This is a genomic window from Muricaecibacterium torontonense (assembly GCF_004793925.1).
Lineage (GTDB): Bacteria > Actinomycetota > Coriobacteriia > Coriobacteriales > Atopobiaceae > Leptogranulimonas > Leptogranulimonas caecicola.
In genome coordinates this window covers 115,344-230,686 of sequence record NZ_SRYE01000004.1, presented here as the reverse complement: position 1 = coordinate 230,686, position 115,343 = coordinate 115,344, and the positions used below count along the sequence as shown (strand labels likewise).

Below are 115,343 nucleotides of genomic sequence, written 5' to 3'. Positions count from 1 at the left end.
CCGCCATGGCTGCAAAGTCGAGGGTTTCTCGGTAGCTTTAAAAAATGCACGACCTTTTAGACGGGCCTTTTGCCTTACAGGCGAAGGGCCCGTTTGGGGTAGGATGGACAGACGCAAAGGCTGCCCCGCAAGAGGGGTTTAAAAGATGTCGTGGGATGCTGCGGCTAAGGAGGGACTATGCTCGGCGTTGAGGAGCAGATGAAAGTCATCGAGTCTGGCGCGATGCAGATCGTGCCGCAAGAAGAGCTCAAGAAGAAGCTGGCCAAGGGCACGCCGCTCAATATCAAGCTGGGCGTGGATCCTACCAGCCCCGACCTTCACCTGGGCCATGCAGTGCCCCTGCGCAAGATGCGTCAGTTCCAGGATTTGGGCCATAACGTCACCCTCATCATCGGCAACGGTACGGCGCTCATCGGCGACCCCTCCGGACGCGATTCCACCCGCCCGCCTCTTACAGAGGAGCAGGTGGAGGCCAATGCCAAGACCTACGTCGAGCAGGCTATGAAGATCTTGGATCCTGAGAAGACCACCATCGTGCACAACGGCGACTGGATCAAGCCGCTCACCCTCCAGGACATGCTAGGCCTTATGTCCCAGTTCACCGTGGCGCGCATCTTGGAGCGCGAGGACTTCTCCAACCGTTACCAAAACCATCTGCCCATCGCCCTGCACGAGTTCATCTACCCGGTCCTTCAAGCCTACGACTCGGTGATGATCAGCGCCGATCTGGAGATGGGCGGCAACGACCAGATTTTCAACCTTCTAGCCGGCCGCGACCTCATGGAGAAGCGCGGCATGGAGCCCCAGGTAGCCCTTACTATGCCGCTTTTGGAGGGCACTGACGGCCACAAGAAGATGTCCAAGTCCTACGGCAACTACGTGGGCCTCACCGATGAGCCTGCAGACATGTACGGCAAGATCATGTCCATCCCCGACGAGCTTCTGGGCCGCTATTACCGCCTGGCGTCCACCTTCCCGGTTGAGAAGGTGGACGCCATCGACGCCTCTTTGGCCGACGGCACCGCAGACCCTTATGCCTTGAAGCGCCAGCTGGCTGCCAATATCGTGGAGCTCTACCACGGCGCGCAGGCAGCGTCAGATGCCGCTGCGGCCTTCGACGCCCTCTTCAAAGAGCATCAGCGCCCCCACGCCCCTGAAGTGGCCTGTGAGCTCATCGTCAACGACGAGGGCAAAGTCTACCTGCCTGCGCTACTGGCCCAAGTAGGCCTTGCCAAGAGTGCAGGGGAGGGGCGTCGCCTCATCGACGGCGGCGGCGTGCGCCTGAACGACGAGCCTTTGGCCCCAAAGACCTACAACCTTGACCCCTCCCAGGTGGAAGGCGCCTTTATCCAGGTGGGAAAGCGCAGGGCGGTCCAGCTTGTCTAAGGCATCCGCTTCTCAGACATCTTCTCCCCAGGCGCCTGTGGATGCCGAGGAACCCGTACCCTTGCCGCAGGATCTCGTCTGCGAGCTGCTCGCTCCAGCCGGAGGTCCTGCGGCCTTTAGGGCGGCTTTGGCAGGCGGGGCTGATGCCGTCTACTGCGGGCTTGGTAACGACTTCAACGCTCGCCGTGGGGCAGACAACTTTGATGACGCCTCCTTTCAGAAGGCATGCCAAGAGGCTCATGTGGCAGGGGCTCGCGTCTTTGTGACCATGAACGTGCTTGTGACAGACGATGAAATGCCAGCGGCTCTGGCGCTGGCCGCCCGTGCGGTGCGGCTGGGCGCCGATGCCCTCATCATTCAGGACTGGGGGTTGGCGGCCGAGGTGGGCAGGCGTTTCCCCCAGGCAGAAGTCCATGTGTCCACCCAAGCAAACATCCAAGATCCCCGAGGGATCCAGTGGTGCGCTGCCCATGGCTATGAGCGGGTGACGCTCTCTCGCGAACTCTCCCTAGAAGAGATTGCGGCCTGCTGCGCCACCGGTGTAGAGTGCGAAGTCTTTGGCCATGGCGCTCTATGTTTTTGCTATTCGGGCCTCTGCTCTATGAGTGCTTTGAGGGGCTCTCGCTCGGCCAACCGAGGCCTTTGTGCCCAACCCTGCCGACTGCCCCATGAGCTCTACAGTGCCCAAGGCAAAAGGCTGGGGCCGGTGGCCTGGGAGCGCGGTCTTTGTCCCAAAGACGCCTTAAGTCTGGATCATCTGGGCGAGCTGGTCTTAATGGGCGTGGGCTCACTCAAGGTCGAGGGACGCATGAAAGCGCCCGACTATGTGCTTGCGGTGGTAAGCGCCTATAGGTCTGCGCTGGACCACGTAGCCCGCGTGCGTTCTCGCGAATTGGATCCAGAAGTGCGCGACTCGTTGTTCCGTCAGCTCAAGCGCGCCTTTAATCGTGACTTCACCGATGGCTATCTTATGGGGATATCCGACAACTCCCTCATGAGCTACGAGCGGTCCAACAACAGGGGAGAGTTGGTAGGCCATGTGGTGCGTGCCCAGGGCCATGAAGCCGCCATCTATACTCAGGCTCCTTTGGGCAAGGGCGATCTGCTGGAACTTCGCCCCAAGGACCATCCTGAGACCTTCCTCACCACTAATGCGCCTCGGGACGTGGAGGCAGATAGCCAGGTGGTGTGCGGCGTCAAGCGCCCGGTACCTGCGGGCACTCCCGTGCGCCTGTTGCGCAGCCAAGAAGCCATCGTGGCGGCCGAGCGCCTGCAGTCCGCTCCCTATTCATCCAAGCGTCCAGTGTCCATGCACATTATTTGCAAGCTGGGTCAGCCGCTCTCCATCCAGCTCTGCGCGTTGCCCAGGCGAGACGCCTCGGCGGTAGCGGTGAGTGTCCAGGGCCCTGTGGTCGAGGCCGCACGCACCAAAGCGGTCACCGCCCAAGACCTCCAAGAGCACGCAGGTCGCCTAGGTCAGAGCCCCTTTGTGGCCGCTTCGATCACTGTAGATATTGATGAAGGCTGCGGTTTGGGCTTCTCGACAGTCCATAGGCTCAGGAGCCAGGCTGCCGACGCTCTCGAGGAGGCCATCTGCGCCCCCTATGAGAAGCGGGTGGGCGAGGTGGCGGCGCCTCCCAGCTGGAGGCAGTGGTGCGAGCAGGTGGCTTCCTGGCGCCAAGATGCAGGACTCACTGCAGGAAAGCCAGGCCCCAAGGGCGAAGCCGCGCTGCGCCAGGCCGCTCAAGAGGCCCAGGTCTGCTGCGTGGTCTCCACTCCGGAAGGCGCCCAGGCTGCGCTGGCAGCCGGCGCAACCCGTCTCTATGCGCCGGCCGACGCCCTGGCTCAGGGGGGATTTCCCCAAGAAACCATCCCTTGGCTGGATGAGGTGTGCCGCCTCAAGGATCACGGGCGCCTGGACCGCTGGGTGGTGCCAGAGGCGCCCTGCGCGGTGGGTTCCATGAGCGAGTTCGCTTTGGCGCAGCAACGCGGGGCCGCTCCCGAGATCCGGCCCTGCATAGGGGTGTCCAACCGCTCTTGTGTCACCGCGCTTGAAGAGGCGGGCGCTTCTGGTTTTTGGCTCTCTCACGAGCTCACCGTCGCCCAGATGGCGCCGGTATGCGCGGCCACTTCGCTTCCCTGCGGGCTGGTGGTTTACGGTCAGGAGAGAGCGATGACCTCGGAGCATTGCGTGCTCCAGATGGCCGATGCCTGCTCGGGCCATTGCGACACCTGTGGCCTTCGCGCTCAGAAGCTCTACCTCAAGAACATCGATGGCCGCGCGCTGCCGGTCACCACCGACCTTCAGGGCCGCTCCCGCATCTATTGGGATCAGCCGCTGGATGCGGTCCCCAAGCTGCGCGAGCTTTTAGGCGCAGGGCTCACCCGCTTTATGGTGGACGCCACTCTTTTGGATGCCGAGAAAACCGCGGCGTCGGTGTCTCGCCTTCGTGAGGCCTTGGAGGCGGTGGCAACCGGCGAACCTCTGCCTGCCCCAGAAGCCGGGTCTGTGCGAGGGCACCTGTTTTCCCCGGTGGAGTAGGGGTTGCTGCTGCAATGCCGCTGTTGGCTTGAAGCCCTTTTTCTGCCGGCCGTGAATAAGAGGTGGCGATGGAAGGGCTTCTCGGCAGCTTTTGAGAGTTGCCGAGACCCTGTGGGTATGGTGAGGGTAGGTGAGTTTGCATGGGTTCATGGTGCATACTTGCCAAAGGCAGCTTTCAGGCTGCGTCCTAACATACGGTCGCTCTTGGAGTTTCGAGAGCTGGAAAGGAGCCACTCATGGCTGTGGATGAAGAGCTGTTGGAGCGTGTGCTCGACGCGGTGCGCCCGAGCCTTCAGGCAGACGGCGGCGACTGCGAGTTGGTGGCCGTCGATGACGATGGCGTGGTTTCGCTGGAGCTTACCGGCGCCTGCGCTGGGTGCGCACTCTCTAACATGACCCTGTCGATGGGCATCGAGCGTGTGCTTAAAGAGCATGTGCCTGGCGTGACTGCGGTCCGTGCAGTCTAGGCGCCCGCGCACTTTCGCGGCGCGTAAGGGACGTCTTGTGAAAAGTCACGTATTGGCAGGTTGTTAGAGGAGGCGGCGTGCTCTCACGCACCGATCCCAAGCGCGCGCCGTTGTCGGTGAAGCGCAATATGATGTGGAACAGCGTTGGCTCCTTTGGCAACCTGCTCTGTGCCTGGCTCATCACGGTGTTCGTGATGCGGCTTTCGGCTACCTACGACGCTCCAGGCGTCTATTCTTACGTGGTGTCTGTCTATGCGATCTTCTCGTCTTTGGTGGACTACCGCCTCTACATGTATCAAATTGGCGATCTTCACGGCGAGAACAGCCTGGGCGAGTATTTTGCGCTGCGACTCATCACCTCGGGGATCGCTCTGGTGCTCATCGCTGTTTACTCGCTGGCTACCAGCGCCCCAGACCTTTTGATCCCCATCATTTTCTATTCGCTCTACAAGATCGCGGGCACCATCCTAGATTGTTTTCACGCCTTGGAGCAGCGAGAAAAGCGCATGGACTACATTGGCATCTCCTACGCCATCCAAGGCGTGGTGTCGCTGGCGGCCTTTGTGGCGGTCTTTGCTGCTACCCAAAACCTCTCGCTTACCCTGTTCGCCATGTTTGTGGTCACGGTAATAGTGGGCATCGTCTACGACTTGCCTCGGGTGCGCTACTTCGAGGAGTTCAAACCTCGGATTAGCACCGCTAAAGCCAGAGAGCTTCTGGTGCGTTGCGCCCCGGCGGTGTTGGCGTTTATGGCTATCTCGGGTGCCACCTCGATCCCTCGCCAGTACCTCATGAACGCTCAAGGTGAAGCTGCGCTTGGCGTGTATGGAACCATGGTAGCGCCGGTGGCTATCGTGCAAACCGGTGCAGGCTTTGTGTACAACCCGCTTCTGACCTACTTCAAAGAGATCTATGAGCGCCGCGATCGCCGCTCCTTCATAAAGCTCATGGGACTCACCCTGGTAGCCATCGTGGTCATTGGCATCCTATGTCTCATTGGCGTGCAGCTTTTGGGCGCGTTTCTCTACGGGCTCATCTATGGCGATCGCATTTTGGAATACCTCTATCTGCTGCCGCCTATGGTAATCGCTGCGTTGGCCATTGCCTATATGGGCTTTCTCAACAGCCTTGAAACTGTGTTCTACGATTTCAAGTCCACCTTTGTGGGCGGCGTGGTGGCTCTGGCAGCGGCTCTGGTCACCATGGTGCCCCTGGTGAACGTCTTTGGGCTCAATGGCGTCACCTACTGTTCCATCATCTCATCGCTGGCTTCCACCTTAGTGATGCTGGGTTTCTTAGCCCACGAGCTCAAAGGGCACTTTGCCTCCGGCGACAGCCTGACTCACTTGGAGGCGGCCCCTTCAGAGGCGCCGTCAGAGCCAGAGGCTCCTTTGCACACCAAGGATTGCAGTTCCAAGGAGGATTGCGGCTCCAAAGCAGTCAAATACTCCAAAGAGTGCGAAGAGCCTATTGAGAGGTAGGGCTTAAGGAGGGCAGCGGTTTCTCGGTAAGGTAGGCTTAAGAGGTTAGCTAGGCGAGGATGCAAGGAAAGGTGGAGTCATGGTCCTCTCGGATCGAGACATCAAGCGCGAGATGGAGCAGGGACGCATCGTGGTCGAGCCACTCCAGATCAAAGATGTGCAGCCGGCTTCTGTGGATGTGCGCTTAGGATCCAACTTTCGCATCTTTCGCAATTCCATTCATACCTATATCGACCCGCTCACAGAGCAGCCAGACCTCACCGAGGAGGTAGTGGTTCCTGAGGGCGAGGCCTTCATCTTGCATCCAGGCCAGTTTGCGCTGGGCACCACTTTAGAGCGCATCGCCCTGCCAGACGACATCTTGGGAAAGCTTGAGGGCAAGTCTACACTGGGCCGTCTGGGTCTCATGATCCACTCCACCGCAGGCTATGTGGATCCCGGCTGGGACGGCGAGCTCACGCTTGAGCTTTCCAATGTGGCTACGCTGCCCATCATGCTTCATCCAGGCATGCGCATAGGCCAGCTCTCCTTTGAGCGCATGAGCTCCCCGGTGGAGCGCCCCTATGGCTCGGCGCAGTTAGGAAGCCATTACCAAGGGCAAAAGGGAGCCACGGCTTCTCACGTGCTTACTGACTAACAGGCCGCCCAGATTTAGGCCACTACTACACATAATGTTTGGCTGCCCTCGCCCTTTTGTGGCGAGGGCAGCTATGTTTAGAGAAGTCGGAGCTCTTCGCGAGCTCGGCGAACCAGTTCTAAAGGTCATGAAACCTAAAGACACCCTTGCATGGGCTGAGACAAATAGCGCGAGTCGTGATAGAGTCTTTTGTCTGTAGCTAAACTGAACTATATGTATTTGAATAACTAGGTATTCAAAGCAAAAAAATACCTAGGTTTAGAGGAACCCATTACACGATTACCGAGGTAAACTCTGGGTGCCCCAGGTGTGAAGGAGTTTGAAGGATGATGTGCTCTGCCCGCAAGCGCGTTCTGGTGGCATTGGCGGTGGTATGGGGGCTTTGCTGCTGTTTTTCTGTGCCGTCTCGAGTGTGGGCATCTCCAGCCATCACGTCGTCTGTCAACTCCACGGCGCGAGTCCACGTGCTCTCCTTTGGCTTCACCGACGCCATCTTGCTGGAGAGCGACGGTCGCTTTGGTCTGGTGGATGCCGGAGAGGACAACGACTACCCGTCTGGCGAAGATCCTCGCTATCCGTTGCGCGAGGGCATCACCCGTGGGGGAGGGGTGACCGACAAGCTCTTTGCCTACATGAAGGCCATGGGTGTCACCAGCGAGAACTTCGAGTTCCTTGTGTGCACCCATCCCCACAGCGACCACATTGGCGGCGCCGACGAGGTTATCGAGGAGTTCAAGCCTCAGCGCGTCTACCTCCTGCCCTATAAGGATTCCTATATCTTCGAGCCCTCCCGTCTCTGGGACAACCAGTATGTCTACGACCGCACGGTAGCCGCAGCGCTGGCAAATGGCGCCACGCTCATCCAAGGCTTCGACACCTCTGCCCCCGTGGATCCCGGCCGTCTGGAAGAGGCTCCAGAAGATCCCGCTCCCACTGATCCTGCAAATCCTCAGGACCCTGCAGGTCCCGAGAAACCTGCACAACCCGATACCCCGGATCCTTCTCAGCAGCCCACCGATACCCCAGAAACTCCTGCAGCCTCTGAGCCTTCTGTTACCGAGAAGAGCGTCTTCGCTCCTGTAGCGGGCGACCCTGTGGCGTTGGACGCCCAAGAGATGGTAGAGGCCGTGGCTCCTCAGGCGGCTCCGGAGACCGTGCAAGAAGATGAGGCGGCAGGCGCCTCCAAGCCTCAGGTCATTTCCCCCGCCCCGGAAGGCGCGAAGGGATCCTATGTGGGCAATCCCCAGTTCAAGCTGGGTTCTATGGATGTCTCTATTTATAATTACGATACTGACTACTTCACCCATCCCAAGTACGATGCCAATGAGTTCTCGCTGGGCGTCTTGGTCGAGGCCAACTCCCATAAGGCCTTTTTGGCAGGAGACATTGGATACCTGGATGGCGATGAGGACCGCCTGGCCAAAGAGCTGGGCAAGGTAGACTTGCTCAAGCTGGGACATCATGGTCTGGTGGGCTCTAACTCCCGCCGCTACCTTAACTCCCTGTCGCCTCGCACCCTGGTGATGACCTCGGAGCTCTCTTCTGGGGTGCCGTCTCAAGATGTGCTGGACTACACCAAAGACTCCGAGGCGCGCCTCATCGATGCGGTGCATCAGGCAGAGCTCAACCGAGCTGCCACAGTTGCGGATTTCTCCTACGGCAAGATATCCTACAACGTTCCCGAGACCGAGGAAGTCCGCTATCTCTGGCGCGAGAACTCCCCGCACTATATACGCTTTGAGGACGGCTACCTCAAAAAGGCCACCGAGTGGAATCAGGCTCGCTGGGGTGATTGGTATCACTTCAACCGCTCTCCCTACGCCCAGGAAGGCACTTGGTATCGCGAAGGAACTTACTTTTTCTACCTCATGCCTGACGGCGCCATGGCCAAGGACGGCGTGGTGACCGTGGAGGGCAAGACCTATCTCTTTGATGACGAGGGTCATATGATGAGCCTGCCTCAAGGCTGGTCCTTTGTAGAAGGGGCTTGGCACTATGGCATGAGCAACGGCACGGTAAAGACCGGCTGGCTCAACGAGCATGGCACCTGGTACTACCTGGATCCCAAAACCGGCGCCATGGCCCAAGGCTGGGCGCAAGTAGACAGCACCTGGTACTACTTTGCACCAGGCTCCGGCGCCATGAGGACCGGGTGGCTTGACCTAGGAGGTTCCTGGTATTACCTGCAAGGCTCCGGCGCCATGGCCCAAGGCTGGCTGTTTGATCGGGGCAGCTGGTATTATCTTGCCCCCGGCTCGGGCGCCATGGCTCGTGGTTGGGCGCAGGCAGACAACGCGTGGTACTACCTCTCTGGGTCAGGCGCCATGGCCACCGGGTGGATTCAAGTGGGCGGCACCTGGTACTACCTCACAGGATCTGGGGCTATGGCCACGGGCTGGATCCAGCTGGGTGCAACCTGGTACTATCTCGCCCCCGAATCAGGTGCCATGGTCACAGGCAGCCATGTTATCGACGGCACCCAGTACAGTTTTAACGGTTCTGGGGCGTGGGTGGCCTAAATGGCGGTCCTGCTCAAAATGAGCCTCTAAATCCACTACGCTACTCAGGCAGCTCGCTTTCTTGGGTTGCCTGAGTCTCTCTATTGACCTGCCTTTTGCAATAAGGAGCGCCATGCTAAACGAGATCTACCACTCCTTAGACCCGGTGGCCTTCACCATCGGCCCTCTGGCCGTGCGCTGGTATGGGCTGGCTTACTTGGCCGCATTTCTGCTGGGAGGCTTGCTGGTGGGCAAGATCTCCCGCCACTGGAAGCTGGGTTTGTCGGCAGACGACATCATGACAGTGGTGGTAGGCATCGCCTTGGGAGCGGTCATTGGCGGAAGGCTTGGCTACTGCCTCTTCTATGGCGACGGCTACTACCTGGCCCATCCCCTAAAGATTCTGGCCACCTATGAGGGCGGAATGAGCTTTCATGGAGGCTTGGTGGGCGCTATTATCGGCGGCTGCATCGCGGCGAGGCCAGTGCATGTGTCGGCGTTGACCTTCTGCGATCTGGGTGTCATCGTGACCCCCATCGGCCTCTTCTTTGGGCGTTTGGCCAACTTTGTGAACGGCGAGCTCTGGGGAAAGCCCACCGATCTTCCCTGGGGCGTGGTATTCGAAGCCGACGGAGTGGCTCGCCATCCCTCCCAGCTCTACGAGGCGCTCCTCGAGGGCGTGGTGATGTTCGTGGTTCTTTACAGCCTGTCGCGAAAGCTACCGCCTAGGCCTCAGGGCACCTTCACAGGCTTGTTCTTGCTTCTCTATGGCGTCTTTCGCATCCTCATCGAGTTTGTGCGCGTCCCCGACGCCCAGCTGGGCTACCTCTTTGGCCCCATCACCATGGGCCAGGTGCTCTCGCTGCCTCTGGTGATCATCGGCGCCCTTATCCTCTATTGGGCTCACAAAACCCAGCGCCCTCAGGTCGGCCACACCTATATGGTGACTGCCGGGGTGGACCGGGAGCTGCCTCACGAGCCCGCCGACGACATCGATGTGCCTCCGGTAGCAGGCCCCGCTTCTCGTCCAGAGGATTCTCCCAAGGCTCCAGATGCCTCCGCTGCCGAGAAACCCTCCCATCGCCGCCGGGGGCAACCCTAAGGGCTGCGAGCATCACGCATATCGATGTCCCTTGCTGTCTGGGGATATTGCGTGGCGGGCAACAGATGCCAAGGTGGAGGGTACAGGTGACTCTGTAACAGAGCGGGCTGTTCTGCTACGCGCAGGGCGGCCCTCTTTTTTAGGAGGCGCCATGCACCATCGAGGTATCTGTCATAAGAGTCTGGGAGAAGCAAGGCTTTTACTGGTGGCAATGGCGGTGGTTCTCGGCTTGGGGCTCATGCCTGTCAAGGCGACAGCCCAGCAAGCCTCTGACCAAGCCATAGCAGAGACCTCGCAAGCTCAGGATCGCCTGATGACGGCAGCCCCGGTAAATCCGCTGGATTGTTTCAATGTGACAGCCACGGTCTCTCTTTCGGGCGGCTCTTTAGAGGCAGGGGAGTTCACCTTCAGGCTCACAGACTCTGCCGGATCGGCGATGCAGGTTGCCAATCAGCACAGCGATCTTACCGGTAAAAATAATTATGTGAACTTTGAGATCCCCTATGGGCAGGTGGGCACGCGCACCTACAGGCTCACCCAAGAGAACAATCCTCGCTATCGCTGCGATACCACGGTGTACGAGGTCACGGTCACTGTGACCCAGGATATGCTGGGCAACAAAGGCGCCAGCGTGACCTATAGCACGGGCGGCAAGACCGTGTCTCAGGCTGCTTTTTCTAACGGCCCGCTGCCTCCTCCTTCGGGCCAATGGGTTCATGAGGGCGGCGTCACCCGGTATCGCACCCCTCAGGGCACCTATGCATCTGGTTGGTACACCATCGACGGCCAGACCTATTACTTTGATACTTCGGGCGACCATGGGCGCAGGACAGGCTGGTTGCAGCAGGGTGGCACTTGGTACTTCTTGAGCCCTGCAGACGGTCATAGGGAGACCGGCTGGATTAAAGAGGGCGGCGCCTGGTATTACCTCAACCCTTCCACCGGCGCCATGGCCACCGGTTGGGCGTGGGTCAACGGCGCGTGGTACTACCTCAAAGGCTCGGGCGCCATGGCTGCCGGTTGGGTATTCACGGGCAGCCAGTGGTACTTCCTGCGCTCTACGGGAGCCATGGCCACAGGTTGGATTTGGACAGGTGGCGCCTGGTATTATCTGGCGCCTGGAGACGGCCATATGTATCGGGGATGGGGCTTCATCAATGGCAGCTGGTACTTTTGCGATCGCTCCAGCGGCGCCATGAAGGCCGGCTGGATTTGGGACGGGGCCTGGTATTACCTCTACAGCTCCGGCGCCATGGCTCATAACACCACTATTGGAGGCTATAGGCTCGATTCCAGCGGAGCCTGGGTCTAATCTAGCTATCCTTTAGGGCCTTTTTATCTTTGCGAGGCGTTAAGGGTGTGGATTTCTGGAGGCCCAGAGTCACCGTGTATCATTAGGCCCTGTGAGGGGCTCGTTCCAAGGCGGGCCTGTCGTATCTAAAGAAAGCACAGTGTTTATGGATGCAGCCCAGGCTCATCAAGCTTTAGTAGAAGAACTAGCCCGCAGGACCCATACCAAAGCCGCAGATTGGTACTTGGTATTCAAAGCGCGCTATGGCTTAGAGGAGATCTTTCAAGCTGTTAAAGCCGTCCATGGCTCGGGAGCTGTGGCTACCCAGCTGTTTACCTGCTGCACTGCGGTGGCGCCCATCGTGGCGGCCGGGCTCACCCCTGTCTATGGCGACATAGAGGCGGCAACCTTGGCGCTGGATCCTTCCAGGCTTCCTCAGCCTGCCATGCCTTTGCGGGCGGTGGTGCTCCAGCACACCTTTGGCATCATCGACGACCGCTCCTCTGCCAAGTTGGCCGAGCGGGCCCATGAGGCGGGTGCGCTGCTGGTGGAAGACAGCGCTCACTGCGCCTGTCGCATGGCTCTGGATGAGGATGGCTGTCCGGTGGCAGATGTCTCGGTGCACTCCTTTGGTGCCGAGAAGATGCTGCGCACCTCTTTTGGTGGGGCCGTCTGGATCAATCCGCGCTCGCCTTTCAAAGAGGTGCTTGAGCCTCTGGCAGCGTCCCTGTCTCAATTGCCGCCCCTCGCGCCAAAGCTGGAAAAAGCCACTCGCCGCTACCTCAATCAAAACCGAGTGCTCAACCGTTTGCCGCGATCGCTGGCACGCTCGCTCAGGGCTTCTTGGGCGGCTTCTGGCGCCCTTGAGCCGGCGGTGGCCGCTGCAGAGCAGGAAGGAGAGCTGCCTCATCGTCCTATGGCGCCCAGCCCTTGGATCTGCGAGCGTGTGCTCTCTGAGCTCTCGCGCCTCCATGAGAATTGGCAGTCCCGCGAAGCGGTGGTGGCCCGTTATTGCGAGCTTTTTGAGGCTCAGGTGGACTATCCCGCCGGCCAAGGGGCAACCCCGGCACAGCCGTTGCTGCGTTTTGGACTCATTGCTCCTTCTACCAGCGCTTCTGAGGCAGCCATCGCAGCGGTGCGCTCCTTGGGATACTTGGCAGAAGACTGGTATCGCCCTTCGCTTTATCCCGGGGCGCTTGATCCTTTGGCCTTCTGCGTGCCTCAAGATCCCAGCACGTTGCCGGTGTGTGACGCGGTGACCGCAGGTACCATCGCCCTTCCTACCGAGCTTCCCCTAGAAGCGCTGGAGAGCGTGGCCCAGACAGTCAAGGAAGCCCTTAAAAACTAGGGACGCCTTGGGGGATGGGTTTCTCGGCACGGCCTGAGCCCGTCAGCTTCCGTAAACGACGGCAGCGCGCCAAGAGCAAAGCCCGCTGCCTTTGGTAAGGATAAGGATTTTCATGGTGTATCCAGGCATGATCTCAGAGCAAGAGCTCGCTCAAAAGCTGCAGCCGGTGTGTTTGGGCGGCGATATCTTGGGCTATTCCTATGTGCGGTCGTTTCATGAGCGCTATGGAGTCAACCCCATCATCCTGTCTGGGGTCAATGTGCAGGTGACCTCGGCGTCGCGCTTCTGCGACTATCGCATCCTGGAGGACATGGGCAACGAAGACGTGCTTATGGGGGCCCTGCGCGAGCTGGGAGAAGAGCTGGCTTCCCGGGGCAAGGTGGGCCTTGTGCTGGGCTCTGCCGACTGGCATGCCCGCCTTTTGGCCCATCACAAAGACGAGCTTTCCCAGTGGTATTACGTGCCCTATATCGACGCTTCTTTGATGGACGAGATATGCCAAAAAGACCGCTTTTATGCCATCTGCGAAGATCTGGGCATCGCCTATCCCAAAACCTGGACGGTCTCTGTGGCAGAGGCCCAGGCACTTGATCCTGCTACTTTGCCGTTTCCGCTCATCGTGAAGCCGGCTCACTCGGCCTCCTATGACCAGCTGGTCTTTGAGGGCAAAGAAAAGGTCTATACCGTTGAGGATCCCGGTCAGCTGACCCGGGTGCTGGGCATCTTGGCCGCCTCTCCCTATGAGGGCCATCTGGTGCTCCAAGACTTCATCCCCGGAGGCGATGACGCCATCCGCTCGCTCACAGTGTTTGCGAATGCCCAGGGTCAAGCGCGCGTGATCTCGGGAGGCCGTGTGGTGCTCCAAGATCATTCTCCCATTCTCATCGGCAACCCTTGCTGCATCTTGAGCGAGCGCGTTCCCCAGGTGATCGAGGATGCCGCGCGCTTCTTGGCCCACGTGGGCTACCACGGCATGGCGAACTTCGACATCAAATACGATCAGCGCGACGGTAGCTACAAGTTCTTCGAGGTCAACACTCGTCCCGGTCGCAACAGTTATTACATGACGCTGGGCGGGGTATGCTTTGTGGAGCCCATCGTCCAAGACTTTGTACTGGGCCAGGAGGTGCCCTATCGCGAGGCTTTCGATCCCTTTCTTTATACGGTGATCCCGCCTTCGGTGGTCTCGCATCACGTCGCCAACGAAGCCCTGCGCGAGGAGGCTCTCGCCTGTTTTAAGAAGGGTATTGCCGGCTATCCCTACGACTACAAGCCCGACACCTTGAAGCACAAGCTTTTGGCGCGCCTGCTATTGCTCAACCAAAACCGCAAATTCGACCGCTACCTGGGCAAGGATGGAAAAGCGTGAGGCACCGCGCACCTTGGCTGTCCCTCTCCAAAGGCTGCCGAGAAACCCGCTCCATGGCTACCAAGGCTTTTGAAGATCTCGGGCAGTCTCTGCGCTGATTTGCTAGAGATGCGCTTCAGGCATTTGGCTCTGCTTGGCCTGATGGCTATTATATTGATCCATACGGATTTGCAGGGTGTCTTCAGAAATCAGCGGATAGCTTCGCGGCCCCTGTACTCTATTCGCCATATCACGCCCCAGGGAGGGTCGATGACTTTTAGCAAACGCCTCGCTGCGCTGGCCTTCGCAATCGCGCTCGCTTGCCTCTGCATAGCGGCGCTTCCTCAACCGGCGCAGGCAGAGACCTCGGCAGAGCTTCAGGCTCAGCTGGATGCCGCCAAGTCCAAGCGCGACGAGCTCTATCAGCAGGCAGACGAGATCTCCTCTCAGCTCAACGACACCCGCACCCAGCTGGACGAGGTCAACGGGCAGATCGACGAGACCCAGGCCAAGATCGACGATGTCCAAAAGGACATCTCTGCCAAAGAGGCCGAGCTCAAAGAGCGCCAGGCCACACTGGCTACGACCATCAGCCAAAACTACAAGACGGGCGGTGTTTCCTGGCTCTCCCTCATCATGGAAGCCACCACCTTCGATGACTTTGTCTCGCGTGTGTATTACGCCGATAAGATCAGCCAATCCCAGGCAGACGTCATCGAGGAGACCAACCGCCTGCGCGAGGAGCTGGCCGCCAAGAAGGCCGAGCTCGACCATGAGCAGGAGCAGCTGCAACAGCAAAAGTCCGAGTCTGAGACGCTCTTGGCCCAACAGGAGAGCCAGCAGGCAGACCTCAACGCCAAGATATCCGAGGCTGACTCCTATGTGAACAGCCTAGATCAGCAGGTCAAAGACAAGATGGCCGAAGAGGCCGAGGCTGCCCGTGTCGCCGCAGAAGAGGCTGCTCGCCAGGCTGCCGCAGAGGCTGCAGCCAACAACGGCAATTATTACCGTCCCTCTTCTGGTGGCTCGGTAGGCTCCGGCGGTGGCTCGGGTACCGGCTCTGGCGGCCTCACCCAAAGCCAGCGCAATACCATACTTTCTGCTGCGTACTCTCTGGTAGGCAAGGTCAACTACGTCTGGGGCGGCGAAAACCCCTCCACGGGCCTCGACTGCTCCGGCTTCACCCGTTGGTGCTATGCCCAGGCAGGCATTAGCTTGCCCCACAGCTCCTCTTCCCAGCGCGCCTTGGTAGCCAGCCACACTGGCCTCAAATCGGTAGGCAACCTCATCCCTGGCGATATTTTGTGCTGGGGCGGCCACGTGGGCATCTATGCTGGCGGCAACACAGTCATCGACTGCAACTGGCCGCCCGACGGCGTGCGCATCGCCACCATCTGGAACACCGCTTCCAGCCCCTTCTACGGCGGCGGTTGCCCAGTCTAAGGGATGCGCCTAAGAAACCTGTCCCTCCCATTGAGGAAGGGTTTCTCGGCAGCTTGATACTGTTATAGATTTGCAACTAAAAAAGCTCCCTGCCAGGCAGGGAGCTTTTTTATATGTTGGGGTGAGATTTTACATGTTGGGGTGAGGGTGGGCGCTTTGGGTGCCTACTAAGTAGTTTTTTGGGGTGAAAGCGACCTATTTACTAAGTAGATCTACATAGTAGGCTGTAAAACCCCAGGTAAATATTCTCGCCTACTAAGTAGGTCTACTTAGTAGGCGAAGGAGACGAGAGAGGCGAGGGGGACTTACTTAGTAGGCGATGGGGACAAGTAGGGAATTACCCCCGGAGACCTTAGGCCTCTTTGCCGTCCCTCAAATGCTTGACGGCCACCAGACCTTTGTAGAAGAGGTCTTTCACGGGCAGATCGCGGTCGGGGGCTACGGCCACGGTCTCGTTGGAGAACTTGGTCTTGAACTTGTTGAGGTCGAGTAAGGTGGGGGAGAAGTCGGATCCGATGCCCATGAGGTCGCGGCTGGTGCAACCCAGCTTACCTAGGGCCACAGAGCTCTCGTAGACCTCCTGGTCGGGCACGCCGCGCATGGGTCCGCGGCGGCTGGCGGCATAGTAGCGGGTGGCCAGGTTGCCCTGGATGGTGTCGATGGACCAGCTGATGAGGTCGCCGTCGATGCGCGAAGCAAAGAGGCGAGCATGATCGGGTCCCAGGATCTCCAGCATGTTCTGGTAATCGGCCAGGGGCGCGGGGGTGAACCCGTCGCGCTCGCCGGTCTCCTCCATGATCTTGTAGTACTCGGAGAAGTCCTGAGTAGCCTGGGCGGTTTCATCTATGACCTGGGCTCCGGTCTCGCGCAGCGCCTTGCGCACGTCGCGGCGGCCGCGGGCCTTGAAGCGAGCGAGGATCTCATCCTCGTCGCCGTCGGCTAGATCGATGAACACCGTGGTGTCATAGGGGCGGGTGGAGAGCACCGGGCGGCTCTGTGGGATGTCGTGCAGGATGCCCATGCGGATGAAGGCCACCTTGGAATCCTTTTTGCGTACCAGGCTGCGAAGCAGCTGGGCTACCTGCTCTTCCTGCTCCTCGCCGGGTCCAGACACATAGACGGGTCCATGGTGGGCGCGCAGATAGTGGTAGCCGTGGGTTTTGTAATCCATAAAAGAGACCAAGGCCATGGGGGCTTCGTCATCATAAATAATGTAAGAGCCCCAATAGGCGCGGTCGGGGATGGTGCTCTCGTACTCCATCCATACTGCGGTTTGCTCGATGGGGAGCACAAGACCCAAGGACTCAGCTTCCTGGTCCAGCTGGGCTGCGCTCACCTCAGTGGCATGTAACATTTGGTACCTCTCCTCCGGGTCGAGGCCGACCCATGTATTCTTGAAGGCAACCATCTATCATATCGGGCCTTCGCGCCATACTTGCGAAGACCCGCCGTCTGTGAAGTCTCTGTGCAACGAAAGAGTCCTATGGATCCTACCCAGCAAAACCCGGCTTCCCATGCCTCTGGGCCCCGCGAGCCTCAGGGCGTCCACGACAGTGCCAGCAAAAGCGATTCTCTGCAGGTGGCCACGCCTGGCTCCTCTCATCAGCCCCCCTCGCTGGCAGAGCAGGTGGCCCAAGTACCCAGAGATCCCGGTTGCTACCTATGGAAAGACGCCTGGGGCCATGTGCTCTACGTAGGCAAAGCCAAAGATTTGCGGGCACGTATGCGTCAATACATCAACGGCGAGGATGAGCGCCCTCGCATCCGCCTGATGATGCGCGAGGTGTCCAGCTTCGACTATCTGGTGGTGGGCAGCGAGCATGAGGCCTTGGTGTTAGAGATCAACCTCATCCAGCAGCACAAGCCTCCCTATAACGTGGCCCTGAAGGACGATAAAAGCTACCCCTTCATCGCCATTACCGAGTCCGACGCCTTCCCGGCCATCAAGTACACCCGCGAGCGCCATCGCAAAGGGACCCGCTACTTTGGCCCCTACACCGATTCGAAGGCGGCTCGCGAGACCATAGATATCGTGCGCAAGCTGTGTCCGCTTTGCTCGGCCAATTGTGCCGAATGGAAAAAGGTCAAGCGCATGCTGGCCTCCCATGACAACAACGTGGACGAGGTGCGCGAGCTTTTGGCAGCAAAAGGTCGACAGTGTTTTGACGCTCATGTGGGGCGCGGCCCTGGCGTGTGCATCGGCGCCGTGAGCCCTGAGGAGTACGCAGAAAACGTAGGGGTGGTCACTGAGTTTCTCTCGGGCCACCGCACTCACTTGGCTTCCACCATCACCCAGGAGATGGAGGGGGCGGCTGCCAACCTGGATTTCGAAAAGGCCGGGCGCTACAAGCGGCGTCTGGACACCCTATCCCATCTGGACACCAAGCAGCAGGTCTACTTTGCCAAGGACGTGGATGCCGACGTGGTGGGCATTTGGCGCGAGGAGACCATCGCCGGCGCATGCATCTTCTCTGTCCGAGAAGGACGCATGGTGAGAAGCTGCGAGTTTATCTTGGACCGGGGCATGGACGTGGATGAGGACGAGATCGTGCGCTCCTTTTTGCAGCGCTACTACGCCCAGACCGACGACGTGCCCGGATTGGTGGATGTGCCCGCCCTGCCCGATGACCCTGAGGCCCAGGAGACTTGGCTCTCGGGCCTTAAAGGGAGCCGGGTGCACCTACGGGTGCCTCAGCGAGGGGAGCATAAGCGCATCCTGGAGATGGCCTCCCGCAATGCCCGCCACGCCCTCATGCGCTATGAGATGCGCACAGGGTACGAGGATGATCGCGCCAACCGCGCGCTGTTGGAGCTGGAGAGCGCGCTGGCGCTGCCGGAACCCCCGCTGCGCATCGAATGTTTCGACATCTCCACCATCCACGGGTCCCATACGGTGGCTTCTATGGTGGTCTTCACCAACGGTCGGCCCGATAAGAGCCAGTACCGCCGCTTCAAGATCAAGACGCCCCTCACTGAGGCCAACGACGTGCTCTCCATGGCCGAGGTGCTGGGTCGCCGCTATGCTCCTGAGCGCATGGCCGATGCGCGTTTTGGCGCCAGGCCCGACCTGCTCATCTTGGACGGCGGCAAACCTCAGCTCAATGCGGCCAAGCGCCAGTTGGAATCGCTGGGGCTCGACATCCCCATGGCCGGCCTTGCCAAGTCAGACGAGGAGCTCTTTGTGGCCTGGGATGACGCCCCAGTGGTGCTTCCTTCAGGATCGCCCTCGCTTTACCTGGTGAAGCGGGTGCGTGACGAGGCCCACCGCTTCGCCATCACCTATCACCGGGAGCTGCGGGACAAAGCCATGACGGCCTCAATCTTGGATGAGATCGAAGGCGTGGGACCAAAGCGCAAGAAAGCATTGCTCAAAGCCTTTGGCTCCATGAAGCAGTTGCGCCAAGCCACAGAGGAGCAGATCGCCGCCACCCCCGGCATCCCAGAGGCGGTGGCCCGCGGCATCTACGGGGCCCTGAGGGCGTGGGATGAGGAGCTGGGCCGCACCCGTTCCAACGCAGAGCTTTTAGATACTGCCTCTGATAAGGCCCGTTAAGGGTGAGAGTCCCTATACTTGAGGGATGGGTTTCTCGGCAACTTGTGCGCGGCAGGCATAGGTGTCTGGCAGGGCGTCGGGCGTGAAGGGGAGAGAAATCGTAAGCTTGAAGCATCGGCGAGAGAGGTCATAGTGGCAGACCAAGCACCCTCGGCTTCCTCTGAGGACAAGAACCTAGAGAATCCCCTGGTAAATCAGGCGGCAGCACCGGTGGAGACTCCCGATGTGGTGATTATTACCGGCATGAGCGGCGCGGGGCGCACGGAGGCCATGCACACCTTCGAGGACCTGGGCTATTACGTTATTGACAACCTGCCTCCCTCCATGCTGCTGCAGTTGGCGCGCATCGTAGGTATCGATACCGGCGTAGGCCGCCATCTGGCCGTGGTCTGCGACCTTCGAAGCCAGGGGCTCTTTGACGAGCTCAAAGATGGCATTCAAGAGCTGCACGACCATGAGATATCTACCAAGCTCATCTTTTTGGACGCCTCTGACGAGGTCCTGCGGCGCCGCTATGCCCTTTCGCGCCGGCGCAACCCCATCGCCATGGAGGGTGAGTCAAACGTCGAGGCTATCGCCCGCGAGCGCCATCAGCTAGAAAACGTGCGCCACGGGGCCGATGTCACTATCGACACCTCCTCGTTGCGCCCCATCGAGCTTCGCCGCCGCCTCCAAGGCATCTTCTCTGAGCTGGAAGAGCAGCAGCTTATGGATGTGCGCGTCTTCTCCTTTGGCTTCAAGTACGGGATGCCCCAAGAGGCAGACCTCATGATCGACGTGCGCTTTTTGCCAAACCCCTACTGGGACCCCCAGATGCGCGCCCTCACAGGAGAGGATGAAAAGGTTCGAGACTTTGTGTTGGGGCACGCGCAGACCAAGGCGTTCTTCTCGGCTTGGACCCACTTGCTCGATGCCGTGATGCCCGGCTATGTGGCCGAAGGCAAAAGCTCTCTGTCCATTGCGATAGGGTGTTCGGGCGGACAGCACCGCTCGGTGGCTTTGGCGGCTGCCACGGCCCGCTACCTGGAGGACGAGGGCTATCGGGTGAGCCTCTTCCATCGCGACCTGCCCCGGGCGCAAAGGGGCTGACATGTCGTTCACTGCCGAGGTCAAAGACGAGCTCTCCCGCATAGAAGACCCTTCGCGCTCCTGCCGCGTCGCCGAGCTCTCGGCCCTGATGCGAGTCTGCGGCACCCTGTCCTTCCACGGATCGGGCACCCACTCCTTGCGCGTCACCACCGAGACCGGAGCCGTGGCCCGCACGGTGATCCGGCTGGCCCATTCGGTCTTCGACCTGGACACCTCGCTCACGGTGCGCCGCTCGGTGCTACACAAAACCCGGAACTACCTCATCGAGGTCCCCGATCAGCCCAAGCTGGAGGGCGCTCTGGTAGAGCTGGGCATTTTGGTTCCCGGCCAAGGATTGGTCTCAGGCATCCCGCCCTTTGTGGTGCCCCAGGCTGCCGATAAGGCCGCCTTCCTTCGTGGGGCGTTCATGGCTGGCGGGTTTATCGCTGATCCCCGGGGAGACTTTCATCTGGAGATGGCGGTCTCAGGGGAGGGGCTTGCCCAAGGGCTCATCGATCTGTGTGCCGTCTGCGGGGTCACAGCGAGGCTCAACCGCCGCCGCGGCGCTTTTGCCATCTATCTTAAGAGCTTCGACGACATCGCCCGCTTCCTCTTGGTGGTTGGCGCTGCCCGCACTGCCCGGGCGGTGGGCAACGTGCGCCATTTGAAGTCGGTGAAGAACACGGTAAATCGTTCGGTCAATGCCGAGATGGCCAATGCTCGACGCGCCTCGGGTGCGGCTGCAGAGCAGCTGGCCCTCATCGACCGCATCGAGGCAGGACCTGGCTTGGATACTCTTCCGCCCGCACTGGCCGCTTTCTGCAAGCTGCGTCGGGCCTATCCAAATCTGCCCTTAGCAGATTTGGGCCGCAAAGCCTACCCGCCACTTTCAAAATCTGCGCTCTATCATCGTGTGGTCAGGCTTGAGGCCATCGATAAAGAGTGGGCGGCCTCTCACACCAGTCTCTCTCAATGATGAATAATGCAAGCTCACCGGCTGAAAATTGTTGTGATTTAAGAGAAAATCCACGTCTGCTGCGGATGGGTTTCTCGGTTTGGCTATTTATCGATATGCATAAAAGCTGCGAGGCGAATCACCAGGTAGAGGTTGCGATGGCGCCGGGTTGTCTATCTTTTCATGGTCAAATACGCCATCTGCCTGCAGATTTAGCGAATGGATAAGGTTTTCAGCCGAGAAGCTCCCTCTAAGCGTTACTATGCGAGCAGTGGTAATTGATGGCCTGACTTGCGCGCATGGAGAGCCCGTGCGGGGGGAGGGCCGATGAAAGGAGAAATCCATGGCAGTAAAGGTTGCGCTCAACGGTTTCGGTCGTATTGGCCGTCTCGTGTTCCGCCAGATGTTTGGCCATGAGGGTACCGAGATCGTCGCAATCAACGACCTTACCAGCCCCGATATGCTCGCTTACCTTCTCAAGTATGACTCCACCCAGGGCAACTACGCCCGCAATCACCAGGTAGAGGCTGGCGAGGACTCCATCACCGTCGATGGCACCACCATCAAGATCTACAAAGAGCCCGATGCCAACAACCTCCCCTGGGGCGACCTCGACGTAGACGTCGTGCTCGAGTGCACCGGCTTCTACACCTCCAAGGAGAAGGCTCAGGCCCACATCAACGCTGGCGCCAAGAAGGTCGTCATCTCCGCTCCCGCCGGCAACGACCTGCCCACTATCGTCTACAACGTCAACCAGGACATCCTGACGGCTGACGACAACATCATCTCCGCCGCCTCCTGCACCACCAACTGCCTGGCCCCCATGGCCAAGGGCCTCAACGACTTCGCCCCCATCGTGGCTGGCATCATGACCACCATCCACGCTTACACCGGCGACCAGATGATCCTCGACGGCCCCCAGCGCAAGGGCAACAAGCGTCGCAGCCGCGCTGCCGCTGTCAACATCGTCCCCAACTCCACCGGTGCCGCCAAGGCCATCGGCCTGGTGCTCCCCGAGCTCAACGGCAAGCTCATCGGTGCCGCTCAGCGCGTACCCGTGCCCACCGGCTCCATCACCAACCTCTATGCCGTGGTCGACAAGAAGGTCACCGTGGACGAGGTCAACGCTGCTATGAAGGCTTACGCTGAGACCATTCCCGAGACCTATGCCTACAACGAGGATGACATCGTCTCCACCGACATCGTGGGCGAGACCCACGGCTCCATCTTCGACGCCACTCAGACCATGGTTCAGGATCTGGGCGACGGCCGCAGCCTGGTGCAGGTCACCTCTTGGTACGACAACGAGAACTCCTACGCCTCTCAGATGGTCCGCACCATCAAGTACTTCGAGAAGTTCGTCGACTAGTTTTCGCTGCGCTTCTTCGCTGCGGTTTTTCGCCGCGTAGCGTTCATTGAGGGCGCGGATAAGGCCAAGCCCTATCCGCGCCTTTTCATTTGTTCTTTAGTTTGTCCTTATCTACGAGGAGGTTCTCTATGGCTTTCACCAAGAAGACCGTCAAGGACATCGACGTCGATGGCAAGCGCGTGCTTATGCGCGTCGACTTCAATGTGCCTTTGGATGGCACCACCGTCACCGACGACACCCGCATCAAGGCCGCCATCCCCACCATCCAATACCTGGTGGACCACGGCGCCAAGGTTGTGCTCATGAGCCACCTGGGCCGCCCCAAGGGCGACGGCCCCGAGCCCGAGCTCTCTTTGAAGCCCGCTGCCGATAAGCTTGCTGAGCTCACCGGCTTGGACGTCACCTTTGTGCCCGACACCTACGGCCAGGAGGCCGAGGATGCCGTGGCTGCCATGGAGCCCGGCCAGGTAGTGGTTCTCGAGAACGTGCGCTTTGACAAGCGCGAGAAGAAGAACGACCCCGAGATCGCCAAGCAGCTCTCCAAGCTGGGCGACATCTTTGTGCTGGACGCCTTTGGCACCGCTCATCGCGCTCAGGGCTCGGTCGTGGGCCCGGCCGAGTATCTGCCCGCCGTGGCCGGCTTCCTGCTGGAGAAAGAGGTGGACACCCTCACCTCTATCTTCGCCGATCCCGATCGCCCCTTCGTGGCTATCGTAGGCGGCTCCAAGGTCTCCTCCAAGATCGGCGTCCTAGATCACCTGCTGGACTCTGTGGACACTCTTATCATTGGCGGCGGCATGGCCTACACCTTCTTCCTGGCCAAGGGCTACACCGTGGGCACCTCCCTCCAGGAGCCCGACTGGGTGGATCGCGCCAAGGAGATGATGGAGAAGGCCGAGAAGAACGGCGTCAAGCTGCTTCTCCCTGTGGACAATGTCGTGGCTGATCACTTTGGCCCCGATGCCGTAGGCGTGGTCGTCAAGTCCAACGAGATCCCTGACGACATGATGGGCATGGACATTGGCCCTGAGACCGCCAAGCTCTATGCCGATGCCATCGCCGGCGCCAAGACCGTCTTCTGGAACGGCCCCATGGGCGTCTTCGAGTTCGACCAGTTCTCCGACGGCACCAAGGCTGTGGCTGAGGCTGTGGCAGACAACGAGGACTGCACCTCGATCATCGGCGGCGGCGACTCTGTGGCCGCAGTGAACAAATTTGACCTGGCAGACAAGATGAGCTGGATTTCCACCGGCGGCGGCGCCTCTATGGAGCTCGTCGAAGGCAAGGATCTCCCCGGAGTGGAGGCGCTGCTCGATGCCTAACAACCGCATGCCCCTCATCGCGGGCAACTGGAAGATGAACAAGAACTATACCGAGGGCGTCACTCTGGCGCAGGACCTGTCCAATGCCTTGGGTAACGGCGTCGACGGCGTCGAGGTGGTCGTATGCCCTCCCTTCACCGACCTCAAGGGCGTGGCCGGCGTCATCGACTTTGATCACGCTCCCTTTGGCCTGGGTGCCCAGAACGTCTATTGGGAGGCCTCCGGCGCCTATACCGGCGAGATCTCCTGCGACATGCTCACCTCGGTGGGGTGCACCTACTGTATCGTGGGCCACTCCGAGCGTCGCGATTACTTTGGCGAGACCGATGAGGACATCAACCGCAAGGTGAAGGCTCTTCTGGCTGCTGGTCTCAAACCCATCTCCTGCTGCGGCGAGTCCCTGGAGGTTCGTGAAGCCGGCAAGCAGGTGGAGTTCGTGGTGAGCCAGATCAAGGCCGATCTGGCTGGCGTCGAGCTAGCTACCGGCGACGAGCTTGTCATCGCCTATGAGCCCATCTGGGCTATCGGCACCGGAAAGACCGCCACTCCCGATGATGCTCAGGAAGTCTGCGGAGCAATCCGCGAGACCTTGGTAGAGCTTTTAGGCGAAGACGTCGCCAACAAGGTGCGCGTGCTTTACGGCGGGTCCGCCAAGCCCGGCAACATCGCCGGCTTCATGGCCTGCCCCGACGTGGACGGCGCTTTGGTTGGCGGCGCCTCTTTGGTGGCTGCTGATTTCGCTCAAATGGTAGAGAGGGCTATCTAGGAATGACCAAACTCAAGTCCAAAAAGCCCGCGCTTCTCGTCATCATGGACGGCTTTGGTCTCGCTCCCACCGGCCCGGAGAACGCGGTAAGCCAGGCCAAGCTGCCCTACATTCAGTCGCTTCTGGCCACCTACCCCCACACCACGCTGGGCGCTTCCGGCGAGGATGTGGGCCTGCCTGACGGCCAGATGGGCAACTCCGAGGTAGGTCACTTGAACATTGGCGCCGGCCGCATCGTGTTCCAGGAGCTCTCCCGCATCAACAATGCGGTGCGCGACGGCTCCATCGAGCAGAATCCGGCGCTAGCCGACGCTATGGATGCTGTCATAGCCAAAGACTCCGTGCTTCACGTCATGGGCCTGGTGTCTGACGGTGGCGTGCACTCCTCCATGGAACACGCTGAGGCCATCATCTCCATGGCAGCCAAGCGCGGCGTCAAGCGCGTGCGCGTGGACGCCTTCACCGACGGCCGCGACGTGGATCCTCAGTCCGGCGCCGGCTTCATGGAAGACCTCCAGGCCTTCTGCGCCAAGGTCTCTAAAGAGACCGGGGCAGACGTCAAGATCGCCACGGTCTCCGGCCGCTATTGGGGCATGGACCGCGACAATCGCTGGGAGCGCGAGGAGAAGGCCTACAACGCCATCGTCTGCGCCGAGGGAGTGCCCGTGGCTTCCGCAGCCGAGGGCCTGCGCGCCTTCTACGCCGAAGACCCTCGTGGCGACGAGTTCGCCACCCCAATGATCGTCGAGGGCGCCGCTTTGGGTACCAATGACGGCGATGCCTTCATCTTCTTCAACTTCCGTCCCGATCGCGCCCGCGAGATGACCCGCGCGCTCACCGATCCCAACTTCGACGGCTTCACTCGTCAAAAGTGGCCCAAGCTCTCCTGCTTTGTGACCATGACCGAGTATGATCCCGAGTTTGACGTCGAGATCGCCTTCCCCAAGACCGTGCCTGCCCACGTGCTCGCCGACGTCATCGCCGACGAGGGCTTGAAGCAGCTCCACACGGCTGAGACCGAGAAGTACGCCCACGTAACCTTCTTCTTGAACGGCGGCGTGGAGGCCGAGAAGGAGGGGGAGACCCGCGTGCTCATCCCTTCGCCCAAGGTGGCTACTTACGACCTCAAGCCCGAGATGAGCGAGCCGGAAGTTACCGAGAAGCTCGCCTCTGCCATCCGCGACGACGCCGCTGACGTCTACATCGTCAACTACGCCAACTGCGACATGGTAGGTCACACTGGCGTGGTGCAGGCTGCCGTCAAGGCCTGCGAGGCAGTGGATGACGGCCTTTCTCGCGTCGTCCCTGAGATTCTGGCCAAAGGCGGCTTCGCGCTGATCACTGCCGACCATGGCAATGCAGACCACATGTACGACGTGGCCTCTTCCGGTGAACGCAAGCCCTTCACTGCTCATACCACCAACCGCGTGCCCTTCATTGTGGTTGACCCCGATGCCCAGCTCAAGGGCATCGAGGACGGCCGCCTCTCCGACATCGCGCCCACCATGCTCGCCATGATGGGCATCGATCGTCCTGAGGAAATGACCGGTCGCGTGCTCGTAGAGGAGTAGCCATCAGGGGAGCGCTGCAGCCCTTGGCTGCAGGGTTTCTCGGCAAGGGGTGTTCCTAAGATCTTTGAAGCCCACCAAAGGCAACTGTTGACCTTTGGTGGGCTTCTCTGTGAGAAAGACGCGTCGCAGACTTGCTATATGGATGTGCCCGTAACTTCTGTGGTAAGGTTGTTCGATGTGGTTCTAGCCAACCTATTGTTCGGGGCGCACCTTTAAGGCCCCGCATGTACCTTAAAGGAGTATCTGTGAGCCCGCTCAATATCTTTTTGTCTGTGGTTTGGGGCATCTCTGCGGTAGCCTCCATCATTCTGGTGCTTATGCATTCTGGCAAAGGGACTGGCGTCTCTGATATGATCGCCAGCTCCATGTACAACTCCAATGCAGGCTCCGGCGTGTGGGAGAAAAACCTTGATCGCCTCACCGTCATCTCGGTGTGCGTCTTTGTGGCTACGCTCTTTATCTTTATGCTCACCTTCCCCCAGGGAACCCTAGGTTAAGCAGAGCCTGCCTAGGCGTTTTTACGCCATTAAAATTTGTTGCATCCCAGGTCGACGCCCGTATCTTCGTCAGTTGAAGGTATGGGCGTCGATATGTGTTGATGGTGGAAGAATCTTCGTCTTTTGCCCAAATCTATGCATCGGGAAGGTCAAGAGGACCAAACATGGGCATGAACCTTACGAAATACTAGGCTGCTCGGTTTTTGATGAATCGAGACTGTGGGTGCTATGAGGGCGAGCTTCCTGATGCGAGCGCTCTTGGGGATTCACAGGCCAAAGCCAGCCACAGCAACACTCAAGGGAGATCCTATGAACGGCAATCCTCAGACCCCCTCTCTCACGCGCAAGGCTTTTCTGGGAAGCTCTGCGTTGGCGGCAGGGGTTCTGGCGCTGAGCGGCTGCAAGAAGAGCGGCGGCGCGGCTTCCGGGGACGGAACCTCAATCAGCTACTTCATCACCAACCCACCTTCAATCGACCCTTACAACGCACAAGACGTGGCCGGTTGCTTGGTGGCGCGCCAGCTTTTTGACCCTCTGTGCACCTATAACTTCAAGACTTCCGAGGTGGAGCCTTGCGCTGCCGAGAGCTGGACGGTCAACGACGAAGGCACGGTGTTCACCTTCACCATCCGCCAGGGCAACACCTTCCACAACGGCGAGACTGTGGACGCTGCTGCTTTCCAGCGTGGCTGGAACCGTCTGTGCAATCCCACTACGACCGAGTCGCCTTCGGTAGTGAGCTACTACCTCAAGCTGGTCAAGGGCTATGACGAGGTAGTCAACGGGCAGGCTCAGGAGCTCTCGGGTGTGAGCTGCCCGGATGAGTACACCTTCCAGGTGGAGCTCTCCCAACCCTTCTTTGACTTCCCCATGATCTGCACCATCGTTCCCACCGCCCCTGTGCCCAAGGTTGCGTTAGACGATTTCCAGAGCTACTTCAAGGCTCCCATTGGCAATGGCGCCTATGAGATGGACGGGCAGTGGGTCGACGGTCAGTACATCAAGCTCAAGGCTTATCCTGACTACAAAAACGGCGAGAAGCCCAAGATTGGCAACCTTAACTTCAACATTCAAAAGGATGTGGAGACTGGCTATAAGGAGTTTTTGGCCGGCAATATCGACATCTGCGACATCCCTACACCTCAGGTAAAGGATGCTCAGGCAGAGTACGGCGTCTCCGAGGACGGCTACACCATCACTCCGGATCACCAATGTCTCGATGGCGAGCAGCCCTCCACCTACTACCTGGTGCTCAACCTCGACGATCCAGTGTTGCAAGATGCGGATGTGCGCCGCGCCATCTCTATGGCCATCGATCGCCAGAGCATCTGCGACACCGTGCTTCAGGGCACTAGGACTCCTGCCGGCAATCTCTGTGCGCCTACCTGTCTGGGTTACGAGGAGAACCAGTGGGCGTATTCCAAATATGACAAGGATGCAGCCGTCGCGCTTTTGGACAAGAACCACCCGGCAGATGCCAATGGCATGCGCGACATCTCTGTCACCCTTTCCTATAACGTGGACGGCTCCCACAAGGAGATCATGGAGACCGTCCAGGCCAACCTCCAGGCCGTGGGCATCAACGTCACTCAAAACACCGTTGAGTGGGCCGCCTACCTGTCTATGCTGGACTCCGGCGATTACCAGATCGGCCGTCAGGGTTGGGTGGCCGAGTATCCTTCTATCGACAACTTCCTCTACTCGCTGTGCTACACCGGCAATGCCGACAACCTCTCCGGCTACTCAAACGAGCAGGTAGATAGCCTCATTGTCCAGGCTCGTGGCACCCAAGACGAGAATGAGCGCCTCTCGCTTTTGGAGCAGGCCAACACCCTTGTGGGCAACGACGTGCCCATGATCCCCCTGTTCTTCTACAAGTTCGCCAAGGTGGGCTCCAGCCGCATCAAGCAAGCCTACCTGTCGCCCATTGAGCAGTCTTCTGCCGCCTCGTGGGAGCTTGAGGGCTAAGGGCGAACCACCCAGTACAAAAGACCTAGGGTCCACTATTTAGATGCCGAGAAAGGCCGCGGCCTTTCTCGGCATCTATTTATGAAGAAGTAATGTAAAAAGGGGAGTAACAGGAGAGGGGTTATGAACCTTCTGTGTGGATGTACTGACCTGCTGAAATATACCTAAAATCTCCACGTTAGTTTTAGCCCTGTTGGTTTCCATCTTGGTAACAAATGGCCAAAAGAGGGCATTCAGGTTGCGTTAAAGGACTATTTCCTAAATACTTCTGTGGAACCACATGTCCCCGAGCGCCTCGGGTCGAGAGGTGGACACGGACACTTCTTGCCTCTGGAGGGTAGGGGGCCGGATCGAAGGCATGATTCGCTCGAGCCGGAGAGGTTCTGGGCGAACAAGCACGACAGACAGAAGGAGAGAGTGTGAGCGAGTTCCTCAAGATCGGTCGCCGCACGTTCCTCAAGGGTTCTGCTGCTGCGTCCGCTCTCATGGCACTGGCCGCCTGCAAGAAGGATGACGGCGCCACCGCCGAGGCAGGCACTGAGGGCGCTACTGCCAAGGTCTACATCAACAACCCCGTGTCCATCGACCCCTACAACTGCCAGGAGTCCGAGGGCACTCAGGTTTGCTATCAGATGTTTGACTGCCTTACCGACTTCGATTACGAGAAGGGCGAGCTCGTACCCGCCGCCGCTGAGTCTTGGACTTCCAATGACGACGGCACCGAGTTCACCTTCACCCTCAAGGAGGGCTGCAAGTTCCACAACGGCGACCCCGTGGATGCCGAGTCTTTCGTACGTGGCTGGACCCGTCTGGTGGATCCCAAGACCAACACTGACAGCCCCTCTGCCGTGACCTACCACATCTCCATGGTGGACGGCTATGACGCACTGGCTGCCGGCGAGACCGACGTCCTCTCTGGCGTCTCCGCGCCCGATGACAAGACCTTCGTGGTCAAGCTCGCCACCCCCTATGCCGACTTCCCCTATGTGGCGAGCCACCCCGCCCTGGCCCCTGTGCCCGCCGTGGCTCTGGAGGATTTCAACGCCTACTTCACCGCTCCTGTGGGCAATGGCCCCTTCATGATGGACGGCAAGTGGGTGGACGGCCAGTACATCAACCTCAAGCGTTTCGAGGACTACAACGGCGACAAGCCTAAGATCGCCGCCATCCAGTTCAACATCCAGAAGGACATGGAGACTGCCTATAAGGAGTTCCAGGCCGGCAACTATGACTTCTGCGACGTTCCCACTGCACAGATCGCCTCCGCCCAGGACACCTATGGCCTGTCTGACGACGGCTACACCATCACCCCTGGCAAGCAGATGCTGCTGGGCGACGAGGCCTCCGTCTACTACCTCACCATCAACAACACCGATCCTCTGCTTAAGGATGTGAACCTGCGCAAGGCCATCTCCCTGGCCATCAACCGTCAGGCCATCTGCGACACCATCTTCTCTGGCACCCGCACCCCTGCTGCTAACATCATTCCCCCGGGAATCGCTGGCTACGAGGACGACGTGTGGGCTGACTCCCACTACGACAAGGATGCCGCAGTGGCCCTGCTGGATCAGTACTATCCCGCAGACGCCGACGGCAAGCGCAACGTCACTTTCCAGCTGTCCTTCAACGGCGACGGCAACCACAAGGACATCATGACCGCCATCCAGGCCGACCTGGCCGAGGTAGGCATCGACGCCACCCTGGATCAGGGCGAGTGGGCCGCCATTCTCGACCGTTACCAGAGCGGCGACTATCAGACCGGTCGTCTGGGTTGGATCGCAGACTATCCCATCATGGACAACTTCCTCTATCCTCTGTTCTTCACCGGCAACGGCGACAACCGCTCCCTCTACAGCAACGCCGAGGTCGACGCTGCTCTTGAGGCTGCCCGCCGGACCGTGGACGACGACGCTCGCATCACCGCCCTTCAAGAGGTCAACAAGAAGATCTCCGAGGATATGCCCGTGGTTCCCATCTTCTTCTACAAGCACACCTATGTGGGCTCCGACAAGGTGAAGAGCGCCTACGTCGATCCTTCCAAGAAGATCCACCTGAAGTCTGCCGATATGTAAGCTGCCTTCCTCAAGGCTTAAAGCTTGCCTAAAGCAGGTTGCAAGGTGATGTGTGGATAAATTCTGCGCAGCCATGCATAGTGAGGTATCGCTTCTATTTGAGGCGGTACCTCGCTTTCTTATGGGAAGAAAGCCCTTTTCGCGCAGCGCTTGTTCGTTGAGGTTCATGCAATCTGAATATACTTTTAAACATGTAATTGCTTCCAATGTGTTTCATATCGCGCTTGCGATGCATCGAATAAGCCTCTTTTGCCACCGGTCTGCCTATACTTGTTACCGTGCGCTAGGTAGCTACTTTTTGACCCTCTCTTTGTGGGCCCGTTCCTTGGTGCACATAGGGCCGCCTGGCCCTTACCTGTTGGCATCGGATACAGGAGACAACGAGCATGCTCAAGTACATCCTCAAGCGCCTCCTGCAGTTCATCCCGGTGTTCTTTGGCGTCACAATGATCTTGTTTGCCATGAAGAACATTGTTCCTGGCGATCCCATCAAGCTCATCGCCGGCGACAAGGCGCTCCCGCCTGAGACAGAACTGCAGCTTCGCATCGCGAATCACCTCATCGAGGTAGACGCAGACGGCAAGCCCATCTATGACGAGGAGGGCAACACCGTCCCCATGCCCATCTGGAAGCAGTACGGCTACTATATCTCCGGCCTGCTTCAGGGCGACTTGGGCAACTCCTATAGCCGCAAGCTTCCGGTGTCCCAGATTTTTGCCGATAAGTACCCCTATACCGCCAAGCTCGCCATTGTGGCCATCATCATCGAGGCGGTGGTGGGCATAGGCGCAGGTATGGTGAGCGCCATCAAGAGGTATTCCTTCTGGGATGTGCTCGTCACCCTCATTACCGCAGTGCTTGTGGCCATGCCTGCTTTCTGGTTAGGTATGTTGCTCCAGCTCTTCTTTGGCATCATTCTCAAGAACGCCACCGGGGGCGCGGTATACATGCCCATCTCTGGCGCTGGCGGCAACTCCGAGTTCCTGCCTTGGGTGCACTATATCTTGCCAGCCATCACGTTGGCAGCAGTATCTACTGCCTATACGGCCCGCATCATGCGCTCCCAACTGTTGGAAGTCATGAACCAAGACTACATCCGCACGGCAAAGGCCAAAGGCCTTTCTCGGCGCGAGATTATTTACCACCATGCACTCAAGAATGCGTTGATCCCTGTAGTCACCTACATAGGACTGGACTTTGGCGCCATGCTCTCGGGCGCCATTCTCACAGAGACGGTATTCAACTGGCCTGGTGTGGGCAATGAGATCTATCGCGCTATCACACAGCGTGACTGGCCCATCGTGATGGGCGGCGTCACCATCATCATCGTGGTGGTGCTACTCATCAACCTTATCGTCGACATCAGCTACGCCTTCCTGGATCCGCGCATCCGCTACGGCGCTCCCAAGGATCAAGGTTAGGAGGTGCCCCATGGAAAAGAAACAGCATGAGAAAGACCTTGAGCGCGAGGCTCAGGAGGAACTCCGCGAAGAGACCGATCGCGCCTATGACATTCATGAAGAGCGTGCGCAGGCTGCTTCCGAGGTAGAGACAGATCAGCAAGACGATGCAGAGCCTGAGCATCATCGCGATTTCCGCGGCGCCTACAATGCGGTGGTCGACGAGGTCGACCATGAGGGAGCTTCCCGTACCCTTTGGAGCGACGCCTTCGCGCGCCTTCGCAAGAACAAGCTTGCCATCATCGGCGCTGTCTGGATTATCTTCGTGGCCTTGGTGGCCATCACTGCCGACCTGTGGGTTCCCCAGACGTTGGGATCCCCCACAGCCATCGATTCTTCCCAAATGGCATCGCTGGCACGCCTCCCGCCCTCCCTTGAGCATCCCTTTGGCACCGATGCTCTGGGTCGCGACGTGCTTTGCCGCGTGATCTACGGCGCGCAGATCTCTCTTACCGTAGGCCTTCTGGCCACTGCGATCTCTACAGTGCTTGGCCTCATCATGGGAGCTTTGGCAGCCTTCTATGGCGGCATTTGGGACACCATCATCATGCGCCTGGCAGACATCTTCTTGGCCTTCCCTTACACCCTCTTTGTCATCGTCATGCTGGCGGTGCTAGGGCAGGGCATCCAGAACGTGTTCATCGCCATCGGCGTGTTGGGCTGGCCTTCCATCGCCCGCGTGTTCCGCTCTGCCATTCTTTCCGTCAAGGAGAACGATTACGTGGACGCCGCCCGTTCCATGGGCGCCTCGGACGCCCGTATCATCATGCGCCACATCTTCCCCAACTCGGTAGCATCCATCGTGGTCTACGCCACAATGAATATCGGCGGCGCCATCCTTACCGAGAGCGCGCTGTCCTTCTTGGGCATGGGCGTGACACCCCCTAATCCTTCCTGGGGTTCCATGATTCAAGACGGTCAGCAGTACCTGGCTACTCAGCCGTGGCTCATGCTTATGCCCGGTATCGCCATCATCACCACCGTGTTGGCTTTTACGCTGCTGGGTGACGGTCTGCGCGATGCGCTGGATGTCAAGATGAAGGATGCCTAAACCATGGCTAAAAGAGATGCTAAGCAAGAGCAGGACCTCAAAAACCAGCCCATTCCCGAGGGCTCTCACCTGCTCGAGGTAGACAACCTCAAAATGTACTTCCACACCCAAGACGGCGTGGTTAAAGCCGTCGACGGCGTTACCTATACGCTGGATCGTGGCGAGACGCTGGGCGTGGTAGGCGAGTCTGGCTCGGGAAAGTCTGTCACCGCCATGACCATCATGGGTCTCATCGACATGCCTCCGGGACGTATCGAGGGCGGCGATGTGCGCTATCGCGGCAAGTCTTTGCTTGAAATGACCGAGCAGCAGATGCAGTCGGTGCGCGGCAACGACATCGCCATGATCTTCCAAGACCCCATGACCTCGCTTAACCCGGTCTATACCATCGGCCGTCAACTGGGTGAGGGCCTGCGCATCCACCGCGGCTATTCCAAGGAGCAGGCGCTCAAGCGCGCCACCGAGCTTCTGGCTATGGTGGGCATTCCCAACGCAGAGCAGCGCGTCAAAGACTATCCGCACCAATTCTCCGGCGGCATGCGTCAGCGCGCCATGATCGCCATGGCGCTGGCATGCGACCCCGACATCCTCATCGCCGACGAGCCCACCACAGCCCTGGACGTGACCATCCAGGCCCAGATCATCGAGCTCATGCAAAAGATGCAAAAGGAGAACGGCAACGCCATCGTCATGATCACCCATGACTTAGGCGTGGTGGCAGACATCGCCGACAAGATCATGGTCATGTATGCCGGCCGCCCAGTGGAGTTTGGCACTGCGGACGAGATCTTCTACAGCCCCATCCATCCCTACACCTGGGGCCTCATGCGCTCGATCCCCGAGCAGGTGACAGATGAGAAAAAGCCCCTCACACCCATCAAGGGAAACCCTCCATCGCTGGTCAACGTGCCCAAGGGCTGCTCCTTCTCTCCTCGCTGCCCCTATGCCACTGAGCTTTGCCACACCCAGGAGCCTCCGCTCTACACGATGCCTTCGGGACACTACGCGCGTTGCCACTACTGCAGCGACCCTGAGTTTGTAAAGAAGAACGCCCCTGTGACCTCTCGCACAGCCGTCGACGTGGCTGATGGCGAGCCCTATCGTGCCGATAAGAACGCCGCTTCGGCACCTGCACAGTTCCCACATCTAGGAAGCGAGGCATAAATCTATGGCTACCTCGCAAGAGCCCCTGCTCCATGTGGAGCATCTCACCAAAGAGTTCCCGGTAGACTCCGGCGTCTTCGCAGGACGCATGGCTAAAAAAGTCTCCGCCGTCGATGACGTGAGCTTTGATATCTTCCCGGGCGAGACCTTTGGTTTGGTAGGCGAGTCTGGTTGCGGCAAGTCCACCACCGGCCGTTGCATCATGCGTCTCACCCACCCTACGGGCGGCCGTGTGGTCTTTGACGGCAAAGACGTCGCCACTATGAAGAAGAAAGAGCTCAAGGCTGTGCGCCATGACCTCCAGTACATCTTTCAGGACCCCTACGCCTCGCTCAACCCTCGTATGACCATCGGCGAGATCGTGAGCGAGCCTCTGGTGATACATGGCGAGATGAACAATACCGAGGAGCGCATGGATTATGTGCGCAAGATCCTCGATATCGTGGGTCTCAACCCTGAGCACATCAACCGCTATCCACACGAGTTCTCTGGCGGCCAGCGCCAGCGTGTGGGTATCGCGCGTGCCTTCGCGCTGCATCCCAAGCTCATCATCTGCGACGAGCCGGTCTCTGCTCTGGATGTGTCCATTCAGGCGCAGGTGTTGAACCTTTTGGGCGAGCTCCAAAAGGAGTATGGCACAGCCTATCTCTTCATTGCCCATGACCTCTCGGTGGTTCAGCATATTTCTGACCGCGTGGCCGTCATGTATCTGGGCAACCTTATGGAGACTTCCGATTGGCGCTCCCTCTACGCAGAACCCTACCATCCCTACACCCAGGCCCTTCTCTCTGCAGTGCCCATCCCTGACCCCGACGTTCAGCGTTCTCGTGAGCGCATCATTCTCGCGGGGGATCCTCCTAGCCCCATCGATCCTCCCTCCGGATGCCGCTTCCACACCCGTTGTCCCATCGCCCAGGAGATCTGCAGCCAGAAGCATCCTGAGATGCGCGAGGTGGCGCCAGGGCACCACTGTGCGTGCTTCTTTGCCAAGCCGTTCCCCATCCAGGGGTCCTCTATCGAGCTCTAAGTTGCGCTATTTCTAGGTCTGAAAGGACGTTCACTCACAAGTGGGCGTCCTTTTTCATGGATGGGCCATTAGAATGCGCCTCTCTGGGGCATAGAAACCCATGTGCAGCCAATGACCGCCTACCGGTTGCAGGCGCATGTGTTCTAGTCTTTTACATTGTGGGGGAGGGGACCGGTGGGTTCTCACGAAAGCACATACACTCAGGCATCTGGCACCCAGGACGCCTCGCTTACCACGCTCGACAAAGGCGTCATAGGCCAGTATTACCGGGTGGTGTCCCTTGAAGATCTGGGGGAGTCTGTAGCTCGACGCCTGGAGTCGGTGGGCATGACGCGGGGCTCGGTGATCTGTGTGCTCAACAACAAGAGCCATGGCACAGACATCATCAGGCTCAGGGAGACCCGTTGGGCCTTGGGCCGCTCCATCACCTCCTGCATCCAGGTGCGCCATCTGGATACGCCTCCTGTGCCCAACCGCGACCTAAGCCCGGAGTCTGTGTCCACAGACCACACTCAGACCGCTGCTCAACGGACCTCTTTGGCAACCGATGGCGAGGAGGCGTCCCGTGGATAAGTTCGAGCGCCACTTCACGTACCAGCCGCTTCCTGCGAAGCCCGGACCTGAGGTAGGGCATCCTGGTATGACGTTGGCATTTGTCGGCAATCCCAATTGCGGAAAAACCACGCTCTTCAACGCCTATACGGGCGCCAAGCTCAAGACCGCCAACTGGCCCGGCGTCACCGTGGAGGGCAAAGAGGGCGCCACCGCCTTCGAGGGCGTAGAGATTCGCCTTATCGATCTGCCAGGAACCTACTCGCTCACCAGCTACACCATGGAAGAAGAGGTTGCCCGTTCCTACGTGCTTTCGGGTGATGCCGACGCCATCATCGACGTGGTGGACGCCAGCTCCCTGGAGCGCTCCCTCTATCTCACGTTGCAGCTTATCGACTTGGGTAAACCCGTGGTGGTAGCCCTCAACATGATGGATGTGGTGCGCAAGCGCGGCATGGAGATCGACGTGCACCGCCTTGCCGAGACCCTGGGCTGCCCCGTCATCCCGGTCTCTGCCCGCAAACGCGAAGGCCTTCAGCCTCTGCTTCACGCCGCCTACCATCACAAGGGCGCTCAGCACGATCCTTTCTGCCACGACCATGTGATAGACGACGGAATGGCCGAGAAACACCTCCACAACGTCATGGTCTACTCCCGTGACTTGGAAGCTAAGATCGACGAGGTGCAGGCTGCCTTTTGCAAGGCCTATCCTGATTGTGAGAATCCTCGCTGGCATGCGGTGAAGCTTCTGGAAGGCGACGTGTCGGTGAAGCGCGACTTCCTGCTGGATCTTCCAGTGTTGGAGCATAGCTATGAGGACGAGTTCATCAGCGAGCGCTATGACTTCATCTCCAGCGTGGTCAACGAGTGCGTATTCAATCGCTCGGCTCGTGCTGAGGCTACCGACAAAGCAGACCGCATCCTTACCAACCGCATCTGGTCTATTCCAGTGTTCTTGCTTATCATGGCTGTCGTCTTTGGCCTCACCTTTGTGGTGGGCGATGCCATCAAAGAGGTGTTCCAAGGTTGGCTGGATGCCTTTAACGGCGGGGTGGGGGACTTGCTCGCCTCCGTCGGAGCCTCGCCTGCGGTGGTGAGTCTGGTATGCGACGGTGCCATATCAGGCGTGGGCACGGTGCTCACCTTCCTGCCTAACATCTTCATTCTCTTCTGTGCTTTGGCGTTTTTGGAAGACTCCGGCTATATGAGCCGCGTGGCCTACGTCATGGACGGCATCATGGGCAGGCTGGGGCTTTCCGGCCGTGCCTTCATCCCCATGATCTTGGGCTTTGGCTGCTCAGTGCCGGCCATCATGAGCTCTAGGACCTTGGAGTCAGTGCGCGACCGCAGGCGCGTCATGCTGGTAACGCCTTTCATGAGCTGCTCGGCGCGCTTGCCCATCTATGTGCTCTTCTCGGGCCTCTTCTTCGATGCCTACGCAGGTCTTGTGGCCTTCTCCATGTACGTGCTGGGAATACTGGTGGCCTTGGCAGTGCTCAAGGTGATGTCTCTGACCGATAAGAGCGAAGAGACTGAAGGCAGCATGCTCCTCATCGAGCTCCCAGAATACAAGCTGCCAGACGCCCATACGGTGTGGATCTATGTATGGGATAAGGTCTGCGATTATGTGGAGCGCGCAGGCACGGTCATTTTTGCAGCTTCGGTCATCATGTGGCTGCTCCTTAACTTTGGTCCCACGGGCTATGTGGGAGAAGATGTGGCCAACTCCTTGGGTGCGACTATTGGCAGGATATTGGTGCCCTTCCTCGCCCCTATTGGCGCTGGTGACTGGCGCCTGGCAGTGGCGCTGCTGGCGGGTATTTCAGCCAAAGAAGTGGTGGTATCCTCGGTTTCGGTGCTCTTTGGAGTGGCGGGCGACGCCGTGGGCAGCCAAGCGCTGCACGCCGCTCTGCTGTCCATTGGCTTTGGGCCGGCAAATGCGCTGGCCTTTATGGCCTTCTGCCTGCTCTACGTACCCTGCATAGCCACCATCGCCACCATTCGCTCAGAGAGCCATTCGCGCAAATACGCCTGGTTTGCGGTGATCTTCCAAGTGGCAGTGGCCTGGGTGATCGCCTTTGTCGTCTACCAGATCGCACGACTGATGATCTAAGAAAGTCTCCGAGTGTGAGTGACCCCTCATAAAGTGCCAACTTTCTTAGATTGTCACTTGCACCCAAGGGCGCCTATGCTATTATTTCTTTCGCACCAAACCTGTCGGAGTGGCGGAATTGGCAGACGCGCTAGCTTGAGGTGCTAGTGACTGACTAAAAGGTCGTGCGGGTTCAAGTCCCGCCTCCGACACCAGGACATTCAACGTGGATCCTTAGGGGTCCACGTTTTTTGTTATTGTGGGACAATCGGCGTCTGTTCCACCTATACTCTGCGCGTCTCACAGCCGCAGTGTGAGGAGGCCTTATGATCCTTGGCAGCAGCATCACCGCCGTCGATAAAGGTGACGGCCGTCTCAAGGCTTTCTCCGGGCTTACCACCGTCATCAAGATATTGTCTTTGGTGGATGACGCCATTGCAGGCTATGACTCCCATGGCAAGATCATCATCGCCAACGGCAACCTGGCTGAGTTGACAGGCCTTTCTCGGCAGCAATTGATCGGTATGGATGTAAGCACGCTCTTTCTGCCGCTTACTGGCGTTCCTAAGACCCACGGGCGCCTGCCGTTTCCTTTAGACGGAGAAGAGACGCCGCTCCTTTGCCGCAAACCCAACCAAAACACCTGGACGCCGGTGCACGTGCGTGCCAAAGAGATGGGCGATGACGGCTCGTTTCTCATGGTAGCAAGGCCGTTTGTGGAAAAGTCTGTGTCGGGAGACGCCGGAGCAGTAGAGCCCGAGCTGGCAGTGCCGCACCTTTCGGCCAGCGACGTGCTGATCGACGCTGCGGTGGTGCCAGGCGAGGATCCGACCCCTTCGGGCATCGCAGTGAGCAACGCCGATCTCTATCAGAGCGCAGACGCCCCCGATGACTCGGTGCCCAATGATGTGGTTCGTGTGATTCAGGAGATTGGACGCGCGGCAGACACCGGCAATACTTCCGGCGTGCATGACATGCTGGTGCGCGAGCTGCGCAGCGCGGTGGATGCCGATGCCGCGGCGCTCTATACGGCCGGTTATGGCGGCTATGTGTTCAAGAGCTTCTCGGGAAAGTTGGGCGGCTCCTCCATGCCCACGTTTGTGGAGGGCAAGAACGCGGTGGTCTCCATCGCCTCTTCCCGCGGGCGCACAGCGAGTTTCGACCGCGTGCGGCAGGATACTGGCGAGATCGCCCTGGTGGATTCTGCCACGGGCAAAACCTATGAGATATCTGGGGCAGAAAACTTCCCCCTTACCTCGTTTTATGTGGTGCCTATCATCTATAACCGCTCCACGGTGGCGGTGGCCGCGGTGGGGTGGACCACTCCCCACGGGTTGGGAGGACACTCGGCAAAAGTACTGGACATCTTGGCAGTCCATCATGCCAACGACCTGCTGACCGCCCAGGCGCTGGCTCTTACCTCGGCAAGCGAGCGGGTGCAGGACGTGGCCCATGAGAACCTCATGCACCTCGAAGAGCTCGAAGACAAAGCCACTTTCCTAGACTATTGCCGCGCCTTCGAGGCCATGGCGCAGGCTATCAACTGCCGCTTTGCCCCGGTCTTCCGCAATTTGCATCAAAACACCAACTTCATCAAGAAGGCTGACGGCTCGTTGGTGGACTTCCCCTTCACCATCAATGATTTGGCAGACGACCGCACTGCCCCCGAGGTATATGTGTGCCCGTTCTCCCACCATAAGGAACTCTCAGACTGGCTTGCGCAAAACCATATCCAGCGCGATGGCTTCGTGGTGGTAGTTCGTCAGCTGCGAGAAGAGCGCAGGGCGTTTTTGGTGCTTTCGGACGTGTCGGACATTCCTCTGGGAAACCTGGAGATCACGCTGTACAAGCGCTTTGTGCAAGACGTCTTTCGCCAAGACCAGCTCCAGCGCCAGCGCATCCAAAACTCCCTCATCGCCCATACGCTGCAGCAGGGCATGGGAAATCATATGCAGCATGTGCAGGGCTTATCGGCGCAGGCCGTGTATAACTCGGCTACCGAGAGCGCCAATGTGGGCGGCGACTTCTACGATCTTCTGCGCCTTGAGAACAACCGTGCCTGCATCATCTTGGGCGATGTGGCAGGCAAAGGCGTGCAGGCAGCCAGCGTGTCGGCGGCAGTGCGCACCGCTTTGGGCACCTATGTGTGGGAGGGTATGGAGCCGGCGCATATGGTACGTTCGCTCAATGACTTCTTCTTGGGATTCTCGCGCCTAGACTCTTTCGCCACCCTCTTTGTGGGCCTGTTGGATGTGAGGTCTGGTAAGCTCACCTACTGCTCGGCAGGGCATCCCCCGGCATTCCTGCTGCATCCCAAGGACAACCAGATGGAGCTCTTAAACGTGCAATCCGGCGTGGTGGGCGCATTCCGCGAGATGGTCTTCAAAGACGGCATCGTGCAGCTTGAGCCTGGAGACGAGCTGGTGCTCTATACCGACGGCGTTACTGAATCCCGCGATCCCTCCGGCGTCTTCTTTGGCGAGACCGGTCTTCGCGAGACATTGGTGCGCGAGATGGACACAGACGTCCATGACATGGCAGACGCCATCATGAACACCCTCTACGACTTTACCGGCGGCCGCCTGGACGACGACGTGGCTATCATGGCCCTGCGCTACAACGGATTGGATGACGCCCCTGAAGACGACTCTTCAGGCCTGGGCACGGAGGGCAAAGGCACGGTGCCTGCCCCAAGCGAAAGCCACCAGAGTGCCCAAACTGGAGCCTCTGAAGGAGAGCAGCTGTGAGTGCCGCAGGCCTGAGCCGAGAAGAGCGCTGCCGCAAAGTGGTGCGAATCCTCTGGATCATCCTTATCCTCAACTGGGCAGTGGCGGCAGCCAAGTTCTTTTACGGCGCCGCTACAGGCTCGCTCTCCATGCGCAACGATGGCATTGCGAGCGCCTTTGACGGCCTGTCCAACATCGTGGGCATCCTGGGCGTCAAGATGGCCTCCCAACCCCCTGACAAGGCCCATCCCTATGGCCACGCCAAGTTCGAGACCTATGCGTCGCTGGCTATCGGGGTCATGTTGGCGGTGGCTGCCTACAACCTCGCCGCCGACGGCATCCAAGCCCTTTTGGGCCACAGGAGCGCAGTGGAGGTTAACGGCGGCTCCTATGTGGTGATGGTGGGGACCCTCGTCATAAATCTGGCGGTCTCCTTTGTGGAGGGGCGCTTTGGCAAGCGTCTTGCCAGCGAGGTGCTTACCGCAGATGCCCTCCATACTCGCTCGGACGCTTTCGTCACCATATCGGTCATCTTGGGCCTTGTGGCAGTGAGCTTGGGATATCCCATGGCTGACTCTTTGGTGGCTGTGATCGTGAGCGTCGCCATCGCCATTTCTGCGGTGGAAGTCTTTCGGGAGGCGGCTCGTACCCTCTCCGACCACGCGGTGTTGGAGGTCGAGCCGCTACGCCAGGCGGCCTGTCAGGTGCCTGGCGTGCGCTCCGTGCACCATATCCGCACCCGCGGCACTGAGGGCGACGTCTTCGTGGACCTCCATCTTCTGGTTGACCCAACCATGACGGTGGCACGCGCCCATCAGATCGCCCAAGAGGTAGAGCAGGCGGTGCAGCAGGGGTTTCCGGAAGTCTCCGATGTCATGGTGCACATCGAGCCCGACAATCCCCAAGAGCGCTCTGAAGGTTTGGCCGACGATCGCGCGCTCGGCGTAGCATCTAAGGACTCCTCCACAGATGACGCGGCCTCTCTTCCTGCCGAGAAGGGCGATCCTTCCTGCCAGTGACTCGCTGCCTTGGGTAGGCGAGTTTCTCGGCAGCGAGAGGAACGTCTATGCCCAGCTGCCGAGAAGGAATAATTTCAGGAAGCTATAAGAAATAATGTGCATTACAGTGAATGTGGGTTCTACAGGCGGGTATCAGAAACCCATATCAACGTTGAATATGCTTTCTCAAAACAACGGTAATAAACGCCAGGTTTTTGGACATATATTCACCGCTGGAATTATATATAAACGCAGGTTAATGGATTAATAGGTTAACAGTGGCCTACTGAATTCTCTCCCTAAAATTGGGGATGCCTGTGTAGAGACATCTCGCGTCTGGCACAGCTACGAAAGGGGAGAGCATGCTTATCGTCTCAGACTGCATGATGGTTCCCGTTCGTTCTGATATCAGTGTGAGGACGGCTCCAGAGCTTAAAGACCATATCGAAGAGCTTATGAACGGCGGCTGCCATCGCATCATCTTGGATATGGACAAAGTTGGCTATATCGATTCGGCAGGCATTGCGCTCATCCTGTCGCTCTCTCGCAAGATGCGCGCTATGGGTGGCCTGTTGACCTTGGTGAACGTCTCAGAGATGGTAAACCATATTTTGAGCGTAGGATGCCTGGTCCCCTTCATTCCTTGTTTGGCGAAACAGTCGTCAAAGGCTGCGGTGCCCGCATTGCCGGTGGGTTCCAAGCCGTCAAAGCGTCTTACGGTTCGCATCGAGCCAGATACCCTCCAAGATGCGCGAGAGCGCTTGCGCGAGTTTTTGGAGGTGCTACCTCTGTCCAGCAGCGAGCTCTATGACATCATCTTGGCTGCCGGCGAGGCTATGGGCAACTGCGTGCTTCATACAGATTCGGGCATCGGCTATCTTACCTGCGCCCTCTATCCTGACCGTTTGGTGATGGAGGCGGTGGACAGCGGGCCTGGGTTCGAGATCGCCCCGGATGTCGACCCCGTGGTGACTCTGGAGCATGGTCGCGGCATCAAGATCATGCGCCTTCTATGCGACGACGTTGAGATCAAGAAAAAGCCTGTGGGCCATGGCACCATCGTGCGGCTGGTAAAGATGCTGCAGCAGGGCGCTGAGCCACTGGAAAAAGGCATGTTTGAGATTCTTTCTGCCTAGAGATTTCTCTCACGCGTATAGAGATGCTGCAGCCTAAAGGGCACAACGCGCGTTGGTAGGTCCTGTGATCCAGCCTCATGCACAGCGTTTCGCTTTATGGGCCCCCGCCACAGGCAAATTGGACGTACACAACAACTTCGACCCCAATGGCAGATGTAAAAGAAAAGCCGGAACTTCAAGGAGTCCCGGCTTGCAACTTATGGTAGCCCGTACCAGATTCGAACTGGTGATCTCCGCCTTGAGAGGGCGGCGTCCTGAACCGCTAGACGAACGGGCCATAACCCAAGAATGGCTGAGCCAGAGAGAATCGAACTCCCATTGACGGAACCAGAATCCGCTGTCCTACCGTTAGACGATGGCTCAAGCTTTTGGGGCCGATTGCTCGGCGCGAGTAGTTACTTTACGTCATGGGGCACGCTCGTGCAAGCCTAAATTGGTCCAATAAGGCAATTTGGTGCAGGTTGTGAAGGCACCTGCACAACCGTCACGGTTTTGTCGTGGGGTCTTAGCAGTTGCCCCTAGGCCTTGGAGCCAAGATGGCCATAATCCTATAACAGCTTGGTATTGGGTGGCGCGGGTTGCAGAAGGGAGGGCTATGGAAGAGCAAGAGAATAGGTCGAGTCACCCTCCTTTGGATGAGGCGAGCTCCGCTGCTTCCAATCTACAGCCCTCTACTGACTCCTCCAACACTCCTGAAGGCCCCTCTCTTGAGGCTCTGGAGCTGTTGGAGCAACCGCTGGAAGACGCCCTAGGCTTCTTTGACATCCCAACATCAGAGGGTACACCCTCCTCCAAGGAGCCTGCCGCTCAGGTTCCTCCAGAGCCCGGCTCTACGGCTCCTTCCTCTTACCCTGTCCCATCCACCCCTGAGCAGCCAACTGCCGATGCAGGGGTTTCTCGGCAGCGAAAAAAACCAGCCAACCTCAAGATAGGGGTTGCGGGAGCCAGGCATCACAGGTCGCAAAAAGCTTCCTCTACCAATGCCTATGCGGCAGCAGCTGGGGCTCGCAAGGCCTCGGGTGCCCAGAAGCCCGCACCTCAGGTGGTGGCGGGTTCAAGGACCAAGGCGTCGGTGTCCAAGAAGACAGCCGGGCCAAAGACCCGCGTGGGGCAAGAGGAGAGCCAGGACCAAAAGAAGGCGCGCAAAGGCGCGCTGTTTATGGTGGGCGTGCTGGCTGCCTACGCGCTTTGGATCTTCATGAGTGGCCAGTTCGACGAGTTCGTGGGTGCGCTCAACGGGGCCGATGCAGGCTGGTTTGTAGCTGGCATGCTGGTCATGAGCTTCAACTTCGTCTTTGGCGCCCTGGCGTTCGTGCTGGCTGCCTATATCGATCCTACGAGTCCTTTGGGCGTGCGCGACTGCATGTCGGTGGAGGCAAACGGCGTGCTCTTTGGCAATCTCACGCCCATGAGCACGGGTACCATGCCGGCGCAGATCTATAGGCTCACCCAGGCGGGCTTGGATGTGGGGGCGGCTTCTGCCACACAGCTCACGCGTTTTGTGATCTACCAGGCTGGCGAGGTAGTAGTAGCTGCAACACTGTTGCTGCTGCGCTTCGACTTCTTCTTGCACACCTATGGAGACATCGTCTTCTTGAATATTGTGGTGTTTATCATTCAGACGCTCCAGGCCGCAGGCCTGCTGGTGGTCTGCCTGTTCCCGCGCTTTGTGACCCGTGTGGGCAACTGGGGCCTAAGGTTTGCCAGCCGCCACGGGTGGTTTAGTGCAGAGCGCGTAAAGCGCTACTCCGACGTGCTCAACAACCAGGTGCGTTCCTTTGGCGGCACCTTCCGCGACTCCTTCAGGCACATGGGCTCGCTGGCCCTTACGCTTCTGGTGACCTTGGGCCAGATGCTCTGCTTTTACGCGGTGCCCTGGTTTGTGCTCCGCGCGTTTGGCGGCGACGCAGATTTTGTCACCTGTCTCGCCGCAGCTTCCATGGTGCAGATGATTGGCAATTCTGTGCCGCTTCCCGGTGGCACCGGTGGCAACGAGGCCGGCTTCGCGCTGTTCTTTGGCCCCATTTTTGGCGCTGCCGCTACTGCGGGCTTCATCGTATGGCGCCTCATCACGTTCTTCATCCCTACGCTGGCTGCCTTCCCGCTTATGGCGTTGAGTTCGTCGCATAACAAGTCAATTTATCAGCGCTGGCAGCATTTTCGCACGCGCAAGGGCAGGCGCGCCCAGGTGTTCGTCTCTCGCAAGAAATAGCTTGCAGTGCGAGGGCTTATAGGCCGCTACGCCTACGCTGGCATGCATGGCGACACATCGGCACACATGGCGGCGCCTATCCAGCGAACCCATCTGTCTATGAGCATGCTCGTGGCCCTCGAACGATGTGTCGTCCCAGGGCCACGAAGGCCTTCGTGTGCAGGCTCTCTACTTAATAGTTAATCATCGAGCCGCTTCACAAGCCTGCGCAGGCGCTGGCGCAGGGTAGGGGCGCTGTCAGGCGTGCGCACGAGCGTGGCGGCTCCGCAAAGGGCGGTGTAGAGGTAGTAGGTCACCAAGCGCCACAGGATATAGCCGGCAGCGGCCGTCGATCCCATCCAAGGGGCAAAAAAGGTGGCGAAGGAGGCTTCGATGCCGCCGGTGCCACCGGGCAAAGGAATGGCGCTGGCCAAGAGCTGCACCATGGACCCTGCGCAGACCACCAGCCAAAAGTCCACCTGAATGTTCAAGGCCTGCAGCACAAACCAAGGGGAGCAAAAGATGCAGAACTGTTGCAGGATGGACACCACAAGCATACCCAGCATGACCCACTTGTGCCTCACTGCAGCCTTAAAGGTGGTGGAGAACTGAGTCACCTGGTTAGAGATGGCCTTCGACCAGCCATCGGCTTTGATCCCCATCCCAAACAGGTCGCGCCTTTTTATCCATCCACACAGTCGCTCGCCCAGTCTGGCCACCCATTGAGGACGCAGGCACATCACAAGCAGTGCCATGGCCTGGATGAGCTTGAATCCAAAGATGGCCACGTTGATCCACACCACGGCCCCGTAGTGGCTGAAGAAGTAGGGCCAGTTGCACAGCAAAAGACCGCCTGCGAGAAGGATCTCCGCTGCTTGGAATAGCAAAAAACGGTTGATCTGCACTGCGGTGGCCGAGCCAAAATCCAGTCCTGCCTCCAGCAGGCGCCAGATCTGCCCGGGCACCGAGCCGGCCATCATTGGCGTGAGGTTGCCAAAGAAGGTGCCGGCTGCCTCCACCGACACCAGGTCCAAAAAGCCCACAGGCGCCTTGCGCGCGATAAGGGTTTCCAGCACAAACGCCAGGGTGCCAAAGAGCAAGTAGAGGCCCATGACTCCTACCATGGCCAGCATCCACACCAGCTTTGCCTGGTCCAGCGCCTCCCTAAAGGATTGGCCCTGTCCCGACGCTTCGATATACGCCAGGCTCACTATCAGCACCGCTGCCATGAACAGGCCGCCAATGACGGCCTTGCGCGTGTTGGAGCGGGCGCGTGCCTTGGAATCTGCGGCGTCTTTGCCGCCAGTGAGCTCGCCTAACGCCTCTAGAGCCTCGCCTTTGGTGGAATAGTCGATGGTATCGAAGGCGTTCAGCGGGGGCTTATTGGCGGCATCCGCCTCCTTGGGTTCCTGCCGAGAAGAGATTGCGCTTGCATCAGGCGCTTGTGCCGCAGGTGCCGCGTTGGAGGTTGAACGTGAAGGGATCGAGGCCATAGATGAGGATGTCCTTTCGTTCAGGCATGACGAAAGGTCTATTCCCCTTTATTCGCTCGGACTCCTCAAAGGGGGTCAGTGATACGCAGCTTATTCAAGAGATCAGTCGCAGGCGCCGCAATCGGCGCAGACTGAGGGGCAGACGGCCAGGCCGCCTTGAGCGGTCTCGCGCAGGCTCACGGGCAGCGAGTTTCCCACCATGACCATGGCTGCAACTGCCTCGTCGAAGGGAACCGGACTCACCACGCCGGAGAGCGAAAGCTGGGCTGCGGTCATGGCATTGGCAACGCCAATGGCGTTGCGGTTTTGGCAGGGGAACTCCACCAACCCTTGCACAGGGTCGCATACCAGGCCCAACAGGTTTCCAAGAGCAATGGCGGCGGCGTTAAGGCACGCTTCGGGGCTTCCATAAAGCATTTGGCAAAGGCCTGCAGCGGCCATGGCAGATGCTGTGCCCACCTCGGCCTGGCAGCCACCCTCGGCGCCGGAGACGCTGCCATTGGCAGTGACGATGGCGCCCACCGCGGAGGCGCACCACAGGGCGCTGGGCAGACGGTCGAAAGACCCCAGGGCGTCGGCGCAGGCAATGAGGGCACCTGGCACCACGCCAGCAGAGCCGGCGGTGGGCGCAGCCACAATGACGCCCATAGCGGCGGAGCGCTCCAATACCGCCATGGCATAGGCGCAGGCGTTGGAGAGGGTGAGCCCCAAAAGAGGCTCTGCCAGCTGCCGGCGATGGCTAAAGACGTCCTTGGCCTGTCCGTGCAAGAAGCCGCCCAAAGAGCGCTGAGGCTCCTTGATGGTAGAGGCTACCTCGGCCTTCATGGCATCCATCACGCGATCCATGGCCTTATCGGCAGTCTCAAGAGATCCCAGCAGCGATCCCTCGCGGCGTCTCATGGCAGCTCCTATGGAGCAGGGCTCGGCGGCGCATAGGGCCAAAAGATCGGCGCCGCAGGAAAAATCTGATTGAATGGCGCCCTTCTCGTTCAAGGGCAGCGCACCGGGGATGGTGATGGAAGTGGCAAAGGACGCCCCGGCGCGTTCGCGAATAGTCTCCACCATGATGTGGTCTAAGGCCTCATCCAGCTCCACAATGGTGTAGGCGTCGCCTCCGCGCTCGTTCCTAAAGGTGCGTATGGTAGCAATATTGATAAAGTCCTCGGATAGGGCGCCGCAGATCTTGGCCAGCACTCCCGGCTTGTCGCGGTGATGGATGAGCAGTGTAGGGTATTCGCCTCCAATGGAGACAGCCACATTGTCCACGGAGGAAATGCGCACCCGCCCGCCTCCCACAGACTCGCCGCGCACGGTGAGGGCGGTGCCGTCTGCCAAGGTCATAGCAATGGAGACAGTGTTGGGATGCAGCGAGACGTCCTCGTCGGCGATGGTGAAGTGCACCTCAAGGCCGGCTTCTTGAGCCAGCTCGAAAGAGTCGCGGATGCGTTCGTCGTCGGTGTCCAAGCCCAGCATGCCGGCCACCAAGGCCCGGTTGGTGCCGTGGCCCAGGTAGGTGCGGGCAAAGGAGTTGTAGAGGGTGAAGTCCACGGCCACCACGGGCGCCGACGCGAGTTCTCGGGCCACGCGCGCCAGGCGCAAGGCGCCGGCGGTATGCGAGCTGGACGGGCCCACCATGATGGGCCCCAAAATCTCAAAGGCGCTGGGCAGCATAGTTGCTCCTAATGGGTGGGCCGCCACCTTGCCAGGCGACGGCCGCACAAAGACGTGAGTATGAGAGCGCAAGGCTCAAGCAACAGGGCATATCGGGCTGGTCGCATCGCCCCTTAGGCTCTACGGATGCCGAGAACCCCGTGGCCTCTAGGCCTCGGAGCTTTCCTGGGCGATGCGGGCCAGAGCGGCGTCGATGCGTGCCAGCACTGAGGCTTTGCCCAAAAGCTCCAGAGTCTCGCCCAAAGGCGGGGAGACCAGAGAGCCGGTGGCGGCGGCGCGCACGGCTCCAAAGAAGGTGCGCTTCTTAAGGTCGGTGGCCTCCTGGGCGGCAGCCAGGGCATTGTCGATGGTGCCGGCGTCAAAGTCGTCCAAAGGCTCCAGGGCGGCGCGGGCCAGCTCCAGAGACTGCTGGCAGCCGTCGGCCAAAAGCCCCTTCTTCAAGGCCTTGGGGTCGATCTTAGGAGTATTGCCGGCATAGAGGAAGCGGGCCAGGTCCACCACCTCGGGTGCCTTCTTGGTGCGGGGCTTGAGCACCGAGGCCAAAAGGCCAAACCACTCAGGACGCGCGTCCACGCAGCCCGGCTGCTCCAAGCCTGCAGCTACCAGCTGGGGCTCGATGACGTCGCGGGCAAAGTCCATGTCGTCTTTGGCCATGAGGTAGTGGCTGTTGATCCAATCCAGCTTGGCCGGGTCAAAGGTGGCCGGGTTTTTGGAGACGTGGTCCAACGAGAACTCGCGGGCCAGCACCTCTCGAGGCACGATGGTGGTGTCGCCGTCCAGCGACCAGCCCAAAAGCGCAAGGTAATTGACGAGAGCCTCAGAATCGTAGCCGGCATCGCGATACTCTTCCACCGAGGTGGCTCCGTGGCGCTTGGAGAGCTTCTTGCCGTCTGCCCCCAAAATCATGGAGATGTGGGCGAACTCGGGCACCGGATAGCCCAGCGCCTCATAGACCATCACCTGGCGCGGGGTGTTCGACAGGTGGTCGTCGCCGCGGATTACATGGGTGATGCCCATGAGCGCATCGTCCACCACGGTGGTGAAGTTGTAGGTGGGGGTGCCATCGCTGCGCACGATGACAAAGTCGTCCAGCTCGCGGGCGTTAAAGGTCACATCCCCATGGACAGCGTCGTGCACCACCACGTCGCCGCGATCCTCGGGCACCTTGATGCGCAGCACGTAGGGCTCTCCAGACTCCATACGAGCGCGAGCCTCAGTGGGATCGATATTCCGGCACCTGCGTTGGTAGCCCTGGAAGGGATCCTTGCGCGCTTGGGCTGCCTTGCGGTCTGCTTCCAGCTGATCCGGCGTACAAAAGCAAGGGTAGGCTTTGCCCTCATCCAACAGCTTTTGGGCGGCCTTGCGATAGATATCCAGGCGCTCAGTCTGTTTGTAGGGAGCGCAGGGGCCGCCCACCTGAGGACCCTCGTCCCAGTCCAAGCCCAGCCAGCGCATGGCGCGCAAGATGATGCCCTCGTTCTCGCTGGTAGAGCGTGTGGGATCAGTGTCGTCGATACGCAGGATAAAGGTGCCGCCGTGAGCCCTGGCAAACGCCCAGTTATAAATGGCAGTACGGGCGCCGCCTACATGAAGCTTGCCGGTAGGGGACGGCGCAAAACGCACGCGCACGGATGTATCGCTCAAAACAACTCCTCACAGGCCAAAACTCAGCCGCTCGTGTAACCGACCAATCCCCAAGATGTGCATCCTAGGGCCTAGCTGCCGTTTCATGGTACACCGCAAGAGGGGCTACCCTTAAGACCTCACAGCTTGTCCGTCTGCAAGATGGCAAACGCTGCCAAGAAACCCTTCGACCCCACCGGCACCTTCGCCATCTCAGGCTACATCACCTTGGTGGATGCCAACTGGTGCTCGATCCAATGGTTGAGGCGCACCAAGGGGCGACGGAGCACCAGGCCCAAGATGAGCGCCGGCGCCAAAAAGCCTAAAAGCCCCAGCAGATGAACCACAAAGTCGTTGCCGTAGATGCCGCCTATGCATCCGCGCATAAGCTGCATGGACTGCACGAAGGGCAAGAACGGATAGACCGCCTGGAAGGGTGCAGGAAGCATCTGCACAGGAAACGACCCGCCGGCTCCGGCGATCTGGATCACCATAAGGATTACCGCCAGCGCTTTGCCCACGTCGCCAAAGGATACGGTGAGCGCATAGGTGATGTTGGTGAATACCAACGACACCAAGATGCAGGTGAGAAACATCAGACCCACGTGTTCGCATTGGATCTGCAGGTAAAAGAGGTCGCCTGCGCAAAGCAGCGCAGCCTGAAGAGTGGCCAGCACCAAGAAAATGCCCAAGCGCCCCAAATAGGCCTGGGTGAGCGTGAGCCCTCCCAGCTGAGCCTCCTCCTTCTTGCTGGGCTCCACTTTGAGCATGACCACCAAAATGATGGCGCCCACCCAAAGGGCCAGCGAGTTGTACATGGGCGCCATGGCGCTGCCATTATTGGCCACAGGAAAGACCGCCACGCGTTTGAGATCCACCGGTGCCGATAAGAACTGCGACAGCTCCTGGGGGTCTTCTGCCAGGATGGCGCGAATCGACTCTACGTCCTGGGAGGCTACTGCAGCCGCCAGCCGTTCTTTCAAGGTAGAGACGTCCTCGGAAGCTCCATTCAAATCGCCGGACACCTTATCCAACGCTTCCTGGATGGACTCCAGGTCCTGGGCGGCAGAATCGCCAGTGACCGCCAAGGCTTGCAAAGTGGAGTCCAAGCCGCCTTTGAGGGCTCCTGCGTCGTCGGCGCTCTGGGTGATGGCCTCAGAGAGCGAGGTCAGCGACGGCGCCACGTCGTCATTGAAGGTGCCCTTGGCGCTGTCCAGGCTGGTTTTGGAGCCTTCCACGAGCCCCTCCAGTTTTGCCTTGGCGTCGGCGGCGCTGGTGGTGCCGTCTTTGAGCTCCTGGGCCATTTGAGAGATCTCTGCGCCCAGCTCTTCCAGGCTTTGAGAGGCTGCCGATAAGGACGCCAGCGCACGCTCGCTGGCTTCCAAGGCCCGGTCCAGGCTGCGTAGCACTGCCCGCTCGGCTGCAGTGAGCTGGTTGTCTTGGTTGTATTCGTCTTCCAGGCGATCGCGGAGCTCTTGGAGCTGGTCGCGCTGAGCGGTAAACCCTCCCAACAGGGCGTCCACTGCCTCTTTCCTCCCGTTCAAGGTGCCCGCAATCGACTCTAAGTCGTTGGCAACCTGAGTGGTAGAAGAGCCCGCTTTGTCAAAGACGCTGTCGATGGAGTCCTTGATGGAATCCAGCGAGTCGCTTCCAGAGGTGAGTGCGTCAGAGACGGTGCTCGAAGCAGAACCAAGCGCATCTTTGAGGCTTCCCACGCCGCTGGAGGCGCCGTTCAAGGCGTCTTGCAAATCAGAGGTGGAGTTTTTCTCGGTACCTACTAAGCCGGCTGAGCCTTCTACCAGGGATTTGGCGGAGGATACCAAGGCTCCGTAGCTCTTCACGTTGGCGGCAGTGCTGGTGAGGGTCTGCTGGGTGTGGTCCAGCGAGGCAACGATGCGGTTGGCCAGCTGGGTCATCTCGTCGGAGCCCAAGTAGGATCCCAAATCGCCCAGCACTGAGGAGCCCACCGAGCTCACCGTCTGGGCAAAGGTGGTGTCAATTTGATTCTTGAGCGCAGAAGAGGCCTTGGAGGTCACCACATTGGCGATGGCGTTTTCCTTCTCGTTCACGTAGAAGTCCAAGGCAGAGGTGTGGGGGTCTGCCGAGAGCATGCCAAGCAGGTCTCTGGAGAAGTTGGGTGGGATGATCACTGCTGCATAATACTGGCCGGAGCGCACGCCTTCCAGCGCGTCCTGTTCGCTGGTGATGAGCCAGCCAATTTGATCGTTTTCCCGCAACGCCGAGGTCACCTTGTCGCCCACATTGATGGAGAGGGGCATCAGGTCGCTGGTATAGCCTTCGTCGGTGTTGGCTACAGCCACTTTGAGGTTTTTGGTGTTGGAGTAAGGGTCCCAGCTTCCGGCGATGTTGAACCATGCATAGAGGGAAGGGACTATGACCAAGCCTAGGCACACGATGCCGGCGATGACGTTCATAGTGCTTCGATGCAGATCCATCTTAAACAGTTGCCAAATCTTGCGCACTACTCATCGCCTCCCTTCGCGTCTCGATCCTTTGACTTGGGTCTCTCTTCGGGCGCGGGCCCTGCCGCCTCATCGGTTTTATGATTGATAAGTGATTCCAGGCGCTCTTTGGCCTTGTCGTGGCTCTCATCCAACTTGCGCATGGCCGAGAAGGGGGCGAAAGGGGCCACCTCATGATTGAGCCGGTCGCTTACCATGGCCATGATCTGGGATTGGGAGAGCTCGGAAAGCCCCATTTTTTGGGCAGCCATGTCGTGGATGTATTCGATGGTCACCAGATAGAGGATGAGCAGCAAAATGGAGACGATCCAGAGGATGAGCACTGCAAACTTGATCTCCTGTGTGGCTATGAACAGAGGAATGAGCAGCACGGTGGAGCAGAGCAGCAGGGCGCGGAAGCCCCAGCGCACCATGGTTTCGTAGTGCGTGTTAAACCAGGCCATGCGCATCTCGAACACCTGGCGGTAGGCGGCAGAATCCAGCGCTGCCTTGAGCAGGGTGGTGAGTCGGAAGTTGGCCTGTGGAGGCTCGGTCTCCTCGCAGGCCATAAGGTCTGTCTCGCGGAGCTTGGCGTCAAAGAGGCGGTTGATGTTGAGCAAATGGCGCCGCAACGCCACGCCAATGATGAGCGAGGGGATCACGTAGAGCAGCAGGATGCAAAGGCTCTCGACGTAATAGCTGCCATAAAAGCCGGCGATGGCCTCGCGCATGGCGTTGTTGCCGTAGGTGAAGGGCAACCAGGGGTAGAGGGCCTGAAAGAAGCCCGGCTGCATCTGAATGGGGTAGAGGCCGGAGGACCCCGGGATTTGCAGGATCAGAATAACCACTGCAAGGGCTTTGCCCACATGCTTTAAGGCCACGGCCAGCGCGTAGATCATATTGACATAGACAAAGGACTCCACCAGTCCCGCAAAGACGAAGGCGACCGGATGGACGCATTGGATGCCAAGCGCGATGTCGCCTATGCACGTAATAAGCGCTTGCAGGATGCCCACCAGGTTAAGGAGCATCCACCTTCCAAAGTAGGCCTGCCATGGCTTGAAATCGCCTACCTGTTCGCGGTCCACTTCAAGCTTGTAGATGGATACCAGCACGAAGCCACCTACAAACAGGGCCACGTCTGTGTAGAAGGGAGTGACGCCAGTGCCGTAGTTGGCTACCGGATAGACCGTCTTCTCATCGATGGTCACAGGAGATGACATAAATGATGAAATCTGATCTGTATTGGCCCCTGTATAGGTTCTCAAAGCTTCCATTACCTGGGAGCTGTCGATGGCAGAAAGATCGGTGGCCAGGTTGTCCAACGATTCTAAGGCATTGTCCAAAGAGGTCTGGGTGCTTCCTAGTGCCGTGGACGCCTGATCCAAGGTGGAGGCCAAGGAGTCGAGAGACACCTGAGCTTGGTCCAAAAGGCTGTCCAGGCTGCCTAGGGTGCCAGCCAATCCATTGCCTGCCGAGGAGAACGAGTCCAAGGCGCTTGTAAGATGGGGGAGAGCCTCATCTGCCAGTGCCTGGCGCGTGGACAACAGGTTGTTGGCAGTCGATTGCACCTCATTGTTGATGGATTGAGCTGCGTCGTTGGTCTCATTGGTGGAGGTTTGGGCTGCATCCAGCGCGGTCTTCACCTTGTCCAGCAGGGCCTGTTGGGCGCTAAGTTGCTGGCCTAGGCGCTGGGACTCGGCTTTAAGGCGACTCTTGAGATCTGCGATGGATCCGGTGTCTGGCAGGGCGGCGACGGCATTGTCCAGCGAGGTCTTTGCGGCGCTCAGCGAGTCCTTGGTGGATTGCAACCGGGTGGCCACCGAGCTTAGCGTGCCGTTGGCAGAGCTTAGCGTGCCGTGTATGGCAGCCGTGTTCGAGGCGGCCTCAGAAGAGATGCCAGAGATGGTGGTGGCGCCATTCACTAGAGAGCTGTCGAGCTTTTGGGCAAGCGCGTTGGTCTTGGTGCGCGTGGTCTCCAACGAGCCTAGGGCGTGCTCTAGATTGGCATGGGCATTCTCGCCTGACGTTTTGAGTTGGGAGGTGGTGGCTTTGGCCTCCACAATGGTGTCTTTGGCCGTTTGGCAGGAGCTTTGGGTATCTTTGAGCAGCTGCGAGATGGAGGCAATCTGATCGCGGGCATCCAACACTTTTTGGCGGGTGGCGTCGGTGCCTGAGGAAGTGCGGTTCTCTAGAGTGAGTCCCTCGGTCTTGGCTGCCTCCACCACGGCGGTGGTCACTGTCTCAACAAACGAATCGTCGATGGAGCTCTCTACTGTGGAGGCCCCGGAGTCGGTGACTTTGGGGGCCACGGCGCTGAGCTTCTCGTTTACGTAGTACTCCAGCTCAGGTCTGGTGATGTTTCCGGTAAGCACTGAGGCGAGGTCTTTTGAGAAGTCCTCCGGAATGACGAGAGCGGCATAGTAGCGGCCGGATTCCACACCCGCTTTAGCCTCATCGGCGTCTACGAAGGTCCAGCCCAACTTGTGGTTGTCCTTGAGCTGGGCTTCCACCTGGGCGCCCACATTGATGGCGGTGGCGCCCTTGTCGGCAAAGTCTACAGATGCCCCAGCATCTTGATTGGCCACCGCCACAGGCATAGTGGAAGTATTGGCATAGGGATCCCAGTTGGCCAAGATGTTTAACCAGGCATAGGCGGCGGGAATGATGGCGACGCCAATGGTGATCACAATGGCCACGGGGTTTTTAAGAATGCGAAGCAGATCCCGCTTGAAGATGGCAAAGACGGTATGCAACAGCGCTCCTTGGACTCGTGAGTTAAGAACCCGGCGTTTTAGGAAGGCGATCACCCCATAGGGGAGAGCGTCCTTTGAGCCGGCACGACATGGTACTCCAAAAACGTTCACAACAATGAACTGGTTAATGCCTAATATGCCCCCGTAAGAACGAGGCGCATAACAGGAGTGCCGCAGTCTCTACTTCTTGTCCCCATTTTCTAAAACCTTGTGTATCAGAAAGAACGCGCGACACCTTACAAGTCTTGTTGGGGTAGAGTCCCCTATGCCGTCAAGAGGTACGACGCGTCTGCGCCGTGCACAGAGCAGAGGGACCGAGCCCTAGGAAGCTCCGGCAACCCGCCTCAAAAGCGAGGTAGGGTGCCACATCTCGGCAAATGCTCGAAGCATTTGGAAGACGGGGGAATTCGCTGATTATTTGAAGGTCCCCTGGGTAGTAACGGGGGGACCTTATTTTTTGCGTCCCCGCAGTCGGTCGTCCTAGGCCGGCTGGTACAGGAGCGCAGCCTAAGTCTTTAAGCTGCAGAAGGAGTAGCAATGGCGAGCAATGTCACCTATTTCACCTCTGAGAGCGTTACAGAGGGCCATCCTGACAAGATTTGCGACCAGGTGTCGGATGCCATCCTCGACGCCATTCTTGCCAAAGAGACCGATCTTCAAAACAAGGGCTATGTGTCTCCTTCGGGCAAGCCGGCAAACGTGGATGATGTGCGTTGCGCCTGCGAGACCTTTGTGACCACCGGTACCGTGCTTGTGGCGGGCGAGATCCGCACCCAGGCCTACGTGGACGTCCAAAAGATCGCCCGCGACGTGATCCGCAACATCGGCTACGACGACCCCAGCTACGGCTTTGATGCAGATACCTGCGGCGTCATCAACATGATCCACGAGCAGTCCCCCGACATCGCCATGGGCGTCGACGAGTCTTTTGCCGCTCAGCGCGGCGAGGCCGAGGAGGACATCGACCGCGTGGGCGCCGGCGACCAGGGCATGATGTTTGGCTATGCCACAGACGAGACCCCGGCCCTCATGCCCATGCCTGCCTATCTGGCCCAAAAGCTGGCTCTGCGCCTGGCAGAGGTGCGCAAGAACGGCACTGTGCCCTATCTGCGCCCCGACGGCAAGACCCAGGTGACTGTCAAATACGAGGACGGCAAGCCTGTGGCGGTGACCGCCATCGTCATCTCCACCCAGCACGATCCTGAGGTGGAGTCCATGGACACCATCCGCAAGGACATGATCGAGCAGGTCATCGAGCCGGTATTCGCCCAAGACAACATCGACTGGCAGGACGCAGAGATCTTTGTGAACCCCACCGGCCGCTTCGTGGTGGGCGGCCCCATGGGCGACACCGGCCTTACCGGCCGCAAGATCATCGTGGATACCTATGGCGGCATGGGCCGTCACGGCGGCGGCGCCTTCTCCGGCAAGGATGCCACCAAGGTGGACCGCTCCGCTGCTTACGCCGCCCGTTGGGTCGCCAAGAACGTGGTGGCCGCCGGCCTTGCCAACCGCTGCGAGGTGGAGCTGGCCTACGCCATTGGCGTCTCTCGCCCCATCTCCGTGCTGGTGGACACCCATCACACCGGCGTCGTGCCCGACAACGTCATCGAGCAGGCCGTCAAAGAGGTCTTCGACCTTCGCCCCGGCGCCATCATTCGCGACCTCAAGCTGCGCCGTCCCATCTTCCAAAAGACTGCCGCCTACGGTCACTTTGGCCGCCAAGACGCAGACTTCACCTGGGAAGACACCAACAAGGTGGAGCAGCTCAAGGACGCCGTCGCAAAGATTGAGGCCGCCCGTCTCGAAGCCTAATCACCTCGCACCTTAGAATCCGTGATTCTGCACGTCTCGCCCACAGATATGGGCTAGTCTTTAGACCCCCAAAGCACTCCGGTGGCTTTGGGGGTCGTTTTGGTTAAGCTGTCAAGTCACGTACCAAGGGCTCTTGGCTATTCTGGAATTCCAAGATGCCGAGAAACCCGTGCCGCCACCTGTATCACTTCAGCTATTGAGCTGGTATCTATAAGATCTGCGACATCCCCTGTGAGAGGAAACGTTTGTGGCCCAGTATGCCTCCATAGTGCTCGACATCCCCACAAGGGCTCTGACCAGCACCTATGACTATCGTGTCCCAGAAGGGCTGGGGTCTCAGGTGCAGGTGGGTTCCACGGTGTTGGTGACGTTTTCTGGCCGTGCAGCGGTGGGCTATGTCACAAACCTGTCAGACCAGGTGAGCCCCGGCGTCAATCCTGGCAAGCTACGCGATATCGAGAGCGTGCTTGCGAGCCCGGCATTCGATCAGACGGCGGCCCAGGTCGCGCTCTGGATGGCTCAGGAGTATGCCGCTCCTCCTTCGGCCTGCCTGCGGCTGCTGCTGCCGCCAGGACAGACGGTGAAGGTGCATAAGAGTCAGGAAGGCGGTCCTTGGGAGCTCATCAATGAGCAGGTGAGCGCCCCTGATGCCCGCTGGGTAAGTTTGACCAATGATGGCAACGATTTCACCCCGCGCAAAAATGCCAGCCGCCAAAGAGAAGTGTTGGCTGCCTTGGCAGAGGGTCCCCAGCGCTTGGCAGACCTTAAAGCTCTGATTCCTGGAGCCGCCAGCGTGGTGACCAACCTGGCCAAGCGCGGCGTGGTGGCTGTAGAAACTCGCACTTATGCTCGCGGTATGGAAACCACTACGCTCTCCAGTGCCAAAGCATCACGACCTGCAGCGCTTACCCAAGGTCAGATGCAGGCCGTCGCAGCCATAGAAGAGGCTCGCCAAAGCGCCAATGGGGACGTGGTGCTGGTAGACGGCGTCACAGGCTCCGGCAAAACCGAGGTCTATCTCCAGGCCATCGAGTCCACCTTAGCCGCAGGCCAGGGGGCCATCGTGCTGGTCCCCGAGATCTCGCTAACCGCCCAAACCGTAGGCCGCTTCCGCAGCCGCTTTGGCGACCGAGTGTCCATCTTGCACTCCCGACTCTCGGTAGGGGAGCGCCGTGATCAGTGGGAGCGCCTGCGCACTGGCGAAGCCCAGGTGGCGGTAGGTGCTCGATCGGCGCTTTTTGCGCCCATCCATAATTTGGGTCTCATTGTGGTGGACGAGGAACACGAGCATTCCTACAAGCAAGATCAAGCCCCTCGTTACCAAGCCCGCGATGTGGCAGCCCAGATGGCCCGTGAGCGTGGAGCAGCCCTCGTTTTGGGCAGCGCCACTCCCTCTATGGAGGCCATCCAGCGTGCCCAAGAAGGCAGCTGGCGTGGCACCCGCTGGACGCGCGTGGCCATGGAAGAACGTCCGGGTACCTCCCAGCTTCCCAGCGTGCGCATCGTTGACATGCGCCGAGAAGGTTCCAAGGGAGACGGCTCTCCCTTCTCACCTACGCTGGCCAAGGCGCTCAAAGAGAACTACCAAGCCAAACGCAAATCGGTGCTGCTGCTCAACCGCCGAGGCTTCGCCAGCTTCCTCATGTGCCAGGACTGCGGCTGCGTACCCGAGTGCCCCCATTGCTCCACAGCGCTTACCTACCATGAGCGCACTCATGAGCTGGTGTGCCACAGCTGCGGGTCCAGCTGGTCCATCAACGCCTATCCCAATCCCTACACCCACTGCCCTTCCTGCGGCAGCCGCTACCTGGCCGCCTATGGTGTGGGCACTCAGCGGGTGGAAGACGAGCTTGCGCAGCTTTTGCCCGGCGCCCCCATCATTCGCATGGATGCCGACACCACCAAAACCAAAGGCGCCCATCAGGCGCTGCTGGAAGAGTTCGACGCAGCAGAGGGCGCCGTGCTCATTGGCACCCAGATGATCGCCAAAGGCCTCGACTTTCCCGAGGTCACTCTGGTGGGCGTCATCAATGCCGACACTACTTTGAAGCTTCCCGACTTCCGCGCCGGCGAGCGCACCTACGACCTATTAGAACAGGTGGCTGGGCGCGCCGGCCGCGGCCAGGAAGCCGGACAGGTGATCGTTCAAACCTACTGGCCTACCCACCCTGCCATTACCTCGGTGGCAAGCCATGACCGCTATGGGTTCCGCTCATGGGAGCTGGCCCAGCGCCAAGAGGCCAGCTATCCGCCCTTCGCCCGCCTAGGAAACATCACGGTTTCTGGCACCAACGGCCGTCATGTACAGCAGGTGGTGCAAGACATCGCTGCTCAGTTACGCCAACGCACGCAAGATCTAGCTGGCTGGCAGATCCTCGGCCCTACCGAATGCGTAAAGGCCAAGGTCAAAGACCGCTACCGATTCCACGTGCTCATCAAAGCTCCTGCCACCGCAACCCTTGGCCCACTGCTGGCCGAGACCTGTGCGGCAGTGAACACCAAAGGTGTTTCTGTAGCTATCGACGTGGACCCCTACGACTTTATGTAGTCAGCCTTGTAGGATTAGCCTCCTCATTGGCATAGAGTGCCATGATGTCCTCGTCGGTACGATTGCCATGAATCTCGATGGCTGCCAGCGCATCATCAAGCGCTTCAAGCTCGCTGGCGCTCAACCTCACTACCGCGGCCCCCAGGTTTTCTTGCAACCTGTCTAGTCTGCGTGCTCCAGGGATTGGCACTACAAAGTCATGGCGGTCGAGCATCCATGCCAGGGCAATCTGGGCCTTTGTTGCGCCCTTCTTAGCCGCCACTTGATCCAGCAGCTCCAGCAACGGCTCATTAGCCTCCATGTTTGCTTTGTTATAGCGCGTGATGCCACGGCGCACATCGTCACCCAAGTATTCAGATTGCTCTTTGGGTGCATACTTACCCGATAAGAACCCTTCGCCCATTGGGGAGAAGGCCACAAAGCCGATGCCCAGCTGCCCACAAAGCGGAATCACTTCACTCTCAAACATGCGCTCCATCATGGAGTATTCACTCTGAACCGCCGTAAGCGGACAGGCTCCATAGGCTAGCTTGATCTCCTCGGGAGTCGACTGCGATTGGCCCCAGCCATGAATCAAGCCTTCATCAGTCAAACGCCCCATGACTTCAGCTACCGCCTCGGGTGAAATAGTGTGATTCATCCGATGCTGATAGTACAAATCGACATAATCTGTCTCCAAGCGCTTCAGCGAAGCCTCCAAATGCTCGCGAATCACGCCATAGAGATCATATTTCACACGACTATCCATCGTAGTCTCTGGAATATGCAGCTTGGTTGCCACCACAACCTCAGACCTAAAGGGTGCCACCGCTTCGCCTACCAGGCGCTCGTTGTGGCCACTGCCGTAGCCCTCGGCAGTATCAAAAAGCTGTAGCCCATAGCATGGGCGCGGCGGATAAGATCCACCGACTCGTCCCAGTCTGGTCCAGGCCCATAACCATGGCTCAATCCCATGCAGCCTAAGCCCACTGCAGAGACTTCAAGAGGACAAGTAGCGCCAACACCTAGCGTGCGAGAAGGAATCTGCACCATAAGAGCCTCCTGTGCCTGAAAGCCGCCTGATTTGGCCCTAGTTTAATCACGCATCAAATATGATCTGCTTCTCATCCAGCACACTCGCAAAAAGCTCCTGTTCACGTAAGGAAATGCTTAACTACTTCGGCCTGCTCACCCTCTGCGGCAGACTTTAAGGCGCTCTTGCCCGTCTATAATCCGTCTCATAGGGATCCACTGCATCAATGACACGATCCGTGAGCGCAAAGGCATTGCAAATATTAAGGAGAGTCGCCAAGCTCACCGATGGATCTCCATTCTCTAAACGAGACAACGTAGACCGAGAAACTCCCGCCATATCAGCAAGTTCATCTGAAGTAATGGTCTGAAGTCTTCGCCAATCGCGTATGGATTGCTCTATGTCTTTAGCTGCTTGGCGAGTTCTAAAGGGAAGAGCTCGTTTCATGATCTACCTAATGTCGCGAATATGATACGGAATCAAGGTAGGTGTATCAAATAAACGACGTAAAAGGCGTGCCCATAAAGTATGGCCGCTAGGTTGGGAAAAGATTATCTCGCTAATAATGGTCGCGTAAAGAGAGGAAAAGCACGCAATCATCCTCAGGCTTATACACCAGACGGTTTTTATGGTCGATTCGCCTAGACCACAAGCCCGATAAGTCTCCTTTTAGTGGCTCCGGTTTTCCTATGCCTTCGAAAGGAGTTCGACATATTTCTTCTACTAATCGATTAATTCTTCGCAATGTGGCTTTATCACCTGCTTGCCAAGAAAGATAATCTTCCCAAGAATCAGTCGTCCAAACTTTGTGGCGTTCTTTCTGACTACTCCTATTCACAGACATTTGAGATATCCATATCATCAATTAAGTCATGAATAAATACATCTCCTGATGCAGCCGAGGCTACTCCTTTGAGTATTTTCTGATGGAGCTCTGGATTCTCGTAGATTCTTAACGTTTCCATGAGGGAGTCGTATTCAGAAGCATTCATTACTACGACATTTGAAGTCGGATCTTGGCTCGTGACAAGTATCTCGCAGGCATCATCACGAGTCTTATCAAGGTATTCCCGCAAATTGCGTCGAAACCCTGAGTAGCTTACACATTCCATATATAACCTCCTATATGTATACTGCTTATATTGTACCAATATATGTACAACATTTCACCTTTATCATGTGAACCTCAATCCAAGTCTATAAAATAGAACAAATGTACGCTATACTAAGTATCACCTCCTCCCCAGGATTGGTTTTCAGGCCAATCCAGCCTCTTAGTGCTCGTAGGGGAGGGCTGTATGGCTTCGCGTTTATTTGGCTATGCTCGTGTTTCTGCTGCAGATCAAAACCTTGATAGGCAGCTCGATACTTTTTCTAAACTGGATCTTGATGAGATAGTCACAGACAAGGCCAGTGGAAAGAACTTCGATCGTCCAGGGTGGCGCTCTCTAATACGGAGACTTAAACCAGGTGATGTGTTGTACGTCGCCAGTATCGATCGTCTTGGTCGCAATTACGATGAAATTCTGAGTGTTTGGCAGGATCTCACCCATGAGCGAGGTGTGGACGTGGTGGTGTTAGACATGCCTTTGCTAGATACACGTAATACCGTTGGTGGTCTCACGGGTAATTTCTTGTCCAATATTGTTTTGCAATTACTTGCATACGTTGCTCAAATGGAGCGAGATAAGATTCGCGAACGCCAAGCCCAAGGCATTGCTGCTGCTCGGGCCCGTGGCAAACATTTGGGGAGGCCTCGAATAGAGCAACCACCCACTTATACATTTGTCAAAAATGCCTTTGACCAAGGGGAGATAACTCGCAAAGAAGCCGCCCAGCAATTAGGAGTGAGTCTTTCTACCTTTGATAGCTGGCGACGCCAAGAAGCTTAATAGGATTAGATGTGGAGGTAGGGTTTCTGCGACCTACCGAAAGGTGTGCCTTTCCAGCGAAGCTAATCAATGTGATAATTCATGTATTCAGCTGCAGTTTGCGTGGCAAGAGGTCTCTAAAAAAGGTGTGGGGAGAGGTATTTAAAAGGCACACCTTTTCAAAGCCTAGGCCTCCTGCCGCGCCTGTTCAAAGGGCGAATAAGTGGGAGAGGGTCAGGTCAAATCGCGCCGGCGCGTGGTGGATCATGGCGAAGTTTTTACCGCGGAGCGCGAGGTAAACGCCATGCTCGACATGGTGAGGCAGGAGACTGAACGCATAGACTCCCGGTTTCTCGAACCGGCGTGCGGTAACGGCAACTTCCTCGCCGAGGTGCTCCGCCGCAAGCTCGCCGTGGCGACCCGGCGGTGCAGGCGCGACGCCGCCGTCTGGGAGCGCGACGCATTCGTCGCCGTTGCGAGCCTCTACGGGGTGGAGCTGCTCGAGGACAACGTCGCGGAGTGCCGCGACCGGCTTCTCGGCATCGTCACCCAAGAGTGGGAGCGTGTCTGCGGACGCTTCGGCAGCCCCGAGTTCCTCGATGCCATCGCCTTCGTGCTGTCGCGCAATATCCAGTGCGGTGACGCACTCACCATGAAGACGGCGCAAGGGGAGCCCATTACTTTCTCCGAGTGGTCCCTCGTCTTCGGCGACAAGGTCAAGCGCCGCGACTACCGGCTTTGCGACCTTCTGGAGAACCAGGAGGAGACGCCGAGCCTGTTCCCATCCACGGGGACGGCGTGGGGTGTCGAGGAGGGGACGAACGTCCGTCTCGCCCCCGTCGTTGCCGAGTTCGCGCCCACCTCGATCTTCGGGGTGGTGGACCATGGCTGACCTCTTCACGGAGACCTACAACCCCGACGTCTTGAGCTGCTTGGCCAACCTGTCAAACGACGAGGTGTTCACTCCTCCCGAGGTGGCCAACCAGGTGCTCGACATGCTGCCGGACGGGATCTGGGAGGACCCGGACGCCACGTTCCTTGACCCCGCGTGCAAGAGCGGCATCTTCCTGCGCGAGATCGCGAAGCGCCTGATCACAGGCCTGGAGGGCAGGATCCCCGACCTCGACGAGCGTTTGGAGCACATCTACAAGAAGCAGCTGTTTGGCATCGCCACCACCGAGCTCTGCAGCCTGCTGTCGCGTCGCAGTCTCTACTGCTCCAAGTACCCCAACTCCAGGTACTCGGTGGTGCGTTTTGACATGGCCGAGGGCAACGTGCGCTACCGCCGCACGCATCACACCTGGAAGAACGGCCGGTGCGTGTGGTGCGGGGCGGCGAAGGTCAACTACGACAGGGACGAGAGCCTCGAGCAGCACGCATACGAGTTCATCCACCCGACGAACCTGGAAGAGATCAAAGACATGAAGTTCGACGTCATCGTTGCGAATCCACCTTATCAACTCTCTGATGGTGGTGCGCAGGCGAGTGCAAGTCCTATATATCAACTATTTGTAGAGAATGCTATAAAATTCAATCCGAAATACATTGCAATGATCATACCGGCAAGATGGTATTCAGGCGGGAAAGGTCTTGGTTCGTTTAGAAATGAAATGCTGACTAGTATGCAACTGGCGGAGCTGCATGATTATCCGATAACTTCTGACTGCTTTCCTGGGGTCAATATTCGAGGCGGTGTTTGCTACTTTCTTTGGGACCGGGATAAGAGTAGTAGTAAAGTTGATGTGTATACTCACCAAAACGGTTCTGTCGAGATGAATGCTCGTGAGTTGGATTATGATTCTAATGGCATCTTTATTCGCTACTACGAGGCGCTGAGCATTCTTAAGAAGGTAAAAGAAGATCCAAACTTTATTAGCATGGAAAAATGGATTTCGCCTCGTAAGCCTTTTGGTCTTGACACTTCATTTGTTAACAGCCAGCACTTTTATAATCGTGAGCGGTCGGATCATGACTGTGTACGATGCTATGGGCGAGGGAAGAAAGTTGGTTATATAGCTCAGGAGCAAGTTGAATCTCATAAAGAGTGGATACCGCTTTGGAAAGTATTTACTCCTAGAGCAAATAATATAGGTACCGAGCTGCCAGACGATAATATGAATGCGTTTGTTGGTGCTCCGGGATCTGTATGTACGGAGTCGTATGTTGTGGTAGGGGCTGGACACATTTCCTCGGAAGAACAGGCAAAGTCATTATCTTGTTATCTAAAGACAAAGTTCGTTAGATTTTTACATAGCCTGGCAAAAGTGAGTCAAGACGCAACGGCGAAGACCTACCGTTTTGTGCCAGTCCCTCATTCTCTGGATGATTCTCTGGATGATGAGATGCTCTTTGATATTTATGGGTTAACTGATTCAGAGCGATATTTTATTGTTAATACAATTAAAGAGATGGTCTAGCCATGCCCGCCGCCAACCTGCTTCCCGGGCGTCCTAGCACCGAGCCGGTCATCTACGCCTACAGCGAGCCCAGCAACCCCGAGCTCTCCGGCCTCCTCAAGGTGGGCTACACCAGCCGCACCGTCGAGGAGCGCATGCACGAGCACTATCCCACGCTCAAGCCCGGCATCAAGCCCTACCACGTGGAGTTCGCGGCTCCGGCCATGCGCGCCGACGGCACCACCTTCATGGACCACGAGGTGCATCGGGTGCTCGTGGACGAGATGAGGATCCGTCGCAAGCGTGACGACGCCGGCAAGCTCACCGAGTGGTTCGCCTGTTCCGTCGGGGACGTCCAGGTGGCCTACAGCGCCGTGCGCGACCGCACCCAGGCGGTCAGGGGACGTCCAAACTCCTTCGCCATGCGCCCAGAGCAGCTCGCGGCCGTCGAGAAGACCGAGAGGTACTTCCGCTTCCTTGACGGCGAGGCCACGGACCGCACCCCCAAGTTCCTCTGGAACGCCAAGATGCGCTTCGGCAAGACCTTCGCGTCGTACCAGCTCGCCCGCCGCATGGGGTTCAAGCGCGTCCTCATCCTCACCTTCAAGCCGGCGGTCAAGGCGGCGTGGGAGGAGGACCTCAAGACGCATGTGGACTTCGAGGGCTGGCAGTTCATCAGCCGCCCCGCACGACCCGGCGACCCCGACATCTCCCGGCAGTACGAGGCTGCCGACAAGGACCGGCCCATCGTGTGCTTCGGATCGTTCCAAGACTTCCTCGGCAAGGGCAGGAACGGGGCCTTCAAGCCCCAGCACGAGTGGGTGCGCACCGAGGACTGGGACCTTGTGATCTTCGACGAGTACCACTTCGGCGCCTGGAATGAGAACGCGAAGGGCCTCTTCTCGCAGGAGGACGATGACGAGCGTGACACGGGCCCACAGGATACCGGCATCGGCAAGGTCAACACCGGCAACGGCATCGACGAGGGCGACCTGCCCATCTTCACCCGCTACTACCTGTTTCTCTCGGGTACGCCCTTCCGCGCCCTCAACTCCGGTGAGTTCATCGAGGAGCAGATCTACAACTGGACCTACTCCGACGAGCAGGCCGCCAAGGAGGCGTGGCCTGCGGAGCATCCCGGGACCCCTAACCCCTACGAGGCGCTGCCCCGCATGGTCATGCTCACCTACCAGATGCCCGAGGACATCCGCCGCGTGGCGCAGGGCGGCGAGTTCAACACCTTCGACCTCAACGTGTTTTTCGAGGCCACGGGGGAGGGTGACTCAGCCAAGTTCGTGCTCAAGGACTCCGTGCAGAAGTGGCTCGACCTTATCCGTGGCGCCCACGGCCCCTCCACTGTGGGCGACCTCAAGCTGGGTTCCGAGCGTCCTGCCATGCCATACTCTGACGCCCGACTGCTCTCCATGCTCAACCACACCCTCTGGTACCTGCCGCGGGTGAGCAGCTGCTACGCCATGCGCAACCTCCTGCGCGAGCGGCAGAACACGTTCTTCCACGATTACACGGTCAACGTTTGCGCCGGCTCCGAGGCCGGCATGGGCGAGGTCGCCCTAGACAAGGTGCGTGCCTCCATGGATGACCCGCTGGAGAGCAAGACGATCACACTCACCTGCGGCAAGCTCACCACCGGCGTGACCGTCAAGCCGTGGGGCGGCATCTTCATGCTCACCAACATGCGGAGCCCGGAGACCTACTTCCAGGCGGCGTTCCGCGTGCAGTCACCGTGGACGGCCGTCGACGACGACGGGCGGGTGCAGGTCATCAAGCGGGAGGCGTACGTCTTCGACTTCGCGTTGGACCGCAGCCTCCGCATGGTGTCCGACTACTCGGTGCGCTTGGATGTGGAGAGCGACGTGGGCCCGGAGCAGAAGGTGGGGGAGTTCATTGACTTCCTGCCGGTCCTCGCCTACGACGGCTCGACCATGCGTGAGGTGAGCGCGGCTGAGATCCTCGACATGGCTATGGCCGGCACCTCGGCCACGCTGCTGGCGCGCCGGTGGGAGAGTGCCCTGCTCGTCAACGTGGACAACGCAACGCTCCAGCGCATCATCGACGACGAGCGGGCCATGGACGCCATCATGGGCATCGAGGGCTTCCGCGCCCTGGGCGACCATGTGCTCGAGACCATCGTCAACAAGAGCGAGGCCGTCAAGAAGGCCAAACGCGACAGCGAGGGCGACCTCACCCCCAAGGATAAGAAGCAGCTCACTCAGGAAGAGAAGGAGGTCCGGAGCAAGCGCAAGCTCGTGCAGGAGAAGCTCATCAAGTTTGCCACGAGGATCCCCGTCTTCATGTACCTCACCGACTACCGCGAACAGACGTTCAAGGACGTCATCAGGCGCTTCGAGTCGGGACTGTTCCAGAAGGTGTGCGGGCTCACGGTGGAGGACTTCGAGCTGCTCGTCTCGCTCGGCGTCTTCAATGACGCCCTCATGAACGACGCCATCTACAAGTTCCGGCGCTATGAGGACGCGAGCCTCGAGTATGCAGGCGTAAACCGGCACGCCGGCGAGCGCGTGGGTCTTTTCGACACGTCGCTATCTGAGATCGACTATCTGCAGGCGGCGCAAGAGGAATCCATGATCACCCCCAGTGGTCGCGAACATCGCATCCATACAGAGGCACCCGAGCCCATTAGTGCTGGTGATGTAGTTGTAGCTACAGTCGGAGAAACCGTAGCTGTGCCCAGGGACTGGATTACCTCGGAATTTGCTTCAGATAATGTCCCCTTCGTTGACCGTCGTGAAAAGGACGGCAACCTTTGGGTATTCGGGGGTGCTGAGCTGCGTCCGCGTATGCAAGGTCTTAAAGACAGAGGAGTAGAGTTCACCTTCTCGGCACGTGGCTCCAAAGCTACAGGCCATCGCCCTGGCTGGTGGCTTAAGGGTTGGCCAGCAGAGGTTGAGCAAAAACCTGCAGCTTCCAAAGTGGACGAAGCTGCGCTCGATGCTCTCGAGCCGGGCGACACAGTGTTCCACCGGGCCTTCGGCTACGGCGAGGTGTGCAAGGTAGATCGCGATCGAGGAAAGATCGTCATATTCCTTGATGGCAAAGAGCGCATGTTCCAATTCCCAGGCGCGTTTTACCAAGGGCTACTCACTTTATGATAGATAATTTAGTTGGATTTGAGCGTTTACTGTTGCAACTTGCTAGTCACACAAAAACATTTAAAATTGAAGTGGTTAACCTTCCTCCCAAGGTGTGTCTAGAAAGACCTTCAGCTGCGGAACTAGATCCTTGTACCTGCAATCCCTCCTTTGACAAGAATGGAGCGCCTATACTTCCTAGCGACTGGGATGACGATGAGGACAACTTTCCTTTCTAATTAATAATTAAAAATAAAAAAGCGATCAAACAGAAACGCCAGCTTCTCCAGCAACTGCTTCGGCGTGACACCGAGCGCTCCTGTCGAAGTGGCGGCGGTGAATATAAGGTCCCTTTTTTAGCGTTCGCCTTTCCAAACGTAGGCAGAGGACTTACCAGCGCCTAGTAGAGCGATTAGGCCGTCTCGTCTGGCCTCCGCGAGCGTTCGTTTGACTGTGATCTCGGAGATATCAGGCAATGCGTTGAGAATGTCCTTTTTTCTAAATGGGGCCTGGCGAGACGCCATGAATGCAATGACTTTCTGGGTCTTTGATGCTGCGGTATCATTCTGCTCTCTGATTTGACGCAAAGCCTCCCGCTGGCACTCGATCACAGTTTCGAGGTGGAAGCAAAGGAATGGCTTGAGATCTGAAATGTTCTCGTGCCAACCCACTGAAGATGCTTGCAGGGCATCGTAGTACTCTTGGCGTCTACGTTCGATGATAGCCTCGATGGGAGAGTAGAGTACGGCGTCGTAGCCGTCTTTGAGGAGTAGGAGTTGGGTCAAAATTCTGCTCATGCGCCCATTACCATCTAAAAATGGATGAATACAGGTGAAATCCAGCACGAAGGCCCCGCAAAGGAGGAGAGGGCTTATGATGCCACTTTGGCGGGTCTCAGACCACGCATGGCAGAGTTCTTTTACGGCATCTGGAGTGCGACTTGCGGATACAGGCTTAAACCTGGTGAACGCCTTTCGATCTGTGGCGACCTCGGCGATGATGTTGTCGCTGTCCTTGAAGTGCCCGCCTAGGGAATCGCCGCTTCTTCGATAAAGGTCACGATGCAACTGAAGGATTAAGTTGTCAGAAACTTCCATGGCGCGATAATTCTCCTGAACGAGAGCAAGGGCATCGCTGTAGCCGGCGATTTCTCGTTCGTCATGAGTATGCGGTGTGACCGTTCCTTCTGCTACGGCGATGCCACGGTCTGGTGTGGTTCGGATTCCCTCGATGGCGTTGGATGCGAGGGTACTTAAGATTCTTGCACCGGATGCCATAGACGGAAGAGAGGTTGGTGCTTCTTCTGAAGAAGTTTTCCAAGCACCACGATTCCGCTCCGCTTCGGTAAGAAGCCGAACGATGGTGGGATCCAGCGCAAGCTCCGGCCAGTGGTACTCATAACGGTGCATGGAGATCCTTTCGGTATCATTGAGCAGAATACGGTATCATAATACAAGAAAATGATACCGTATATCCTTCCGTGATATCACTCCCGGTTGCACGTCCTTCTCGGCAGAGAGAGGGATTGCCATATCTCATGGCTTTTCTTAAGAGAGGGGACGAGGTGGGTAAAATGGAAGGGAGAAAAGTTAGACCACAAGGAGCGTTATGGCTGCTAAAGATTCTATGCTTGATGAGATTGTGCTGATGGGCGACCCCGTCCTCAAAGGGGAGACGGAGCCCATCGAGACCATTGACGACGAGGTCAAAGAGCTGGCCAACCATATGCTGGACGTCATGTATGCAGCAGAGGGCTGCGGGTTGGCAGCGCCGCAAATTGGCAAGTCGGTGTCCATGGTGGTCATCGATTGCGATTGGGGCGATGGCACGGCCAAGAATCCCTACGTGCTTATCAACCCCCAAATCATCGAGGCCGACGGCGAGCCTATGATGGGCTCGGAGGGGTGCCTGTCGTTCCCGGGCATCTCGGTGGATGTGGAGCGTCCCAGCCACGTGGTGGTCCATGCACAGAACCTCGACGGCGATACCATGCGCTACGAGGCCGAGGGCTCGCTCATGGCCCGCTGCCTGCAGCACGAGATCGATCACCTGCACGGCGTCACCATGCTGGACCATCTGGGCCCCATGGCCCGCATGAAGGCAAAAGGCCAGGTAGAGGCCGCTATCAAAGAGGGCGTGCGCCCCGGCGAGACTGACTAGGAGATCCCCATGCGCGTGCTGTTTATGGGCACTCCCAACTTCGCGGTGCCTTCGCTGGAAGCCCTGAACAAAAACTTTGATGTGGTGGCGGCTGTTACTCGACCAGATGCCGTGCGCGGCCGTGGCAAAAAGCTGGTGCCTTCCCCTGTCAAAGTTGCAGCTCAGGAGCGTCAAATTCCGGTGATTGAGACTTCGCGCATCACCCCGGAGGTGCTCCAGCAGCTCAAAGATCTCGCCCCCGACGTCATCTGCGTGGCAGCCTACGGCGCGCTTCTGCCCGACAGTGTTATGGAGATCGCCCCCACAGTGAACGTCCATGGGTCGCTGCTGCCTCGCTGGCGAGGCGCCGCTCCCATCCAACGAGCCATTCTGGCAGGCGACGAGCGCGCGGGCGTCTCCATCATGCAGGTGGTCCATGAGCTGGATGCTGGAGACTACAGCCTTACCGGTTCAGTGGAAATTGCCGATAAACCCGCCCCCATCCTTATGGACGAGCTGGCACAGTTGGGCGCAGACCTGCTGGTGGATGCCCTTAACGCCATGGAAGCCGGAACACTTGAGTGGCAGGCTCAGGATGAGTCGTTGGTGACCTACGCCCAAAAGATCGCCAAGCAGGAGATGGCGCTGGACCCAGCGCTCACTGCCGCAGACAATGCACGCAAGGTGCAGGCATCCATGGATGCGGCGCCTTCTCGCGCGGTGGTGGCCGCCAAAGCCTTGCGGGTCATGAGGGCACGGGTTTCTCGGCAACCGGAGGCGGCCAATATAGCCGCTGGGCAGGTGGCTCTGGTGCATAAAGCACTGCTCTTGGGTTGCAGTGATGGGGCGCTGGAGCTCCTTGAGGTGAAGCCCGACGGCAAGCGCGAGATGGACGCGGCTGCCTGGGCGCGTGGCTTGCATGATGTGAAGAATGCTACCTGGGAGAAGATCTAGCCTATGGCCTCCTGCGCTCCTGCGAGAAAAGTGGCGTTGACGGTGGTGTCCAGGGCGAGGCGGCGGGATGCCTACGCTCGCGAGCTGCTGCGCGTGGCGCCGGAGATGACTCGGCTTTCGCTTAAGTCGCGGGGGCTTGCGTCTCGGTTGGTGCTGGGCACCTGCGCCTGCGTGGGGCAGCTGGACGATGTGCTGGACCGCTATGTGGCAAAGCCTAAGGGTTTGCAGCCTCGGGTGCGGGATGCCTTGCGGCTGGCCTGCTTTGAGCTGCTGCATTTGGACACCGCCACGCAGGTGGCGGTCTCTCAGGGCGTGGAGCTGGTGCGTGACGTGGCGCCTCGGGCAGCGGGGTTGGCCAATGCGGTGCTTCGCCGTGTGGCGGCAGAGGAGCGGCCGCGGGTGCGCGCCGCGAAGGACGCAGTGGAAGCCTGCGTGGCCAATGGGGGAGTCATAAGCGACGAGCTGTTGGCGGCGGCTTCGGGCATGCCGGAGTGGCTGGCCGCCACCATCAAGGCGTCTTGGGGAGACGTGAGAGCGGCTCAGGTGGCCTTGTCCCAGTTGGAGCCCGCTCCGGTGTGGGTGGCCACCAACACGGGAGTCACTACGCCCGAGGCAGCCTTCGCCAAGCTCCAAGAGGCGCAAACGGCGCCGGTGCCCATTGCGCTGCCGGGATCGTTCTTGCTGGAGAAGCCCGCGGCGCTCAATGGCAGCGGGCTTATTGGCAGCGTGAATGTGGTGGTGAGCGATCTGGGCTCGCAAATGGTGAGCCGCATTGGAGCTCCGCAGCCGGGATCCAGCCTGCTTGAGGTGGGTCAAGGCCGCGCCACCAAAACGCTGCTGTTGGAAAATGCGGCGGCTTCGCTGGGCGGCGCTGCCTCTATCGTGGCGGTAGATGTATCAGAGTCTAAAGTGCGTCTGGCCACCGAGCGTGTGAGCCACGGCTGGGAAGCCTCGGTGCTCTCGCTTGCCTACGACGCCACTAAACTGGCAGACTCCGCGTTGCCTCCAGAGCTAGATCGCATCTTTGATACAGTGTTTTGCGATGTGCCTTGCTCGGGCACGGGCACCATGCGCAGGCATCCAGAGATTCCCTGGACGGTCAAGCAAGAAAACTTGGGACCAACAGGGCTGCCTCAACTCCAATGGTCCATCCTCTGTGCCGCCGCCCATCGCGTAAAGGCAGGAGGCACGCTCGTCTACGCCACCTGCTCCATCTGCACTCAGGAAGACCAGGCGGTGCTGGACGCCTTTTTGAATACGCCGCTCGGCAGCCAGTTCGCGGTGGCCAATGTGTGCGATGCTCCCGGTGTGGCAGGGGCGCCCGAGCCCTTCCAAGAGCTGGTGGCCTCCCACACCACCCCTGAGGGTTACTTCTGCAGCATGCCGGCGCTTTTGGGGCCAGACGGCCACTTTGCCGCCAGGCTCATTCGGCGCTCCTAGGCGCTTGCGAGTGCGGGTGTTTGCGGATCCATAAATAGGCGCCGCTGCTAAGAACCGCTTCCTACGTGAGAGGGAGGCGTTTTTTAGCAGCGGCAGGCACGGCGCAGCGTGTGGGAAGCCAGGTTGGCTGGCGCAGCGGGTTAGCTGGCGCAGTGGGAGCAATCGCCGCCGGAGCAGCTGTCGCAATGGCTGGCGCTCTTGGAAGAGGAGTCTCGCTGGTCAGTGTTGTAAAAGCCGCTGCCGGTAAAGGCGATGGCGCTGGGCTCGAAGACGTGCTCGCACACCTCGCCGTCGGCAGGGCACAGGATCTCCGGCTTCTCTCCCATAGGGTGCTCCACCTCGAAGATGAGGCCGCATTTGGGGCAGCGGTAGTCGTAACGTGCCATACCAGTCCTTTCATAAAAGTTCTTAAACCCTCTCAAGATACCCCTTTGAGCTACAGTTCTTAAGAGACGGATGCGCAAGAGAGGGAGTTCTATGGACATTCAAGGAATGATATTTGACATGGACGGCACCTTGTTGGACTCCATGGGCATGTGGCGCACCATCTTTCCTGACTATTTCTCTCGCTATGTCTCCCCAGAGCAGGCCGAGGCCCATATGGCAGAGGCTGAGACCATGAACATGGACACCTCCCTGGCGCTCTTTGTAAAGACCTACTCTGTTCCCGCCACGGTCCAGGAGCTCAAGCGTGGGCTCATCGCCCGAGCTAAAGAAGGCTATGCCGCTCAGAAGCTCTTGCCGGGCGCCAAAGGCTTCTTGGACCAGGTGGCTGCCGCGCACATCCCCATGGCCATCGCATCATGCACAGAGCTTGAACTGGTGAACTATGCCCTGGACTGCTTTGGGCTCACCGGTTACTTTGATGCGGTTTTCTCGGCATCTATGGGCTACCCCTCCAAGAGCTCGCCCGACATCTATCTGGCCGCCGCAGAGGCCCTAGGCACAGATCCCGGCGTCACGTTGGTGGCAGAGGATGCCCTGGTGGCTGCCGCCTCTGCCAAGGGCGCGGGCTTCGAGACGCTGGGGCTCCACTGGCCGTCCAGCCGTTTTAGCCCCCAGGACATGGGCGAGGTCTGCGACGTGGTGCTCACCTGCGGCTGGCCGGGAGTCACTTTCGACGCCCTGCGCTCCCTCTCATGAGCGCTGCGCCCGCTGAGCCTGAAGCCCTCGTTGTCCTGGTAGCGGGCTCGCCGGAGCCCACGGATTTGGCGCGTGTGGCCCAGCTTTGCAGCCAGGCTCGCTACGTCATCGCTGCCGATAAAGGCTACTCCTGGTGTCGTCGCGCACAGGTGGTGCCCCAGCTTTATGTGGGGGACAGCGACTCGGTGGAGCCGGCCGATTTGGCTGCCTTGGAATCCAGCGGCGTAGCCCGGGTGGACCTCTCCTGGCACAAGGACATGACAGACTTGGAAGTGGCCTTTGAGCAAGGCGAGGCCTGGGCTGTCCAGAGGGGCGCGTCCCCGCATTTTGTAGTGCTCTGCGCGTTGGGTGGCCGGCTGGACCATGAATTGGCGGTCTTGGGAACCTGTCGGCGTTATAGCCGCTGGGCTATCGATCTTATAGGCGCCACCCAAAAGGTGCAGCTTGTCGCGCCGGGGGCTCGCGAAGAAGTGAGGGTGGGGGAGCCGGGAGAGGTGCTCTCTGTGGTGCCTCTGGCAGACAACACCTCCATCTCTGAGGAGGGCTTCGAGTGGCTGCTGGACCACCACGTCATGGATGCCCTGAGCGATCGGGGGATTTCCAATATCGTGCGAGCTTCTGCAGGTGCCGTGGTGAGGTGCCACGGAGGCTGCGCGGCCGTCATTCAAAGCTTGCGGGAGCGCTAAACTAAAAGTTCATGGCCATTTGGGGCTGTCGGCTTGTGTGGGCTGGGCAAGCACGGGTGCGCATAGGGGGATGCCTTCCTTTTTTTTGTCGGGCACGGCTGTTGCTGCATCTCTGGCCATAGATAGACAACCATCGACGGGCAAGGAGGCCGCCCTATGGATACGCAAAAGACACCCCAGGAGCTCTTTGGCCTGAGGCTCGCCCACGTGGGCATCAATGCTGCCGATGAGGTGGAAGCAGCCGCGATCGCCCAGCTCTTCTCCTGCCTCATGGGCCTGGAGACCCGTGAGACGCCGGTGTCGCTCTTTAGCGACACCATGGTGGAGATCATGAAGCAGCCGGGCCGCGGCGAGCGCGGCCACATCGGCTTTCATGTGGACGATATTCCCGAGGCAGAAAAGTGGTTTGCTGCCCGCGGCTTTGCCATCGACGAATCCAGCCGCCGCCTTCTGCCTTCAGGCGAGACCCAGCTGGTCTACTTTGAGCAGCCTATCGGCGGCTTTGCCATCCATCTCACCTGTGACTAGCAAGGGCTTGCGGCCGGGCTTCTCGGCAGCCCTAAGGCCTTCCTGCTTGGGTACTTACTATAGAAAGTGATTTAGCTCCGTGATCCTTCTCATCGACAAAGTGGCCAAGTCCTTTGGCCCTCAGGCGCTCTATTCCAACGCAACCATGCAGCTCAACGCAGGCGAGTCCTGGGCTTTGGTGGGCCCTAACGGCGCCGGCAAGACCACGCTGCTAAAAATTGTGATGGGCTTGGAGACGCCGGACGAGGGAACCGTCGCCTTTGCCAAGGGCGCCACGGTGGGCTATCTGGAGCAGGAGGCCCAACTGGCCGGCAAGGACACGGCCCTTGAAGAAGTGATGTCTTCTGCCACAGAAATCCAGCACTTGGGCGAGCGCATCTCAGAGCTGGAGCTTGCCATGGCTTCCGAGAAGGACCCCGTTCGCCTCCAGCAAGCCATGGACGAGTATGGGCGCGCCCGCGACCGCTTCGAGGCGGCCGGCGGCTATGAGCTGGAGAGCCGGGCCAGGCAGATCTTGTGCGGCCTGGGCTTTCCGGTGGAAGACCTGGACAAGCCGGCGCTGGAGTTTTCTGGCGGCTGGCAGATGCGCATCTCGCTGGCCAAGCTTTTGCTGCGCCACCCAGACGTGCTGCTGCTGGACGAGCCCACCAACCACCTGGACCTGGAAAGCGTCCAGTGGTTCGAGTCGTTCTTGTCTTCCTACGACGGCGTGGTGCTCATCGTCTCCCACGACCGCGCCTTCATGGATGCCTGCGTGGACCACGTGGCAGCCCTGGAGAACCGCCAGCTGCGCACCTATACGGGCAACTACTCCGACTACCTGCGCCAGCGCGAGGCCAACCTGGAGCAGCTGCGCGCCAAGCGTGCGGCTCAGGAGCGCGAGATCAACCACATGCAGGTCTTTGTGGACAAGTTTCGCTACAAGCCCACCAAGGCCAAGGCGGCCCAGGAGCGCATGGCGCGCATCGAGGCCATCAAGCGCGAGCTGGTGGTGCTTCCCGAGCAGTCCAAAAAGGTGCACTTCAGGTTCCCTGAGCCTCCGCGCACCGGCGACATGGTGGTCAAGGTGGACCACGTGCGCAAGGCCTTCGACGACAACGTGGTCTACGAGGATGCAGACCTCACCCTCTACCGGGGCGACCATGTGGCCCTGGTAGGTCCCAACGGCGCAGGCAAGTCCACCCTCATGAAGCTCATCTGCGGCCATCTGGCGCCCGACGCCGGCTCCATCGAGCTAGGCAAAAACGTGGAGCTTGCCTACTATGCCCAGCACCAGCTGGAGGAGCTCAACCCTGCAAACACCGTGCTGCAAGAGATCGACGGCGTGGCTCCCAGCTGGACCACCTCCCAAGAGCGCCAGCTTTTGGGCGCCTTCCTGTTCCACGGCGACGATGTGGAGAAGCGCGTCTCCATGCTTTCCGGTGGCGAGCGCGCCCGCTTGGCCCTGGCCAAGATGATCGTGTCGCCAGACCCGCTGCTCTGCCTGGACGAGCCCACCAACCACTTGGACATCGACTCGGTGCAGGTGTTAGAAGAAGCCCTGGTGGAGTTCGACGGCACCATCGTGCTCATCTCCCACGACGAGCATCTGGTGCGCGCCGTGGCCAACAAGATCGTGGATGTGCGCGACGGCCAGGTGACTGTCTACGACGGCGACTACGACTACTTCTTGTTCAAGCGCGCCGAGCTGGAGGCCCGCCGGGCCGAGGAGGCTGCCGCTGGGGACACGAGCATTGCCGCGGGCTCTCGCAACGTGGTGGCCATTGGCGCCAAGGCTCCTAAAGCTGAAGGTGGCCAGGGCGAGTCCTTGTCGGCAGCCGAGAAGGACGCGGCCAAGCCCGCTGGACGCAACGTGAAGACCAAGGAGCAGCGCCGGGCCGAGGCCGAGGCCAGAAACGCCCGCAACAAGAAGCTGGCAGGCACCAAGAAGCGCCTGTCCCAGGTGGAAAAGGCGCTGGCGAGCTCCCAAGCCCGTTACGACGAGCTTATGGCGCTCATGGCCTCAGAAGAGCTCTACAACAATGCAGAGAAGTTCGACGAGGCCATGAAGGAGTATTCGGCCCTCAAGAAGAAGCTTCCGGCGTTAGAAGAGGAGTGGCTGGAGCTCTCCGCCCAACTGGAGGAGGCGCAGCAGGATGATTAGGCGTCTTTTCTCGGCGCTTTTCAGAATGGTGGCCTATCTGGCCCGCATCGTAGCCATCCTTCTCTCTGGTTTGGTGGTCATCTTGTGCTTGGGCACTGCCACCAATCTAGGGGTGGTGGGGGTCATCATGACGCTCAACGGCATGGTGCCCTCGGCCATCTCGGGCATGCTGGTGATCCCCACGCCTTTGGGCGGCGCCTTTCGCGGCGACTTCGCGCTTTTGGCCATCGCCCTCTTTGTGGTGGATTGGGCCTGCCTGCGCATCGCCTCGGCGCTCAGGTAGGGAGGGGCCATGGGATTGTTTAGTGTCTCTGCCGTCCTTCAGGCTGCCATCACCGTGCTGGTGGTGATGCTGGCCGCCACCATTCACGAGGTGGCCCACGGCTATGTGGCCTACCTCTGCGGCGACCCTACCGCCAAGGAGGCTCACAGGCTGTCGTTGAACCCTCTGCGCCATATCGATCCTTTTGGCTCTCTCATCCTGCCCTTCATCATGGTGCTTCTGGGAGGGCCGGTCTTTGGCTATGCCAAGCCGGTGCCCTACAACCCTTATCGGCTGCGCAAAGTGCCTCGGGACGAAGTGTTGGTGGCGGTGGCGGGCCCTGCCTCCAACCTGCTGCAGGCGGCGGTGGCGGCCCTCGTCTTCCATGGGCTTTATGACTTTGCACCCCAGGTGCTCAACGGCGCGCCCATCGTGCTGGAGATCCTTCTTGATTACGTATGGGTGAACCTCATCCTGTGCTTCTTCAACCTCATTCCCTTGCCCCCGCTGGATGGCTCCCATGTGATCACTGCCTTTTTGCGGGGGCGCGCCCGGGCCGCCTACGACCGCATCCAGCCCTACACCATGGCCATCCTGCTGGTGGTGCTCTACATGCTGCCGGAGTTCTTCCACATAAGCCCCCTTTCCAGCTACTTTGATGTCACCGCAGGGCCCATCTACGACCTGCTGATCTTTGGAGGGCTGGCCTAACCCATGTCTTATCATGTGCGCACTCAAGCCTTCTCTGGCCCCTTCGACTTGCTCTTGGCCCTGGTGAACCGCCAGAGGCTCGACATAGGCGCCATCTCCATCGCCCAGGTGGCAGACCAATACCTGGCCGAGGTGGAGTCCATGGGTCAGATGGATCTGGAGGTTGCCTCAGACTTTGTGTTGGTGGCCTCCACGTTGCTGGAGATCAAAGCGGCCTCCCTTTTGCCTCAAGAAGGGGAGAAGCTTACCTCGTTGGACGAGGAAGACGAGGACTTTGAGGATCTGGATCCCCTCCAGAGCCGCGACGTGCTGGTAGCTCGCCTTATGGCCTACAAGCAATTTCGCAATGCCGCGGCTGCACTGGGCGCCCGCATGGAGCTGGAGGCCCGCATGCATCCGCGCACCGCGGGGCCAGACCCGGAGTTTTTGGGCATCATGCCGGACTTCTTGAAAGACGTCACCCTCTCTGGCCTGGCGGTGCTCTGTGCAGACTTGGACTCCCGTCGCGAGTCTATGCTGCTGGAAGCCGAGCACATCGCCCCCAAGCGCCTGCCTGTGGCCCTTACCGTGGCCTCGGTGGACCGTCAGGTGCGCTCTCGCAAAGCTCTCACCTTTGACGATCTTTTGGCAGGGTCGCGCAGCCCGGAGACCGTGGTGGTGACCTTCTTGGCGGTGCTGGAGCTTTTTAAGGCCGGTGCCATCACGGTGTCGCAGCAGGAGCCTTTTGGCGATATCGCCATCGCCCACATCGAGGGGGCCGCTCCCTACGAGCCCCCGGCAGAGGCGGTGGCAGAGATAGAGAACACCCTCCAAGAAGCCGTCGAGCGCGACGAGTTGGAAGCCTTGGGCGAAGAGGCGCTGGCAGACAAGCTGGCTGCGCTGGCTCAGGCGACCCATCGAGAAGCCGCATTGGAAGACCTGGCGGCGGCCTTAGAAGAAAGCGAGGAGCAATGACAGAGGAGCTTTCGGCCCTTTCTGACGACTCTCTCAAAGGATGCATCGAGGCGCTGCTGCTGGTCTCGGTAGACCCGTTGCCTGCCACTACAGTCTCCCGCATCCTTGGGATCACCCCCGGCGAGGCCGTAAGCGCCTTGGCAGACCTCTCCGCCGAGTACCAGGATGCCAACCGCGGCTTCCAGCTGCGTCAAGTGGCAGGTGGCTGGCGTCTGGCCACCCATCCGGCCTACCACGACCAGGTAGAGGCTTTGGTGGCTTCCTGGGACACCCGCAAGCTCTCCCAGGCAGCTCTAGAGACTCTGGCGGTCATCGCCTACCATCAGCCGGTGAGCCGCGAGGGCATCCGTGCGGTGCGCGGCGTGAACTCCGACGGCGTGGTGGCCTCCCTCATGGACAAGGGCCTGGTGCGAGAGGCAGGCCGCGAGCGCGACAGAGGCCACGCCGTCCTTTACGGCACCACCCAGGCCTTCCTGGAGCGCTTTGGCCTGGCATCCATCAAAGGCCTGCCGCCCTTGGAAGACTTCGCTCCCGACGAGGCCTCCCGCCAGTTCATCTTGGAACGCCTGAGTGGAAGGCCCGCCATGGTGCCTCTGGACGATGAGGACGAGCTCGAAGATGCCGAGAAGGACGAGCCCTCAGAGTCCCTCTTCTCTGCGCTCTTGGACCCGGAGGACCAGGAGGACGATGATGAGTGAGGCTCCTGAGAGACCCAAGGACCATCCTCGTACCATGCGCCTCCAGCGCTTCTTGGCCCGGGCGGGCGTGGCCAGCCGCCGAGGCTCAGAAAACCTCATGACTGCCGGGCGCGTGCAGGTCAACGGCCAGGTGGTGACCCAACTTGGCTCCAAGGTGGATCCTGCCAAAGACGTGGTTACCGTCGACGGGGTGCGCTACGACCTGTCCTCGAAGCCGGTCTCGCTCATCTTGAACAAGCCCCCTCGCATGATCACCACCATGGATGACCCCAAGGGGCGCGCCTGCGTGGCAGATATCATCCCCAAGGACCGTTATCCAGGGATCTTCCCGGTGGGGCGTCTGGACAACGACACTACGGGCCTCCTGCTCTTCACCACCGATGGCGACCTGGCCCAGGCGCTGCTCCATCCCTCCCAGGAGAAGCCCAAGACCTACCTGGCCCTCATACAGGGGGCTTTGAGCCCTAAAGCTATCACCCAGCTGGAGGCTGGCGTTGAGTTGGAGGACGGCATCACCGCTCCGGCGGCCGTTGAGCCCATGGACCCTCAAGACCCCAGAAGGGCCAAAGTAGCCCCAGATGGGGTGCCTGCGGGCTTCTCGGTAGTGGCCCTGACCATTCATGAGGGCAAGAAGCACCAGGTAAAAAGGATGTTTTCTGCGGTGGGCCACCCGGTGGCGGCGCTCCATCGCGAGAGTTTTGGCCCGCTGGAGCTGGGAGAGTTGCCCCAAGGCCGGTGGCGTCTGGTGACTCCGGACGAGCAAGCGGCCCTCGACATGGTGGTAAAAGCTGCTTCAGAGGAAGTTTCTGGCTGGAAGGATCGCTCATGAGCGAGGTTCTTTTTATGCGCCACCCCGAGACACTGGGAAATGTGGCCAATGTCTATTCGGGGCGCGTGAACGTGGAGCTCTCAGACGCGGGTGCTCGCCAGTGTGCTCGGGCGGTGCAGGCGCTGGTGGCCTGGAAACCCGATCGCATCATCACCTCGCCCTTGGTGCGCTGCCGCTCCATCGCCTACGGAGCGGCCCTCTGCCTAGGGATGCAGCCTCAGGTGGATGAGCGCTTGATCGAGATCGACTTTGGCGCCATAGAAGGGCTCACCTCTGTTGAGGCCAAAGAGTTGGGCTACCGCTTCCCCTGGCCAGTAGATGCTCAAAGCCGATCACATCCAGCGCCACGGGGCGAGTCCTTCGAGCAGATTCTGGGGCGTGCCCAGAGCTTTTTGGACGTGGCCGCCCGGTTCCAAGGGCGTGTGGCCTGCGTCACCCATGGCGGCTTTACTCGGGCTCTTTTGGGCGCTGCCTATGGGATGGATCTGGACCGCTTTTGGGACATGGTCATAGGCAACGTGTCCTCTCAGATCTTTGTGGGCAGAGGAGACGGCTCGCCTCTGCAGTTGGCAGCCATGGGCTTAAGCCCCGAGGAAGTGGCGGCTCGCGGCTGCGCCTATGCAGCCCTCGTGGATGGGCCTCACAACTAGTAACGGGGTAGGATACTTAAGAACTACTGCCTAGAAGGCCTGCAAGATAAGGAGTCTCTTCATGATCGTAGCTATCGACGGCCCTGCTGGTTCGGGCAAATCCACCGTGGCCAGGGCGCTGGCTGCCCGAGAGGGCTTTGTCTACTTGGACACCGGAGCCATGTATCGTGCAGTGACCCTCAAGGTGCTCAAGGCCCAGGTCCCTGTGACAGAGACCGCCCGGGTGGCCAAGCTCGCTCAGGAGGCCGTCATCGAGTTCGTGCCCGGCGCCCCTGGCGAGGCTCCCCAGGTCATGCTCGATGGCAAGGACGTCACTGCTGCCATCCGCACCGCCCAGATAGACCAAAACGTCTCTGCGGTGGCTTCGGTGCCTGCAGTGCGCCAGGCCATGGTGGCCCAGCAACGGGCTATCGCCAAAAACATCGACATCGTGGCCGAGGGCCGCGACATGGGCACCGTGGTCTTCCCTGACGCCCAGGTCAAGGTGTTCCTTTCGGCAGACGCCGCCGCCCGCGCCTGGCGCCGCACCATAGAGCGCGAAGGCGGCAATGCCGCCCAACCCGGCGCACAGGTCAAAGACCAGGCTCTCTATGAGAGCGTGCTCGAAGACATCCAGTCCCGCGATGCTCAGGATGAGGCCAACGCCGCATCTCCGCTCCATCCGGCTGCCGACGCCACGCTCCTCGACTCCACTCGCATGGCACCTCAGCAGGTTGTGGATGCCATCGCCAACCTGGTGGCCTTGGCTCAAGCACGCCAGGCTGCCATCGCCAGCGACAACGCCGCAGCTTCTCAGCCTTCCGCTGCCGAGAAGGACGCGCCTTCTCAACCTGCCAGCACTCAGGCTGCCCCTGGGGCCAACGGTTCTGACGCCACCAAGGCCAAAGATGCTGGCGCGACCGGTGCAAAAGCTCCCAAGACCAAGCCTGGTCAGGCGCCTATGAGGCCTTTCCACAACACCTTTGATGACTACTATGACCACGGCATGCGCGAGTTCCCCCTGCCTGCCCGTTGCGTCTTCAACGTGGCCGCAGGCCTCATCTACGGGTTCTCGCGCCTCTATTGGCCCTGGGACTACGAAGGCGGCCAGCAGCTCATCGACGAGCTCAAGGAGCGGGAGCTGGGCACCGTCATGGTGATGAACCATGTGTCGATGGTGGAGCCGGTGATCACCGTGGTCATGTTCTGGCGCCAAGGCCTGAGGATCCGTCCGGTGTTCAAACAGGAGTTCAACAAGAACGACCTCATGCGCTGGGTCTTCTCCCGTGTGGGCGGGATCCCTGTGGATCGAGGCACCGCAGACCTCAAGGCGGTGCGTCGCTGCCAGCGGGCTTTGAAACGCGGCGAGTCCATCCTCATCTATCCAGAGGGCACGCGCATCCGCGACGATGACGGCAAAGCTCCCATCCATGGTGGCTTTGCGCTTATCGCGCAGATGGCCAAAACCGATGTCACTCCTTCTGCCGTTATCGGCGTGCGCGACGTGACGCCCGAGGGCGCCCATATCCCGCGCCCCCATCGCGTGCATTTCAAGGTGGGCGCCCCTCTTAAATTTGGCGCACTGGGAGTCAAGGGGCGCAAAGCGCAGCTGGAGGCCATGGAGGCCAAGGCCATGGACAAGGTCTTCGAGCTCAGGGCCCAGCTGCGCCGTGACTATCCCGGAGAGTGGTAGGATGCCAAAAATCGAGGTCGCCAGCCATGCAGGGGCCTGCTTTGGAGTGGGTCGCGCCTTGGAGCGCGTAGAGAAGATCTTGGATGGCCCAGCGGCGGTGCACACCTTAGGCCCGCTCATCCATAATCCTGCCACGGTGGAGTCGCTGGAACGTCGAGGGGCCACAGTGGTGGATGAGTCTTCTATCGAAGATTTGCATCCCGGCGATGTGCTGGTGCTTCGCACCCACGGCGTGGTGCCTCAGGTGGTGAATCGCGCCAAGGCAGCTCATCTGCAGGTATTGGATGCTACCTGCCCCTATGTGAAAAAGGTGCACCACGCTGCCCAGAGGCTGGCAGCCTCTGGCAGGCAGGTGGTGGTGGTAGGGGAGGCGGGCCACCCCGAGGTCGACGGCATTCTAGGCCATGCCCCCGGCGCCTGCGTGGTGGGCTCTGCGGAGGATGCAGCCGCCGTGCCTCTGGAACGTCCCATTGGACTCGTGGTGCAAACCACCCAGAATCGCCAGCTGCTGGAGGCCGTAGTAGCGGCGCTCAAAGGGCGTGGGGCCAACGTGGAGGTATGCGATACCATCTGCGAGGCCACTTCCGAACGCCAGCAGGCTGCCCGCGAGTTGGCCGCCCGTGCTAACACCATGGTGGTCATAGGTGGGCGCAACTCGGCAAACACCACTCGCTTGGCAGAGATCTGCGCCGCTCATACCGCCACCCACCACATCGAAGATGCCCAAGAGCTGGATCCTGCCTGGTTTAGTGGGGCAGAGCTTATCGGCATTACTGCAGGAGCCTCTACTCCCAGTTCTCAGATCAAGCAGGTGGTAGAGACCGTCGCCCAGATGACAGGGGCCCAAGAGGTGGAGACCGAGTCCCAGGTCTCTGGCACATAGTAGGGTGCACTATATAAAAATGCAGATGCGCCCCAATAAAAATGAAGGAGTAACAGGCGTGGCAGAGCAGCAGCGGGCCGATTACGGCCGCGAAGACATCCCCGAGTTGGGCGCTCGGGTGGCTCAGGTGGAAAAGGGCAGTCCTGCCTGGGAGGCCGGCCTTGAGCCGGGCATGATCGTGCGCACGGTCAATGGGACCCTGCTGGACGACATCATCACCTGGCGCTGGGAGACCGCAGATGACGAGGTGCAGCTCGAGGTAGAGGTGCCGGGTGAGGAAGGGGTTTTCTCGGCAACGTTGGAACGCCAGCTGGGAGAACCCTGGGGCCTAAGCTTTACCGACGTCCTCTTCGACGGCGTGCGCACCTGCAAGAACGCCTGTGTCTTTTGTTTCATGGCCATGTTGCCCAAAGGCCTTCGCGACTCGCTCTACCTGCGCGACGACGACTACCGCCTGAGCTTTTTGCAGGGCAACTTTGTGACCCTCACCAACGTGGACGACAAAGACCTGCAGCGCATCCTGGATTTGCGCCTGGAGCCCATGAACGTGTCGCTCCATGCGGTGAGTCCTGAGGCCCGTACCAAGATGATGGGCAAAAACCAGGCTCGGGGCCTGGAGGTGCTCGAAGCCCTTTGTGAGGCAGGCATCGAAGTCCATGCCCAGATAGTGCTCTGCCCCGGCCTTAACGACGGCGACGAGCTCATTCGCACCTTGGACTTTGTGGAGGCCCATCCCACCATCACCTCGTTGGCCATAGTGCCCATGGGCTACACCAAGCACTCGCCATTCACCAAGTCATACTCTGACGACCCGGCCTCAGCTCGTGCCGTCATCGCCCAGGTAGAACCCTATCAAGCCCGTTCGCGCGAAACCACCGGCGCCACGCGCTTCCAGCTCTCAGACGAGTTTTATGTGGCAGCCAACGTCGCGGTGCCCCCAGCCCAAGACTACGACGGCTATCCTCAGTACTACGACGGCATTGGCATGCTAAGGAGTTTCATAGACGATACCGGCGCTGTCATGGAAACCATGGCAGACCAGCTCGTTGCTGTGGGCCATGCCTTGGAGGAGCGCGACGAGGAGCTGTTGGTGGTGTGCGGTAAAGCTGCCGAGAAGGTCTACCAAGAGTACTTGGCGCAGACCCCTTGGGCCCAAAGATCTGCTGCCTTCGCCATTCCCAACGACTACTTTGGGGGAGACGTCAATGTCACCGGCCTCATCGTGGCCCAGGACCTTTTGAAGTATCTGCCCCAAGACCTCCATCACAAAGTGGTGGTGCTGCCCCAGCTCATGCTCAACTTCAATGACAACACCTTGGACGGCATGAGCGCCCAAGAGGTGCTCGACGAGCTCTCCCGCCGCGGGGCAGACGTCCTCTTTTTGACCACCCTTCCTCAAGAATTGTTGGAGGGTCTCTTTAATCACCTGGTGCGCGATCGCAGCTAGGCTGCGAAAAGGGCATACTATCAACGCTTGGATGATCGCGCTTAAAGAAAGTGAGCCTTCCTATGCCAAAGCCCATCGTCGCCATCGTAGGTCGCCCTAATGTGGGCAAGTCTACCCTGGTAAACCGCATAGCCCAAAAGCATGAGGCTATCGTCCATGAGTCCCGTGGCGTAACCCGTGACCGTTCCTACCACGAGGCCGACTGGAATGGCGTCGATTTCGTGCTTATCGACACCGGCGGCATCGAGTCTGCCAAGAGCGAGGATGTCTTTTCTAGCCGCATCCGCTCCCAGGCGCTGGCAGCGGCAGACCAAGCAGACGTCATCCTCTTTGTCTGTGACGGTCGCACGGGCGCCACGGAGGAAGATGAGGCGGTGGCTCGCATCCTGCGCAAGAGCGGCAAGCCGGTGTTTTTGGCGGTCAACAAGGTGGACGACCCCTCAGACGAGAGCGCTCTCTGGGACTTCTACTCTTTAGGTTTGGATAACCCCTATCCCATCTCGGCGCTTCATGGCACAGGCACCGGCGACTTGCTGGACGGCCTGGTGGCAGCCTTCCCTGAGGGCGGCTCTTCTGACCAAGACTATGGCGACGTCACCAACATCGCCATTATCGGCCGTCCAAACGTAGGCAAGTCTTCGCTGGTCAACCGCATCTGCGGCACGGATCGCTCTATCGTGAGCGATGTGGCAGGCACCACCCGGGATGCCGTGGACGTGGTGGTGGAGCATGAGGGAGCGCGGTTTCGCCTGGTAGACACCGCCGGTATGCGCAAGCGCTCGGTGGTCCATGAAGACGTGGAGTACTACTCCATGGTGCGCGGCCTTCGCGCCATCGACGAGGCAGACGTTTGCCTTCTGGTCATCGATTCTTCTGAGGGGATGACCGAGCAAGACCAAAAGATCGCTGCCATGGCTATCGAGCGGGGCTGCGGCCTGGTGATCTTGCTCAACAAGTGGGACCTCATGGACGAGGAGCAGAAGCGCGAAGACTGCCTCATGAGCGTGGAGCGCCGTCTCGACTTTGCCCCCTGGGCCCCCAAGCTAAGGATCTCTGCGCTTACAGGACGTTCTGTTTCAAAGATCTGGGCCATGGTCGATAGGGTACGTACCAATCGCGCGACGGTGATTCCCACCGCCAAGCTCAACGACCTTTTGCAGCAGTTGCGCGAGACCGGCCATACCGTGTCAAAAGACCGCAAGCGCCTCCGGGTGCTCTACGGCACGCAAACCGGCGAGAAGCCCCCGGTGTTCACCTTCTTCTGTAACGCGCCTGAGCTGGCTGAGGACAACTACCGCCGCTACCTGGAAAACCGCCTGAGGGAAGCCTTTGACCTCGAGGGTACGCCAGTGCGCCTCAGGTTCCGTAGGAAGGACGCGTAAAGGTCTATGAACACCGGTTTAGTCATTGCGACGCTACTTATCATGCTCGCCGCCTATTGCATCTGCGGCATTCCCTTTGGCCTCATCTTTTCGAGCCGCAAGGGCGTCGATGTGCGTACCAAGGGCTCTGGCAACATCGGCACCACCAATGTGGCGCGCGCGGTAGGTGGCGGAACGGCTGCCCTCACGCTGCTCTGCGATGCCGGCAAGGGCTTCATCTCCACCTGGCTGGGTGGCTGGATCTTGGCCGAGCTCTTCTTTGGCGGAGACCCCTCGCTTCTGGCTCCCGACGCCGCCTATGGCTGGTGCATGGGCTGCATCTTCCTTGCGTGCATCTGCGGCCATATCTTCTCGCCCTACCTGCACTTTCGTGGTGGTAAGGGCATTGCGGTGGGCTTTGGCGCCGCACTGGGCTTCTCCTGGCCAATCGCCCTGGGCCTTCTGGTGTGCTGGGGCCTATGCATGGCTCCCTCCCGTCGCGTGAGCGTAGGCTCAATCGCGGCGGCCGTTGCCCTGCCGTTCTTGAGCTTTTTCATCTACTACCCGGTAACCTGGGCTTTTGAGGTGCCCATGATCCTCATTGCCCTCATTGTGGTCTGGGCCCATCGCGACAACATCAAGAAGCTTCGTGACGGCAATGAGGCTCCCATGGCCTTTGCCAATGATGCCCAAGATCAAGAGGATACTCTTGCTCCCGAGCCCGCGACCAAGGCTGTCGCCCAAAGCGCTGCTGCCAAAGACGCGGTGACGCAAACTGGCGGTATCCCTCGCGATACCCCGCTCGAGCAAGAGGAGCGCGCCATTGTAGACGCAGACGCCAAGGAGGCAGGCCCCGATTCTGTGGCTGCTGTCCAAGAGGCCGCTCAAGAAGCCGCCGAGAAGGACGCGCAATCCCTTCCTGAGGCAGGTAAGGGGCTCGTCTTTGGTGACGAGGAGAAGGTGAGCGAAGCGGTAGATGATGCTGCTGCCGCCTTGGAAAAGAGTGCGCAGGCCCAGGAAGCGCAGGCTCAAAAGATAGACGAAGCTGCCGCTCAAGAAGAGGCTCACGTGGCCAAAGAGATGGGCGATGCGTCTAAGGACGTGCGCTAATGGTGGCGCGCATCAGTGATGTCAAGGGTCCGGTAGTGCAAAAAGTGGCCGTCATTGGCATGGGCTCTTGGGGCACTGCAGCTGCTGGCATGGTAGGCAGGCGTTGCCTCGAGGTGGTGGGCTGGGCTCACGAAGAAGAGGTGGCCAAGGGCATCACTCGCCATTCGGTGAACCCCCTCTACCTGTCAAACTACCAGTTGCCCCCCAATGTAGTTGCCACAACTTCCCTCCAAGAAGCCTTGAAGGGAGCCCAAGCAGTGGTGCTTTGCGTTCCTTCTGCTTTCATTCGCGCCACTGCCCGCCAGATGGCTCCTTATCTGGCGGAGGATGTGCCTGTGGTGGTGCTCACTAAGGGCATCGAGCCAGGTACCTGTATGCTTATGACCCAGGTGGCTGCAGATGAGCTGGGTGGCCAAGAGCGCCTTGCCTGCTTGAGCGGTCCTACCCATGCCGAGGAAATCTGCCAAGGTAAGCCTGCCGCTGCGGTCATTGCTGCTCATAAGCCAGAGGTGGCCCGGCTCTTCCGCGAACTGTTCCTGTCTCCTGCCTTCCGCGCCTATGTGGGCGAGGATATGGTGGGTGTCGAGGTATGCGGCGCTGTGAAGAACGTGGTGGCCATTGCCTGCGGCATTTCTAAAGGCCTTAACTTGGGGGATAATACCATCTCGGTATTGATGACCCGCGGCCTTGCAGAGATTGGCCGTCTGGTGGCTGCCATGGGTGGAGACCCTCTCACCTGTATGGGCCTTGCCGGTATGGGCGACCTTATCACCACCTGCACTTCGCCTCACTCGCGCAACCGCACCTTTGGCACTCAGCTGGTAGAAGGGGAGACTCTGGAGAGCTACCAGGCACGCACCCACATGGTGGTGGAAGGCGCTGCCTCGGTGGTCTCCGCTCATGAGCTGGCTCAGAACCTGGGAGTGGATATGCCTGTGGTCTCGGCTGTCTATCGCGTGCTCTATGAACACTCAGCGCTTCAAGATGAGATGTGGCGTTTGCTTGACCGTAGCCCCTATGATGAGTTCTATGGCATGGATACTGCTCAGGCCTCGCCTCTGTCCTAGAAAGGATATGTCCTATGGAATTCACGGATACCTGCGGGATCGCCCCTTCCATTTTGTCCGCCAACCAACTCACCCTGGGTGAGGACTTGGACTCTATCGCGACCGCAGACGTCATTCACGTGGATGTCATGGACGGCCACTTTGTGCCCAACGTAAACTTTGGGCCTTCGCTGGTGGCGGCCGTAAAGCAGGGCACCTCCTTACCGGTAGACGTGCATCTTATGGTCTCCAATCCAGACGACACTTTAGGCGGGTATCTGGATGCTGGTGCAGACTACGTGAGCTTTCATATGGAAGCCGCTCGTCACGCCCACCGCATGGTGTCTCAAATCAAGGCAGCTGGCGCCAAGGCAGCGGTGGCACTCAACCCGGGCACTTCACTGGCCTCGCTCGATGCCATCCTGTCGGATCTCGATATGGTGCTTCTCATGACGGTTGACCCTGGCTTTGGCGGCCAGTCGTTTATCGACAACTGCCTGCCAAAGATCCAAGAGCTGTCCCATATGTGCAAGGTCCGCTGCCTATCTCCCATTATCGAAGTAGACGGCGGTATCAAAGCTTCCAACATCGCCCAGGTGGCACAAGCTGGAGCCACGCTCTTTGTGGCGGGCTCCTCGGTCTTTGGCGCCCCTGATCGCGCTGCCGCCATCCAAGAGCTTCGCCAGCTGGCAAATGACGCTACCGCGCTCCATGCCTAAGGGCTTCTGCCACTTACTTTTGCGCCGGTCTGCCGCAGTGTAGGCCGCGCCCTTTCTATGAGTTCGACTTCTCAAGGACTTCTATGACCGTTTCGTCCTTTGTGTACCTTGACTACGCCGCCTCCGCGCCCCTTCGCCCGGAGGCAGTGGCAGCTCGATCTGCCTATGAGGCGCTGCCCTGTGCCTGCGCCAACCCCAATTCGCTCCATACCCTGGGTCGCCAAGCCGCCTCTCACTTAGAGCAGGCTCGCCGAACCTTAGCCAAATGTCTGAGCGGGGGCTTTCGACCCATGGACGTGGCCTTTGCCGGTGGTGGCACAGAGGCCAACAACCTGGCAGTGATCGGTTTGGCAGAGGGCTGCCGAGAAGCCCATCCCTCCCGGCGTCGGGTGCTTTTGGGGGCTACCGAGCACGACTCGGTGTTGGACCTGGTCTCGCCCCTCAAAGCCCGAGGCTTTGAGGTGAGTCTGGTAGCGCCTCATCCAGATGGCTCCATAGACGCTGCCTCCCTTGAGTCCCATCTGTCAGATGACGTGGCCCTGGTAAGCCTCATGGCGGCCAACAACGAGACGGGCGTGGTGGCAAACCTCCCAGAGCTCGCCGCGGCCGTCCATGGTGCGGGGGCACTCTTTCACAGCGATGCCATCCAAGCCTTTGGGCGCATTCCTTTGGACCTTTCTGGGGTAGATGCGGTGACTCTGGCAGGTCACAAGATCGGCGCTCCTGTAGGCACTGCGGCTTTTGCCATCAAAAATCGTACTCCCTATAGGCCGCAGTCCTTTGGCGGCGGTCAAGAGGGCGGCCGTCGGCCAGGCACGCAAGACGTAGCAGGGGCCTGTGCCCTGGCTGCCACGGCTGCCTATTGCATGGAGCATCTGAGCCAGGTGCGCCCCCTGGTGGCCTCTCGAGCTCGCCATGTCTACCAGCGTCTTTGTGCTCCTGGCACCCATATTGTGCCCACGGCGGGCACTGCGGTGGGAGATGACAGGCTGCCTGGCGTGGTCTCGGTGATGGTGGAGTCCTATGAGTCGGAGCAGCTCATCTTGGAGCTGGATAACCTGGGTTACGAGGTGTCTGCGGGCTCTGCCTGCAGCTCTGGCTCCCTCGATCCTTCCCACGTGCTCTCTGCCATGGGTATAGGCCGCACCTTGGCATTGGGCTCGCTGCGCATCTCCTTTGACGAGCGTGTGAGCCTCGAAGAGCTGAACGGCTTTTGCGACGCATTGCTGGCCATCGTGGCCAAGGCGCACCCCACCTGTGCAAAGAACGATGTGGCAGGGTTTTGCAGGAGCCAAGGAAGCCGTCCATGAAGGTGGTAGTGGGCCTTTCTGGAGGGGTGGACTCCAGCTGTGCGGTGGCTCGTCTCAAAGAAGCAGGCCATGAGGTGGTGGCAGCCACGCTGCTCATGCAGCAGGGCGATGTCTCGGTGCCCTCCAAAGAGTCTTTGGCCCAAGCTCAGGAGCTTTGCGGCACGTTGGGAGTCCCTTTCATAGCCCGGCCCATGGATGAGGCTTTTTCTCGGCAGGTGTTGGATCCTTTTGTAGACGCCTATCTTTCGGGAAAGACGCCCAGTCCCTGCGTGGCATGCAACCGCTATGTGAAGGTTGCAGGGCTAATGGCCATCGCCGACGAGGTAGGGGCAGACAAAGTGGCCACAGGCCACTACATCTCGCTGATAGAAGGCGAAGACGGGCAGGTGCGGTTGGCACGCGGCGCCGATAGGGCAAAGGATCAAAGCTATTTTTTGTGCCAGCTGCCGCCGGAGTGGGTGCCAAGGCTCATGGCTCCTTTGGCTGTCAGCACCAAAGACCAGGTGAGAGCCTATGCCAAAGAGGCATCCCTCAAGGTGGCAGAGGCGCCGGACTCCCAAGGGGTGTGCTTTGCGCCTCAGGGAGACTACCGGGCCTTCTTGGTCTCGCGACGCCCGGACGCCTTCGAGCCTGGAGACATCGTGAATGAAGAGGGCCAGGTAGTGGGACATCATTCTGGTGTAGCGGGTTTCACGGTAGGGCAGCGTAAGGGGCTTGCCATCACCGATGGCGCTGGGCCCTACTTTGTGACCTCGGTGGATGCCAGTGCGCGCCGGGTGCAGGTGGCTCGGCAAAAACCACCCCGTACCACCAGCTTTTTGGTGGGAGACCTGGTAACCACCATGGATCTTTCAAGCTTGGATCCCTCGCAGCTGAGCGTCCAAACCCACTATCGGGCCTATGCGGTGCCGGCTTGCGTGAGAGCTTTAGGCGACGGGCTATGGCAGGTCCAGGTGGAGGAGCCGGGCATTCTGGGAGTGCCGGGACAGACGGCGGCCTTCTACCAGGGCGACGTGGTAGTGGGCGGCGCTACCATAGAAGATGAGAGACCCATTGATGACTAGAGGGGAAGCCCATGCGCGTTAAAGACATCGAGGCGTTGCTCTACCAGCGTTTTCCAGCCCATCAGGCGGAGGGCTGGGACCACATTGGGCTTTCGGTGGGAGACCCTGGTGCCAAAGTCACAGGCATCGCCTGTGCGCTGGACCCTCTGCCCCAGACCATCAAGGATGCCAAAGACCAAGGGTGTAATGTGCTGGTCACCCATCACCCGGCATATCTGGATGCGCCTCGTCTCATTACCCCTGAGGCTGCCACCTCGTCGCTGGCTGCCCAGAGCATTTGGTGCGCCATCGAGCATCAGGTCTCTCTCATCGCCATGCACACCAACTTGGATCGCTCTTCGGCAGCCCTCACGCTGCCCTCGCAGCTCACCGGTTTCCCCTTCATGGGCAGGCTCCAGGCCCCCGACGGTTATGGATGCATTCTTGACGCCACGGGCTTCACGCTGGCTCAGGTAGCCGAGCGTTTTGGCCATGCTTATGGCGCCATACCCACCATCTACGGGCAGGCAGACCGTCCTATAGCCAAGGTGGGATTCTCCTCAGGCTCTCTGGGAGACATCGGTCTGGACGCCGTGGCTGCCGGCTGCGACGCTGTGGTCTCTGGGGAAGCGTCCTATCATCGCATCCTGGACCTTACGGCCAGAGGATGCGAGGTTATACTGTTGGGGCACGATGTCTCAGAGCTGCCCTATGCGCAACTTTTGGCGCTTACCCTGGCAGACCTGAGCCTGCAGGTGCCGGTGGTAACCTTGAGCGAGTCGGCCCGCTGGAGCTTGCTGCTCGACAGCGACGCGGTAGGTTAGGCAGTGCGGGTTTCTCGGCTAAGGCGTCTCAATCGTGCACTCTACAACGGCATGCACCAGGATCGAAGGGGAGATCGTCCAATGACAGAGTCAGAAGCGCTTTTGAGCCTCCAGGAGATCGACCTTGAGATTAAGCGTTTAACCAAAGAGGCTGCAGCTCTGCCTCAGAAAGCCAAGATCGAGGCTGGCCGTGCAGCTCGTAAAAAGGTGGATTCAGAGCTGCTCAAGATCGTGGGCCAGCGCAAAGACGTAGAGATGGAGATCGACGAGCTGGCGGCCAATCGGCGCGCGTTGGAAGGCCAGGTGAACGCCGCTTCCAAAGATGCCCAGGTAGCAGACCACAGGGCAGCGTTGGATTTGGAGAATCGCTTGGACATGTTGGCCAAGCAGATCGAGAAGATAGACTATCAAACCAACTCCCTGATCGAGCGACTGGAAGTGGTGGAGCGTGCCGAGAAAAACGCCCATGCCGTCCAGCAACGTTTGGACGGCGAGCTGGTGAGTTTGGCCACCTCGCTCAAGGAGACGCTGGAAGACATCAACAACCAGCTGACGTCGCTCAAGCGCAAGCGCCAGGTGACGCTGACGCAAATCAGCCCTGAGCTGCAGCTGCGCTACAACCAGACGGTGGAGCGCCTAGGGCCTTTGGCCGTGGAGACGCTCATGGGCAACGAGCCTTCGGCCTGCCGGGTGAAGCTGCAGCCGGCCACCTACTCCGATCTCAAGCGGCGGGCAGAGCCTATCGACGAGTGCCCCTACTGCCATCGCATCTTGATCACAGAGTTCTAACGGTTTTGGCAAAGGCAGTGCTTCCAGAGGGGCACTGCCTCTTTTTTATGGCAGGGTCTGGGGTACTAAACGCTTAATCATCACGAGCGATTCCAAAGGAAGCGAGGGCATAGGTCCTATGAATATTTTGTTGGGAGTCACCGGGTGTATCGCTGCCTATAAGGCAGCCGAGGTCTGCCGTGGCCTGCAAAAAGCCGGACACCAGGTGCGCGTCACCATGACTCAGAGCGCCACAGAGTTTGTGGGGGAGGCCACCTTTGCAGGACTTACCGGTGAGGCGCCTGCTACCTCGGTCTTCAATTGGGGCGCGTCGCCCATTCCCCATGTGGAGCTCGGACGCTGGGCAGACCTCATGCTAGTGTGTCCCTGCACCGCCAACACGCTGGCAAAGCTTGCCTGGGGTCTGGCGGATGACTGCCTAACCTCCTGTGCTCTGGCGCTTACGGGCACGCTGGCGGTGGCCCCGGCCATGAACGTGCACATGTGGCAAAATCCGGCTACCCAGCACAACCTCCAGGTGCTCGAAGAGCGCGGCGTCTGTATCGTCGGCCCCGATGCTGGCTATCTGGCCTGTGGCGAGGTTGGTCAAGGCAAGCTGGCTCCTGTGGATGACATCGTGCAGGAGACCTTGGCGATTCTGAACGCCCAAGAAGAACAAAAGGCCCAGGAAGGCGCCGCTGATCCTGGTGGCGAGGCGCCGTTGCCGGCAGCTCCAGCCCAGCTTGGCGGTCAGGCGACTCCTCCTTCGCTGACAGGCGCCCATGTGCTCATCACCGCAGGTCCTACCCATGAGCCCATCGATCCGGTGCGCTATATCTCCAACCGCTCCTCGGGCAAGATGGGCTATGCCTTGGCTCGCTCGGCGCAGACGGCAGGGGCCCAGGTAACGCTGGTCTCTGGGCCCGTGAGCCTGCCTGTGCCCGTTGGCGTGGAGTGCATCCAGGTGGAGACGGCTCAGCAAATGTATGAGGCGGCTATGAAGCTGGCCAACTCCGGCGATATCGACGTGGCCATCTGCGCCGCTGCGGTGGCAGATTACACACCGGTGGCCCCGGCAGATCACAAATTGAAAAAGTCGGAGGAGCATCTGGACACCATCTCGCTCAAAGAGACTCATGACATCCTGGCAGAGCTTGCCGCCTGCCAAGAGGTGCCGGTGGTTATTGGCTTTGCCGCAGAGACCAACGACCTGGTGCCGCACGCAACCAAAAAGCTGGAGTCCAAGGGCTGCGACCTTATCGTGGCCAACGACGTCTCCCGCCAAGACTCCACCTTCGGCTCATCCACCGATGCGGTGACCTTGGTGTGGCCCGATCACATCTGCGAGCTTCCCCTCATGACCAAAGACGACGTGGCTGCCTCCATCATCGAGGTGGCTGCAGATCTTCTGGCCGAGAACAACCCCCTCTAACCTGGGGATCTCCCTTCTCTGGCCCTCTACGCCACCTACTTGGAGGTTTTATGCCTTACTACGGCTGCCATCTCTCGATATCCAAGGGCTTTGAAGCCATGGGCAAAGACGCCCTTTTCATTGGCGCCGACACGTTTGCCTTCTTTCCCAGAAACCCCCGTGGCGGCCAGATGCGCCCCCTAGACGAGCTGGATATTCAGCGCTTGAAGCAGCTCTTGCAAGACCATGAGTTTGGTCCTTTGGTAGCCCATGCCCCTTATATCTACAATATGGCCACCGGCGACCCCGAGGCCTCGGCAGTGGTGCGCCAGCGCATGAAAGAAGATCTAGAACGCCTGGATCATCTGCCCAATGTCTACTACAACATCCACCCAGGGGCCCATGTGGGCCAAGGCCAGGAGCAAGGCATCTCCAATGTGGCCAGTGTCATCAAAGACGTCTTAAGCGAAGGATTTTCGACCCCGATTTTGCTAGAGACTATGGCTGGCAAGGGCACTGAGCTGGGCGGTCAGTTTCAAGAGCTTGCCGCCATCATCTCTGAGCTGGATTCAGACCCGCAAGTGGGCGTCTGTCTGGATACTTGCCACGTCTCTGACGGAGGCTATGACGTAGCCCAAGACTTGGATGGCGTGCTCGATGAGCTGGACCAAGTGGTGGGTCTTGAACGGCTTGCCGCAGTCCATGTGAACGACTCCAAAAACCCGGCGGGCTCCCATAAAGACCGCCATGAGCTATTGGGCGATGGCACTTTGGGCCTGGATTTCTTTAGGTCTCTGGTGCAAAGCCCTCGCCTCAAAGACCTTCCTATGATCCTGGAGACCCCCAACAAAAAGCTGGAAGGCTACAAGCGAGAGATCGCCATGCTTCGAGCCTTTGAGCAGGGAGCCACCGTGCAAGAGGCGCAATCTCAAATAGAGAGCGAGCCCACCCAGTAGAACCAATCCTCGATAGGAACGAGTTTCTCGGCAGGGGAGAGCCGGCGAGCATACCCCGCCTTTGTTACACCTAAGGAGCATCCACAGATGGCCATACTTTTAGGCCTTGACTCGGTAAGTCACGAGTGGCCTGGAAAGCGTGTATTAATAGAACAGACTATTGGCATCGAGGCCGGCGACCGCATAGGCATCGTGGGCAAGAACGGCGATGGCAAGTCGTCGCTTTTAGAGATCATCGAAGGTCAGGTAGAACCCGATAAGGGCGGCGTCATCCGCCGCAACTCCATCACCGTGGGGGCGCTCAACCAATCCGACGAGCTAGATCCAGATAAGAGCGTGCAGTTCAATTTGTTTGGGGGTGTGCCGGAGTACGAGTGGGCCTCCGACAGCCGCATTCGCTCCATTCTAGGGGCGCTTTTGGAAGGCGTTGAGCTCACTGACAAGGTGGCAGAGCTTTCAGGCGGTCAGCGGCGCCGGGTGGACTTGGCTCGGGTGCTGTGCGGCTCCTGGGACGTGTTGCTGCTCGACGAGCCCACCAACCACTTGGACATGCGAGCCATCGGCTGGCTGGCAGGTCACCTCAAGCATCGCTGGCCCGAGGGCGAGGGAGCACTGTTGTGCGTGACCCACGACCGCTGGTTCTTGGACGAGGTCTGCACTTCTATGTGGGAGGTGCACGACGGTCTCATCGAGCCTTTCGAAGGCGGTTACTCGGCCTACATCCAACAGCGCGTAGAGCGCGAGCGCCAGGCTGCCGTGGCCGAGGAGAAGCGCCAAAACATGCTGCGCAAAGAGCTTGCCTGGCTGGCTCGTGGAGCCCAGGCGCGCTCCACCAAGCCCAAGTTTCGCGTGAAGGAGGCCCGTGAGCTGGTGGCAAACGACCCTCCAGTAAGAAACTCGCTGGAGCTAAAACAGCTCTCGGTCTCCCGATTGGGAAAGCAGGTCTTTGATCTAGAAGACGTGACTGCAGGTTACGAGGGTCATCCAGTGGTGCGCGACCTTTCCTGGCTTATCGGCCCCGGTGAGCGCATTGGCATTCTGGGCGCCAATGGAGCCGGCAAATCCACGTTGCTCAAGCTCATATTGGGCGACATCGAGCCTATGAGCGGCACCCTCAAGCGCGGCAAGTCGGTGCGCCTGGGCAAGATGAGCCAGCATCTGGACACCTTTGATAAAAAAGGCCATTGGCGTGTAAGCGATTACCTGGCCCAATATAAGAGTACCTATACCATAGGCGGCAAGAGCTACACGGCCTCGAGCCTTTTGGAGTCCTTAGGCTTCGAGCCCAAGGAGCAGCTTACCTATCTCAAAGACCTCTCTGGAGGCCAGCGACGTCGCCTGGCGTTTTTGGGCGTGTTGCTGGAAGAGCCCAACGTGCTTATCTTGGACGAGCCGGGCAACGATCTTGACACCGACATGCTGGCTGTCATGGAGGACCTCTTGGACGGCTGGCCAGGCACCCTGCTTCTTGTGACCCACGACCGCTACCTCATGGAGCGCGTCACCGACGACCAGTTTGCCCTTTTAGGCGGCCACCTCACCCACATGCCTGGGGGAGTAGATCAGTTCTTGCATCTTTTGGAGGCCTCGCCCCAAACAGCCGGTCCCACTATTGGCTCAGGCATTCCTGCCGATAAAAGCCTTCCTACCGCCCAGGAAGGATCTTCTCGGCCGGAAGGCCAGGCAGCTGCCCAGCCTGCCCTCTCCAACAGCGAGCGCCGAGATGCCCGCCGCCGCTTCGACGCCATTGGGCGCAAGCTTGAGAAACTGCGCACTCAACCAGACGAGCTGCGCGCTCAAATGGCCGCGGCCGATGCCACCGACTACCAGGCGCTGGAATCCTTGCAGCAGCAGCTGAATGAGTGCCTGGACACCATCGGCCAGCTGGAAGACCAATGGCTGGATCTGGCCTTCGCCTTGGGCATCGACGTCTAGGAGGGCGGCTTCATGAGACTTCCGGCAAGCGCTCGCTACCTGCGCCCCTTCAAACTTTATCTGGTGGTGGGGCCGCTCATGAAAACCCTGGAGGTGGTCTTCGACCTGCTCACCCCACTGGTGATCGCCTGGATGGTGGACGGAGGCATCCGCGCTGGAGATTCCAGCGTGGTGGCTCGCGGCGGCGGCCTGTTGCTGCTCTTTGCCTTCTTAGGCTTTTGCTCCACGCTGGTCTGCCAAAAGATGGCCTCTCTTACCAGCCAGGGCATGGGCACTCAAGTGCGCCACGACCTCTTCGAAGCCATTGGCCGCCTGTCATTCCAAGACTTGGACGCCTTTGGCGCCCCATCGCTCATCACCCGCATCACCAACGACGTGAACCAGCTCCAGCTGGCGGTGGCCATGCTCATCCGCCAGGTGATCCGATGGCCGGTCTTGGCGGTGGGGTCGCTGGTGTGCGCCCTGGCCATCGACCCGCTTTTGGGTTCGATCTTTTGCATTTGTCTGCCGCTCACCCTGGGCATCTTCTACGCGGTGATGAAAAAGTCCATTCCCTACTTCGCTTCCATGCAGCAAAAGCTCGACGCCATTGGACGCATCGTGCGCGAGGCATTGGACGGCACCCGAGTGATCCGCGCCTTTTCTCGCGAAGATTTCGAGCAAGCCCGCTTTGAAGCCGCCGCCAACGACCAAGCCCAAACTGCCGTGGCGGTAGGCAGGCTCTCCGCACTGCTCAACCCCTCCACCTTCCTGGTGCTGAACGGCGGTATCTGCCTGGTGCTCTTTTTGGGTGCAAGCCAAGTGTGGGAGGGCAGGCTCGAGCAAGGACAGGTGATGGCCCTTATCGGCTACATGAACCAGCTGCTGGTCTCTGTGGCCTTCATCGCCAACTTGGTGGTCATATTCACCCGCGCCACCGCTTCCTTGAAGCGCGTGGATCAGGTGTTGGAGTTTGAGCCCTCGGTGCCAGAGCTTGCCACACAACCTATCCAAGTGCGCTGGGAGGCTCCTGCCCTGCGCTTTTGCGACGCTTCCTTCGCCTATCCCGGTGCCGAGAAGCCCGCCCTTTCCCACCTGTCGTTGAGCCTTGAGCCCGGAGAGGTCCTAGGCGTCATCGGCGGTACCGGCTCTGGCAAGTCTACTCTGGGAAACCTCATCCCGCGCTTCTATGACGTGCAATCGGGGGCCGTGGAGGTCTTTGGCGCCAACGTGCGCGACTATCCCTTTGAGCAGCTGCGCTCTTTGGTGGCGGTGACTCCTCAGGCAAGCTCGCTTCTCAGCGGTACCATACGCGACAATCTTTTATGGCGAAACCCTCGGGCCACCGATGAAGAGCTGTGGGCGGCTTTGCGTGCTGCTCAGGCAGAGTCCTTTGTGGCCCAGAAGCCTTTGGGGCTGGATGAGCCGGTAGAGGCAGGCGGCAAGAACTTCTCGGGAGGGCAGCGCCAGCGCCTCTGCATCGCTCGAGCCCTTGTAGGCCAGCCTTCGTTGCTGGTGTTGGATGACGCTGCCTCTGCTTTAGACTTTGCTACCGACGCCGCCCTTCGCCATTCTCTGCGGCAGCTGGACTCGGCCCCTGCCTGCGTGATCATCTCTCAGCGAGTGGCCTCGGTGCGCCAGGCTGCCAAGATCTGCGTATTGGATCATGGCCAGGTGGCAGGGCTGGGCACCCATGAAGAGCTTTGGGAGAGCTGCCCTGTATACCGCGAGATATGCCTTTCCCAGATGGACGCTCAGGAGGTGCTGGCATGAGTCGTACTACGGACATGGTCTCTCACAACGCCCCCCAGCTTTCCAGCGCCCAGACGCTCAAGCGCGTGCTTCACTACCTGCGCCCCCATAAGAGGCTGGCGCTGTTGGCGTTTTTCTCGGCATTGGTGGCGGTGGTGCTCTCGCTGGCAGTGCCTATCCTTATCGGCCTTGGTATCGACACTATCGTGGGCCCTCACCAGGTGGGCTGGGACGAGCTTGGGCGCACCCTGCGCCTTTTGGCCGCCTGCGTGGCTGCGGTGGCCTGCGCTCAGTGGGTGCAGGGTTATGCCACCAACCGCCTGAGCTACGAAGCGGTGCGCGACCTGCGCGACGACGCTTATTCCAAGCTGCGTGTGCTGCCCATGGGCTACATCGACTCCCATGCCCATGGCGACCTCATGAGCCGCATCGTCAACGATGCCGATGCCGTAGGCGACGGCCTGCTTCAAGGCATCCAACAGCTGTTCGCCGGTATCATCACCATTTTGGGCACCCTCATCGCCATGGTGGCCATCTCGCCGGTGATTGCCCTGGTGGTGGTTGTGGTGTCGCCGGTCTCGGTGGCGGCTGCAGCCTTTATTGCCAAGATCGGCCACAGCAGCTTCGTGGCCCAGCAGGCCATTCAAGGGCAGCTGGGCGGCTACATCGAGGAGCACGTCTCCAACCAGCGCCTGATCGACGCCTTCGCCCATCAAGAGGCGTCTCAATCCGGCTTTGACGCCATCAACCGGCAGCTCTACCAGGTGGGGGAGCATGCCCAGTTTGCAAGCTCGCTCTCCAACCCCGGCACCCGATTTGCCAACAACATCGTTTACGCAGTAGTGGCGGTCATCGGCTGTTGGGCCTGCGCCACAGGCTTTCCCACCGCTCTCACCATTGGCGCGGTGCAAAGCTTCCTCTCCTACACCTCCCAGTACACCAAACCGTTTAACGAGATTTCCGGCGTCATGACCCAGGTGCAGACTGCCTTTGCCTCTGCGAGGCGCCTCTTCGAGCTGTTAGATGCTCCTGCCGAGAAGCCCGACCCAGCCGATGCCCAGGTGTTGCCCATAGAAACCCAGGGAGCTGTGGCCTTCGACGACGTGTGGTTCTCCTACACCCCGGAGGTTCCTCTCATCCAGGGCATCAGTTGGCAGGCCAAGCCCGGCGACCGCATCGCCTTGGTGGGCACCACCGGCTGCGGCAAGACTACCCTCATCAATCTTTTGCTGCGCTTCTACGATATTCAGGCAGGCGCCATTGAAGTGGACGGCTACGATACCTCCAAGCTCACTCGTGCCAGCCTTAGGAGCGCCTTTGGCATGGTGTTGCAGGATACCTGGCTTTTCGAAGGCACCATCCACGACAACATCGCCTACGGTAAGCCTGATGCCACTCGCCAAGAGGTGGAAGAGGCGGCGCGCCAGGCTCGTGCTGATGCCTTCATCCGTCAGTTGCCCCAGGGCTACGATACCATCGTGCGTCAAGGCACAGGAGGCCTATCTCAGGGCCAGCGCCAGCTGCTCTGCATCGCCCGCGTGATGCTTGCCGATCCCTCGATACTTCTGCTGGACGAGGCCACCAGCTCCATCGATACCCGTACTGAGGTGTTGGTGCAAGAGGCTTTTGACGCCATGATCGCCGGCCGCACCTCGCTCATCGTGGCCCATCGCCTCTCCACTATCCGCAACGCCACCTGCATCTTGGTGATGGACCAGGGAAAGATTGTGGAGCGTGGCACCCACGAGGAACTTTTGGCCCGTGGCGGCGCCTACGCAAAGCTCTATCAGTCTCAGTTCGAAGGAGCCTAAAAGGCCCGGTAGCAAAGGCAAAGGTTTCTCGGCAGCTTTTAGGAAAAGGCCCCCGATCCAAGAGGACCGGAGGCCTTTAGCACTCCTGAATGTTCATGTAAGTACCTGATTAGTAGGTAGGATCGGCTATTACTGCTCCTCGATCACCGCGCGAACGTTCTCGCGGTAGAGCTCCGGCACCTCGTCCAGACGAACGATGTTGGCACGAATCTGTTTGACCCAATAGGCAACCATAGAACCTCCTTGGTTGAGATGTTGCATCCAGGCACATGGCTGGACACCTTGCGTGCGACAGGGCGGCAAATAGTTCACATGTGCGCCAAACTTTCCTGTCTTGTGTAGTATAGCCACTTCCAGATCAAAATAATCGGGGGACTATCTGGTATGGCAATGCATACAGTATCTGTTAAAACCAAGAAGCGCTGCATACAATTGTCGAATAGTTCAGTCCTATAAGCATAAAAGAGCTGGGCCTCTAGGAAGTGCGACCCTAGAGGCCCTGCTCCGTAACAAAGGGTTAGCCAGACATAAAGGCTTAGCTCAGCTAAGAGAATTACTCCTGAACATCGCCTTTGAGCCAGGTCTCAAACTCGTCAGAGGAGATGACGTTGGAGTCGTAGCAGCGACGGAAGTATTCCAGGCCGTCTGCCTGGTTGCCAATGAGGAAGGTCATGGTGGCATCTGCCACGACGGTGGAACCATAGCCCAAGAAGTAGGCGTCTGCCAGGGTTTGGAGCACGCAGATATTGGTGTCGCAGCCAATGGCGATGACGTTGGTGACGCCAAGCTCGCGCAGGGTGAGGTCAAGATCGGTCTGGAAGAAGCCAGAGTAGCGGCGCTTGGGGATCACGATGTCGGTGTCTGCGCGGCCCAGGCATTTAGCCGGTTGAGCCTCGGGAGTGCCTGCAATGCCATGGGGTCCCCACAGGTTCAGCTCGCGGTCGAGGCCAGGGATATGGGCGTCATCCAAGAAGATCACAGGAATGCCCGCCTCTCGGCAGAGCTTCACCACACGGGTGCAGGCATTGGCGAAATCGTTCACTGCCTTGTTGTCTGCTGCGTCGGCCAAACCTCCTTCGAGCACGTCGATCACCAAAAGGGCGCAGCTCTGAGGGTTGCAGGAATCCATGGGTCCTCCCAAATCATTCATACGTACAATAGAGGCTGTTGGCCTTGTGTAAGTGTAGCTATGATAAACCAACCTTGCAGTTGGCAAGTTTCAAGCTCCCCTCATATGCAGGCATGCAAGGCTCAAGACTACCGGTTGGGCAGGTTTCTCGGCAAGGCCTGCCTGAGTTGAGAAAGTTGATCCATGATTCAAACGGTTGTGTTTATCGTCATCCCGCTGCTTTTGTGCTGTCTCTCGTTGGCGCTGGGGATACAGTGCGCCTTTTTGGGAGTCTCGGTGCTGGCAGTGGTGTTGCTTTTGGCAGCGGGGGCGCTGGCGGGTTTAAGCTGCTTCCGGGGAATGGGTACGCTTCTTTATGGCTCCTATAAAGGAGACATGGATCGTTCTGGCAAGCAGATGCGAATGCCCATCACCGCTGAGGAGCTCGCAACTCGCAAAAAGCAGTGCGCGGTGCTCACGGTGGCTGCAGCGCTCTGCTTTGCGGTGGCCCTCATTTGGGGCGGTCCGGTGATTGCTGGTTTGCTGCGGCTCATATTGGCCCTCTAGGAGATTTCTATGAACATCGCCGTCTATTGCGGATCTAACTTTGGCAACAACCCCGCCTTTGCTGCGGCAGCCACAGAGCTGGGCACTTGGATGGGCCAGAGCGGTCACAATCTGGTCTATGGCGGCAGCTCGGTGGGGCTTATGGGTCTGGTGTCGCGGGCTACTTTAGATGCCGGGGCAAAGGCTATCGGCGTGGAGCCGGCGTTCTTTTTAGAACAAGGGATTCCCCAGCACAAGGACGTGGAGTTGCGCGTGGTAGAGACCATGAGCGAGCGAAAGGCCATGATGATCGAGCTGGCGGACGCCTTTGTGGCATTGCCAGGTGGCGTGGGCACTCTAGAGGAGATAATCGAGATCATGAGCCGCATTCACTTGGAGTTGGGGCAAACCGACTGCTACCTGCTCAACGTGGAGGGCTATTGGGGCGATTTCAAGGCCATGCTTCAGTCCATGAGCGCCCAAGGCTTTGTGTCTGCGGCAGACCTGGATCATTATCACTTTCCTGCCACGGTAGGGGAGTTGTCCGAGCTTTTGGGGTAAAGGCGCAGCACTGGGTGTGGGGGGCCTTATCGGCAAAAGCGCCTTGTTTTTGCAGGGAAGGCCTTAGATGCGAGGCCTCTGCTATCAGGTGGGCGCCTTCTTCTGCAAGGGTGACTCCTATTGACATCATGCGACAAATGAATATGTAACCAAGCGGGAAAAACAACACAGCGAGGTTTCAGAAAGCTCTATGACAGCTCTAAGTTGATTGAAGGAAGTCCGAGCAATCTTTTGGGAGAGGCTTCGCTTCTGGACTATCTTGGAGCCCGTAGGCGGGTTCAAGGTTTTCATAGCCGAGGCTGCAGGAACGGATTGGAGTTTTATGAATTATCTTGTGCTTCTGGGAATCGTGATCGTGGTGGTGGGCTTTGCCCTGAAGCTCGATTCGATCCTCATAGTCATTGTGGCAGGCCTTGCCACAGCGCTTATCGGCGGTTTGGGCGTCGACGGCTTCTTGGTCACGTTGGGCACCTCCTTTGTGGACAACCGCAACATGGCTATCTTCATCATCATCCTGTTGGTCACAGGCACGCTTGAGCGCAATGGTCTCAAAACCGCCGCAGCCAATCTTATTGGCCGGGTGAAAAATGCCACTCCTGGCGTCATCATTGCTCTCTATGGCGTCATGCGCATGATCTTTGCCGCCTTCAATGTGAGCTTTGGCGGCGTGGCTGGCTTTGTGCGCCCGGTCATCATGCCTATGTGCGTGGGTGCCATCGAAGCCTCTGGCCATACTCCCAACGATGAGTATGTTGAGCAGGTTAAAGCCATGGCATCCGGTATGGAGAATGTGGCTTGGTTCTTTGGTCAGGTGTTGTTCGTGGGCACCTCCGGCGCCCTGTTGGTGCAATCCACCATGGATGCTTTGGGCTATCAGACCGACCTTCTGCAGATGGCGCTCTTCGAGATCCCTGTGGCACTTGTGGCTCTGACGGTAACGTCTGTCTACTACATCATCTTGGACAAGAAGCTGAGAGCCAAGTATTACGATGACACCAAGGCTCCTCTCAATGCGGGAAAGGAGGCCTAAATCATGGAGTTCTTTATGGATCCAGAGGTCACCTTTGGCAACAAGGCCCTTGAGGTCTTCTACATTGTCATGGGTCTCATGTCTATCTATGCAGGCATTCGCAACTATCGAGACAAGACCAATCCTGCCCGAGTAGGCACTGCGGTGTTTTGGTGCTCGCTAGGTGTGGTGCTCGCCCTAGGCCGCTGGCTGCCTTCTTTGGTATCCGGCGTCTTGGTGGTTGTCATGGTGCTGCCTGCGGTATTTGGTAAGGTCAAGAGTGGCCAAGCATCGGCTGATGATGCCCCCACCACGCAAGAAGTGGCCGTCAATTATCAAAAGATCGGCACGAAGATCTTCATTCCTGCCCTCTGCTTGGGAGTCTTTGCCATTTCGGGTGCGCTCATTCCTGGGGTGGGCGCGCTAGCAGGTTGCTGCTTTGGCGTGGTGGCTGCTGCGATCATTCTTTTTGTCTACTCTCGCTCCAACACGCCCCACGTGTTCTTGAACGATTCCGAGCGTCTACTCTCTGCCATGGGCGCTTTGAGCATGCTGCCTATGTTGTTGGCGAGCTTGGGCGCCATCTTTACCGCTGCCGGTGTTGGCGGCGTCATCGCCGAGATGGTGGGAGCGGTGATTCCCTCAGACAACTTGGCCATTGGCATCATTGTCTTTGGTATTGGCATGATGCTGTTCACCATGATCATGGGCAACGCCTTTGCCGCCATCACCGTGATGACTGTGGGAATTGGCGCCCCATTTGTCCTGATTTTTGGCGTCGACCCATCCTTCATTGGCATCCTCGCCCTTACCTGTGGCTACTGCGGCACCCTTCTTACTCCTATGGCGGCCAACTTCAATATTGTGCCTGTGGCGCTGCTTGAGATGAACGATCGCATGGGCGTCATCAAAAAGCAGGTGCTTACCGCTTTGGTGATGATTGTCTTCCAGATCGGCTACATGCTCATAGCCAGCTTTATGATGCTAGGCTAGAAGTAGGCAAAGCGAAGCGTGGCTGTGCCGCGATGTGGCACGACTGCAGCCTCTTTTCGAGAAAGGCGAGGCAATGGCTAAGGTGTTGGTTACGGGCTTTGAGCCCTTTGGCGGCGATAGCGTCAATCCTGCGCTCGAGGCGGTCAAGCAGCTACCCTCCACCATTGCGGGAGCCCAGGTGGTGGTAAAAGAGGTGCCTACGGCCTTTGAGCGCAGTGCTCAGGTGCTGGAAGATCTTATGGATGCTGAGAAGCCCGATCTCGTGCTTTGCGTAGGTCAAGCTGGTGGCCGAGCTGCCATGTCGGTGGAGCGTGTGGCCATCAACCTCATCGATGCCCGCATTCCTGACAACGACGGCGACCAGCCCTTGGATACTCCCGTGCGCGAGGGCGGCCCTGACGCCTACTTCGCCACGCTACCGGTGAAGTCCATGGTCAAAGCCATGCACGAGGCAGGCGTTCCTGCCGCGCTCTCCTATAGCGCAGGCACCTATGTATGCAATAGCCTTATGTATAACGCCCTCTACCTGGCCGCTCGCGCCAATAAGCCCGTTAGGGCTGGTTTTGTGCATGTGCCCTTTGCCACCGAGCAGGCGGTAGACCGCCCCGCCTCCACCCCCACGATGGACATTTCTTGCATCACTCGGGCTCTGGAAGCAGGTATTGCAGCCATGGTGACTACCGATGAGGACATCCATATCTTCATGGGAACCATTAGCTAGCCGTTGTTCGAAATCACTTGTTTGATGCAAGGTAAAATGGAGCCAGGACTAATAAAAGCCCTGGCTCCGTTCTTATAACTAAATGTATTAAGTTATCGTAAGGCGTAAGGGGTGCTAGATCCCTTAGAAGTCTTCATCGTCCCCATTCATGTCATCAAACAGGCTCGGCATGTCCTCTGGAGAAATATGGGGAGTTTTGAGGCTGTCTAATTCCCTTTCGATTTCGTGGACATCCCGGTAGGAGATATCATCATAATTCTGTTCCACCTTGCTGACCAAAGATTCAGCATGCTTGATCACTCGAAGCGATTTGTTGGCACGTTCTGTATCTAATGGGTTATTAGCGCTCATGGTTCGTATTCTGCGAATAACACCGCTCAGCTCTTTGAGACCTTTAAGCAAATGACGGCTATAGAGGATGTGCTATCAAATGCAGTGCTGCCCAAGCTAAAGGCAGCAAAATCGAGCCGTTACATTCTAGAGGCAGGAGGGCTCGATGAAAAAGGCGATCTGTGGGGTCTGCGGGGCCAAGATGCAGAGGAGCGGCAGCGCCCCTTCTGAGCGCAAGGAGTACTTGTAAACAATGAAGGTAGGTTTGGCCTACAGATTAAGGCTGACGCAGGTCAACACCCCCTTATCACAGCACGCTATCTGCCCTGTAAGCCAGAATTTATGGAAACTGCCTTTCTATTCGTGAAGGAGGCTTTGTTGGTCCTCTCAATTACCCTAGGCCAACCCTTGTAGCCTATACGCCTCAAAAGCTTGTAGCCTAAATGCCTAGATAACAAAAAAGGCCAAACCATTTTATAGGTTTGACCTCGAAAAATGCACTGGTCGGGTGGACTGGATTCGAACCAGCGACCCCTTGACCCCCAGTCAAGTGCGCTACCAAACTGCGCCACCACCCGATGTGTTGCTCGCGCAACAGAAGAGAATATAACACCCTGCAAAAGTCGGCGCAAGCACAAATCCAAAATCAGTGGCAGGATTTGTGGGGTGGGGCATATAAGGGACAGGGAGCATGACCTTACCGTACTACCCTTTAAAATAAGAAGGATACTATGAGGTTCCAGCGACTGAGCGCAGGGTCTTATCGGTAAGAAGACTTTTGAAGTGACTTGACTCTAAGTGATTCTGTATGTCCCATTTCTCATGGGAACGTTGTGAGGTGTCAATGTTTGGCAAATTGCCTGGTAAACGGGGCAGTGATTCTGCCCGTAACTCCAAAAAGCAGGGGTTCACGTTTCAAAAGCTCATGATCTTCGCGTTGCTGGTAGCAGTAGCCTGCGGAGTGCTGGCGATCGTGGGACAGGGCAATTTGGGCAGAGGGGCCCAGACAGTCAAAAGCGCGCTCACGGTTTGGACGGACTCGCAATCTTCCCAAGATTATGCAAATCCTTTGAATCCAAGGGACTTACCTGCCTATGGGTCAATGCCTTGGGTGGAGGTGGGGGAAAACCAGCCGGATTTCACCCAGGCGCAAAAAGCGCAGACTGCTTCCTTTGAGGTCTATGGCCCGCTGGACAAGCTTGGGCGCTGCACCGGTGCCTTTGCCTTGCTGGGCGAGGATCTTATGCCTACGCAAAAGCGTGGAGACATCTCCAAGATAAAGCCTACGGGATGGCATCAGAACTTCTATGACTTTGTGGATGGGGAGGCTCTCTATAACCGCTGTCATCTCATTGCTCATAGCCTGGCAGGGGAGGATGCCAATGAGCGAAACCTTATCACTGGCACTCGCTATCTCAATGCTCGGGGAATGCTGGATTTTGAAGAAGGCGTCCATGACTACATTTTGGATACCGGCAATCATGTGCTTTACCGGGTGACACCTATCTTTGAGGGTTCCAATCTTTTGGCTTCTGGCGTGCGTATGGAGGGTTGGAGCGTGGAGGACGAGGGCGAAGGCATCTGCTTCGACGTCTACTGCTATAACGTACAGCCAGGCGTGGTCATCGACTATGCCACCGGTGATAACCATCTGGCCTAGCTGATGGCAATAAAAGAAAGGGTTCTTAGCTTGATGGCTAAGAACCCTTGGAAGTTCGTCTCTAAAAGCCCGCGGAGAGAAGTATTAGTAAGCGGTGCGAGCGAGGTTGCCCTTCTTGAGGCAACGGGTGCAAACGTTCATCTTGCGCTTCTGACCATTCTGCACGATGGTGACACGCTGGATGTTGGGACGGAACTTACGATTGGTAACACGGTGGGAGTGGCTAATAGAACGGCCAGCTACCGGGTGCTTACCGCAGATCTCGCAAACCTTCGACATGTTGATTCCTCCGTTACGCGGGCGCCATTGCGCGCGCTTATAAGCAATAGCTGTCCAACTATACCACGCACCTTGCAGGCTGCAAGGAAAAATGCGCAACACCCTAGAGTTTGTGGTCGTTGGGTGTGGTGTCCACAAGAAGCTCGGGCGATCGCCCATCATGCACTCCCCGTTTGCAGGTCTTATGAATAGGGAGATCTCAGGAGGATCCCTATGGGAAATCAGTAGACTTGTAAAAGATTTCTAGTAGAAACAACTAATAGCGAAAACTACTAGTAGGGAAGTGTCATGAGTAATCGCAAGATGCGCGCACCCTTGGGCCCTCCTGTTCAATGCGAGCCGCCTCAGGTGCCTGAGCGCTTTCAAGAGCTGGGCCGCCAGCTCAATCTGGCGATCATGGGGCTGCGTTCGCTCCACAGCAAGCTTCCGCGACCCCCAGAGCCAGTACCCTTGACATCCGTCGATGATTCGGCTGAGGAAACGGGCACTTCTCCGCAAAAAAAGAGGGGCGGCCATGCGCATAGGCGTTCCTTGGAAGGCTTTGACGCGTCGCTCAGAGGGATGCCGCTCATACTCAGGTATCTGTCGGAGCATGGAGGAAGCGCGTACCCCTCGGAGCTCAAGGCGGCTACTGGGCTTACTCAGGCGCGAATTTCCAATGCATTGGCGGCTCTAGAGGCCAGGGAGCTTGTGAAGCGCACCACCGACGGCAAGGATCGCCGCCATGTAGTGGTGACCCTTACAAAAGCCGGTGGACGCGCGGTGGCTGAGCGTATGGCTGCTATGGATAGCTATGCTGGCAGCCTGCTGGAGCTTTTGGGCGAGTCGGATGCCAAGGAGCTGGTACGCATCATTCAAAAGCTCTCGCGGGCGCTGGAATCTCAAGATGCGGAATGCCGAGAAACCCGTGCCTTCGCAGCTGACGAGTCAACAGGTGCAAAGGAGCCTGCTTCTGCCGGTAAAGATGGGGAGGGTGCATGAAACTCCTGGGCTTTTTGAAAAGGCATCTGGGTGCGGTGGTCATTTGTTTCGCACTTATTTGCGGGCAAGCGTATTTCCAGCTGATGCTGCCTACCGCCATGAGCGACATCGTGGATGTGGGCATTCAGCAAGGAGGAATCGACAGCCCGGTGCCACATACCATACGAGACACGGCTCTCAGAGACCTTGAGATGTTTATGAGTGAAAGCGATGCTGCCAAAGTGGACGGCGTCTATGGCCCTGCCAATGGCAATGGCGTGCGCACATTCATCGGCAATCAGCAGCAGGCTTCTGCTGAAGGTGAGATCGCCCGGCTGATCGCGGTTCCTGAATGCGTGGCGCTTTCGCTGGAGAAAGGCATAGATGCCAGCGCCCTGTCGCTGGATTCCGGCACTTCTATGGAAGCGCCAAGATCCCAGCTGCCTGTCACCATTACCTTGAACGAGGTGCGATAGCTTTTTGAGGCGGGGCTTATCGGCAGGGATGAGCTGGCCCAAGACGCTCAAAAGATGATGGACGCCATGGGTTCTGTGGCGGGATCCATGGTGGATCAGCGAGCGGTGGACTATGTGCGGGCCGAGTACGAGGCCCAAGGCCTGGACCTTAACGAGATCCAGACCAATTACCTGGGCACTATGGCTCTCAGCATGTTCTGGCTATGCGTGGGGATGGTGCTTTGCTCGGTAAGCGTGAGCTTTGTGGCGGCCCACACCTCGGCGAGGGTGGCGCGCGAGCTGCGCAGCGAGCTGTTCTCCAAGGTCATGAGTTTTGGCCCAGGAGAGGTGAACCAGTTCTCTCAGGCCTCCCTCATCACCCGCACCACCAACGACGTGCAACAGGTGCAGATGACTACCTTTGTGCTGTTGCGCATGGTGATGATGGCTCCGGTCTTGGCGGTGCTGGCCCTTATCCAGGTATGGTCCATGGCCAGCGGCCTGGAATGGACCATCGGCGTGGCGGTGCTGGCCATCGCTGCGGTGATGGGGACTTTGCTGGGACTCACCATGCCAAAGTTCAAGCACATGCAGGTTTTGGTGGACCGCGTGAACCTGGTGGCTCGCGACATGTTGGACGGCCTCATGCCCATCCGCGCCTACGGGCGCGAAGACTTCGAGCTGGAGCGATTTGGACAAGCCAACCGCGACCTTATGAAGACCCAGCTCTTCACTAACTCGGCCATGGCCTTTGCTATGCCGGCCATTATGCTGGTGATGAACCTGGTGAGCCTTTTGATCGTCTGGAGCGGCGCGGGCGCTATCGACGCAGGAAACCTGCAGGTAGGCACCATGATCGCCTTCATCTCCTACGCCATGGAGATCGTTATGAGCTTCATGATCTTGGCCATGGTGCTGGTGATGCTGCCTCGCGCTGAGGTCTCGGCAGAGCGCATCGATGAGGTGCTGGATTGTCCTGTAGCGGTGCAAAACCCTGCCCGGCCCAAAGCGCTTCCGGCCCGTGAGCGCGGCGTGCTCACCTTCGACGACGTGAGCTTCACCTATCCTGACGCCACCTATCCGGTGGTGGAGCATGTCTCCTTTAGAACCGAGCCTGGCCATACCACGGCGCTCATTGGATCCACGGGGTCTGGCAAGTCCACCCTGGTAGCCCTTATCCCGCGCCTCTACGACGCCACTTCGGGCAGCATCAGCCTCGACGGGGTGGACGTGCGCTCGCTGGAGCTCGCAGAGCTCAGGGACCGCGTAGGCTATGTGCCTCAGCAGGGGTTGCTCTTCTCGGGAACCATCGCATCCAATGTGAAGTTTGCCGGAGACCAGGTAAGCGACGAGGCCATGAGCTGGGCGCTGGATGTGGCCCAGGCCAAAGACTTCGTGGATCAGACAGAAGACGGTACGGCTACAGCCATCGCCCAGAAGGGCTCCAATGTGTCCGGCGGCCAGCGCCAGCGTCTTTCCATCGCTCGTGCCTTGGCCAAAGATCCCGAGGTGCTGGTGTTTGACGACTCCTTCTCGGCCCTGGATTACGCCACCGATGCCAAGTTGCGCCACGCGCTGGCAGACGAGGTAAAAGAGGCCGCCGTCGTCATCGTGGCCCAGCGCGTGGCCACCATCATGGGCGCCGACGAGATCCTGGTGCTCGACGAGGGCACGGTCTGCGGCCGCGGCACCCATGAGGATCTTTTGCGTTGCTGTCCCACCTACCTGGAGATCGCCACCTCCCAGTTGTCCCTCCAAGAGCTGGGGCTCACCCAGGCCGAGGTGGATGCGGTTCTCGGCACCGACGAGAGCCGTCAAGAGGCTGCCATCGGCCAGGAGGTGCACGACCTTGCCTCAGAGATCGCCAGCTCTGAAACCTATGAGTCTGCGTTAGAAGGAGGTGAGCGCTAATGCCCGGTCCCGTACGCCATACCACCAAGCGCGCTAAAGACTTCAAGGGTACTTTGGCAAGGCTCGCCGCCTATGCCAAGCCCCACTGGGTGCCGCTGCTGTTTGCGGTGGCCTGCGCCATTTTGAGTGTGGTCTTCAATGTCATTGGCCCCGATATCTTGGGTCAGGTCACCACCAAGCTCTACGAGGGGCTGGTGGCCAAAGTCCAAGGCACCGGCGGCATCGACTTTGCAGGCATCGCCCACATCATGCTGTTCCTTATTGGCCTCTACTTGGCGGCTGGAGCTGCGAACTTTTGCCAGGGCATCCTCATGACCCGAGTCACCCAGTCAGTCTGCTTTAGGCTGAGAGGCGATATTGCCGAGAAGATCGCCCATGTCCCCATGAGCTATTTCGAGGGTCACTCCAAAGGCGACGTGCTGAGCCGCGTCACCAACGATGTGGATACGTTGGGCCAGTCGCTCAACCAGGCGGTCACTCAGCTGGTGACCAGCATCGCCCAGGTCATAGGCGTACTAGTGATGATGTTTTCCATCTCACCGGTGCTGGCGGGTCTCACCTTGCTGGTGTTGCCTTTATCGGCGGTGGCCATCCTCATCTCGGTGCGCTTCTCCCAGCGCTTCTTTGTGAAGCAACAGCAACAGTTAGGCCAGGTAAACGGCATCGTGGAGGAAGACTTCGCCGGCCAGTCGGTGATCGCGGTCTTCAACCAGGGAGAACGTGCGACCCAACAGTTCAACCAGGTGAACGACCAGCTCTGCGAGAGTGCCTGGAAGAGTCAGTTCCTATCGGGTCTTATGCAGCCCCTGATGACCTTCATTGGTAACATGGCCTACGCCATGGTGGTGGTTGTAGGCGCCCAACTGGCCATATCCAATGTCATCACCATCGGCGACATTCAGGCATTTATGCAGTATGTGCGCAACTTCACCCAGCCTATCCAGCAACTGGCTTCCATCTCCAACGTCTTTCAGCAGATGGCGGCTGCCGCGGAGCGCGTCTTCGAGTTTTTGGATGCGCCGGTGGAGTCCGAGCCTCAGAACTCGCAGCTGCCTGCGGTGCGCCAGGGCGCGGTGAGCTTTGATAACGTGAGCTTTGGCTACCTGCCGGGCCATACCGTCATCCATGACTTCAGCTGCCAGGTGAAGCCCGGGCAAACGGTGGCCATCGTGGGCCCTACGGGCGCCGGCAAGACCACCATCATGAAGCTCATGATGCGCTTCTACGATGTGGATGAGGGCTCGCTTGCCGTGGATGGGTTAGATGTGCGCTCCTGGAACCGGGAAGAGCTGCGCTCCAACTTCGCCATGGTGCTTCAAGACACCTGGCTTTTCGAGGGCACCATCCGCGAGAACATCCGCTATGGACGCCTGGACGCCACCGATGAAGAGGTGGAGGAGGCCGCCCGCATCGCGCGCTGCGACCACTTCATCCATACGCTGGCAGGAGGCTATGACTTCGAAGTCAACGAAGGGGCAACCAACGTGAGCCAGGGCCAGCGCCAGCTGCTCACCATCGCTCGGGCAGTGCTGGCAGACAGGCCTATGCTCATCTTGGACGAGGCCACCTCAAACGTGGACACCCGCACAGAGGTGCTCATCCAAGAGGCCATGGATCGCCTGATGGCCGGGCGCACCAGCTTTGTGGTGGCCCACAGGCTCTCCACCATCCGCAATGCAGACGTGATCTTGGTCATGGAGCAGGGCGACGTGGTGGAGTCGGGCACCCATGAGGAGCTCTTGGCTCAAGGCGGCGCCTACGCCAAGCTCTGCAACTCTCAGTTTGACGGCTGTGAATAGAAGGCAGCGAGCTCTGAGAAGGATTCTTGAGGAAGGCAGAAGGCGTTGGCGGGCGCTGGAGGGCTCGCCAGCGTCTCTGCCGCCCTTAAGTGATCTATCAGTCAAGGTGCGATAGGCCCGCTATGTCGGTGCTTTATGTGGGAAGGGGAGTAGGTTTCGGCGAATTGAGCGCGTGGGGTAAAATCGCGTCGTAGAATGACTGAACCGCGCCCTTCCTGGCGCATTCGATAGGAGGTACTGGCATGGCAAAGGCTGTCTCCGGAACGCTTCAGATTTCCAACGCTGTGATTGCTGATCTTGCCGGGTATGCTGCCCTGATGTGCTATGGCGTTGTGGGCATGGCATACACCGATGATCAGCAGAATCTCGAAACCCTGCTCACCATGCGCCAAATCCGCAAGGGTATCGATGTGGAGATGGACGGCTCCCACGTAGACGTCACCCTGCATGTGGTGGTAGATGCCGGCGTCAATATGCGCTCGGTCTGCGAGAACCTGGAGAGCAGCGTCAAGTTCATGCTGGATCAGGTGGCACAGATCAAAGATAGCGACGTCCATGTGGTCATTGAGTCCATGAGGGTCCGCTAAACTCACCTTTAGATTTTTTGGACCTTCAGGTCCCCGATTCGAACCGGAGCTTTAATTCATGATTGCGAACGTCGTACGCCACTGTTTCCCCATTGCTGCCGCAGCCGTCGCTCAACGTGCAGAGGAGATCAACAAGCTTAATGTGTTCCCTGTGCCCGATGGCGACACCGGCACCAATATGAGCCTCACTCTCAAAACAGTGGTGGGCGAGGTAGAGGCCCTGCCTGCCAATGCCTCCATGGAGCAGGTGGCCAAGGCCATCACCCACGGTTCCCTCATGGGCGCCCGCGGCAACTCTGGCGTCATCACCAGCCAGATCCTGCGCGGAGTGGCAGAGGGCTTGGTAGAGGCCAAGAACGACCCTATTACCCTGCCTGAGCTGGCTGCCGCCTGGCGCCACGGCAAGAAGGTGGCTTTCCAAGCAGTGCGCAAGCCTGTGGAGGGCACCATCTTAACGGTGGTCTCAGACCTTTCCGAGCGTGCAGACGAGCTTGCCCGCGACCGCAAGATGACTCTGGACGAGGCCTTGAAGACCATGGTGACCTGCGCCTATGAGTCTGTGGCCCGCACCCCTGACCTGCTTCCTGTGCTCAAAGAGAACGGCGTGGTAGACTCCGGCGCCTTTGGCTTTGCCGTCTTCTTCGAAGCCTTTGTCAACGCCTACCTGGGCATCGACTCTTCTGTGGACTTCAACACCTCCGTCTCCCGCGAAGAGTCGGCTAAAAATGCTGTGGCTGCCAACGTGCACATCGAGCTCAACGATGACTGGGAGGGCTCTGAGTACCGCTATTGCACCGAGTTCCTCTTCCATGCAGACTCCGAGTCTTTCGACTCCAAAGAAAACCTGGACTTCCTCTCTACCATGGGAGACTGCGAGCTTTTGGTGGGCTCCTTCCCCGACTTCAAGATCCACGTGCACTCCAACGAGCCCGACAAGGTCTTGCACCATATGCTCGAGCAGGGTCAGATCTTCGAAGTCTTCATTCACAACATGGACCTTGAGGCCAAAGACCGCACTGCTTCTATCGCTGCCGATAAGAGCCAGGCCACAGCTGCTGCTCCTGCCAAAGACCTTGGCGTGGTGGCTGTAGCTGCAGGTTCTGGCGAGGCGGATATCCTCAAGTCCTTGGGCGTGGACGTGGTGGTCTCTGGCGGCCAAACCATGAACCCCTCTACTGCAGACATTCTGGCTGCTGTCGAGCAGGTGCATGCCAAGGCAGTCATCGTGCTTCCCAACAATGGCAACATTCGTATGGCCGCAGAGGCGGCCGCCAGCGCCTGTGAAGACGCTCAGGTAGAGGTAGTGCCTACCAAGACTGTGCCTCAGGCGTTCTCGGCACTCTTCGTTTACGATCCCTCTCTGCCCATCGCAGACAATGTGGCTGCGATGGTAGAGGCTATCTCCCAGGTGCGCGATGGCGAAGT

Annotated in this window: 94 protein-coding genes and 4 tRNA genes (1 of these 98 only partly in view); 79 read left to right on the top strand and 19 right to left on the bottom strand. The window is 59.0% G+C overall.

Annotated elements, in window-relative coordinates; genetic code table 11:
- The first annotated feature begins 177 nt into the window (after window positions 1-177).
- The 11 genes from tyrS to E5334_RS07330 all read left to right on the top strand — a co-directional run bounded on the left by tyrS (window position 178) and on the right by E5334_RS07330 (window position 15,543).
- Entirely contained in the window at window positions 178-1,386 is a 1,209-nt protein-coding gene (gene tyrS, locus E5334_RS07380) for a tyrosine--tRNA ligase (protein WP_136012946.1), read from the top strand.
- Window positions 1,379-3,928 carry a U32 family peptidase gene (locus E5334_RS07375; RefSeq protein WP_275438981.1) on the top strand — a complete coding sequence of 850 codons (2,550 nt, stop codon included), beginning with the start codon at window positions 1,379-1,381 and terminating at the stop codon, window positions 3,926-3,928. The genes tyrS and E5334_RS07375 overlap by 8 nt, the downstream gene beginning before the upstream one ends.
- Before the next feature lie 236 nt (window positions 3,929-4,164).
- Window positions 4,165-4,395, top strand: coding sequence for a NifU family protein (locus E5334_RS07370; protein WP_136012945.1), 231 nt, complete (start codon window positions 4,165-4,167; stop codon window positions 4,393-4,395).
- 77 nt (window positions 4,396-4,472) lie between these two features.
- Entirely contained in the window at window positions 4,473-5,876 is a 1,404-nt protein-coding gene (locus E5334_RS07365; RefSeq protein WP_136012944.1) for a lipopolysaccharide biosynthesis protein, read from the top strand.
- Between the two features lie 79 nt (window positions 5,877-5,955).
- Window positions 5,956-6,513, top strand: a complete 558-nt coding sequence (gene dcd / locus E5334_RS07360) for a dCTP deaminase (RefSeq protein WP_136012943.1) — start codon at window positions 5,956-5,958, stop codon at window positions 6,511-6,513.
- 326 nt (window positions 6,514-6,839) lie between these two features.
- On the top strand, window positions 6,840-9,032 hold the full coding sequence (locus E5334_RS07355) for an MBL fold metallo-hydrolase (protein WP_136012942.1): 2,193 nt from the start codon (window positions 6,840-6,842) through the stop codon (window positions 9,030-9,032).
- 112 nt (window positions 9,033-9,144) lie between these two features.
- Window positions 9,145-10,113: a prolipoprotein diacylglyceryl transferase gene (gene lgt / locus E5334_RS07350; protein WP_136012941.1), complete on the top strand. Its 969-nt coding sequence runs from the start codon at window positions 9,145-9,147 to the stop codon at window positions 10,111-10,113.
- 151 nt (window positions 10,114-10,264) lie between these two features.
- Entirely contained in the window at window positions 10,265-11,425 is a 1,161-nt protein-coding gene (locus E5334_RS07345) for a Spy0128 family protein (RefSeq protein ID WP_167604346.1), read from the top strand.
- A gap of 145 nt (window positions 11,426-11,570) precedes the next feature.
- Window positions 11,571-12,752: a DegT/DnrJ/EryC1/StrS family aminotransferase gene (locus E5334_RS07340; RefSeq protein WP_136012939.1), complete on the top strand. Its 1,182-nt coding sequence runs from the start codon at window positions 11,571-11,573 to the stop codon at window positions 12,750-12,752.
- A 112-nt stretch (window positions 12,753-12,864) separates the two neighbouring features.
- A complete protein-coding gene (locus E5334_RS07335) occupies window positions 12,865-14,121 on the top strand; it encodes a carboxylate--amine ligase (protein WP_136012938.1) in 1,257 nt (418 codons plus the stop codon).
- Between the two features lie 249 nt (window positions 14,122-14,370).
- Window positions 14,371-15,543: a coiled-coil domain-containing protein gene (locus E5334_RS07330; protein WP_167604345.1), complete on the top strand. Its 1,173-nt coding sequence runs from the start codon at window positions 14,371-14,373 to the stop codon at window positions 15,541-15,543.
- 352 nt (window positions 15,544-15,895) lie between these two features.
- Here E5334_RS07330 and E5334_RS07325 read toward each other — a convergent pair whose 3' ends face one another.
- On the bottom strand, window positions 15,896-16,897 hold the full coding sequence (locus E5334_RS07325; RefSeq protein ID WP_136012936.1) for a lipid II:glycine glycyltransferase FemX: 1,002 nt from the start codon (window positions 16,895-16,897) through the stop codon (window positions 15,896-15,898).
- Window positions 16,898-17,026: 129 nt separating this feature from the next.
- Here E5334_RS07325 and uvrC point away from each other — a divergent pair, with 129 nt between their 5' ends.
- The 20 genes from uvrC (at window position 17,027) to E5334_RS07225 (ending at window position 42,890) form a co-directional block, all read left to right on the top strand.
- The gene (uvrC, locus tag E5334_RS07320; RefSeq protein ID WP_136012935.1) at window positions 17,027-19,096 is read left to right on the top strand and encodes an excinuclease ABC subunit UvrC; all 2,070 of its coding nucleotides are present in this window, start codon (window positions 17,027-17,029) and stop codon (window positions 19,094-19,096) included.
- A gap of 186 nt (window positions 19,097-19,282) precedes the next feature.
- Window positions 19,283-20,185 (top strand): RNase adapter RapZ, encoded by a 903-nt coding sequence (gene rapZ, locus E5334_RS07315; RefSeq protein WP_275438988.1) that lies wholly within the window; start codon window positions 19,283-19,285, stop codon window positions 20,183-20,185.
- Between the two features lies 1 nt (window position 20,186).
- Complete coding sequence (gene whiA, locus E5334_RS07310; protein WP_136012934.1) at window positions 20,187-21,140, top strand: DNA-binding protein WhiA; 954 nt, start codon at window positions 20,187-20,189, stop codon at window positions 21,138-21,140.
- Window positions 21,141-21,462: 322 nt separating this feature from the next.
- The gene (gene gap, locus E5334_RS07305; protein WP_136012933.1) at window positions 21,463-22,488 is read left to right on the top strand and encodes a type I glyceraldehyde-3-phosphate dehydrogenase; all 1,026 of its coding nucleotides are present in this window, start codon (window positions 21,463-21,465) and stop codon (window positions 22,486-22,488) included.
- A gap of 128 nt (window positions 22,489-22,616) precedes the next feature.
- Window positions 22,617-23,810 (top strand): phosphoglycerate kinase, encoded by a 1,194-nt coding sequence (locus tag E5334_RS07300; protein WP_136012932.1) that lies wholly within the window; start codon window positions 22,617-22,619, stop codon window positions 23,808-23,810.
- Entirely contained in the window at window positions 23,803-24,576 is a 774-nt protein-coding gene (gene tpiA, locus E5334_RS07295; protein WP_136012931.1) for a triose-phosphate isomerase, read from the top strand. The genes E5334_RS07300 and tpiA overlap by 8 nt, the downstream gene beginning before the upstream one ends.
- Window positions 24,577-24,578: 2 nt before the next feature.
- Entirely contained in the window at window positions 24,579-26,147 is a 1,569-nt protein-coding gene (gpmI, locus tag E5334_RS07290) for a 2,3-bisphosphoglycerate-independent phosphoglycerate mutase (protein ID WP_136012930.1), read from the top strand.
- Between the two features lie 245 nt (window positions 26,148-26,392).
- Window positions 26,393-26,644: a preprotein translocase subunit SecG gene (gene secG / locus E5334_RS07285; protein WP_136012929.1), complete on the top strand. Its 252-nt coding sequence runs from the start codon at window positions 26,393-26,395 to the stop codon at window positions 26,642-26,644.
- Between the two features lie 309 nt (window positions 26,645-26,953).
- Complete coding sequence (locus E5334_RS07280) at window positions 26,954-28,612, top strand: peptide ABC transporter substrate-binding protein (RefSeq protein ID WP_167604344.1); 1,659 nt, start codon at window positions 26,954-26,956, stop codon at window positions 28,610-28,612.
- Window positions 28,613-29,031: 419 nt separating this feature from the next.
- Window positions 29,032-30,684 carry a peptide ABC transporter substrate-binding protein gene (locus E5334_RS07275; RefSeq protein WP_136012927.1) on the top strand — a complete coding sequence of 551 codons (1,653 nt, stop codon included), beginning with the start codon at window positions 29,032-29,034 and terminating at the stop codon, window positions 30,682-30,684.
- A 386-nt stretch (window positions 30,685-31,070) separates the two neighbouring features.
- The gene (locus E5334_RS07270; protein WP_136012926.1) at window positions 31,071-32,105 is read left to right on the top strand and encodes an ABC transporter permease; all 1,035 of its coding nucleotides are present in this window, start codon (window positions 31,071-31,073) and stop codon (window positions 32,103-32,105) included.
- A gap of 10 nt (window positions 32,106-32,115) precedes the next feature.
- Complete coding sequence (locus E5334_RS07265) at window positions 32,116-33,195, top strand: ABC transporter permease (protein WP_275438980.1); 1,080 nt, start codon at window positions 32,116-32,118, stop codon at window positions 33,193-33,195.
- A 3-nt stretch (window positions 33,196-33,198) separates the two neighbouring features.
- A complete protein-coding gene (locus E5334_RS07260) occupies window positions 33,199-34,359 on the top strand; it encodes an ABC transporter ATP-binding protein (protein ID WP_136012925.1) in 1,161 nt (386 codons plus the stop codon).
- A gap of 4 nt (window positions 34,360-34,363) precedes the next feature.
- Window positions 34,364-35,386, top strand: a complete 1,023-nt coding sequence (locus E5334_RS07255; RefSeq protein ID WP_136012924.1) for an ABC transporter ATP-binding protein — start codon at window positions 34,364-34,366, stop codon at window positions 35,384-35,386.
- Window positions 35,387-35,560: 174 nt separating this feature from the next.
- A complete protein-coding gene (locus E5334_RS07250) occupies window positions 35,561-35,959 on the top strand; it encodes a FeoA family protein (protein WP_136012923.1) in 399 nt (132 codons plus the stop codon).
- Window positions 35,952-38,051 carry a ferrous iron transport protein B gene (gene feoB, locus E5334_RS07245; RefSeq protein WP_275438979.1) on the top strand — a complete coding sequence of 700 codons (2,100 nt, stop codon included), beginning with the start codon at window positions 35,952-35,954 and terminating at the stop codon, window positions 38,049-38,051. Before E5334_RS07250 ends, feoB begins: the two co-directional genes overlap by 8 nt.
- A 103-nt stretch (window positions 38,052-38,154) precedes the next feature.
- Window positions 38,155-38,245, top strand: a tRNA-Leu gene (locus tag E5334_RS07240).
- A 111-nt stretch (window positions 38,246-38,356) separates the two neighbouring features.
- Window positions 38,357-40,777: a SpoIIE family protein phosphatase gene (locus tag E5334_RS07235; protein WP_136012922.1), complete on the top strand. Its 2,421-nt coding sequence runs from the start codon at window positions 38,357-38,359 to the stop codon at window positions 40,775-40,777.
- The gene (locus E5334_RS07230; protein WP_136012921.1) at window positions 40,774-41,775 is read left to right on the top strand and encodes a cation diffusion facilitator family transporter; all 1,002 of its coding nucleotides are present in this window, start codon (window positions 40,774-40,776) and stop codon (window positions 41,773-41,775) included. Before E5334_RS07235 ends, E5334_RS07230 begins: the two co-directional genes overlap by 4 nt.
- Window positions 41,776-42,116: 341 nt before the next feature.
- Window positions 42,117-42,890, top strand: coding sequence for an anti-sigma factor antagonist (locus E5334_RS07225; RefSeq protein WP_136012920.1), 774 nt, complete (start codon window positions 42,117-42,119; stop codon window positions 42,888-42,890).
- A gap of 200 nt (window positions 42,891-43,090) precedes the next feature.
- Here the strand turns inward: E5334_RS07225 and E5334_RS07220 are convergent.
- Window positions 43,091-43,167 (bottom strand) — tRNA-Glu (locus tag E5334_RS07220).
- Window positions 43,168-43,179: 12 nt separating this feature from the next.
- Window positions 43,180-43,253, bottom strand: a tRNA-Gln gene (locus tag E5334_RS07215).
- A 232-nt stretch (window positions 43,254-43,485) separates the two neighbouring features.
- Here E5334_RS07215 and E5334_RS07210 point away from each other — a divergent pair.
- Window positions 43,486-45,102: a lysylphosphatidylglycerol synthase transmembrane domain-containing protein gene (locus E5334_RS07210; RefSeq protein ID WP_136012919.1), complete on the top strand. Its 1,617-nt coding sequence runs from the start codon at window positions 43,486-43,488 to the stop codon at window positions 45,100-45,102.
- 179 nt (window positions 45,103-45,281) lie between these two features.
- Here E5334_RS07210 and E5334_RS07205 read toward each other — a convergent pair whose 3' ends face one another.
- From E5334_RS07205 to E5334_RS07185, 5 genes are all read right to left on the bottom strand, one after another.
- Window positions 45,282-46,574, bottom strand: a complete 1,293-nt coding sequence (locus E5334_RS07205; protein WP_136012918.1) for a lysylphosphatidylglycerol synthase transmembrane domain-containing protein — start codon at window positions 46,572-46,574, stop codon at window positions 45,282-45,284.
- 102 nt (window positions 46,575-46,676) lie between these two features.
- The gene (gene sdaAB / locus E5334_RS07200; protein WP_136012917.1) at window positions 46,677-48,245 is read right to left on the bottom strand and encodes an L-serine ammonia-lyase, iron-sulfur-dependent subunit beta; all 1,569 of its coding nucleotides are present in this window, start codon (window positions 48,243-48,245) and stop codon (window positions 46,677-46,679) included.
- 147 nt (window positions 48,246-48,392) lie between these two features.
- Complete coding sequence (gene gltX, locus E5334_RS07195) at window positions 48,393-49,889, bottom strand: glutamate--tRNA ligase (RefSeq protein WP_136012916.1); 1,497 nt, start codon at window positions 49,887-49,889, stop codon at window positions 48,393-48,395.
- Window positions 49,890-50,086: 197 nt separating this feature from the next.
- On the bottom strand, window positions 50,087-52,351 hold the full coding sequence (locus E5334_RS07190; RefSeq protein WP_136012915.1) for a YhgE/Pip domain-containing protein: 2,265 nt from the start codon (window positions 52,349-52,351) through the stop codon (window positions 50,087-50,089).
- A complete protein-coding gene (locus E5334_RS07185) occupies window positions 52,351-55,086 on the bottom strand; it encodes a YhgE/Pip domain-containing protein (protein WP_167604343.1) in 2,736 nt (911 codons plus the stop codon). Before E5334_RS07185 ends, E5334_RS07190 begins: the two co-directional genes overlap by 1 nt.
- Before the next feature lie 537 nt (window positions 55,087-55,623).
- Between E5334_RS07185 and metK the strand changes: the two genes are divergently transcribed.
- Both metK and priA read left to right on the top strand, forming a co-directional pair.
- Window positions 55,624-56,901: a methionine adenosyltransferase gene (gene metK / locus E5334_RS07180; protein WP_136012913.1), complete on the top strand. Its 1,278-nt coding sequence runs from the start codon at window positions 55,624-55,626 to the stop codon at window positions 56,899-56,901.
- A gap of 247 nt (window positions 56,902-57,148) precedes the next feature.
- Window positions 57,149-59,449 (top strand): replication restart helicase PriA, encoded by a 2,301-nt coding sequence (gene priA / locus E5334_RS07175; protein WP_136012912.1) that lies wholly within the window; start codon window positions 57,149-57,151, stop codon window positions 59,447-59,449.
- Here the strand turns inward: priA and E5334_RS07170 are convergent.
- The 5 genes from E5334_RS07170 to E5334_RS07155 form a co-directional block, all read right to left on the bottom strand.
- Complete coding sequence (locus E5334_RS07170) at window positions 59,442-60,272, bottom strand: aldo/keto reductase (RefSeq protein WP_275438986.1); 831 nt, start codon at window positions 60,270-60,272, stop codon at window positions 59,442-59,444. The genes priA and E5334_RS07170 overlap by 8 nt on opposite strands.
- On the bottom strand, window positions 60,266-60,481 hold the full coding sequence (locus E5334_RS08830; protein ID WP_275438978.1) for a hypothetical protein: 216 nt from the start codon (window positions 60,479-60,481) through the stop codon (window positions 60,266-60,268). Before E5334_RS08830 ends, E5334_RS07170 begins: the two co-directional genes overlap by 7 nt.
- A gap of 154 nt (window positions 60,482-60,635) precedes the next feature.
- Window positions 60,636-60,908 (bottom strand): helix-turn-helix transcriptional regulator, encoded by a 273-nt coding sequence (locus tag E5334_RS07165; RefSeq protein ID WP_136012911.1) that lies wholly within the window; start codon window positions 60,906-60,908, stop codon window positions 60,636-60,638.
- A 112-nt stretch (window positions 60,909-61,020) separates the two neighbouring features.
- A complete protein-coding gene (locus E5334_RS07160; RefSeq protein ID WP_136012910.1) occupies window positions 61,021-61,305 on the bottom strand; it encodes a Txe/YoeB family addiction module toxin in 285 nt (94 codons plus the stop codon).
- Entirely contained in the window at window positions 61,292-61,573 is a 282-nt protein-coding gene (locus E5334_RS07155) for a type II toxin-antitoxin system Phd/YefM family antitoxin (RefSeq protein ID WP_136012909.1), read from the bottom strand. Before E5334_RS07155 ends, E5334_RS07160 begins: the two co-directional genes overlap by 14 nt.
- A 186-nt stretch (window positions 61,574-61,759) precedes the next feature.
- On the opposite strand from E5334_RS07155, the gene E5334_RS07150 reads away from it, so the two are divergent.
- The 4 genes from E5334_RS07150 to E5334_RS07135 all read left to right on the top strand — a co-directional run bounded on the left by E5334_RS07150 (window position 61,760) and on the right by E5334_RS07135 (window position 67,856).
- Window positions 61,760-62,353 carry a recombinase family protein gene (locus E5334_RS07150; RefSeq protein WP_136012908.1) on the top strand — a complete coding sequence of 198 codons (594 nt, stop codon included), beginning with the start codon at window positions 61,760-61,762 and terminating at the stop codon, window positions 62,351-62,353.
- 202 nt (window positions 62,354-62,555) lie between these two features.
- Window positions 62,556-63,224 carry an SAM-dependent DNA methyltransferase gene (locus E5334_RS07145; RefSeq protein WP_136012907.1) on the top strand — a complete coding sequence of 223 codons (669 nt, stop codon included), beginning with the start codon at window positions 62,556-62,558 and terminating at the stop codon, window positions 63,222-63,224.
- A complete protein-coding gene (locus E5334_RS07140; protein WP_136012906.1) occupies window positions 63,217-64,749 on the top strand; it encodes an Eco57I restriction-modification methylase domain-containing protein in 1,533 nt (510 codons plus the stop codon). The genes E5334_RS07145 and E5334_RS07140 overlap by 8 nt, the downstream gene beginning before the upstream one ends.
- A 2-nt stretch (window positions 64,750-64,751) precedes the next feature.
- Window positions 64,752-67,856, top strand: coding sequence for a GIY-YIG nuclease family protein (locus E5334_RS07135; RefSeq protein WP_136012905.1), 3,105 nt, complete (start codon window positions 64,752-64,754; stop codon window positions 67,854-67,856).
- A gap of 335 nt (window positions 67,857-68,191) precedes the next feature.
- Here the strand turns inward: E5334_RS07135 and E5334_RS07130 are convergent, their stop codons facing one another.
- Window positions 68,192-69,244: a Fic family protein gene (locus tag E5334_RS07130; RefSeq protein ID WP_136012904.1), complete on the bottom strand. Its 1,053-nt coding sequence runs from the start codon at window positions 69,242-69,244 to the stop codon at window positions 68,192-68,194.
- A gap of 199 nt (window positions 69,245-69,443) precedes the next feature.
- Here E5334_RS07130 and def point away from each other — a divergent pair, with 199 nt between their 5' ends.
- The 3 genes from def to E5334_RS07115 are packed head-to-tail and all read left to right on the top strand — an operon-like array spanning window position 69,444 to window position 72,368.
- Window positions 69,444-69,995: a peptide deformylase gene (gene def, locus E5334_RS07125; protein ID WP_136012903.1), complete on the top strand. Its 552-nt coding sequence runs from the start codon at window positions 69,444-69,446 to the stop codon at window positions 69,993-69,995.
- 9 nt (window positions 69,996-70,004) lie between these two features.
- A complete protein-coding gene (gene fmt, locus E5334_RS07120; RefSeq protein ID WP_136012902.1) occupies window positions 70,005-70,928 on the top strand; it encodes a methionyl-tRNA formyltransferase in 924 nt (307 codons plus the stop codon).
- A 3-nt stretch (window positions 70,929-70,931) separates the two neighbouring features.
- Entirely contained in the window at window positions 70,932-72,368 is a 1,437-nt protein-coding gene (locus tag E5334_RS07115) for an RsmB/NOP family class I SAM-dependent RNA methyltransferase (protein ID WP_136012901.1), read from the top strand.
- 140 nt (window positions 72,369-72,508) lie between these two features.
- Here E5334_RS07115 and E5334_RS07110 read toward each other — a convergent pair whose 3' ends face one another.
- Window positions 72,509-72,754, bottom strand: coding sequence for an FmdB family zinc ribbon protein (locus E5334_RS07110; RefSeq protein WP_136012900.1), 246 nt, complete (start codon window positions 72,752-72,754; stop codon window positions 72,509-72,511).
- Window positions 72,755-72,845: 91 nt separating this feature from the next.
- On the opposite strand from E5334_RS07110, the gene E5334_RS07105 reads away from it, so the two are divergent.
- The 26 genes from E5334_RS07105 (at window position 72,846) to E5334_RS06980 (ending at window position 100,999) form a co-directional block, all read left to right on the top strand.
- A complete protein-coding gene (locus tag E5334_RS07105) occupies window positions 72,846-73,511 on the top strand; it encodes an HAD family hydrolase (RefSeq protein ID WP_167604342.1) in 666 nt (221 codons plus the stop codon).
- Window positions 73,508-74,197, top strand: a complete 690-nt coding sequence (locus E5334_RS07100; protein ID WP_136012898.1) for a thiamine diphosphokinase — start codon at window positions 73,508-73,510, stop codon at window positions 74,195-74,197. The genes E5334_RS07105 and E5334_RS07100 overlap by 4 nt, the downstream gene beginning before the upstream one ends.
- Window positions 74,198-74,353: 156 nt before the next feature.
- Window positions 74,354-74,725 carry a VOC family protein gene (locus E5334_RS07095; protein WP_136012897.1) on the top strand — a complete coding sequence of 124 codons (372 nt, stop codon included), beginning with the start codon at window positions 74,354-74,356 and terminating at the stop codon, window positions 74,723-74,725.
- 79 nt (window positions 74,726-74,804) lie between these two features.
- Window positions 74,805-76,868, top strand: coding sequence for an ABC-F family ATP-binding cassette domain-containing protein (locus tag E5334_RS07090; protein WP_136012896.1), 2,064 nt, complete (start codon window positions 74,805-74,807; stop codon window positions 76,866-76,868).
- Complete coding sequence (locus E5334_RS07085; RefSeq protein WP_136012895.1) at window positions 76,861-77,151, top strand: hypothetical protein; 291 nt, start codon at window positions 76,861-76,863, stop codon at window positions 77,149-77,151. The genes E5334_RS07090 and E5334_RS07085 overlap by 8 nt, the downstream gene beginning before the upstream one ends.
- 9 nt (window positions 77,152-77,160) lie before the next feature.
- Window positions 77,161-77,841 carry a site-2 protease family protein gene (locus E5334_RS07080; protein WP_136012894.1) on the top strand — a complete coding sequence of 227 codons (681 nt, stop codon included), beginning with the start codon at window positions 77,161-77,163 and terminating at the stop codon, window positions 77,839-77,841.
- A 3-nt stretch (window positions 77,842-77,844) separates the two neighbouring features.
- Window positions 77,845-78,795, top strand: coding sequence for a segregation and condensation protein A (locus E5334_RS07075; RefSeq protein WP_136012893.1), 951 nt, complete (start codon window positions 77,845-77,847; stop codon window positions 78,793-78,795).
- On the top strand, window positions 78,792-79,493 hold the full coding sequence (scpB, locus tag E5334_RS07070; protein WP_136012892.1) for an SMC-Scp complex subunit ScpB: 702 nt from the start codon (window positions 78,792-78,794) through the stop codon (window positions 79,491-79,493). The genes E5334_RS07075 and scpB overlap by 4 nt, the downstream gene beginning before the upstream one ends.
- Complete coding sequence (locus tag E5334_RS07065; RefSeq protein ID WP_265592230.1) at window positions 79,486-80,322, top strand: pseudouridine synthase; 837 nt, start codon at window positions 79,486-79,488, stop codon at window positions 80,320-80,322. Before scpB ends, E5334_RS07065 begins: the two co-directional genes overlap by 8 nt.
- On the top strand, window positions 80,319-80,972 hold the full coding sequence (locus E5334_RS07060; RefSeq protein WP_136012890.1) for a histidine phosphatase family protein: 654 nt from the start codon (window positions 80,319-80,321) through the stop codon (window positions 80,970-80,972). Before E5334_RS07065 ends, E5334_RS07060 begins: the two co-directional genes overlap by 4 nt.
- Before the next feature lie 61 nt (window positions 80,973-81,033).
- Complete coding sequence (cmk, locus tag E5334_RS07055) at window positions 81,034-82,644, top strand: (d)CMP kinase (RefSeq protein ID WP_136012889.1); 1,611 nt, start codon at window positions 81,034-81,036, stop codon at window positions 82,642-82,644.
- A 1-nt stretch (window position 82,645) separates the two neighbouring features.
- A complete protein-coding gene (gene ispH / locus E5334_RS07050; protein WP_136012888.1) occupies window positions 82,646-83,527 on the top strand; it encodes a 4-hydroxy-3-methylbut-2-enyl diphosphate reductase in 882 nt (293 codons plus the stop codon).
- Window positions 83,528-83,585: 58 nt separating this feature from the next.
- Window positions 83,586-84,974, top strand: a complete 1,389-nt coding sequence (locus tag E5334_RS07045) for a DUF512 domain-containing protein (RefSeq protein WP_275438977.1) — start codon at window positions 83,586-83,588, stop codon at window positions 84,972-84,974.
- A gap of 62 nt (window positions 84,975-85,036) precedes the next feature.
- Complete coding sequence (gene der / locus E5334_RS07040) at window positions 85,037-86,356, top strand: ribosome biogenesis GTPase Der (protein ID WP_136012886.1); 1,320 nt, start codon at window positions 85,037-85,039, stop codon at window positions 86,354-86,356.
- 6 nt (window positions 86,357-86,362) lie between these two features.
- The gene (locus E5334_RS07035; protein WP_136012885.1) at window positions 86,363-87,445 is read left to right on the top strand and encodes a glycerol-3-phosphate acyltransferase; all 1,083 of its coding nucleotides are present in this window, start codon (window positions 86,363-86,365) and stop codon (window positions 87,443-87,445) included.
- Window positions 87,445-88,512 (top strand): NAD(P)H-dependent glycerol-3-phosphate dehydrogenase, encoded by a 1,068-nt coding sequence (locus E5334_RS07030; RefSeq protein ID WP_136012884.1) that lies wholly within the window; start codon window positions 87,445-87,447, stop codon window positions 88,510-88,512. The genes E5334_RS07035 and E5334_RS07030 overlap by 1 nt, the downstream gene beginning before the upstream one ends.
- 14 nt (window positions 88,513-88,526) lie before the next feature.
- Window positions 88,527-89,210, top strand: coding sequence for a ribulose-phosphate 3-epimerase (gene rpe / locus E5334_RS07025; RefSeq protein ID WP_136012883.1), 684 nt, complete (start codon window positions 88,527-88,529; stop codon window positions 89,208-89,210).
- Between the two features lie 83 nt (window positions 89,211-89,293).
- Entirely contained in the window at window positions 89,294-90,520 is a 1,227-nt protein-coding gene (locus E5334_RS07020) for a cysteine desulfurase family protein (protein WP_136012882.1), read from the top strand.
- Window positions 90,517-91,584: a tRNA 2-thiouridine(34) synthase MnmA gene (gene mnmA, locus E5334_RS07015; RefSeq protein ID WP_136012881.1), complete on the top strand. Its 1,068-nt coding sequence runs from the start codon at window positions 90,517-90,519 to the stop codon at window positions 91,582-91,584. The genes E5334_RS07020 and mnmA overlap by 4 nt, the downstream gene beginning before the upstream one ends.
- Window positions 91,585-91,595: 11 nt before the next feature.
- A complete protein-coding gene (locus E5334_RS07010; protein ID WP_136012880.1) occupies window positions 91,596-92,387 on the top strand; it encodes a Nif3-like dinuclear metal center hexameric protein in 792 nt (263 codons plus the stop codon).
- An 81-nt stretch (window positions 92,388-92,468) separates the two neighbouring features.
- On the top strand, window positions 92,469-93,176 hold the full coding sequence (locus tag E5334_RS07005; protein ID WP_167604341.1) for a zinc ribbon domain-containing protein: 708 nt from the start codon (window positions 92,469-92,471) through the stop codon (window positions 93,174-93,176).
- Between the two features lie 118 nt (window positions 93,177-93,294).
- On the top strand, window positions 93,295-94,587 hold the full coding sequence (gene coaBC / locus E5334_RS07000) for a bifunctional phosphopantothenoylcysteine decarboxylase/phosphopantothenate--cysteine ligase CoaBC (RefSeq protein WP_136012878.1): 1,293 nt from the start codon (window positions 93,295-93,297) through the stop codon (window positions 94,585-94,587).
- Between the two features lie 50 nt (window positions 94,588-94,637).
- Window positions 94,638-95,522: a deoxyribonuclease IV gene (locus E5334_RS06995; protein ID WP_136012877.1), complete on the top strand. Its 885-nt coding sequence runs from the start codon at window positions 94,638-94,640 to the stop codon at window positions 95,520-95,522.
- A gap of 87 nt (window positions 95,523-95,609) precedes the next feature.
- Complete coding sequence (locus tag E5334_RS06990; protein ID WP_136012876.1) at window positions 95,610-97,457, top strand: ABC-F family ATP-binding cassette domain-containing protein; 1,848 nt, start codon at window positions 95,610-95,612, stop codon at window positions 97,455-97,457.
- A 12-nt stretch (window positions 97,458-97,469) separates the two neighbouring features.
- Window positions 97,470-99,209, top strand: a complete 1,740-nt coding sequence (locus E5334_RS06985) for an ABC transporter ATP-binding protein (protein WP_136012875.1) — start codon at window positions 97,470-97,472, stop codon at window positions 99,207-99,209.
- Window positions 99,206-100,999, top strand: a complete 1,794-nt coding sequence (locus E5334_RS06980; protein ID WP_275438975.1) for an ABC transporter ATP-binding protein — start codon at window positions 99,206-99,208, stop codon at window positions 100,997-100,999. The genes E5334_RS06985 and E5334_RS06980 overlap by 4 nt, the downstream gene beginning before the upstream one ends.
- 553 nt (window positions 101,000-101,552) lie before the next feature.
- Here the strand turns inward: E5334_RS06980 and E5334_RS06975 are convergent.
- A complete protein-coding gene (locus E5334_RS06975) occupies window positions 101,553-102,128 on the bottom strand; it encodes a cysteine hydrolase family protein (protein ID WP_275438974.1) in 576 nt (191 codons plus the stop codon).
- A gap of 183 nt (window positions 102,129-102,311) precedes the next feature.
- Here E5334_RS06975 and E5334_RS06970 point away from each other — a divergent pair, with 183 nt between their 5' ends.
- The 5 genes from E5334_RS06970 to pcp all read left to right on the top strand — a co-directional run bounded on the left by E5334_RS06970 (window position 102,312) and on the right by pcp (window position 105,937).
- On the top strand, window positions 102,312-102,674 hold the full coding sequence (locus E5334_RS06970; protein WP_136012872.1) for a hypothetical protein: 363 nt from the start codon (window positions 102,312-102,314) through the stop codon (window positions 102,672-102,674).
- Between the two features lie 9 nt (window positions 102,675-102,683).
- A complete protein-coding gene (locus E5334_RS06965; protein WP_136012871.1) occupies window positions 102,684-103,214 on the top strand; it encodes an LOG family protein in 531 nt (176 codons plus the stop codon).
- A gap of 322 nt (window positions 103,215-103,536) precedes the next feature.
- Window positions 103,537-104,244 carry a 5-oxoproline transporter, DUF969 family subunit gene (locus E5334_RS06960; protein ID WP_136012870.1) on the top strand — a complete coding sequence of 236 codons (708 nt, stop codon included), beginning with the start codon at window positions 103,537-103,539 and terminating at the stop codon, window positions 104,242-104,244.
- Window positions 104,245-104,247: 3 nt separating this feature from the next.
- A complete protein-coding gene (locus E5334_RS06955) occupies window positions 104,248-105,216 on the top strand; it encodes a 5-oxoproline transporter, DUF979 family subunit (protein WP_136012869.1) in 969 nt (322 codons plus the stop codon).
- Window positions 105,217-105,289: 73 nt separating this feature from the next.
- Window positions 105,290-105,937, top strand: a complete 648-nt coding sequence (gene pcp, locus E5334_RS06950; RefSeq protein ID WP_136012868.1) for a pyroglutamyl-peptidase I — start codon at window positions 105,290-105,292, stop codon at window positions 105,935-105,937.
- A gap of 123 nt (window positions 105,938-106,060) precedes the next feature.
- Here pcp and E5334_RS06945 read toward each other — a convergent pair whose 3' ends face one another.
- Window positions 106,061-106,288: a hypothetical protein gene (locus E5334_RS06945; RefSeq protein WP_136012867.1), complete on the bottom strand. Its 228-nt coding sequence runs from the start codon at window positions 106,286-106,288 to the stop codon at window positions 106,061-106,063.
- Window positions 106,289-106,768: 480 nt separating this feature from the next.
- A tRNA-Pro gene (locus E5334_RS06940) sits at window positions 106,769-106,845 on the bottom strand.
- 230 nt (window positions 106,846-107,075) lie between these two features.
- Between E5334_RS06940 and E5334_RS06935 the strand changes: the two genes are divergently transcribed.
- On the top strand, window positions 107,076-107,927 hold the full coding sequence (locus E5334_RS06935) for a DNA/RNA non-specific endonuclease (RefSeq protein WP_275438973.1): 852 nt from the start codon (window positions 107,076-107,078) through the stop codon (window positions 107,925-107,927).
- Window positions 107,928-108,011: 84 nt separating this feature from the next.
- Here the strand turns inward: E5334_RS06935 and rpmB are convergent, their stop codons facing one another.
- Window positions 108,012-108,206 (bottom strand): 50S ribosomal protein L28, encoded by a 195-nt coding sequence (rpmB, locus tag E5334_RS06930; protein WP_136012866.1) that lies wholly within the window; start codon window positions 108,204-108,206, stop codon window positions 108,012-108,014.
- A 288-nt stretch (window positions 108,207-108,494) separates the two neighbouring features.
- On the opposite strand from rpmB, the gene E5334_RS06925 reads away from it, so the two are divergent.
- The 6 genes from E5334_RS06925 to E5334_RS06905 form a co-directional block, all read left to right on the top strand.
- Window positions 108,495-109,187 (top strand): MarR family winged helix-turn-helix transcriptional regulator, encoded by a 693-nt coding sequence (locus E5334_RS06925; protein WP_136012865.1) that lies wholly within the window; start codon window positions 108,495-108,497, stop codon window positions 109,185-109,187.
- Window positions 109,184-109,642, top strand: a complete 459-nt coding sequence (locus tag E5334_RS08825) for a hypothetical protein (protein WP_275438972.1) — start codon at window positions 109,184-109,186, stop codon at window positions 109,640-109,642. The genes E5334_RS06925 and E5334_RS08825 overlap by 4 nt, the downstream gene beginning before the upstream one ends.
- Window positions 109,643-109,696: 54 nt before the next feature.
- Window positions 109,697-111,532: an ABC transporter ATP-binding protein gene (locus E5334_RS06920; protein ID WP_275438971.1), complete on the top strand. Its 1,836-nt coding sequence runs from the start codon at window positions 109,697-109,699 to the stop codon at window positions 111,530-111,532.
- Window positions 111,532-113,331, top strand: coding sequence for an ABC transporter ATP-binding protein (locus E5334_RS06915; protein WP_136012864.1), 1,800 nt, complete (start codon window positions 111,532-111,534; stop codon window positions 113,329-113,331). The genes E5334_RS06920 and E5334_RS06915 overlap by 1 nt, the downstream gene beginning before the upstream one ends.
- Window positions 113,332-113,573: 242 nt before the next feature.
- A complete protein-coding gene (locus E5334_RS06910; protein WP_136012863.1) occupies window positions 113,574-113,918 on the top strand; it encodes an Asp23/Gls24 family envelope stress response protein in 345 nt (114 codons plus the stop codon).
- Between the two features lie 58 nt (window positions 113,919-113,976).
- Window positions 113,977-115,343, top strand: partial view of a DAK2 domain-containing protein gene (locus E5334_RS06905; RefSeq protein ID WP_136012862.1) — the 5' portion only. 307 nt of this gene lie beyond the right edge of the window; only the first 1,367 of its 1,674 coding nucleotides appear in the window; its start codon is at window positions 113,977-113,979; its stop codon lies off the right edge, out of view.

Excerpts from the sequence above, each read along its gene's own strand:
- E5334_RS06945 (WP_136012867.1), bottom strand. The coding sequence starts at position 106,288 with ATGAGCGCTAATAACCCATTAGATACAGAACGTGCCAACAAATCGCTT.
- E5334_RS07085 (WP_136012895.1), top strand. The coding sequence starts at position 76,861 with ATGATTAGGCGTCTTTTCTCGGCGCTTTTCAGAATGGTGGCCTATCTG.
- sdaAB (WP_136012917.1), bottom strand. The coding sequence starts at position 48,245 with ATGCTGCCCAGCGCCTTTGAGATTTTGGGGCCCATCATGGTGGGCCCG.
- E5334_RS07110 (WP_136012900.1), bottom strand. The coding sequence starts at position 72,754 with ATGGCACGTTACGACTACCGCTGCCCCAAATGCGGCCTCATCTTCGAG.
- E5334_RS06935 (WP_275438973.1), top strand. The coding sequence starts at position 107,076 with ATGTCCCATTTCTCATGGGAACGTTGTGAGGTGTCAATGTTTGGCAAA.
- cmk (WP_136012889.1), top strand. The coding sequence starts at position 81,034 with ATGATCGTAGCTATCGACGGCCCTGCTGGTTCGGGCAAATCCACCGTG.
- E5334_RS07235 (WP_136012922.1), top strand. The coding sequence starts at position 38,357 with ATGATCCTTGGCAGCAGCATCACCGCCGTCGATAAAGGTGACGGCCGT.
- gpmI (WP_136012930.1), top strand. The coding sequence starts at position 24,579 with ATGACCAAACTCAAGTCCAAAAAGCCCGCGCTTCTCGTCATCATGGAC.
- E5334_RS07205 (WP_136012918.1), bottom strand. The coding sequence starts at position 46,574 with ATGGCCTCGATCCCTTCACGTTCAACCTCCAACGCGGCACCTGCGGCA.
- E5334_RS07105 (WP_167604342.1), top strand. The coding sequence starts at position 72,846 with ATGGACATTCAAGGAATGATATTTGACATGGACGGCACCTTGTTGGAC.
- E5334_RS07355 (WP_136012942.1), top strand. The coding sequence starts at position 6,840 with ATGATGTGCTCTGCCCGCAAGCGCGTTCTGGTGGCATTGGCGGTGGTA.
- E5334_RS06920 (WP_275438971.1), top strand. The coding sequence starts at position 109,697 with ATGATGGACGCCATGGGTTCTGTGGCGGGATCCATGGTGGATCAGCGA.
- E5334_RS06980 (WP_275438975.1), top strand. The coding sequence starts at position 99,206 with ATGAGTCGTACTACGGACATGGTCTCTCACAACGCCCCCCAGCTTTCC.
- E5334_RS07155 (WP_136012909.1), bottom strand. The coding sequence starts at position 61,573 with ATGGAATGTGTAAGCTACTCAGGGTTTCGACGCAATTTGCGGGAATAC.
- scpB (WP_136012892.1), top strand. The coding sequence starts at position 78,792 with ATGACAGAGGAGCTTTCGGCCCTTTCTGACGACTCTCTCAAAGGATGC.
- E5334_RS07065 (WP_265592230.1), top strand. The coding sequence starts at position 79,486 with ATGAGTGAGGCTCCTGAGAGACCCAAGGACCATCCTCGTACCATGCGC.
- E5334_RS07010 (WP_136012880.1), top strand. The coding sequence starts at position 91,596 with ATGCGCGTTAAAGACATCGAGGCGTTGCTCTACCAGCGTTTTCCAGCC.
- E5334_RS06970 (WP_136012872.1), top strand. The coding sequence starts at position 102,312 with ATGATTCAAACGGTTGTGTTTATCGTCATCCCGCTGCTTTTGTGCTGT.
- uvrC (WP_136012935.1), top strand. The coding sequence starts at position 17,027 with ATGGATCCTACCCAGCAAAACCCGGCTTCCCATGCCTCTGGGCCCCGC.
- E5334_RS07140 (WP_136012906.1), top strand. The coding sequence starts at position 63,217 with ATGGCTGACCTCTTCACGGAGACCTACAACCCCGACGTCTTGAGCTGC.
- E5334_RS06990 (WP_136012876.1), top strand. The coding sequence starts at position 95,610 with ATGGCCATACTTTTAGGCCTTGACTCGGTAAGTCACGAGTGGCCTGGA.
- E5334_RS07100 (WP_136012898.1), top strand. The coding sequence starts at position 73,508 with ATGAGCGCTGCGCCCGCTGAGCCTGAAGCCCTCGTTGTCCTGGTAGCG.
- E5334_RS07150 (WP_136012908.1), top strand. The coding sequence starts at position 61,760 with ATGGCTTCGCGTTTATTTGGCTATGCTCGTGTTTCTGCTGCAGATCAA.
- E5334_RS07160 (WP_136012910.1), bottom strand. The coding sequence starts at position 61,305 with ATGTCTGTGAATAGGAGTAGTCAGAAAGAACGCCACAAAGTTTGGACG.
- def (WP_136012903.1), top strand. The coding sequence starts at position 69,444 with ATGGCTGCTAAAGATTCTATGCTTGATGAGATTGTGCTGATGGGCGAC.
- pcp (WP_136012868.1), top strand. The coding sequence starts at position 105,290 with ATGGCTAAGGTGTTGGTTACGGGCTTTGAGCCCTTTGGCGGCGATAGC.
- E5334_RS07255 (WP_136012924.1), top strand. The coding sequence starts at position 34,364 with ATGGCTACCTCGCAAGAGCCCCTGCTCCATGTGGAGCATCTCACCAAA.
- E5334_RS06995 (WP_136012877.1), top strand. The coding sequence starts at position 94,638 with ATGCCTTACTACGGCTGCCATCTCTCGATATCCAAGGGCTTTGAAGCC.
- E5334_RS07075 (WP_136012893.1), top strand. The coding sequence starts at position 77,845 with ATGTCTTATCATGTGCGCACTCAAGCCTTCTCTGGCCCCTTCGACTTG.
- E5334_RS08830 (WP_275438978.1), bottom strand. The coding sequence starts at position 60,481 with ATGGTGCAGATTCCTTCTCGCACGCTAGGTGTTGGCGCTACTTGTCCT.
- E5334_RS07330 (WP_167604345.1), top strand. The coding sequence starts at position 14,371 with ATGACTTTTAGCAAACGCCTCGCTGCGCTGGCCTTCGCAATCGCGCTC.
- E5334_RS07060 (WP_136012890.1), top strand. The coding sequence starts at position 80,319 with ATGAGCGAGGTTCTTTTTATGCGCCACCCCGAGACACTGGGAAATGTG.
- E5334_RS07345 (WP_167604346.1), top strand. The coding sequence starts at position 10,265 with ATGCACCATCGAGGTATCTGTCATAAGAGTCTGGGAGAAGCAAGGCTT.
- lgt (WP_136012941.1), top strand. The coding sequence starts at position 9,145 with ATGCTAAACGAGATCTACCACTCCTTAGACCCGGTGGCCTTCACCATC.
- E5334_RS06915 (WP_136012864.1), top strand. The coding sequence starts at position 111,532 with ATGCCCGGTCCCGTACGCCATACCACCAAGCGCGCTAAAGACTTCAAG.
- E5334_RS07260 (WP_136012925.1), top strand. The coding sequence starts at position 33,199 with ATGGCTAAAAGAGATGCTAAGCAAGAGCAGGACCTCAAAAACCAGCCC.
- E5334_RS06955 (WP_136012869.1), top strand. The coding sequence starts at position 104,248 with ATGGAGTTCTTTATGGATCCAGAGGTCACCTTTGGCAACAAGGCCCTT.
- E5334_RS07340 (WP_136012939.1), top strand. The coding sequence starts at position 11,571 with ATGGATGCAGCCCAGGCTCATCAAGCTTTAGTAGAAGAACTAGCCCGC.
- fmt (WP_136012902.1), top strand. The coding sequence starts at position 70,005 with ATGCGCGTGCTGTTTATGGGCACTCCCAACTTCGCGGTGCCTTCGCTG.
- E5334_RS07095 (WP_136012897.1), top strand. The coding sequence starts at position 74,354 with ATGGATACGCAAAAGACACCCCAGGAGCTCTTTGGCCTGAGGCTCGCC.
- E5334_RS07135 (WP_136012905.1), top strand. The coding sequence starts at position 64,752 with ATGCCCGCCGCCAACCTGCTTCCCGGGCGTCCTAGCACCGAGCCGGTC.
- E5334_RS07325 (WP_136012936.1), bottom strand. The coding sequence starts at position 16,897 with ATGTTACATGCCACTGAGGTGAGCGCAGCCCAGCTGGACCAGGAAGCT.
- E5334_RS07335 (WP_136012938.1), top strand. The coding sequence starts at position 12,865 with ATGGTGTATCCAGGCATGATCTCAGAGCAAGAGCTCGCTCAAAAGCTG.
- tyrS (WP_136012946.1), top strand. The coding sequence starts at position 178 with ATGCTCGGCGTTGAGGAGCAGATGAAAGTCATCGAGTCTGGCGCGATG.
- E5334_RS07030 (WP_136012884.1), top strand. The coding sequence starts at position 87,445 with ATGGTGGCGCGCATCAGTGATGTCAAGGGTCCGGTAGTGCAAAAAGTG.
- E5334_RS07080 (WP_136012894.1), top strand. The coding sequence starts at position 77,161 with ATGGGATTGTTTAGTGTCTCTGCCGTCCTTCAGGCTGCCATCACCGTG.
- E5334_RS06960 (WP_136012870.1), top strand. The coding sequence starts at position 103,537 with ATGAATTATCTTGTGCTTCTGGGAATCGTGATCGTGGTGGTGGGCTTT.
- E5334_RS07270 (WP_136012926.1), top strand. The coding sequence starts at position 31,071 with ATGCTCAAGTACATCCTCAAGCGCCTCCTGCAGTTCATCCCGGTGTTC.
- E5334_RS07130 (WP_136012904.1), bottom strand. The coding sequence starts at position 69,244 with ATGCACCGTTATGAGTACCACTGGCCGGAGCTTGCGCTGGATCCCACC.
- dcd (WP_136012943.1), top strand. The coding sequence starts at position 5,956 with ATGGTCCTCTCGGATCGAGACATCAAGCGCGAGATGGAGCAGGGACGC.
- E5334_RS08825 (WP_275438972.1), top strand. The coding sequence starts at position 109,184 with ATGAAACTCCTGGGCTTTTTGAAAAGGCATCTGGGTGCGGTGGTCATT.
- ispH (WP_136012888.1), top strand. The coding sequence starts at position 82,646 with ATGCCAAAAATCGAGGTCGCCAGCCATGCAGGGGCCTGCTTTGGAGTG.
- rpmB (WP_136012866.1), bottom strand. The coding sequence starts at position 108,206 with ATGTCGAAGGTTTGCGAGATCTGCGGTAAGCACCCGGTAGCTGGCCGT.
- E5334_RS06985 (WP_136012875.1), top strand. The coding sequence starts at position 97,470 with ATGAGACTTCCGGCAAGCGCTCGCTACCTGCGCCCCTTCAAACTTTAT.
- E5334_RS07005 (WP_167604341.1), top strand. The coding sequence starts at position 92,469 with ATGACAGAGTCAGAAGCGCTTTTGAGCCTCCAGGAGATCGACCTTGAG.
- E5334_RS07280 (WP_167604344.1), top strand. The coding sequence starts at position 26,954 with ATGAACGGCAATCCTCAGACCCCCTCTCTCACGCGCAAGGCTTTTCTG.
- coaBC (WP_136012878.1), top strand. The coding sequence starts at position 93,295 with ATGAATATTTTGTTGGGAGTCACCGGGTGTATCGCTGCCTATAAGGCA.
- E5334_RS06910 (WP_136012863.1), top strand. The coding sequence starts at position 113,574 with ATGGCAAAGGCTGTCTCCGGAACGCTTCAGATTTCCAACGCTGTGATT.
- E5334_RS07225 (WP_136012920.1), top strand. The coding sequence starts at position 42,117 with ATGCTTATCGTCTCAGACTGCATGATGGTTCCCGTTCGTTCTGATATC.
- E5334_RS06965 (WP_136012871.1), top strand. The coding sequence starts at position 102,684 with ATGAACATCGCCGTCTATTGCGGATCTAACTTTGGCAACAACCCCGCC.
- E5334_RS07370 (WP_136012945.1), top strand. The coding sequence starts at position 4,165 with ATGGCTGTGGATGAAGAGCTGTTGGAGCGTGTGCTCGACGCGGTGCGC.
- der (WP_136012886.1), top strand. The coding sequence starts at position 85,037 with ATGCCAAAGCCCATCGTCGCCATCGTAGGTCGCCCTAATGTGGGCAAG.
- E5334_RS06975 (WP_275438974.1), bottom strand. The coding sequence starts at position 102,128 with ATGGATTCCTGCAACCCTCAGAGCTGCGCCCTTTTGGTGATCGACGTG.
- E5334_RS07300 (WP_136012932.1), top strand. The coding sequence starts at position 22,617 with ATGGCTTTCACCAAGAAGACCGTCAAGGACATCGACGTCGATGGCAAG.
- E5334_RS07265 (WP_275438980.1), top strand. The coding sequence starts at position 32,116 with ATGGAAAAGAAACAGCATGAGAAAGACCTTGAGCGCGAGGCTCAGGAG.
- whiA (WP_136012934.1), top strand. The coding sequence starts at position 20,187 with ATGTCGTTCACTGCCGAGGTCAAAGACGAGCTCTCCCGCATAGAAGAC.
- mnmA (WP_136012881.1), top strand. The coding sequence starts at position 90,517 with ATGAAGGTGGTAGTGGGCCTTTCTGGAGGGGTGGACTCCAGCTGTGCG.
- rpe (WP_136012883.1), top strand. The coding sequence starts at position 88,527 with ATGGAATTCACGGATACCTGCGGGATCGCCCCTTCCATTTTGTCCGCC.
- E5334_RS07020 (WP_136012882.1), top strand. The coding sequence starts at position 89,294 with ATGACCGTTTCGTCCTTTGTGTACCTTGACTACGCCGCCTCCGCGCCC.
- E5334_RS07165 (WP_136012911.1), bottom strand. The coding sequence starts at position 60,908 with ATGAAACGAGCTCTTCCCTTTAGAACTCGCCAAGCAGCTAAAGACATA.
- gap (WP_136012933.1), top strand. The coding sequence starts at position 21,463 with ATGGCAGTAAAGGTTGCGCTCAACGGTTTCGGTCGTATTGGCCGTCTC.
- E5334_RS07035 (WP_136012885.1), top strand. The coding sequence starts at position 86,363 with ATGAACACCGGTTTAGTCATTGCGACGCTACTTATCATGCTCGCCGCC.
- metK (WP_136012913.1), top strand. The coding sequence starts at position 55,624 with ATGGCGAGCAATGTCACCTATTTCACCTCTGAGAGCGTTACAGAGGGC.
- E5334_RS07115 (WP_136012901.1), top strand. The coding sequence starts at position 70,932 with ATGGCCTCCTGCGCTCCTGCGAGAAAAGTGGCGTTGACGGTGGTGTCC.
- tpiA (WP_136012931.1), top strand. The coding sequence starts at position 23,803 with ATGCCTAACAACCGCATGCCCCTCATCGCGGGCAACTGGAAGATGAAC.
- E5334_RS07210 (WP_136012919.1), top strand. The coding sequence starts at position 43,486 with ATGGAAGAGCAAGAGAATAGGTCGAGTCACCCTCCTTTGGATGAGGCG.
- E5334_RS06925 (WP_136012865.1), top strand. The coding sequence starts at position 108,495 with ATGAGTAATCGCAAGATGCGCGCACCCTTGGGCCCTCCTGTTCAATGC.